The 115343-nt window shown below is 72.2% G+C and carries 106 protein-coding genes, 1 tRNA gene and 4 pseudogenes (1 of these 111 running past the window's edge); 61 read left to right on the top strand and 50 right to left on the bottom strand.

Translation table 11 applies throughout. The annotated features are described in order from the left end of the window. On the bottom strand, positions 1–365 hold a 365-nt coding region (locus tag BLS43_RS21230; RefSeq protein ID WP_143030146.1), incomplete at its 3' end, for a hypothetical protein. A gap of 1472 nt (positions 366–1837) precedes the next feature. Here BLS43_RS21230 and BLS43_RS21235 point away from each other — a divergent pair. Then, positions 1838–4084: a NucA/NucB deoxyribonuclease domain-containing protein gene (locus BLS43_RS21235; RefSeq protein WP_176921456.1), complete on the top strand. Its 2247-nt coding sequence runs from the start codon at positions 1838–1840 to the stop codon at positions 4082–4084. Here BLS43_RS21235 and BLS43_RS21240 read toward each other — a convergent pair. The 6 genes and pseudogenes from BLS43_RS21240 to BLS43_RS31730 all read right to left on the bottom strand — a co-directional run bounded on the left by BLS43_RS21240 (position 4068) and on the right by BLS43_RS31730 (position 10352). Then, the gene (locus tag BLS43_RS21240; RefSeq protein WP_093087944.1) at positions 4068–4589 is read right to left on the bottom strand and encodes a hypothetical protein; all 522 of its coding nucleotides are present in this window, start codon (positions 4587–4589) and stop codon (positions 4068–4070) included. The genes BLS43_RS21235 and BLS43_RS21240 overlap by 17 nt on opposite strands. Positions 4590–4923: 334 nt before the next feature. Beyond that, a pseudogene (istB, locus tag BLS43_RS32110) lies at positions 4924–5741 on the bottom strand (IS21-like element helper ATPase IstB). Next, positions 5738–7059 (bottom strand): annotated as a pseudogene (gene istA, locus BLS43_RS21250) (IS21 family transposase). Before istA ends, istB begins: the two co-directional pseudogenes overlap by 4 nt. Before the next feature lie 91 nt (positions 7060–7150). Continuing rightward, a complete protein-coding gene (locus BLS43_RS21255; RefSeq protein WP_093087947.1) occupies positions 7151–8263 on the bottom strand; it encodes an IS630 family transposase in 1113 nt (370 codons plus the stop codon). A 359-nt stretch (positions 8264–8622) separates the two neighbouring features. After that, a complete protein-coding gene (locus tag BLS43_RS21260; RefSeq protein ID WP_245707650.1) occupies positions 8623–9915 on the bottom strand; it encodes an MFS transporter in 1293 nt (430 codons plus the stop codon). Between the two features lie 311 nt (positions 9916–10226). Beyond that, a complete protein-coding gene (locus tag BLS43_RS31730) occupies positions 10227–10352 on the bottom strand; it encodes a hypothetical protein (RefSeq protein ID WP_281245856.1) in 126 nt (41 codons plus the stop codon). 552 nt (positions 10353–10904) lie between these two features. On the opposite strand from BLS43_RS31730, the gene BLS43_RS29530 reads away from it, so the two are divergent. Genes BLS43_RS29530 through BLS43_RS21300 form a run of 8 tightly spaced genes read left to right on the top strand, consistent with a single transcriptional unit; the run spans position 10905 to position 18236 of the window. Beyond that, complete coding sequence (locus BLS43_RS29530) at positions 10905–11159, top strand: hypothetical protein (protein WP_143030147.1); 255 nt, start codon at positions 10905–10907, stop codon at positions 11157–11159. Beyond that, positions 11156–11422, top strand: a complete 267-nt coding sequence (locus tag BLS43_RS21270) for a hypothetical protein (RefSeq protein WP_093087957.1) — start codon at positions 11156–11158, stop codon at positions 11420–11422. The genes BLS43_RS29530 and BLS43_RS21270 overlap by 4 nt, the downstream gene beginning before the upstream one ends. 2 nt (positions 11423–11424) lie before the next feature. Then, the gene (locus BLS43_RS21275; protein ID WP_093087960.1) at positions 11425–12513 is read left to right on the top strand and encodes a hypothetical protein; all 1089 of its coding nucleotides are present in this window, start codon (positions 11425–11427) and stop codon (positions 12511–12513) included. Continuing rightward, on the top strand, positions 12510–13973 hold the full coding sequence (locus tag BLS43_RS21280; RefSeq protein ID WP_093087963.1) for an SCO6880 family protein: 1464 nt from the start codon (positions 12510–12512) through the stop codon (positions 13971–13973). Before BLS43_RS21275 ends, BLS43_RS21280 begins: the two co-directional genes overlap by 4 nt. After that, positions 13970–15388: an ATP-binding protein gene (locus BLS43_RS30145; protein ID WP_176921457.1), complete on the top strand. Its 1419-nt coding sequence runs from the start codon at positions 13970–13972 to the stop codon at positions 15386–15388. The genes BLS43_RS21280 and BLS43_RS30145 overlap by 4 nt, the downstream gene beginning before the upstream one ends. Further along, a complete protein-coding gene (locus BLS43_RS21290) occupies positions 15385–17166 on the top strand; it encodes a type IV secretory system conjugative DNA transfer family protein (protein ID WP_176921458.1) in 1782 nt (593 codons plus the stop codon). The genes BLS43_RS30145 and BLS43_RS21290 overlap by 4 nt, the downstream gene beginning before the upstream one ends. Continuing rightward, positions 17163–17624, top strand: coding sequence for a DUF4913 domain-containing protein (locus tag BLS43_RS21295; protein ID WP_218129932.1), 462 nt, complete (start codon positions 17163–17165; stop codon positions 17622–17624). Before BLS43_RS21290 ends, BLS43_RS21295 begins: the two co-directional genes overlap by 4 nt. A gap of 3 nt (positions 17625–17627) precedes the next feature. Then, entirely contained in the window at positions 17628–18236 is a 609-nt protein-coding gene (locus BLS43_RS21300) for a VldE C-terminal domain-containing protein (RefSeq protein ID WP_093087972.1), read from the top strand. Here BLS43_RS21300 and BLS43_RS21305 read toward each other — a convergent pair. Then, positions 18220–18738: a hypothetical protein gene (locus tag BLS43_RS21305; protein ID WP_093087975.1), complete on the bottom strand. Its 519-nt coding sequence runs from the start codon at positions 18736–18738 to the stop codon at positions 18220–18222. The genes BLS43_RS21300 and BLS43_RS21305 overlap by 17 nt on opposite strands. A gap of 410 nt (positions 18739–19148) precedes the next feature. Beyond that, on the bottom strand, positions 19149–20558 hold the full coding sequence (locus BLS43_RS21310; RefSeq protein ID WP_093087979.1) for an IS1380 family transposase: 1410 nt from the start codon (positions 20556–20558) through the stop codon (positions 19149–19151). A gap of 1850 nt (positions 20559–22408) precedes the next feature. Between BLS43_RS21310 and BLS43_RS21315 the strand changes: the two are divergent. After that, positions 22409–22903: pseudogene (locus BLS43_RS21315) on the top strand (SCO5389 family protein). Here BLS43_RS21315 and BLS43_RS21320 read toward each other — a convergent pair. The 3 genes from BLS43_RS21320 to BLS43_RS21330 form a co-directional block, all read right to left on the bottom strand. After that, entirely contained in the window at positions 22847–23209 is a 363-nt protein-coding gene (locus tag BLS43_RS21320; RefSeq protein WP_245707652.1) for a UTRA domain-containing protein, read from the bottom strand. The pseudogene BLS43_RS21315 and the gene BLS43_RS21320 overlap by 57 nt on opposite strands. A 370-nt stretch (positions 23210–23579) precedes the next feature. Next, complete coding sequence (locus BLS43_RS21325; RefSeq protein ID WP_093087985.1) at positions 23580–23759, bottom strand: hypothetical protein; 180 nt, start codon at positions 23757–23759, stop codon at positions 23580–23582. A gap of 46 nt (positions 23760–23805) precedes the next feature. Next, the gene (locus BLS43_RS21330; RefSeq protein WP_093087988.1) at positions 23806–24702 is read right to left on the bottom strand and encodes a bifunctional DNA primase/polymerase; all 897 of its coding nucleotides are present in this window, start codon (positions 24700–24702) and stop codon (positions 23806–23808) included. Positions 24703–25138: 436 nt separating this feature from the next. Here BLS43_RS21330 and BLS43_RS29535 point away from each other — a divergent pair, with 436 nt between their 5' ends. The 13 genes from BLS43_RS29535 (at position 25139) to BLS43_RS21390 (ending at position 35856) form a co-directional block, all read left to right on the top strand. Continuing rightward, on the top strand, positions 25139–25510 hold the full coding sequence (locus BLS43_RS29535) for a hypothetical protein (protein WP_143030148.1): 372 nt from the start codon (positions 25139–25141) through the stop codon (positions 25508–25510). Beyond that, positions 25504–26361 (top strand): hypothetical protein, encoded by an 858-nt coding sequence (locus tag BLS43_RS29540; RefSeq protein ID WP_143030149.1) that lies wholly within the window; start codon positions 25504–25506, stop codon positions 26359–26361. The genes BLS43_RS29535 and BLS43_RS29540 overlap by 7 nt, the downstream gene beginning before the upstream one ends. A 113-nt stretch (positions 26362–26474) precedes the next feature. Next, the gene (locus tag BLS43_RS21345; RefSeq protein ID WP_176921459.1) at positions 26475–26963 is read left to right on the top strand and encodes an SAF domain-containing protein; all 489 of its coding nucleotides are present in this window, start codon (positions 26475–26477) and stop codon (positions 26961–26963) included. Between the two features lie 88 nt (positions 26964–27051). After that, on the top strand, positions 27052–27708 hold the full coding sequence (locus BLS43_RS30150) for a CpaE/TadZ family protein (RefSeq protein ID WP_176921460.1): 657 nt from the start codon (positions 27052–27054) through the stop codon (positions 27706–27708). Next, a complete protein-coding gene (locus tag BLS43_RS21350) occupies positions 27705–29051 on the top strand; it encodes a TadA family conjugal transfer-associated ATPase (protein WP_176921461.1) in 1347 nt (448 codons plus the stop codon). The genes BLS43_RS30150 and BLS43_RS21350 overlap by 4 nt, the downstream gene beginning before the upstream one ends. Then, entirely contained in the window at positions 29048–29923 is an 876-nt protein-coding gene (locus BLS43_RS21355) for a type II secretion system F family protein (protein ID WP_143030150.1), read from the top strand. The genes BLS43_RS21350 and BLS43_RS21355 overlap by 4 nt, the downstream gene beginning before the upstream one ends. Positions 29924–29979: 56 nt before the next feature. Next, entirely contained in the window at positions 29980–30792 is an 813-nt protein-coding gene (locus tag BLS43_RS21360) for a type II secretion system F family protein (RefSeq protein WP_176921462.1), read from the top strand. 14 nt (positions 30793–30806) lie between these two features. Then, a complete protein-coding gene (locus BLS43_RS21365; RefSeq protein ID WP_093088009.1) occupies positions 30807–31010 on the top strand; it encodes a hypothetical protein in 204 nt (67 codons plus the stop codon). A gap of 62 nt (positions 31011–31072) precedes the next feature. Next, on the top strand, positions 31073–31393 hold the full coding sequence (locus BLS43_RS21370) for a hypothetical protein (RefSeq protein WP_093088012.1): 321 nt from the start codon (positions 31073–31075) through the stop codon (positions 31391–31393). Next, positions 31390–31812 carry a hypothetical protein gene (locus tag BLS43_RS21375; RefSeq protein ID WP_093088014.1) on the top strand — a complete coding sequence of 141 codons (423 nt, stop codon included), beginning with the start codon at positions 31390–31392 and terminating at the stop codon, positions 31810–31812. Before BLS43_RS21370 ends, BLS43_RS21375 begins: the two co-directional genes overlap by 4 nt. Beyond that, on the top strand, positions 31809–32222 hold the full coding sequence (locus BLS43_RS21380) for a TadG family pilus assembly protein (RefSeq protein WP_143030151.1): 414 nt from the start codon (positions 31809–31811) through the stop codon (positions 32220–32222). The genes BLS43_RS21375 and BLS43_RS21380 overlap by 4 nt, the downstream gene beginning before the upstream one ends. Then, entirely contained in the window at positions 32219–35257 is a 3039-nt protein-coding gene (locus BLS43_RS21385) for a LysM peptidoglycan-binding domain-containing protein (protein ID WP_093088020.1), read from the top strand. Before BLS43_RS21380 ends, BLS43_RS21385 begins: the two co-directional genes overlap by 4 nt. A gap of 89 nt (positions 35258–35346) precedes the next feature. Further along, positions 35347–35856, top strand: a complete 510-nt coding sequence (locus BLS43_RS21390; RefSeq protein ID WP_176921463.1) for a prepilin peptidase — start codon at positions 35347–35349, stop codon at positions 35854–35856. A 4-nt stretch (positions 35857–35860) separates the two neighbouring features. Here the strand turns inward: BLS43_RS21390 and BLS43_RS21395 are convergent, their stop codons facing one another. The 3 genes from BLS43_RS21395 to BLS43_RS21405 are packed head-to-tail and all read right to left on the bottom strand — an operon-like array spanning position 35861 to position 38170. Continuing rightward, entirely contained in the window at positions 35861–36493 is a 633-nt protein-coding gene (locus BLS43_RS21395) for a hypothetical protein (protein WP_093088026.1), read from the bottom strand. Between the two features lie 34 nt (positions 36494–36527). Further along, complete coding sequence (locus tag BLS43_RS21400; protein WP_093088029.1) at positions 36528–37886, bottom strand: relaxase/mobilization nuclease domain-containing protein; 1359 nt, start codon at positions 37884–37886, stop codon at positions 36528–36530. After that, positions 37883–38170, bottom strand: a complete 288-nt coding sequence (locus BLS43_RS21405) for a hypothetical protein (RefSeq protein WP_093088032.1) — start codon at positions 38168–38170, stop codon at positions 37883–37885. Before BLS43_RS21405 ends, BLS43_RS21400 begins: the two co-directional genes overlap by 4 nt. Before the next feature lie 640 nt (positions 38171–38810). On the opposite strand from BLS43_RS21405, the gene BLS43_RS21410 reads away from it, so the two are divergent. Then, positions 38811–39353: a GIY-YIG nuclease family protein gene (locus tag BLS43_RS21410; RefSeq protein WP_143030152.1), complete on the top strand. Its 543-nt coding sequence runs from the start codon at positions 38811–38813 to the stop codon at positions 39351–39353. A gap of 1125 nt (positions 39354–40478) precedes the next feature. Here BLS43_RS21410 and BLS43_RS21415 read toward each other — a convergent pair. Then, positions 40479–40664, bottom strand: coding sequence for a hypothetical protein (locus BLS43_RS21415; protein WP_143030153.1), 186 nt, complete (start codon positions 40662–40664; stop codon positions 40479–40481). Positions 40665–42725: 2061 nt separating this feature from the next. Between BLS43_RS21415 and BLS43_RS21420 the strand changes: the two genes are divergently transcribed. Then, positions 42726–43841: a serine/threonine protein kinase gene (locus BLS43_RS21420; RefSeq protein ID WP_093088042.1), complete on the top strand. Its 1116-nt coding sequence runs from the start codon at positions 42726–42728 to the stop codon at positions 43839–43841. Here BLS43_RS21420 and BLS43_RS29545 read toward each other — a convergent pair. Then, positions 43772–44194 (bottom strand): hypothetical protein, encoded by a 423-nt coding sequence (locus tag BLS43_RS29545; RefSeq protein ID WP_143030154.1) that lies wholly within the window; start codon positions 44192–44194, stop codon positions 43772–43774. The two genes, BLS43_RS21420 and BLS43_RS29545, sit on opposite strands and share 70 nt — an antisense overlap. Positions 44195–45338: 1144 nt before the next feature. Here BLS43_RS29545 and BLS43_RS30155 point away from each other — a divergent pair. After that, positions 45339–45411: transfer RNA gene (locus BLS43_RS30155), tRNA-Leu, on the top strand. A gap of 174 nt (positions 45412–45585) precedes the next feature. After that, on the top strand, positions 45586–46362 hold the full coding sequence (locus BLS43_RS21425) for a CPBP family intramembrane glutamic endopeptidase (protein ID WP_093088044.1): 777 nt from the start codon (positions 45586–45588) through the stop codon (positions 46360–46362). Between the two features lie 119 nt (positions 46363–46481). Here BLS43_RS21425 and BLS43_RS21430 read toward each other — a convergent pair whose 3' ends face one another. Next, on the bottom strand, positions 46482–47348 hold the full coding sequence (locus tag BLS43_RS21430; RefSeq protein ID WP_093088046.1) for an SDR family oxidoreductase: 867 nt from the start codon (positions 47346–47348) through the stop codon (positions 46482–46484). 64 nt (positions 47349–47412) lie between these two features. Then, positions 47413–47853: a MarR family winged helix-turn-helix transcriptional regulator gene (locus tag BLS43_RS21435; RefSeq protein ID WP_245707654.1), complete on the bottom strand. Its 441-nt coding sequence runs from the start codon at positions 47851–47853 to the stop codon at positions 47413–47415. Positions 47854–48015: 162 nt separating this feature from the next. On the opposite strand from BLS43_RS21435, the pseudogene BLS43_RS31735 reads away from it, so the two are divergent. Together BLS43_RS31735 and BLS43_RS31740 are read left to right on the top strand one after the other, a co-directional pair. Beyond that, positions 48016–48144, top strand: a pseudogene (locus BLS43_RS31735) (FAD-dependent monooxygenase); the annotation flags it as partial. 22 nt (positions 48145–48166) lie between these two features. Further along, the gene (locus BLS43_RS31740) at positions 48167–48301 is read left to right on the top strand and encodes a hypothetical protein (protein WP_281245857.1); all 135 of its coding nucleotides are present in this window, start codon (positions 48167–48169) and stop codon (positions 48299–48301) included. 97 nt (positions 48302–48398) lie between these two features. Here the strand turns inward: BLS43_RS31740 and BLS43_RS21440 are convergent, their stop codons facing one another. Continuing rightward, positions 48399–49112 (bottom strand): GntR family transcriptional regulator, encoded by a 714-nt coding sequence (locus BLS43_RS21440; RefSeq protein WP_176921464.1) that lies wholly within the window; start codon positions 49110–49112, stop codon positions 48399–48401. A 161-nt stretch (positions 49113–49273) separates the two neighbouring features. On the opposite strand from BLS43_RS21440, the gene shiA reads away from it, so the two are divergent. The 4 genes from shiA to BLS43_RS21460 are packed head-to-tail and all read left to right on the top strand — an operon-like array spanning position 49274 to position 54252. Continuing rightward, on the top strand, positions 49274–50611 hold the full coding sequence (shiA, locus tag BLS43_RS21445; protein WP_093088050.1) for a shikimate transporter: 1338 nt from the start codon (positions 49274–49276) through the stop codon (positions 50609–50611). Positions 50612–50634: 23 nt separating this feature from the next. Beyond that, positions 50635–51492 carry an isocitrate lyase/PEP mutase family protein gene (locus tag BLS43_RS21450; RefSeq protein ID WP_093088052.1) on the top strand — a complete coding sequence of 286 codons (858 nt, stop codon included), beginning with the start codon at positions 50635–50637 and terminating at the stop codon, positions 51490–51492. A gap of 17 nt (positions 51493–51509) precedes the next feature. Continuing rightward, entirely contained in the window at positions 51510–52469 is a 960-nt protein-coding gene (locus BLS43_RS21455) for a C-terminal binding protein (protein WP_218129934.1), read from the top strand. Continuing rightward, a complete protein-coding gene (locus BLS43_RS21460) occupies positions 52462–54252 on the top strand; it encodes a sugar phosphate isomerase/epimerase and 4-hydroxyphenylpyruvate domain-containing protein (protein WP_093088338.1) in 1791 nt (596 codons plus the stop codon). The genes BLS43_RS21455 and BLS43_RS21460 overlap by 8 nt, the downstream gene beginning before the upstream one ends. A gap of 39 nt (positions 54253–54291) precedes the next feature. Here BLS43_RS21460 and BLS43_RS30160 read toward each other — a convergent pair whose 3' ends face one another. Both BLS43_RS30160 and BLS43_RS21470 read right to left on the bottom strand, forming a co-directional pair. Next, positions 54292–54693, bottom strand: coding sequence for a hypothetical protein (locus tag BLS43_RS30160; RefSeq protein WP_176921465.1), 402 nt, complete (start codon positions 54691–54693; stop codon positions 54292–54294). 139 nt (positions 54694–54832) lie between these two features. Beyond that, on the bottom strand, positions 54833–55507 hold the full coding sequence (locus BLS43_RS21470; RefSeq protein ID WP_093088058.1) for a GntR family transcriptional regulator: 675 nt from the start codon (positions 55505–55507) through the stop codon (positions 54833–54835). An 86-nt stretch (positions 55508–55593) separates the two neighbouring features. On the opposite strand from BLS43_RS21470, the gene BLS43_RS21475 reads away from it, so the two are divergent. The 5 genes from BLS43_RS21475 (at position 55594) to BLS43_RS21495 (ending at position 61124) form a co-directional block, all read left to right on the top strand. After that, positions 55594–58431, top strand: coding sequence for an FAD-binding and (Fe-S)-binding domain-containing protein (locus tag BLS43_RS21475; protein WP_093088341.1), 2838 nt, complete (start codon positions 55594–55596; stop codon positions 58429–58431). 95 nt (positions 58432–58526) lie between these two features. Continuing rightward, positions 58527–59126, top strand: a complete 600-nt coding sequence (locus tag BLS43_RS21480) for a TetR/AcrR family transcriptional regulator (RefSeq protein ID WP_176921466.1) — start codon at positions 58527–58529, stop codon at positions 59124–59126. Positions 59127–59241: 115 nt separating this feature from the next. Further along, complete coding sequence (locus BLS43_RS21485) at positions 59242–59874, top strand: enoyl-CoA hydratase/isomerase family protein (protein WP_093088063.1); 633 nt, start codon at positions 59242–59244, stop codon at positions 59872–59874. 8 nt (positions 59875–59882) lie between these two features. Further along, positions 59883–60632, top strand: coding sequence for a GlxA family transcriptional regulator (locus BLS43_RS21490; RefSeq protein ID WP_245707656.1), 750 nt, complete (start codon positions 59883–59885; stop codon positions 60630–60632). Positions 60633–60719: 87 nt separating this feature from the next. Further along, the gene (locus BLS43_RS21495) at positions 60720–61124 is read left to right on the top strand and encodes a nuclear transport factor 2 family protein (protein WP_093088066.1); all 405 of its coding nucleotides are present in this window, start codon (positions 60720–60722) and stop codon (positions 61122–61124) included. Between the two features lie 101 nt (positions 61125–61225). Here the strand turns inward: BLS43_RS21495 and BLS43_RS21500 are convergent, their stop codons facing one another. The 4 genes from BLS43_RS21500 to BLS43_RS21515 all read right to left on the bottom strand — a co-directional run bounded on the left by BLS43_RS21500 (position 61226) and on the right by BLS43_RS21515 (position 65292). Then, the gene (locus BLS43_RS21500; protein WP_093088068.1) at positions 61226–62056 is read right to left on the bottom strand and encodes a DUF1206 domain-containing protein; all 831 of its coding nucleotides are present in this window, start codon (positions 62054–62056) and stop codon (positions 61226–61228) included. A 97-nt stretch (positions 62057–62153) separates the two neighbouring features. Next, entirely contained in the window at positions 62154–63389 is a 1236-nt protein-coding gene (locus tag BLS43_RS21505; RefSeq protein ID WP_093088070.1) for a glycosyltransferase, read from the bottom strand. Further along, complete coding sequence (locus tag BLS43_RS21510) at positions 63383–64312, bottom strand: glycosyltransferase (protein ID WP_093088072.1); 930 nt, start codon at positions 64310–64312, stop codon at positions 63383–63385. The genes BLS43_RS21505 and BLS43_RS21510 overlap by 7 nt, the downstream gene beginning before the upstream one ends. After that, complete coding sequence (locus tag BLS43_RS21515) at positions 64309–65292, bottom strand: glycosyltransferase family protein (RefSeq protein WP_093088075.1); 984 nt, start codon at positions 65290–65292, stop codon at positions 64309–64311. Before BLS43_RS21515 ends, BLS43_RS21510 begins: the two co-directional genes overlap by 4 nt. Before the next feature lie 78 nt (positions 65293–65370). Here BLS43_RS21515 and BLS43_RS21520 point away from each other — a divergent pair, with 78 nt between their 5' ends. The 4 genes from BLS43_RS21520 (at position 65371) to BLS43_RS21535 (ending at position 69284) form a co-directional block, all read left to right on the top strand. Then, complete coding sequence (locus BLS43_RS21520; protein WP_093088077.1) at positions 65371–66285, top strand: WcbI family polysaccharide biosynthesis putative acetyltransferase; 915 nt, start codon at positions 65371–65373, stop codon at positions 66283–66285. Between the two features lie 124 nt (positions 66286–66409). Next, positions 66410–67459 (top strand): glycosyltransferase, encoded by a 1050-nt coding sequence (locus BLS43_RS21525; protein ID WP_093088080.1) that lies wholly within the window; start codon positions 66410–66412, stop codon positions 67457–67459. After that, positions 67456–68472: a glycosyltransferase gene (locus tag BLS43_RS21530; protein WP_093088082.1), complete on the top strand. Its 1017-nt coding sequence runs from the start codon at positions 67456–67458 to the stop codon at positions 68470–68472. Before BLS43_RS21525 ends, BLS43_RS21530 begins: the two co-directional genes overlap by 4 nt. Continuing rightward, positions 68469–69284, top strand: a complete 816-nt coding sequence (locus BLS43_RS21535) for a glycosyltransferase family 2 protein (RefSeq protein WP_093088085.1) — start codon at positions 68469–68471, stop codon at positions 69282–69284. Before BLS43_RS21530 ends, BLS43_RS21535 begins: the two co-directional genes overlap by 4 nt. On the opposite strand, the gene BLS43_RS21540 is transcribed toward BLS43_RS21535, so the two are convergent. Beyond that, the gene (locus tag BLS43_RS21540) at positions 69256–70503 is read right to left on the bottom strand and encodes a glycosyltransferase family protein (protein WP_093088087.1); all 1248 of its coding nucleotides are present in this window, start codon (positions 70501–70503) and stop codon (positions 69256–69258) included. The genes BLS43_RS21535 and BLS43_RS21540 overlap by 29 nt on opposite strands. A gap of 54 nt (positions 70504–70557) precedes the next feature. Between BLS43_RS21540 and BLS43_RS21545 the strand changes: the two genes are divergently transcribed. Both BLS43_RS21545 and BLS43_RS21550 read left to right on the top strand, forming a co-directional pair. Continuing rightward, on the top strand, positions 70558–71073 hold the full coding sequence (locus BLS43_RS21545) for a DUF3558 family protein (RefSeq protein ID WP_093088090.1): 516 nt from the start codon (positions 70558–70560) through the stop codon (positions 71071–71073). A gap of 322 nt (positions 71074–71395) precedes the next feature. Further along, complete coding sequence (locus BLS43_RS21550; protein ID WP_245707657.1) at positions 71396–73438, top strand: DEAD/DEAH box helicase; 2043 nt, start codon at positions 71396–71398, stop codon at positions 73436–73438. 47 nt (positions 73439–73485) lie between these two features. On the opposite strand, the gene ligD is transcribed toward BLS43_RS21550, so the two are convergent. The 9 genes from ligD to BLS43_RS21595 all read right to left on the bottom strand — a co-directional run bounded on the left by ligD (position 73486) and on the right by BLS43_RS21595 (position 83101). Next, complete coding sequence (gene ligD / locus BLS43_RS21555) at positions 73486–75324, bottom strand: DNA ligase D (protein WP_093088094.1); 1839 nt, start codon at positions 75322–75324, stop codon at positions 73486–73488. Between the two features lie 36 nt (positions 75325–75360). Further along, positions 75361–76416, bottom strand: a complete 1056-nt coding sequence (locus tag BLS43_RS21560) for an adenosine deaminase family protein (protein WP_143030157.1) — start codon at positions 76414–76416, stop codon at positions 75361–75363. A 32-nt stretch (positions 76417–76448) separates the two neighbouring features. Further along, complete coding sequence (locus BLS43_RS21565; protein ID WP_093088099.1) at positions 76449–77972, bottom strand: GMC family oxidoreductase; 1524 nt, start codon at positions 77970–77972, stop codon at positions 76449–76451. Beyond that, entirely contained in the window at positions 77959–78567 is a 609-nt protein-coding gene (locus BLS43_RS21570; RefSeq protein ID WP_093088102.1) for a thiamine pyrophosphate-dependent enzyme, read from the bottom strand. The genes BLS43_RS21565 and BLS43_RS21570 overlap by 14 nt, the downstream gene beginning before the upstream one ends. Further along, positions 78564–79064: a thiamine pyrophosphate-binding protein gene (locus BLS43_RS21575; protein WP_093088105.1), complete on the bottom strand. Its 501-nt coding sequence runs from the start codon at positions 79062–79064 to the stop codon at positions 78564–78566. The genes BLS43_RS21570 and BLS43_RS21575 overlap by 4 nt, the downstream gene beginning before the upstream one ends. Before the next feature lie 12 nt (positions 79065–79076). After that, a complete protein-coding gene (locus BLS43_RS21580; RefSeq protein ID WP_093088108.1) occupies positions 79077–80075 on the bottom strand; it encodes an aromatic ring-hydroxylating oxygenase subunit alpha in 999 nt (332 codons plus the stop codon). Between the two features lie 202 nt (positions 80076–80277). Beyond that, positions 80278–80925 carry a glycosyltransferase family 2 protein gene (locus tag BLS43_RS21585; protein WP_093088111.1) on the bottom strand — a complete coding sequence of 216 codons (648 nt, stop codon included), beginning with the start codon at positions 80923–80925 and terminating at the stop codon, positions 80278–80280. Then, positions 80922–82187 carry a bifunctional PIG-L family deacetylase/class I SAM-dependent methyltransferase gene (locus BLS43_RS21590; RefSeq protein ID WP_245707658.1) on the bottom strand — a complete coding sequence of 422 codons (1266 nt, stop codon included), beginning with the start codon at positions 82185–82187 and terminating at the stop codon, positions 80922–80924. The genes BLS43_RS21585 and BLS43_RS21590 overlap by 4 nt, the downstream gene beginning before the upstream one ends. Further along, on the bottom strand, positions 82184–83101 hold the full coding sequence (locus BLS43_RS21595) for an acyl-CoA/acyl-ACP dehydrogenase (RefSeq protein WP_093088113.1): 918 nt from the start codon (positions 83099–83101) through the stop codon (positions 82184–82186). Before BLS43_RS21595 ends, BLS43_RS21590 begins: the two co-directional genes overlap by 4 nt. A gap of 139 nt (positions 83102–83240) precedes the next feature. Between BLS43_RS21595 and BLS43_RS21600 the strand changes: the two genes are divergently transcribed. The 6 genes from BLS43_RS21600 to BLS43_RS21625 all read left to right on the top strand — a co-directional run bounded on the left by BLS43_RS21600 (position 83241) and on the right by BLS43_RS21625 (position 91192). After that, positions 83241–83786 (top strand): Dps family protein, encoded by a 546-nt coding sequence (locus BLS43_RS21600; RefSeq protein ID WP_093088116.1) that lies wholly within the window; start codon positions 83241–83243, stop codon positions 83784–83786. Positions 83787–83907: 121 nt separating this feature from the next. Then, positions 83908–84486 carry a DUF1275 family protein gene (locus tag BLS43_RS21605; RefSeq protein WP_093088119.1) on the top strand — a complete coding sequence of 193 codons (579 nt, stop codon included), beginning with the start codon at positions 83908–83910 and terminating at the stop codon, positions 84484–84486. After that, entirely contained in the window at positions 84483–87218 is a 2736-nt protein-coding gene (locus BLS43_RS21610) for an AfsR/SARP family transcriptional regulator (protein ID WP_093088122.1), read from the top strand. The genes BLS43_RS21605 and BLS43_RS21610 overlap by 4 nt, the downstream gene beginning before the upstream one ends. A 120-nt stretch (positions 87219–87338) precedes the next feature. Beyond that, positions 87339–88082: a peptidoglycan-binding domain-containing protein gene (locus tag BLS43_RS21615; protein ID WP_093088125.1), complete on the top strand. Its 744-nt coding sequence runs from the start codon at positions 87339–87341 to the stop codon at positions 88080–88082. A gap of 212 nt (positions 88083–88294) precedes the next feature. After that, positions 88295–89773 carry an amino acid permease gene (locus BLS43_RS21620; protein WP_093088128.1) on the top strand — a complete coding sequence of 493 codons (1479 nt, stop codon included), beginning with the start codon at positions 88295–88297 and terminating at the stop codon, positions 89771–89773. Between the two features lie 9 nt (positions 89774–89782). Next, positions 89783–91192 carry a putative nucleotidyltransferase substrate binding domain-containing protein gene (locus tag BLS43_RS21625; RefSeq protein WP_218129935.1) on the top strand — a complete coding sequence of 470 codons (1410 nt, stop codon included), beginning with the start codon at positions 89783–89785 and terminating at the stop codon, positions 91190–91192. Here the strand turns inward: BLS43_RS21625 and msrA are convergent. The 4 genes from msrA to BLS43_RS21645 form a co-directional block, all read right to left on the bottom strand. Beyond that, positions 91183–91695 carry a peptide-methionine (S)-S-oxide reductase MsrA gene (gene msrA, locus BLS43_RS21630; RefSeq protein WP_093088131.1) on the bottom strand — a complete coding sequence of 171 codons (513 nt, stop codon included), beginning with the start codon at positions 91693–91695 and terminating at the stop codon, positions 91183–91185. The genes BLS43_RS21625 and msrA overlap by 10 nt on opposite strands. A gap of 69 nt (positions 91696–91764) precedes the next feature. Further along, on the bottom strand, positions 91765–92115 hold the full coding sequence (locus BLS43_RS21635; RefSeq protein ID WP_237192215.1) for an STAS domain-containing protein: 351 nt from the start codon (positions 92113–92115) through the stop codon (positions 91765–91767). Next, positions 92112–93182, bottom strand: a complete 1071-nt coding sequence (locus tag BLS43_RS21640) for a cobalamin B12-binding domain-containing protein (RefSeq protein ID WP_093088134.1) — start codon at positions 93180–93182, stop codon at positions 92112–92114. Before BLS43_RS21640 ends, BLS43_RS21635 begins: the two co-directional genes overlap by 4 nt. Next, entirely contained in the window at positions 93179–94774 is a 1596-nt protein-coding gene (locus tag BLS43_RS21645) for a PP2C family protein-serine/threonine phosphatase (protein WP_245707659.1), read from the bottom strand. The genes BLS43_RS21640 and BLS43_RS21645 overlap by 4 nt, the downstream gene beginning before the upstream one ends. A 170-nt stretch (positions 94775–94944) precedes the next feature. Here BLS43_RS21645 and BLS43_RS21650 point away from each other — a divergent pair, with 170 nt between their 5' ends. Next, the gene (locus BLS43_RS21650) at positions 94945–95970 is read left to right on the top strand and encodes an LLM class flavin-dependent oxidoreductase (RefSeq protein WP_245707680.1); all 1026 of its coding nucleotides are present in this window, start codon (positions 94945–94947) and stop codon (positions 95968–95970) included. An 81-nt stretch (positions 95971–96051) separates the two neighbouring features. Here the strand turns inward: BLS43_RS21650 and BLS43_RS21655 are convergent, their stop codons facing one another. After that, on the bottom strand, positions 96052–96957 hold the full coding sequence (locus BLS43_RS21655; protein WP_093088140.1) for an NADP-dependent oxidoreductase: 906 nt from the start codon (positions 96955–96957) through the stop codon (positions 96052–96054). A gap of 77 nt (positions 96958–97034) precedes the next feature. Between BLS43_RS21655 and BLS43_RS21660 the strand changes: the two genes are divergently transcribed. Continuing rightward, positions 97035–98528 (top strand): molybdopterin-dependent oxidoreductase, encoded by a 1494-nt coding sequence (locus tag BLS43_RS21660; RefSeq protein ID WP_245707660.1) that lies wholly within the window; start codon positions 97035–97037, stop codon positions 98526–98528. Positions 98529–98615: 87 nt separating this feature from the next. Beyond that, positions 98616–99296 (top strand): fasciclin domain-containing protein, encoded by a 681-nt coding sequence (locus BLS43_RS21665; RefSeq protein ID WP_093088143.1) that lies wholly within the window; start codon positions 98616–98618, stop codon positions 99294–99296. A gap of 141 nt (positions 99297–99437) precedes the next feature. Here BLS43_RS21665 and BLS43_RS21670 read toward each other — a convergent pair whose 3' ends face one another. Then, positions 99438–100802 carry an MFS transporter gene (locus BLS43_RS21670; RefSeq protein WP_093088146.1) on the bottom strand — a complete coding sequence of 455 codons (1365 nt, stop codon included), beginning with the start codon at positions 100800–100802 and terminating at the stop codon, positions 99438–99440. 84 nt (positions 100803–100886) lie between these two features. On the opposite strand from BLS43_RS21670, the gene BLS43_RS21675 reads away from it, so the two are divergent. Together BLS43_RS21675 and BLS43_RS21680 are read left to right on the top strand one after the other, a co-directional pair. Then, positions 100887–101921, top strand: a complete 1035-nt coding sequence (locus BLS43_RS21675) for a LacI family DNA-binding transcriptional regulator (protein ID WP_093088149.1) — start codon at positions 100887–100889, stop codon at positions 101919–101921. A 47-nt stretch (positions 101922–101968) separates the two neighbouring features. After that, positions 101969–104356, top strand: coding sequence for a CaiB/BaiF CoA-transferase family protein (locus BLS43_RS21680; protein WP_176921467.1), 2388 nt, complete (start codon positions 101969–101971; stop codon positions 104354–104356). Positions 104357–104412: 56 nt separating this feature from the next. On the opposite strand, the gene BLS43_RS21685 is transcribed toward BLS43_RS21680, so the two are convergent. The 5 genes from BLS43_RS21685 to BLS43_RS21705 all read right to left on the bottom strand — a co-directional run bounded on the left by BLS43_RS21685 (position 104413) and on the right by BLS43_RS21705 (position 107573). Further along, positions 104413–104751, bottom strand: a complete 339-nt coding sequence (locus BLS43_RS21685) for a hypothetical protein (RefSeq protein ID WP_093088155.1) — start codon at positions 104749–104751, stop codon at positions 104413–104415. A gap of 112 nt (positions 104752–104863) precedes the next feature. Next, a complete protein-coding gene (locus BLS43_RS21690) occupies positions 104864–105745 on the bottom strand; it encodes a 4-hydroxyphenylacetate 3-hydroxylase C-terminal domain-containing protein (RefSeq protein WP_093088158.1) in 882 nt (293 codons plus the stop codon). Further along, positions 105745–106401 carry a TetR/AcrR family transcriptional regulator gene (locus BLS43_RS21695; protein WP_093088161.1) on the bottom strand — a complete coding sequence of 219 codons (657 nt, stop codon included), beginning with the start codon at positions 106399–106401 and terminating at the stop codon, positions 105745–105747. The genes BLS43_RS21690 and BLS43_RS21695 overlap by 1 nt, the downstream gene beginning before the upstream one ends. Before the next feature lie 77 nt (positions 106402–106478). Next, positions 106479–107174, bottom strand: coding sequence for a TetR/AcrR family transcriptional regulator (locus BLS43_RS21700; protein ID WP_093088164.1), 696 nt, complete (start codon positions 107172–107174; stop codon positions 106479–106481). A gap of 90 nt (positions 107175–107264) precedes the next feature. Continuing rightward, entirely contained in the window at positions 107265–107573 is a 309-nt protein-coding gene (locus BLS43_RS21705) for an AMP-binding enzyme (protein ID WP_093088167.1), read from the bottom strand. Positions 107574–107800: 227 nt separating this feature from the next. On the opposite strand from BLS43_RS21705, the gene BLS43_RS21710 reads away from it, so the two are divergent. The 3 genes from BLS43_RS21710 to BLS43_RS21720 all read left to right on the top strand — a co-directional run bounded on the left by BLS43_RS21710 (position 107801) and on the right by BLS43_RS21720 (position 110217). Continuing rightward, positions 107801–108454 (top strand): ABC transporter ATP-binding protein, encoded by a 654-nt coding sequence (locus BLS43_RS21710; protein WP_245707682.1) that lies wholly within the window; start codon positions 107801–107803, stop codon positions 108452–108454. Then, positions 108451–108906: a MaoC family dehydratase gene (locus BLS43_RS21715; protein WP_093088170.1), complete on the top strand. Its 456-nt coding sequence runs from the start codon at positions 108451–108453 to the stop codon at positions 108904–108906. The genes BLS43_RS21710 and BLS43_RS21715 overlap by 4 nt, the downstream gene beginning before the upstream one ends. 63 nt (positions 108907–108969) lie before the next feature. Continuing rightward, positions 108970–110217, top strand: a complete 1248-nt coding sequence (locus BLS43_RS21720) for an APC family permease (RefSeq protein WP_245707661.1) — start codon at positions 108970–108972, stop codon at positions 110215–110217. Here BLS43_RS21720 and BLS43_RS21725 read toward each other — a convergent pair. Genes BLS43_RS21725 through BLS43_RS21735 form a run of 3 tightly spaced genes read right to left on the bottom strand, consistent with a single transcriptional unit; the run spans position 110150 to position 113170 of the window. Beyond that, positions 110150–110722: a cyclase family protein gene (locus BLS43_RS21725; RefSeq protein WP_093088173.1), complete on the bottom strand. Its 573-nt coding sequence runs from the start codon at positions 110720–110722 to the stop codon at positions 110150–110152. The genes BLS43_RS21720 and BLS43_RS21725 overlap by 68 nt on opposite strands. Continuing rightward, positions 110723–112027 (bottom strand): phenylacetate--CoA ligase family protein, encoded by a 1305-nt coding sequence (locus BLS43_RS21730; RefSeq protein WP_093088176.1) that lies wholly within the window; start codon positions 112025–112027, stop codon positions 110723–110725. It abuts the gene before it with no gap. A 33-nt stretch (positions 112028–112060) separates the two neighbouring features. Continuing rightward, entirely contained in the window at positions 112061–113170 is a 1110-nt protein-coding gene (locus tag BLS43_RS21735) for an LLM class flavin-dependent oxidoreductase (RefSeq protein WP_093088178.1), read from the bottom strand. A gap of 119 nt (positions 113171–113289) precedes the next feature. Here BLS43_RS21735 and BLS43_RS21740 point away from each other — a divergent pair, with 119 nt between their 5' ends. The 3 genes in view from BLS43_RS21740 to BLS43_RS21750 are tightly spaced (each overlapping or abutting the next) and all read left to right on the top strand, a layout consistent with a single transcriptional unit that may run on beyond the window. After that, positions 113290–113643 (top strand): Zn-ribbon domain-containing OB-fold protein, encoded by a 354-nt coding sequence (locus BLS43_RS21740; RefSeq protein WP_093088180.1) that lies wholly within the window; start codon positions 113290–113292, stop codon positions 113641–113643. Then, entirely contained in the window at positions 113640–114707 is a 1068-nt protein-coding gene (locus tag BLS43_RS21745; RefSeq protein ID WP_093088183.1) for a thiolase family protein, read from the top strand. The genes BLS43_RS21740 and BLS43_RS21745 overlap by 4 nt, the downstream gene beginning before the upstream one ends. Continuing rightward, positions 114704–115343: the 5' portion of a cytochrome P450 gene (locus tag BLS43_RS21750; RefSeq protein ID WP_093088185.1), read on the top strand. 557 nt of this gene lie beyond the right edge of the window; only the first 640 of its 1197 coding nucleotides appear in the window; it begins with the start codon at positions 114704–114706; its stop codon lies off the right edge, out of view. Before BLS43_RS21745 ends, BLS43_RS21750 begins: the two co-directional genes overlap by 4 nt.

Below are 115343 nucleotides of genomic sequence, written 5' to 3' on the forward strand. Positions count from 1 at the left end.
CCGACCTCGGCACGGCAGGTGCTGCGGAGCAGGCGGGGTCCACACCCGCCGTTGTCGGTCATCTGGGTCGTCGTCGATGCGGAGGCTCCGGTGCGTTGCTGGACCCAGGAGCCGTTGAAGATCTCCGCCGCAGCTTCGATGGCAGGGCTGCCGCCGACCGCGCAATCCATCGCCGCAGCACCTGCACCACCGAGAGCGCAGGCCAGTCCGGCCGCGGCGTCAGGCGTCATCACCTTCGGGAACTCTGTCCAACCGGGCTGGATCCGGGTGGAGATGTCGCCGTCGGAAGCGGCTCTCAACGCTTCCAGCGCGAGTCGAGCGGCCTCCGCGACCGGGTCGAGTGCTACCTGATTGGCCTGCTCCACGGCTGCGACTGCCGCGGCAGTCCCAGTGCCCCCGTTCGCGAAGCCCCCACCGGGAGCCCCGACAGGTGCCACTGCGACTCCTCGGGCCGGACCAGCTGCCCGCGCGGGAGTAGCGGCTCGTGCGGGTGCCGCTGCCCTCGCCGGGGCCGGCGTCTGCGCCGTGGGCGGGCTGAGCGGCCTGATCACCGGCAGTAGCCGAACGGGCATTGGTACCGGACCTGCAGATCCGGCCCCCGCCTGCCGAGCTGACAGCGCTGACTACCCGCGTCACCTGAACCGCGCGCACGATGGCGGTCACGATTGCGGGGATGAATTGCAGGAAGTGCCCGGTGGGGTGCGCGTCTGCTCGACCAGCGTGGCAGTGAGGAGGGTGGGGGGCGCTCGCCGCGCGTCGTCGGGCGCCGTGCGCTCCTCGTGGGGCGGTGGTGGCGCTGCCGTGCCTGTGAGGCCCGCCGCTACGGGACGGCGGGTGAGTCGCCGACTCCGGTGCCCGGGTCCGTGGTCCCGCCCGTGCCTCCGCCCGTGGTCCCGCCACCGGTCCCGTCGCCCTGTGCCGACTCCGGTCCCGCTCCCGACGGGCGCGGGCGAAGTGGTGGCGGCCGGTGGCGTGACCGGCGGCGGCGGGACGGGGGTCGGCGCCACGACCGGCGGGGGCGCGGGCGTGGGTTGCACGGTGGGGGCGGGGCCGGGGACGTCAGTGCCGTCGGTGGGTGTGCAGTAGTAGCCGGGCGTGCGCTGGATGGGCGTGCCGAGATCGTCGTCGATCACGACCCTCAGACTGAGAGAGAACCCGGAGCTCGCGGCACGGTCAGCGGTTTTGTGTTCGCTCGCGTTGGTGGCAGCAGTTGTGCTGACCTCGCAGGCGCGACACCGTGGGCTCTGAGTGCCGATCATCGCGTTGTGAACGTCGGCGCTGGCCGAACCAGATCCCGCCCCGTCGGGACTGTCGCGCGGGTCCTCGTCACGTTGAGCGCTGCTCGCGCCAGCCAAAAGGGTGGCAACCCCGTCCCAGTTGGGTCATGGGGCTTACATCCGGTTTGGGTGCCAACCCCAAGATGATCAGCGAACCCCTTCAGTCGAGAGGGGGAGAACAGGGGTGGGACGTGAGTCGACATCGACGGGGTCGAGGTCCGAGCAGACCAGCTGCCAGACCGAGACAATGGCGGACGAGCGGGATCGTCGTGTTGCTGGCAGCATTGCTGATTCCGCCTCCAGCGCTAGCCGCGGCGGACGTGCAGCCCGTCGCAGCCATCCGCCCCGTACTCTCAACGCAGCCGAACGCGCCAACGGCAGCGGTCGACCACGAAGGTGACACGGGGCAAGGAGCAATGGCGAGTCCGCCGTCGGCAGGGCACTCGCGGCCGGAACCGTCAGCTGCTGCATCGCAGCCCGACGTGTCGCCAGCACCAGAACCGGCTGTGGCGGCTACGTCCGCCGATCACGGTGAGGCGGCAGTCGCTACGACCTCCCCGATGGAGCCGGTGGCGACCTCGTCGGCGCTACCGTCGGTGCAGTCGACCGTGCCTGACGGAGCTGGCGCCGCCGTGATGACCACCGACGTGGCCAGTGATCGCGGAGGTGCACTGACCGACACCAACCCGGTCTTGACCGAGGCGTGCACCCGGTACGCGCAGACGGGATACAGCGTCTGCGGCGCGATCCGGGACAAGTACTTGGCGCTTGGTGGACCGGGCAGGCTCGGCTATCCGACGAGTAACGAGCTCACCAACCCCGACGGGGTGGGTAAGCGCAACACCTTCCAGAACGGCGGCTCGTCGATCTACTGGCACCCGTCGACCGGTGCCTGGCAGATCGGCGGGGAGATCTTCCGCCGGTGGGGTGCACTGGGCTACGAGAACGGGGTACTCGGTTACCCGACAAGCGATGAGCTGACCAATCCGGACGGGGTGGGCAAGCGCAACACCTTCCAGCGCGCGTCGGGCCACATCTACTGGAGCCCTGCCACCGGGGCCTGGTCGATCCAGGGCGAGATCCTGCGGCGGTGGGCGGCCCTGGGCTACGAGCGGGGACGCCTGGGCTACCCCACGAGCGACGAGCTCACCAACCCCGACGGCCTGGGTCGGCGCAACACCTTTCAGAACGCCGGTGCGCACATTTACTGGAGCCCGGGTACGGGCGCCTGGTCGATCCAGGGCGGCATCATCGAACACTGGGCGGCCCTCGGATGGGAACGCGGCGTTCTCGGCTACCCGACGACCGACGAGACACCGACGCCGGACGGGATCGGGGCGTTCAACCACTTCGCGAACAACGGCTCGATCTACTGGACCGGCGCGACCGGCTCGCGCGCCGTCTACGGACCCATTCGGGACAAGTGGTCGCAGCTGGGATGGGAGCGCAGCTGCCACGGCTACCCGACCAGCGACGTGAGTACGACCGCGACAGGGCAACGCAGCACCTTCCAGCGCGGCACCATCGATCACACGTCGTCGTCGAACGCGACCGTGTCCAGCTGCGAGCAGGCTGCGGCCGCCACCACGCTCTACCAGTCCGCTCGCGAGGCCGCAGGCCTGCCCGACGAGCCGGAGCTGAGCCTGCAGCAGAGCCTGGACGAGGAGCAGGTCCACGCCTACGCCGCGGCGACCAATCGCAGCTACCCGAGTTCCGTAGTCGTCGGCCGTGACGTCGCCGTCGAACACGAACCGGGCGGCGACGGTGTCGACCCGAACTTCCTCCTTGAGCGTGACTTCGTCGAGGAATGTCGAGCCAACGCCAATGACCTGAGCCATCCCGTCGCTTCGAAGCATGGCTGGGTCAAGAACCACTTCGAGTGGTGTGCTGTCGGCAAGGTGTCGATCTTGAACGGCTTCGGGCAGACGGTTGCCTCTGCTCGCCTGACCCGCGTCGGTTACAGCACCAACACGACTGCGTTCGTCTGGATGTACTACCTCGTCGACCAGGTCACCGACGAGAGCGTCTTCTCCGACCCCGGCGACTACTCGATCACCTTCGCCACCGAGTGCGGCGAGGACACCGGTACGGGTGACTGCCGGGAGGACACCCAGCCTCTCCCCTACGAGTCCCTGACCGCCTGGGCGGCCCGTAGCGACGTCGACGCCACGCTGCCACCGGTCTACCAGCAGCTGAACTCGTCAAACGCGACCAGTAATCCCAGCGCCGATGCACGTCGCCAGCACTTCATCCGCACCACCATCTCCACCGGCGACACCGGGCGTCCCGTCAAGGACACCAAGTCCACGGGTGTGACCCCGCTTCGGTGCGACTCGAGTAACGAATTCCCCACCTACACCGAAGGCTGCGTGTTCAACAACGTCGTCCCGTTCCTCACCTACAGCATCGACGGCAACGTCCGCTCCGTCGCTGAGCACATCCGCGACGCTCAGACGCGGCCTGAGATCACCGACCCGAGAGTGGCTGGAAAAACGATTCCGGGTGCCTTCGGTAGCGAAACGTACCTGCGCCGGACACGGGACGGATCGCTCGCCGACGCGAACGGACGCGCGGCCGCAGCTGTATGTCGGCAAGTTGACCCCGACTACGTCAACCAGGGATTCGACTGCGACGAGTACCCCTTCCGCTCCACTCGGGAAGGTGCCAGCACCACCCAGAACTTCTCGGCCAGAGCATTGGACCGCAGCGAGAATAGACGGGCGGGAAACGGGGTGAGAATCTTCTATCGGGACGACCGGATCCTTGATGGAGATCGATTCCAAGTCCGGATCATCGACCGACCGTGACCGGCCAGAACCGGATGAACCACGATTCGAGGCTGTGAATATCGTCATTGGCGAGAGTGGTGGTGAAGTCCACGTACGCCCTGAACGCGGCTCGCCGTCCCTGTACCCGGACCTCGGCCCGGTAGTGACCGGCGGTCGGGAGCGGGATCTCGTCGTCGAAGGTCTCCATGGCCCACAGGAACAAGCGGTCAGCGGAGAAGAGCACGTCGACGGTGACGACTTCGGAATCGTCGGTTTGCGCGGGTGGTCGGCTCAGCTCGGGCGGCTGAGCCGACCACACCTCGTAGCTGCACTCGACGCGTTGGTAGCTGGCGCCAGACGACAGGAACAGCGCGTCGGGGGCCGCTGCTGCGCACGGCGGGTCGGTAGGACCGCCGAGGTCGTCGGGCACATCGGCGAGGACGCCGCCGACAGCAGTAAAGCTGAACAACCCGTGGTCGACGTCCACCTGGCGCGCCCGACGTTCCAGCAACAAGGGTTCGGCATCGGCGGGGGGAGTGTTCATTTCGCAGCTCGCATAGTCGGTCCGGGTGATGACGGGTCCACCAGATCATCTTGTCGTGCACACCCCGCTTGGCCGAGGAGGATCCGACGAGGGTGGGCCGATGCCACCGGATCAGGGCATCGAGCGACAGCGGACGCTGGGACCCCGACGCACATCTGGTGGCCAGGCCCTGCTGGATGCGTTTCTGCGCCACGATTCGTCACTGCGCGAAGGTTGCTCACGAGGCCCCGCCCGAGGCCGATGCGACGCTCCACCTCGCGCAGGTCAGACCTAGTGTCAACGGATCTTGAAATTTGAGCAGGCCCGGTTCTCGGAATCTTGACCCCTTTGGCGGTCAGTCTTGGTCTGCGCGGTTCTGTTTGGCGAGGAGCTCGCGGCGTTGGCGGGTGCGGTAGGAGTCGCCGGTGAGGGTGAGGACCTCAGCGTGGTGGACGAGGCGGTCGATCATGGCTGCGGCGACGACGTCGTCGGAGAAGGTCTCGCCCCAGCGCCCGAAGGGCAGGTTGCTGGTGACCATGACCGAGCCGATCTCGTAGCGTGAGGCGATGAGCTGGAAGAACAGGTTCGCCGCGTCCTGGTCGAAGGGGATGTAGCCGACCTCGTCGATGATGATCAGTTTGTAGCGGCGGATCTTCTTCAGCTCGGCCTCGAGGCGTCCGGCCTGGTGGGCCTCGGTGAGTCGGGTGATCCAGTTGTTCGCGGTGTCGAACAGGACCGAGTAGCCGGCGTGGGCGGCTTTGACCCCGAGCCCGATCGCCAGATGCGTCTTGCCCAGGCCGGGTGGGCCGAGCAGGATCACGTTCTCGGCCTTGCGACGAACAGGCCGGTGGCCAAGTGCGCCAACACATCCCGCGGTAGTGAGGGCAGGTGGTCGAGGTTGAAGTCCTCGATGGTCTTCACTGCGGGGAAGTGTGCGGTGCGGATCCGCATGGTGGTGCCGGCGGACTCGCGTTCGGCGACCTGGCGCTGCAGGACCGCGGCCAGATACTCCTCGTGCGACCAGTTCTCGTCGCGGGCCTGGTCGGCGAGCTCGGCCCAGCAGCGTCCGATCGTCGGGGTCTTCAGCACCCGGGCCAGATAGGCGAGCATCAAGGGAAGGCCGTCGGCCGGTGCAGTTCTGGTCAACGCTGCCGTGGTTGTCGGGGCGGTCATGGGTTGCTCGCTTCTGCCGCGGGCGCGGCCGTCGGAGTGGTCGGGTCGAAATCGACGCCGAACAGTGCGTCGTAGTCCGGTAGCGCGCGCAGCGCGACCGCGTGTCCATCGCTGTGTCGACGCGCCCCGCCCTGTTGGGCTCGGCGCTGCTCTGCCAGCGCAAGGCGCATCTGGTGGGCGGTCGCGACGTGGGAGGGGTCGGTGACCACGCCGCGGCGGGCCCAGCTGCGGACGTGGTGAGCGACGAGCCCGCCCTCGCAGAACGCCTCGACCCGGGTCAGGGACGCGACGACGTCGACGAAACGGCCGATCACCCGCGGGTCGACCGAGTAGTCGTTGGCGTCGACGCGGACGTAGTAGTCGCGCGCCAGCCGGATCCGCTGGGACAGCCCGACCTGCGGGCCCGCCGCCGGTAGCGGGGTCATCGCTTGGCGGTCGGTGTCGAGCAGGTCGACCGGACGCCCTCCGATGGCCCGGACGGTGCGGGTGTTCGCCCTGGCCAGCCATGCGGCGAGCTGGTCGTTGAAGTCCGCCGGTGAGGTGAAAGCCCGGCCGGGCAGAAACGAGGTCTCCAGGAACCCGTTGCTGCGCTCGACCATCCCCTTGAACTCCGGGTCCCGCGGTGGGGCCAGCCGGATCCTGGTGGCCAGCGTCCCGGCGAACGCCGCGGCCGGAACACTGACCCGCGCGGTGCCGCCGATCGCGGACTCCCGGTCCCAGACCAGTGTCTTGGGCACTCGCCCCAGCGCGGCGATCAACTGCCACATCCTCCCGGCCAGGATGTCCCCGGCCTGCCGCGACGGGATCATCGTCGCGGACAGGAACCGGGAGAACCCAACACGATCACCAGCACCGGTAGGACCCGCGCCTGTCCCGGCGAGACCGGGATCGGCGGAGCCGGGAACCACAAGTCGCACTGGGCCAGCTGCCCGGGCTCGTAGGAGACCCGGTCGACCGGGTCGACACCGACGTACTCCGGGCGGATGCGGGCCAGCAGCTTCTTCAACGGCCCCTCCGAGTAGGGCCAGTCGATCCGCTGTGCGATCACCGGGCCGGGCATCCGCGGCCACTGCGCCAGCAACGCCCGGACCTGCGGCTCGTAGGGGTCCGCGACCGAACCCCGCCTCGCCCGCTCGTACCTCGGTGGCCGGTCCGACGCCAACGCCGCCCGCACCGTGTTGCGGGCAACCCCGAGCCGCCGAGCGATCTCCTTGATGGTGTTTATAAATGCGGTCAGCATCTGGCGCAGCAGGTCCGGGCTCGCCTGGGACAGCTGTTCGTGGAGGAACTCGCTGTCGATACTGGAGGGCGCGGTCATCGGTGATCCATCTTGTGTGGGCTGTGAGAGGCATTCAGAAGATCACACGATGGCGGCCCTACAGCCCGACCCGCCCGTCACTAGTGCCCCGTCAGGCAACGTTGGGTAGGTAATCGGGTCTGCGGATCTTGGACTCGGGTGCGAAGTGTTTCTTGGGTCGGGCGTGGCGGTTGATCCAGCGGACGTAGCCGGCGATCGCTGCCTCCTGGGCGGTGTGGGAGGGGTAGTCGCTGCCGTCGAGGGTGAAGTAGCGCAGCGCGGTGAACTCCGACTCGATCCAGTTCAGCCAGGACGCGTTGGTCGGGGTGAACACGAGCTCGACGCCGTGCCCGGTGCACCAGTCGGCGACATCAGCTCGCAGGTGCGGGGAGAAGTTGTCGCAGACGACGTGCAGCCTCCCGGCGGGGAAGCGGCGGCGGAGCCGGCGGAGCCGGCGGAGGAAGTCGAGGAACTCGCGGCCGCGTTTGCGGTCCCGGAGCCGGTAGAACAGCTGCCCGGAGGCCAGATCCAGCCCGGCGAACATGTGCCGGACCCCGCCGTGGCGACTGTAGGTGGCCCGCAGCCGGGCCGGGCGACCGGTCGGGAACCAGCCCCGACCGGGGCGGGGCTGCAGGTTCAGCGGCCCGAACTCGTCGACACAGATCACCCGTGCTCCGGGGTCCAGACGCCCGTCGGCGGCGCGGTCGTAGAGATCGAGGATCCGGTTCATCTTCTCGACGAAGCGCGGGTCTCGGCTGGCCTTCCACGTCTTCGTGGCCTGCCAACGGACCCCGGCGTCGCGCAGGACCTGGCGCACGGTCTCGACGCTGATCACGACCCGGTGTGCGGCGGCGAGGTGTTCGACCAGCTTGGACAGGCTCCAGGTGGTGAACGGCAACCCGACCTGCTGCGGCGGTGTGCGGGCGAGGCGGCAGACGAGCTCACGAACGTGGGGACCGAACCTACGGGGTCGGCCCCCGCTCCATTTTGGGTCCAGCGCCGCGAACCCCTGCTGGTTGAACGCGTGGATCACCTCCCGCGCGTACTGAGGCTTCGCCGCGAACATCATCGCGGCCTCGGAAGCGCTGCGGCCCTGCACCGAGGCCAGCACGATCCCGGCCCGCCGCAACCGAACCCGGTCCCGCGCCGTCCTGGTGATCTTGACCAGGCGTTGCGCCTCGTCCGGGCTCAGCTCCCGGACGAACACCTCAGGCTGTCGCGCCACAACCATCACCTCCGGCGCACAGCCTCCTGCGCCGGACCCGGACCGATCAAGCCGACCCGATTACGCCCCCAACGTTCCTGGACGCGGCACTAGGCCGGTCGCACACCACCTTGGTGGACGCCACTTGACCTCGGCCGAACCCTTACACCCACAGGCAGAATCAGCCCCACCCCACCCGCCAACACCGGTATCGATCGAGCGAGCACCGCCCGATGAAAGATCCTGGCTAGCCTCGTTCTCGCCGTCACGGTGATCCCAAAGGATTTTGACACCTGGCACTCTTTAGTGCACGGCAGTTCTTGCTCCGCCTCTCCGAGCTCAACCCGATTCCGTGAACCATAACCAAGTATGAGTCGGAGCTACGCCATTAAGCTTTGGGGGCGGGATTTCAACGCGGCCCCAAGAGCAAACAGAGTGAGCAGGGCGAACACGAGGGCTGCACCCAGATAGCCAGCCACCACGAGACCTGCCCCGCCGGCCGCTGTGCCCAGGAACAGCCCCAGGCTCATGCCGGATGCATTCAGGCTCAGGGCTGTGCCCCGAGCTGCGCCGCAACGACGCACGAGCAGGGTCACCACCGCCGCGGCGACCACCGCGTGGCTCGCCGACAGCACCGCAGTGGCCACAAGCGCCACCCACAGCTCCGGCGCTAGATAGACCCCGACCAAGGCGAGCAGCGCCGTCAATAGGCTAGTACGCATCGCGAGGTGCGCCCGTCGGTCAGACGCTGCTGGGACGTTCACAAGTCGCCCGGCCACGAGATGACCGAGGAAGAACGCCCCTCCGCTAAGCGTCCATACGAACGCGAACATCTCGGGGGTCAACCCGAAACTGTCCGCATAGAACGGGGCCAAGTATGCCAGATAACCCATAAAGGCGCCGGCTCGCCCGAAAGCTACGAGGATCAGCGGCCGTGCGCCTGGCACCGCAGCCAGCACGCGGAACGCCTCAAGGTAACTGAAGCGTTGCTGTTCACCGATGTGGTTCTCGCTGCGGTAGCGGTAAAGGACCGGAGTAAGCAATGATGCTACGACCGCAATCGCAATTAGGTCTCCCTGCCATCCCCACCATAACGCGGGAAACGCTATTAGCGGTGCAGCCAAGGTTGCCGCCAGAGTCTGGGTCGACATCACCAGCGTCGCCGCACGCCCGGCGGCGGGCGCGTCTCCGAACCGATCCGCAGCGGCGGTGGACAGAGCCGGGTACAGCGCCGCATTCGACACACCGATGACAAGACAGAACGCCGCCAGAGCCGGCAGTAAGGGCACCGTGCCCAGGACGGACGCCACGGCAAGCAAGACGAGCGCTGCAGCAGCGATTCGGCCTGGAGCGATACGTCCGATCAGCGGCGCCACCGCCACGCCAACCAGCACGGCGCCGACACCGCCCAGGCCGCGCAGCGCACCCACGGCGGCATCGCTCTCACCTGTGGCGTCAGCGATCTGCACCAAGAAAGTGCTGAACACGGTGAAAGGCAGGAGACCGACCACAGAAGCGAGCAACGCTGGCCAGACTGCGCCAGCGATCCGTATGTCGCTCGGCAGCCGCTCGGCACTCGCCTTGGAAGGGTCGGGTGCCGTCCTTGAACTCGCCCTCTCGGCCGTCTGGTCCTGCTTCATGCTCTTGTCTGGTTGTGGATGGCCCTCGCTCATGCTGCTCCTGAACCCGCTCGGATCGTCGTTCGAGATCGAGATGCAAGTGAAGAGCCGGACCCCAGCACGCGGGCAGGCCTCGTGCTGCCAGAACGATCACGCTCGACTCTTGTCCCAGACCGCCCCGGGGCCTTGTTGCAACCTTATCGCAGTAGGTGAGATGGTTGCTGCGCTAGCTAGCGCCACTGCGGAGACACCGCGGTGGCCAGACTCACGTTGTCGCCGGAGTTGCGGGGCGACTCGCACGAACACGTCGGCGAGCGCCGGAATGTCCTCGTCGCGACTGGGTCGGATGCTCACCTGAGCGGTGGTCACGAGTTCTCCGCTGGCATGTCGTAGTCGAGTGCGGCGCAGTCCGCCCGCATGACGAAGCGGGTGGTTTCGAACAGCTGTCGCGCACCCTCGGTGCCTGTGTGCCACAGGTCGATGACGAGCACGCCGTCGGGCTCCTGCGTCGATACCGAGCCGCTCCGTGACCTCAGGCGGCGCGTCGGTCTGCGTGACGCTGGTATCGACCTGCGGGGTGCGCCCCTGCGCCACGGCCCCGGCGCCAAACGGCCCCAGTTCGTTGGATGTGCGCATGGCGGCGATGTAGTGGCGTGACCGAACCGCATCCACCCGCAGCTGCCGTCGGCCTGCTCACTGTCCTGTGATCGCGCATCGTGCCTCGCTCGCGAACGCGGCCGAACGGGGCCTGAGCGCCTCGCCGCAACCGTCCCTGACGCAACCTCGCCGTCAGGAGATCGCTCATGTCCTCTGCTCAGCCCCCACATATCGCGGGCGTGGCCGGTGGTGTCGGAGTCACCACCATCGCCCACGCGCTGCGTGGGCACGACGCCGGTGTCCACCGCGGCCAACCCGTCCAGGTCCTCGTCTGCCGTGCCACCAGCGAGTCCCTGATCCGCGCCGCGCACATCATCGGACGCCTCGATCACCAGCCCATTCTCGCGGTCAGCTGCACGGACTCCGGGCGCCCTGGACGGACCGTGATGACGCGAATGCAGCTGATCGCCCCGCACACCGCGCGGACGGTGCTCCTCCCCCACGTCGACCACTGGCGAGCGCTGTCCCGGCCACTCGACGCGGTCCGTGACGTCGTCGACGCCCCACGCCGCGAGCTCGGACGACAGGCGCGGCGGTGGGCCGAGGCGGTCGAACAGATCGCCGGGTCCACACCACGGGTCGCCGCGACCATCGTGCCGCTCCCCGCAGGCGGGCTCCTTCGCCCGGAGCACACCCGATGAGCCTCGTCGCGCAACCCCCGAACCCCAGCCCCGTTCGTCCTCCCGGCCTCGAAGCCATGGCGGACATGATCATCGGGTGGCTCAAGTGGGGAGTCATCGTCGCCGGAGTCGTCGGGATCCTGGTCTGCGCCGCGATGATCATCATCGGCAGGCGGAACCGCTCCGCCACCGCCTACGAGGGTCTGATCGGGTCGGCGTGGATCCTCGGCGGGCTCGCACTCGCCAGCGTCGCCGCCGTCCTCGTCGGCGCCTTCCAGGTGTGACCATGAGCCTCCTCGCCCAAGCACCTGCCGACTGCGGCGTCTTCGACCTCGAGTGCAAATCCGCCGGGCTCATCCAGTCCGCGCTCGACGAGATCATCGTGCGGATCACCCAGGCCGCCGCCGAGCTCATCGTCGCCGCCACCTCCTGGTGGGCACAGACCGACAGCGTCGACCCGATGGACCCCGCTGTCCTCGCCGCACAGGGCCAGACCCGCCTGCTGACGCTGCTCATCCTCGTCGCGTCGGTCCTGGTCCAGGCCATCCGGATCATCCTGTCCCGCCGGGCTGAACCCTTGATCCAGGTCGCCTCAGGGCTGCTCCGCTTCGCGCTCGTCTCGGCGCTCGGCCTGGTCGTACTGCAGGCCGGGTTACGGGCCGGGGACGAACTGAGCCGGGTGGTGCTCGACGACGCAGCCAACAACTTCGCCGTGCTGATGGTGGACAACCTGACCCACCAGGAGGGGGTCAAGAACAACTTCAACTACCTGCTGCTCGGGATCGTCGCCGCGATCCTCGCGTCGTTGCAGTGGTGCATGATGCTGGGCCGCCAGGCAGCGCTGCTCGTCCTCGCGGCGATGCTGCCCCTCGCCGCGTCCGGGTCGATCAACCGTGCAACCCGCGGGTGGCTCAACCGGCTGCTGCCCTGGCTCATCGCGATCGCCGTGTACAAGCCCGCGGCGGCGTTCATCTACTTCATCGGCTTCACCTACTTGTCCACGACCGGGTCCAACCAGCCCGGCGAGGTCACCACCGTCCTGGCCGGGCTCGTCGTGCTCATGCTCGCCCTGTTCGCGATGCCCGCGCTCATGAAGTTCTTCTCCTGGTCAGGCAGCCAGATCGGCGGGCAGGGCTTGGTCGGCCCGCAGATGCTCGGGGCCCTCGGCGCCGCTGCAGCGCTCCCGATGCGTACCCGCGCCGTGCAGCGTGCCGCGGCACAGGCCGCCACCGGCCCGGGTTCGCGCGGCTCCCGCCCGCAGGGGGCCGGACGCACCGGGAGCCGGGTATCGCCCGCGGTCATCACGGTCCAGCCAAGCGTGCGCACCGCCGACGGTGCCGACAACTCCTCGCGCAAGCGGAAGGACGACACGTGAACGAGAAGGCACCCCGGCTGTACGGAAACTGGCGCGCCGAACGCGGCTGGGGCATCGGCAATCTCAGCACCGCCACCACCGTCACCCTGTTCCTCGCTGTACTCGGGCCCCTGCTCGCCTTCTCCACCGTCCCGCGGGCCGCGCTGCCGATGACAGCGGCATCGGTCCTGCTGATCGCCGCGCTGATGATCCGAGTGAACGGGGTCACCCTCGCCGAGTTCGTCAGCCGCGTGGCGCGGTTCCGCCGCGCTCGGGCCGCAGGCTGGACCGAGTGGACCGGCGGCATCCTGACCGCCCACCCCCGCGGAACCGACCTGCCCGGCGTCCTCGCCCCGACCGTCCCCCTCGACACCGACGACGGGCGCGGCGGCCGACACTGCTGGCTGTGGGACCGCCGCAGCGGGCGCCTGTCCGCGGTCTTGCGGGTCTCCCCCGTCGGACTCGACCTCGCCGACGACGACCAGACCGATCGCTGGGTCGCCGGGTGGGCCGCGCTGCTGGCTGACCTGGGCTACCAGCGACTCGTCGTGCTCCTCGCCATCACCATCGACACCGCACCCACCGGCGGCACCACCATCCGCGACCACGTCAGCGCCTCACTGGACCCCAACGCCCCCACCCTCGCCCGACGGGTCCTCGACGAGCTCGTCTCCACACAGCCGCAGACCACCGCGGAGATCGACGCCCGCGTGACCGTCACGATGGATCCCCAACGAGGCTCGCCCAAGCCTGCAGACCTCGTCGAAGCGACCATCGACGCCGGACGCGGGCTGCCCGCCATCGAGCAGGGCCTGGCCGGCGCCGGGGTCGCCGTGCTGGGACGCGGAAGCACCGGCTGGCTGACCCACCGGGTCCGGGCTGCCTTCGATCCCGCCGTCCGCCGCGATCTCGCCGGCGACGAGGCACTCATCGCGCGCTGGGCCGATGCCGGCCCCATCGCCGCCTCCGAGAGCTGGGACGACTACCGACACGACTCCGGGCTGTCGGTCACCTGGGGCATGCGCGAGGCACCCCGCCAAGCCGTCAGCGCCCACATCCTCACACCGCTGCTCTCCCCCGGTCCGTTCCCGCGCCGGGTGACCGTCCTCTACGAGCCCTACGACGCACAGGACGCCGCGGCCAAGGTCGAAGCCGAGATCACCAGCGGGCAGGTCCGGCGAGCCTGGGCCGAGCGGACTCGACGCGACGAGACCCAGCGCGACCGCGACGACCGCCACCGCGCCCTACAGTCCGCCCGAGAGGAGGCCGAAGGCGCCGGTCTCGGCCGCTTCAGCATCTACATCACCACCACCGTCCTGGATCCCGACGACCTCGCCGCCGCTGTCAGCGACGTCGAGACCCGCGCGGGACAGGCCAAGATCCGCCTCCGCCGCCTACGGGGCAGCCAGGGTGCCGGCTTCGCCGTCGCCCTCGGGATCGGCCTCGACCCCGTCCACCTCGCCCGACGAGGCACCCGATGAGCGGGCACAGCGCCGTGGTCCCGCGGCGATGGGGCTGGCCGGTCCGCGACGGCGGTCGCGTCGCCAACGTCGAGAGCGCCACCCGCTACACCGCCACCACCAGCCAGGTGTGCGGTCTCTATCCCTTCGCGGTCTCGTCCGGCGCGGTCGTCCAAGGCGTGCCGGTCGGACGGCACCTCCACACCTCCGAACCCGTCGGCCTCGACCCCGCCGAGTGGCTACGCACCGGCCTGGTCTCCAACACCGGCGTGTGGGTGCAGGGCCAACCGGGGATCGGGAAGTCCTCGATCACGAAGCGACTCGTCGTCGGACTCGTCGGGTTCGGCATGACCGCCGTGATCCCCGGTGACGTCAAAGGTGAATACTCCGCGCTGGTCGAGGCACTCGGTGGATCCGTGTGGCGCATCGGACGCGGCGCACACACCCTCAACCCGCTCGACGCAGGGCCGCTCGCCGCAGCTCAGCACAGTGCGAGCGAGAGCGAACGGGATCGGATCGAGGAGACCATCCGTGCTCGGCGACTCTCGCTGCTCGAGGCCCTCACCACCATCGTCCGCCGCGGCGAGATCTCCGTGACCGAGCGACGGCTGCTCGGCGCGGCCCTCGACGTCGTCGTCGGGGTTCGAGGGAAGAGCCAACCCCTCATCCCGGACGTCCTCCACATCCTCACCGCTCCGACCACCGACCTCGTGCGGATCACCGCCGCGGACGACCCGCGGGGGTTCCTCCTCGCCGCCCGAGACCTCATCAACACCCTCGGCCTGCTCTGCGAGGGCAGCCTCCGCGGCATCTTCGACCGGGCCTCGACCGTGCGGCCCGAACCCGACTGCCCCGGGCTGTCGCTCGACCTCTCCGCACTCGACGAGGAAGACGACGACGCCATCGCCGCCGCGATGCTGTGCGCCTGGGCGTGGTCGGCCGGAGTCACCGACGCCGCCGCCGCACACGGCAAGCGCCGCAACGTCGTCCAGGTGCAGGACGAGCTCTGGCGAGCCCTGCGGGTCGCCCCCGGACTCGTCGAGCGCTCCGACCGCATCACGCGGCTCAACCGACACCGCGGTGTCGTCTCCATCCAGGTCACCCACTCCCTCGACGACCTCGAAGCACTCCCCACCGAGGCCGACCGCGCCAAGGCACGCGGGATGGCGTCCCGTACCGGAATCCTCGTGCTCGGGGGCATGGCGGAGAAGGAGCTCGACGGGATCCGCCGGATCACGCCCCTCACCGACGCCGAGGCCGCCCTCGTCACCTCCTGGGCAGCACCACCGACATGGCACTCAGGACACACCCACCCGGGGCGCGGAAAGTACCTGATCAAGTCCGGCGAGCGGATGGGGCTACCGATCGGGCTCACCCTCACCCCGACCGAACAGGACCTCTACGACACGGACACCGCGTTCAGGCGCGCCCCATGACCCGCCTCGCGCTCCGTGACGCAGCGGCCCCGCTCGCCCTCCTCGCCACCGTCGCTCTCGGCGCCGCGGCCGTGACAACCGTGTGGCTCGCGACCGCAGCCGCCACGCTCATCGACTCCGGTGTGTGGTCACCGCCCGCCTGGTCAGCTCGGCTGCTCACCGAGCCATGGCCGACGAGCGGGTCGTTCGCACTCATTCTCGCCTGCTCGGTCGCTCTGCTGGTGGCCCTGGCCATCGGAGCCGCGGTGCTGGGCAGACGCCTGACCCGGGCATTACGGCCGTCCCCCATGCTCGACCGGAGGGGCCTTGGCGATCTCGCCGGCGAAAAGCAACAGAAGCGTGCCCGCTCGCTTCGCAACCTGCCCACGCGGGCCGCGCTCGCCGCCGCAGACCGCGGGATCCGCCTCGGCCTCCTCGACGGCCACGAGATCTGGATGTCCTGGGAGGACGTCGCGCTGGTCATCATGGGGCCGCGCTCGAACAAGACGAGCGCAATCGCCGTCCCCGCCGTTCTCAGCGCGCCCGGACTCGCCATCGCAACCTCGAACAAGTCCGACCTCTGGGCGTTCACTGCTGGCCCCCGCAGCGAGGTCGGACCGGTCTGGACCTTCGACCCGCAGCAGATCGCTTACGCCCCGCAGGCCTGGTGGTGGGATCCACTCCGCGCGATCCGCGACGCCCCTCCCGATCACCGGTACGAAGCAGCTGCGCGCCTCGCCGGCCACTTCATGGCCACCATCGGAGGTCAACGGCGCGACCCCTTCTTCCACGCAGCCGGCGAGCAGGTCCTCGTCGGCACGCTCCTCGCCGCCGCCCTCTCCGACGCCACGATGCGCGAGGTGTCGCTGTGGCTCCAGCAGGGACGTCGCAACGCCATCGTCGCCCTCGACCGTATCGGCGCCTCCGGAGAGGCGGCCGAGCTCGAAGCGGCGCTCAACGGCGCCGACGTCACCGCCAAGGGCATCTTTCAGACCGCTCGGACCGCGACGAAGGCGCTCGCCTCCGAACGCACGCTCCGCTGGATCACCCCGCCGCGATCCTGGCGCGCGGGCGACGGCGGGAGGCAGGAGGAGCTCGACCCCTGGCGACTCGTCCTCGAGTCCGCCGAACGGCCCGTCACGGCGCATCTGATGTCGAAGGAAGGGGCTGGGACCGCCGCCCCGGTCGTCGCGGCTCTCGTCGACCGCATCCTCGACGTCGCCGAGTCACACGCCCAGGCGAGCGGAGGACGCCTCGACCCACCCGTCGTCGCGGTCCTCGACGAGGCCGCGAACATCTGCCCGATTCAAGACCTGCCCAAGCTCTACAGCCACTACGGATCGCGCGGCATCCAGGTCCTCACCATGCTGCAGAGCTACCAGCAGGGCGTTGGGGTGTGGGGAACTCAGGGCATGGACGCGCTGTGGTCCGCGGCCACCGTCAAGCTCGTCGGTGCCGGGGTGGACGACCATGCCTTCCTCCAGCGCCTGTCCGGCCTGATCGGCGACCACGACGTCGACAAGCAGTCCATCTCCCACAGCCGCGGCGGCGGAACCTGGCAGACCAGCACCACTCGCCAACCGATCATGCCGCCGGACGCGCTGCGCGCACTTGATCGCACGCAAGCCGTCCTGCTCACCTCCGGGCGCCGCATCGGCATTGCCCGTCTTCTCCCCTGGTACCGCGAGAACCACGCCACCGACATCCGCGACTACGCCGACTCCGCCCTTGCTGAGCTCCGCGCCGCCGCCCGCGACGCGCTCGGCTCCCGATACTCGTCCTACGGAGATCCACGTTGACCGACGACGACCTGGCCGCCCGAGTCGCCGCACTCGAGTCCTGGCAGGACCACCAGACCCGGCTGACGGACTCGCTGATGGACCGCGGCGGCCCCGACGAGGACGACGTCCCCACTGCCGTCTTGGACCCCGGCCGCCTCGTGCGTTGGGTGCACCGCCACGTCACTGCGATCATCGCTCGCCCCTTGCGCGGACAGCTCTACTGGTGCCCTCTGTGGTGGGAACACCCCGAGGCGGTCTTCCGCCTCGAGGCGCTACGCCGCGCCTGGCAGGACCACGTCGCCCTGCCCGGCGCCTCCATGTCCATCTGGATCCGTGACCACCTCGACCCATGTCTCCGGGTCCTGCTCGCCGCCGACGGGCCCTTCGTCGACTGCGCACACGACGCCCGCACTGAGGCGCGTGGCACCCACCTTCCGCTGCCACCGCTACCCACCGCGCACTACCCGCGGGACTGAACGATGCGCGTCGTCACGGTCGGCGCCAGCGCCGTCGCCGCGGTGGTACTCAGCGCCGTCCTGGGGTTCGCCCTGCTCCTGGCCGTGCTCGCCGGGAGCGCGTTCGACCAGGCTGGCGCGTCAGGAGCCGCGGACATCGACGGCCTCCCCGCCCCAGCGCCCTCCGCCGACAGCGAAACGGGATGCGTTCGCGACGACCCGACCACCCGCGGCTGCCTCACGCCGACAACCCTGCACGTCCTCGAGTCGATCTACGCCACCTTCGGCGAGCCGGGCGGCATCATCCGCAGCGCAACGTGCTGGGATCCCCACCTCCAAAACCCAACCAGCGATCACCCGAAGGGCCGCGCCTGCGACCTCTTCCCCACCCGCGCAGGCGTCTTCCCCACCGGTGACGAGCTCGCCCACGGCTGGCAACTCGCCAACTGGTTACGCGCCAACGCCGGGCCACTACAGATCAAGTACCTCATCTGGCAGGGCCGCTACTGGGACCCGGGCACGACCGACCGCGACGGCGCATGGGGCGTCCCGTACACCGGTGGCGGCATCTACGACCCCACCGACGCGACCGGAGGGCACTTCGATCACGTCCACGTCAGCGTCGCACGCTGACCGAAGTCCCCGCGTGAAGGAGCTCACGGGCCACGCGGCGGACTCTCAGCGCCGCGCACCCTGCCGCCGCGAGCGCGAGCACGGGGACAACCCGAGCTGCGACCTCACTTAGGGCGGTACCCGGACCGATGCGCCCGGCCGGCCGCGGATGTCCAGCCAGCTCCACTCCCGTCACGGCCTTCAGCTCGGCGGCCCCCATCACAGTGTCTGCAGGCTGCCAGCCTCGCCATATCGTTGCGCTGACGAAGTCCACGTCATAGGTCGACGCGGTCCAGGCCGCCTTGGCCAGTGCCTCCGGCGCGAGCGATGCCGGGCACCCCGTGGACGACACAGCCAGGATGACCCCGCCGCCGCGATCGGCGACTTCGTAGCTGACGTCGCCAGCACAGCCCAGCGACCTCGCGGCGTGGGTGAACGGCTCGGAGGGGAACGCTGCCATCACAGCGAGGAGGCCTCCGACGACGGCAGCAGCCGCGAGGAGGAGGCGGAAGAGGACAGTCATCCGCGGAGCGTCCTCGGGGTCCGAACAGGATGTCGACAGCCGACTTCGCACTGTGGATAGCTCGGCGCGCTCGACTGTCAGTGTGGATAGCGATCCACCACCCTCGGGGGCGGGCTCTCAGTCAGATGGACGCAGAATGCGAAGCTGCGACCTGCCCTGCTTTCCGGATCACCGCCGAGACCAGCGGTTCGCGTGCGCGCCATCATCGAGCGCCGGGACCACACACGGTGAGGCTCTGCGACCGAGTTTCGAGCGTAGATCGCCACCTGCTAGCCCCGGCCATTCATGGGGCCCAGCGACTGACCTCTGATCCATGATCGTCGCCGGTTTCCCGGGGCAGGCGTGCGGGATCGTCCGGCCTGCTGTGCTGCCGGGTGCTCCGCTCTGCTCGTGCCGACGGTGAGGCTGGTTCAGCCGGCAGGGACGGGCAGCGCGTGAAGCCGGGCGAAGGCCGCCGCGAGCTGCTCGGCCCAGGGCCAGGACTGCTGGATTCGGATCCAGGTGCGGCGTTGGCCCCGGGTGATGCGGGCGGCGACGTGGAGCAGCCGGTAGCGCAGCGTCTTCGGCTCGGCCTTGGCGAGATGGCCGTCGAGGACGAGGTGCTGGGTCGCGGCGAGCAGGTCGACGGCGAGCATGACGACGGTCAGCCACGCAGAGTTGATCGCGAAGGTCCGGGACGGGAAGTGGTTCAGGCCGGTGTCCTTGGCGGTGCGGATGCGGTCCTCGACGCGGGCGTGGGCGCGGTGGCGGGCGTCGAGGAACGCCAGCTGACCAGCGGGGGTGTCGGTGGCGAAGCAGGTGTAGCGCCAGCCGTCGCGGGTCTCCATGAGGTCGAGCTGCGCGCCCGGGTGCGGGCGTTCGCGGCGGACGATCACCCGGGTTCCGGTCGGGTAGCCCTCCAACGCTGCGGTGGGCAGCAGCCCGGTGAGCTCGGCCAGTCCGGCGCCGTCGCGGTGGCCGCCGTCGGTATCCACGGCGTCGGCCCACACCTTCTTCGGGACCGCGGTGATGGCGGCGCGTTCGCGGTCGGTGATGGCCCATCCGACGGAGAACTCGCTGTTTACGGCGTTGTCGCGTTGGGCGCGGATGTGGGTCAGGAACGCCTTCGTGCAGCCCGCGGTGTCCGCGCGGACCAGGATCTTGCGGCCGTGGCGGTGCCGATCGGGGATCTGGGCCAGGGCCTGGTCGAGCACGCTGATGTGGTCGGCGGCGGTGTTCGCGCCCGCGTTGCCGCGCCGCAGCACTCCGGTGAGGAACTCGGATGTGTTGTCGCAGAACGCCATCAGCGGGTGGTAGCCGAAAGTCCGCTTGAACGTCGGCGCCGCCTGCTCCTTCTCCGAGTGGCAGATCACGATCGAGGCGTCCAGGTCGATGACCAGAACGTCGAGGTCCTGCCCGGCGACCCTCGCGGGCGGAAACAGGCGACCGTGGCGTTCGGCGTGCTGGTCCCAGACCACCTCCCGGGCCCTCGCCCGAGCCGCCGCCACTCGGGCCAGGATCGTGTCGTCGAGGCGGTCGAGCAGCCTCCAGCACGTCGAGTCCGACGCCACGGCCCCGAACAACTCGCCCTGGTCGCGCAGGACGTCGATCTCGGAGATCGTGGTCGCCCCGTCGGCGACGGCGACCGCGAGGTCCACCAACACCCGGCCCGGATCATGCCGAGTGCCCGGCCGCCGCAACACGTCCAGGACCTGGGACAACTCGGCGGTCAGCGTGGTCCGATCGGCGACGTCGGCCAGCAGCCGCGACCCGGCATGCGACACCACCCCGGCCCCGTCGGCGGTCACCATGATCTTCGGGCGGGTGGTTGTAGCCTGCACTCGGAAAGTGCCTCCTCGACCCCGGCGGACATGGCCCTCAGCAAGCCCTGTCTTACCTGGTCGAGAGGCACTTTCTTCTTTCGGGGGTCATCTACCGCCCGGCCCGCCATGAAGAGTCCGGGCTAGCCTCCCGCGACCGAAGCGGACCTCTTGCTTACTTGTGTCGGAATCCGGCCTGGGCGCCTCCCGGTCAAGACAGAAGGTTGTAACCGAACACAAGGAGACTGGTCTGAATCGGCTAGCTTAATACCCCGTTTGCTCAGCTATAACAGCACCATATGGGCTAACAGCTCGTATGATCGAGTTAAAGAACTCGCCAACCGCTGTCACGCATCATCAGTCTTAAGTATGTTCGTTTTACGTCCGGATCGCCGGATCGAAATTCGCTCGGGGGGACAGCATGCGTAGGTTGGCAATGGCGTTGGTGGGAATTCTTGGAGTCGTGGCACTTCTTGGCCTAGGAGCAGCAGGGGCTGCGAGCGCTGGCGAAGTTCAGATACAGAACACTGTGGTTCCTTGCGACTCGGGTCCGCCTGAGCCGATTAGCTTGGAGTACATTAGCGAAGGCACGGCCGTATGCTTCGGCGGAACGGTCGGCTTCGAGAACGTTGGCGCGAACATCGGCGCATTCGGCGCTGGCGGATACTATGGACATTTGTTTCTCCGTAGTGCCGATGGGAGCGAAGTTTTCGTTTTGCCCTTTTATCCGAACGAGGGAACATTTATTGGTGCATATGTCACGGTCGTTGAGATCACTCCGCCCTTTGATCGAGCAGAGCTTCCGGACACCTTGGACGGACACAAGGTCATCAGTCCAAGTGAAGTCGCGGCCGCCGTGTCCGGAGGGCGTGACAAGATCTAGTTAGACTGGCCTGACCCCTACCTCCTGGTAGGGGTCAGGTCGTACGTGGGACGGTCGCGTACTACGTCAACCGTGATCGACGTGCACCTGAGGGCCATGCGCAGGATTTGGCAGTGCGGGGCTAGAGTGTCAAGATCGACCTACACGTCACTTCTCGGGGGTGGCAAGATGCCGTTCTTTAGCCCACCGGACGACCTGGACAGGCCCCACCGTCCCGCTCCAGGTCCAAAGCCAGCTGTATGGGCTCAGCCGCCCGAGTTAGTGATACCGGGCATTCTGCCAGAGCGTATGCGTTTGGCGGAGACTGAGGCGGGGACGATTACGCTCGTCGAGCTTAGAGCGTTTCCGCAGGGGTGCTGGTGGGAAATCGTCGCTACAGTGCGCGCCTCGGATGATTGGGCAACAGCGAGGCGCGCTTGGAATGTTCTGTTCGGGACCGATTCGAGGCGCACCGCCGACGGCGGTCTACCTCCGGAACTACTCAGGTTTGGCCTCCAATACTCTGACGGCTCGTCGGCCTCAACCTTAACTCGCGTTCCAGTCGTGGTGGACGAGACATTGCCACCGCCCACGCCTCCGGTGCTATACGTCCGGCCTACTTCTGCCGGACCAAGTCATGATCCTGACTGGCTGCGAATCAGTATTGGTCTGTGGCAGTGGCCACTGCCACCCGATGGGCCATTCGAGCTGGTGTTTGAGTACCCACTTATCAGTGTGGCGGAGACTAGATTCGAATTTAGCGGCACCCGTATTCGAGAGGCTGCAGAAGAGGCATTTTCGACGACGCCGCGATCTTCTATCGTCTAGTAGTTCCGGGTCCTCTCCTTTCGGTCACCTCAGTTATACGGACCACAGACCTGGTGCAACATGCGCAAACGTGCATCAAATGTCGCCCGATTGAGGTATTTGCCAATGAGCGTCGCCGCCGTAGCGTGACTTGAGTTCACACTTCCGACCTTGTTCGAGCTTCCAACTCTAGGAGGACTTTGTGTCCCTCACTGTTTCGCCCGACCTACTGGAAAAGGCGAAGAGTGGCCCGATCGATCTGGGCGACTTCGTGGATTGCATCAAGACCTCGCTGCCCTACGCGTAGTCGATGGTTGAGCGGCTGGCGAAGGAACTGGACGCGTCTGGCGAGGCTTCCGTACAGAACTTGGAGGTCCCACCGGACGACAGGGCGTGGGGCGAGGTGTTCCGGCTGGTGGGGAGTAACGCCATGCGCGGTGCGGTGCAGGAGCACTTCAGCGTGAAGATGGCGTTCCAGAACTGCTGCAAGGTCGGACTGTTCCGGCCGGACGCGACCGAGGAGTACGAGCGGTTCGTGTCGCCGCAGGCGCAACTGCTCAACCAGCGGCCGGACCTGCTGAACTGCCGATCTGACAGAACGAGAGCGGCGCCACCCGGGAGTCCGGGTGGCGCCGTTCTGCTATTCCGGGTCGACCGCGAGCGCGTATTCGAGCTTGAACTGGTTGGCCGCGAGTAGCAGGTCCGCGGTCTCGATCGGCGTCGTGACGTGGTAGCTGGTCCGCACGATGACGATGACCGGGACGCCGGGTCGCAGGCCCATCTGCTCGGCCTCGGACGGGCGTGGCATGCGTGAGTGCAGCTGTTCCACGATGGACGTGGGCCGCATCCCGATGGAGGTGAAGCGGTCCACGATCCCGGCCCCGAGCAGCGGGCCTTCCTCGGGCAGCTCGATCGGGGTGCCACGCGTGAGACTCAGGGGCTCGTACGACGTCACGAGCATGATCGGCTTCATGTTGGCGTAGGAGACGTAGTCGGTGCGCATGACCTCGTCGCCGATGCTGATCTTGAGTCGGTGGGCGACTTCGAGTCCGGCCCGATCCGGCGCGCTCTTGTGGGTGTACTCCGGTGACTGGGCTGTTGCGAGGGCTTCCTCTTCGAACGGCGCTCGAGCGTTGGACCGGTAGTGCAGGGCGCTGCGACGGATGAGCGGGTCGTGCAGCAGGATCGTGGCCCGGCCGCCTTTGGACGTGGCCGATGAGCCCTTCGGATTCGAGCTGGCTACGAGCCGAGACCCGCCTGCGCAGGCCCTCTGACTCCAGAATGTCTACACACCGGACGGATGAACTCGGCAGCGTCTGACGGTCGCTTGTTGAGGGGAGCCCAGCTCACGTCCGCACCAACCCGCAACTCACTCAGGAGCCCGCGATGACAAGGTGCAGGTTCGGCGCAGCCTCGGAGTCGAGGTCTTCGACCACCTCACCGGCCAGCATGATGACCTTGTTCTCGAAATGCGTGGCGATGCGTTCATCGGAGAGGAAACGCTGCAGCCTGACTCGGACCGTCTCCACCTGCGGTGTCTCGTCGTCGCTCACAACCGGCTCAACCGGCGAGCCTGGTCCGGGGATGCCGTCGACAGCATCACATCCGTCCTTCGTGACCGACCTGAGCGCCGGGCACGTGGCCATGCCCGGCAGCTCCCAAGACGTTCCGCTGCGGGGTCGCGTAGTGCCTGAGCCCGGCGTCGATCGCGCGTCGAATCTCTCGGGAGGTGAGGACGCCTGGTGGCTGGTGTCGATCCGCTGCCTGAGTGAGAGCCGCACGAACCTGGGCCTCGCCGAGGCCGCCCGCATTCACGAGGCGGCCGAGCCGGACGGCGGCGACGAAGAGCGTGTGGTTGCGGTTTCCCGCCAGCGCCTCCTCCACTCGCCGGAGCTCGCGGGCGATGGTGGCCTCGAGGCTGCGATTCACCGACGTCGGCTGCGGCTGCACTGCGACCGGCACGCCGACCAGGCTCGCGAGCCAAGGGGGCAACGTCATCACCTCAGCGCCGGCGACCACGCGATACCTCTTGCCGTCGATGACCGACCCGGCTCCTACGACGTAGGAACCGCCGAGGGATGCCGTGACCCTGGGCGAAATCCGCACCGTTGACCTCGGGACCGTCTCCCGCCCCGCCGCGAAGTACAGCTGCTCGCCTCCCGACGGTGTCAGGACGGTGTGCGTCTCGGCCGGAACGTGACTCCCGGCCTGGGCAGCAAGCTGCGCCAAGTGCTGGCGTCCGTGGTCGCCGGGCGGGCCGCGGTGCAGATTCAGCACCACCAAGCCGGCGGGCCCGCAGGCGACCCCGACGTTCCACGGCGCGATCTCCCAGGTGCGTCGGATGATCGCGGGATCAGTCGTGGCACGTGCCTCCCAGTCACGGATGGCCGGCTCGTGTCGGCGCGGACGAAGCGGGAAGACCGGCCACCCACGTCCTGCCAGCTCCAGCGCAGCGGCTTCGAGCACTCCGGCCCGGCGGGCAGGACTGTCTTCCACGGTTCCTCCTGGTCAGGCGAGCGCCGACCGACTCTGTCCCTCCCTCGTTCGGTCCTCGCGTGGGCTTGTTCGCTGTCCGCTTCACAGTCGTTCGCACCCGCTCGCTCTGCTCCATCCGAGTGATCTGATCTCATTCGGCCTCGTAACGGGTGCGTGCCTGCGACGGTCGTCGGCAGGCGAGCGCCGAGAACGACACCTCGCCGACGGGAGCCATGACATGCGAACGAGCGCGAACGACTCGCGAACGGCCGCCGAGAGGCTGAGAGCCGTGCTCGTGTCCTCCCGTGCCCGCGCGATCCCGCCCGCTACCGCCGCAGCGCTCTGTGTGGCGATGGCCGCGGGATGTTCGGAGCCGTCCGCTCCGGCCCCCTCGCCGTCCCCGACCGCGGCACCGTCTACCGCGGACGCCCTCGCCGTCTACTCCGAGTTCTGGAGATTGAGCGGGCTCGCGGCTCAGACGCCGGGAAGCCAGGACTGGTCGGTACCTCTCGCGACGGTCGCACGTGGCCAGGCGCTCAACGATCTCGTTCTCGAGATCCGCAACTACCAGTCGCTGCCGGCCCATCTGGAAGGGCAGGTTCAGATCCGGCCCGTGGTGGACCCGTCGGTGCCCCCCACCGCGGACAGCGTCGCCGTGCTCGACTGCGTCGACATCAGCGGCTCCAAGCTCGTGGCTGACGACGACGGCCGGCTGCTCGATGACCAGGCGAACCAGGCCACCCGCTACCGCTACCGCGCGGTCGTCGCACGGGAGGGATCGCGATGGCTCGTCGAACGGACGTCACCCGCCTTGGACGAACCATGCTGACGGTTGCACTGGCCGGTGCGGCCGCGCTGGCTCCGCACGGGCCCGCCTCGGCAGGGCCGTCACCGAGGCAGCAGCCCGGACAGTGCGCGGTCGTCGTGAGTTCAGGCCGGTGTCTGGTTCAAGCCGCGGATCCTGGACGTCCCGGGGGCCCGGCAGCGGCGGCGAGGCCCGGCCGGCCGCCACGACAGCCGGCGTCGGCTGCGCAGAACCAGGCGGCGCTCGCACTTCCGGCAACCCGTGATCAGGCAGACGATCTGGCAGACGAGATCCAACGCGCCCTCGGGGTCGTCGACCCGCCCGAGGAGATCCCGCCCGTGGCCCCCGGGCCCGCCCAGGCGGCCGCCCAAGCCGCGACAGATCCCGCCGTGCCTGCCCAGGTCGCCATCAACGAACTCGACCTCGACGCACCGGTCATCCGGTTCTCGGGCGGGGACCCGGCATTCGTCGGGGTCCCCATCTGGTTGTGGCTCGACGGCGTCGACGAGCTTCCGCCCCAAGCGACCGCCGCGGTGGGTGCGGCCCGCGTCACCGCCACCGCCGAGTTGACCGCGGTCGAGTGGACACTCGGACCGCCCGGAGCGGAGGTCGTGTGTCGCGGTGCGGGTACTCCCTGGACGGGACAGGATGGCCCGTCGCCCGACTGCGGCTACAGCTACACCGCGAGGTCCCTCCCCGAACGGACCGGCGACTCCGGCAGGTTCCCGGTGACAGCGACGGCCGTGTGGCAGGTCGACTGGCAGGGAGTCTCGGCAGGCGCCCCGGTCGCCGGCGGGGAGGAACTCCGCCTGACCACCGAGACGTCGATCGCCGTCGATGAGGTCCAGACGCTCGTCGTGGGCGAGGGCGAATGACGACCGCGACCCCGACCCGGCGGACGTCCCGTACCCCTCACGGTGTCCACCGCCGACGCAGCCAGATCATCGCTCTCGGTCTCGCGGCGTTCGGAATACTCGCATCGTCATACGTGACCAACGCGCTCGCGGACCGCGACCAGGTCATCGCCGTCGCCAGGACGGTGACGGTCGGCTCGATTATCCGCGTCGAAGACGTCACACCGGCTCAGTTGCCGGGCGATTCCGGCCTTGCAGGGCTCATGTGGAGCGAGATCGACCGCGTCGTCGGGCAGACTGCTACGACGACTCTCCTCCCAGGCCAGATCGTCGTCGCACAGGCCGTGGGTGCGCCATCTCTGCCGGGCCCGGGGCAGGCTGTGGTCGGCGTCGCCGTGGCCGCCGGTCTCGCCCCGGCGGCAGCCCTAGGGCGCGGCGATCGGGTCGCCGTCATCGACGCCGTGACGGGAGGGCAGGGCATCCTCGGCGAGGTCGTCTCCGAGTCGACGACCTCCGCCGAGACTCGCACGATCGACGTCGTCGTCGATGCGACCGATGCCGCAGGCGTCGCCGTGCTGTCCCGAGCCGGACAGGCAGCAGTGGTCCTGCTCGAGGACCGGTGACCCGATGATGATCAGCGTCGTCACGGTGAAGGGCAGCCCCGGCGCCACCACCCTGTGCCTCGCACTCGCGGCGAGCTGGCCGGACCCGGTGATCCTCTTCGACCTCGACCCCCAGTGCGGAAGCGTTCTGTCCGGGCTCACCGACGGCGCGGTGCAAACCGAGCACATGCTCGTCGACGTCCTCCTCGAGTCACGACACGGCTCGTTGGAGGAGGCTCTGCAACGCCATGTCTCCCGACCGGTCCCCCACGGCCCGCTACTGCTCGGCGGGTTCGGTGCCCCGGAGCAGGCGGTCGGTGTCGACTTCGCCCCGCTCGCCACCACACTGACCGAGATCGTCGACGCGGATCTGATCGTCGACATCGGCCGGTTCGCCATGGCGCACCCAGTCAACGTCCTTCTCCACGAGAGCGATCTCGTCCTCGTCGTCACGGACTCGTCCTTCAACAGCGTCCGCACACTTGTACGGACGCTGCCGGCGTTGACACGGGAGGCGGATGACGTCCCGATCGGGCTCGTGGTCGTTGATCCCGGCAAGCCCTACCCCGGCCGCGACATCGGCGACGCCTGCGGCAGAAAAGTCCTAGCCGAGATCCCCCTCGACGCCAGGACGGCAGCCGTATGGTCGGACGGCGCCCCACCGCCGCCCCGTCATCGACGGCGTCCGCTGACGCGGGCGGCCGCGCACCTGGCAGCCCGCGTCCGTGCCGAGCTGGCGTCTCCGCCCGAGGGGGTGACGGCATGAACGAGGCGGTGATCGCCGGAATCCACGCCGTCGTGCTCGATCGTTTGAGCCGCCTCCACAGCGAAGACGGGCTCACAGCGGCGGACGAGCGCCAGCGGGTCCGCTCGTGGATCGGCCAGGAGTTGGTGTCGGAGGCCACCCGCCGAAGCGACGCCGGTGTCCCCCAGCTCACAGCAGCCGAGGAGGCCATCGTCCTCCGCCGGGTCGAGAATGCGATCTGGGGCCTGGGCATGCTCCAGGAGATCCTCGACAACCCGGACATCGAAGACGTCTACATCACCGGCTGCGACCCGCCGCTCGTCCGCTTCCGAGACGGTGTCATCCGTCGCGCCAAGGACGGCCTCGCCGAGTCCGACGCCGCGCTGATCGAGCAGATCCAGTTCATCGCCGGTCATCACGCGACGTCCGAGCGGGCCTTCTCCCCCTCGCAGCCCTTCCTCAACATGCGCCTACCGGACGGTTCCCGCCTGGCCGCGATCCGGGACGTAGCTCGCCGTCCCACGGTGACGATCCGGCGCCACCGCGTCGCCCACCTGACTCTCAGCGACCTCGCCGGGATGGGCACCCTGTCCGCGCAGATCGGCGAGTTCATCTGTGCGGTGGTCCGAGCGAGGGGCAACATCGCCTTCACCGGCGCTCCGGGGGTCGGCAAGACGACGCTGATGCGCTGCGCCGCCAGGGAGATCCCGGCGACCGAGCGCATCGCGACGCTGGAGACCGAGTTCGAGCTCGGACTGGCCGATCTCGCCAACGCCTCGCCACTCCTGATCGCGTTGGAGGCGCGCCCCGGCTCCACGGAGGCCGACCCGAAGACTGGCCATCGAGCCGGAGAGATCACCCTGTCCGACCTCGTCCACCAGGTGCTCCGGATGTCGGTCACCCGCGTCGTCGTCGGAGAGGTGCGCGGCGCCGAGGCCCTCCCCATGCTGGAGGCGATGACCGCCGGAATGCCCGGCTCGATGTGCACCCTCCACGCGGGCTCGGCAGGTGAGGCGTTCGAGCGGCTGGTCACCGCCGCTATGAAGGGCGCAGGCCACGGTTGGTCGGATGCCTTCGTCACCCGGCTCGCCGCCCAGGGCATCGACTACGTGGTCCACATGCGGCAGGTGGACCACCCGGCGCTGGGAGGACAGCGCCGAATCGTCAGCGAGGTCGCCGAGGTGGCCGGCGTGACGGAGACCGGTGTCGTCGCACTCAACCGGATCTTCGCGCCCGACCCGTCCGGCACGGACCCGCGGGCCGTCTTCCGGATGCTGCCCCAGAACCGAGCACCCTTCGAGGAGGCGGGCATCGACCTCGCGGCTCTGCTTCTGCCGGCGAACGGCCAGGTGCGAGTCCGATGACCGGCACTACCGTCCTCGGGGCTGCAGGAGGGGCAGCGCTCGGCCTCGCCGTCGCTCTCGCGCTCTCCCCCGGCGCCCTCCCCCGGCGGATCATCGGGGTCGACGCGGCACGCAAGCTGCTCCGAACAGCGCGGAGGTCGCAGCTCCCCGCTCGTCATGAACGGGTCCGTGTGATCGCCTGGATCGTGGGTGGCGTCGCCGCAGCGGGCATCACCGGCTGGCCCGTCGCCGGCGTGGCGATCTCCGCGACGGGGATCTGGCTTCCCTGGCTCCTCGGCTCGGCCGACGTCGCGGAGCACCGCATCTCCGTTCTCGCCGCACTCGGCACCTGGTGCCGTCGGATGTCGGACCTCCTCGTCGGGGGTGGGGCCCCCGGGCTGACCGCCGCAGTGATGGCAGCTGCCGAGGCCGCACCCTCCGAGATCGAGCGGCCGGTACGCCGTCTCGCCGCCGACCTGCAGCTGCCCCAGGCCGATCGGGTCGCAGCGTTCGGCGCCTTCGCCGACGGGGTCGGGGACCGGAGCGGAGACGCCGTGGCGGCCGCTCTGGCCCTCGCGCTGGCCCATCAGACGCCCGGCGTCGCCCTGGTACTGCGCCAGCTCGCCACGTCGCTGGAGCGGGAGGTCCGAGCTCGGCGGGAGGTCGAGGCGGACCGCGCCGAAGCCCGACAGTCGATCGCCATGCTCCTGCTCATCCAGGCAGGGGTGTTCGTCCTGGTCGCCCTGGCACCTGGGTTCGCGGAGACATACCGCTCGTTCGGAGGTCAGCTGATCATGGCCGCGCTGCTCGCGGGTTCGGTCGCCGTGCTCATCTGGATGCGGCGCATCGCACTCGGTACCCCTGCACCCCGCTTCTTCGGCGCTGAACGATGATCCTGTCGCTGGCGGGCGCCACGGCGGGTGGCGCGCTGGGCCTCGCCGTCGCCCTGATGCTCACCAGCATCCAGCGGTGGCGCCCCAACCTGGACGACGCACTGTGGCTCAGCCACGAGCGGAACCGCACCGTCGCTGCGACTCCATTGGGGACGAGCCTGCTCCGCGGTCTGTTGGGCCGACTTCCGCTGGCGGTCGACGCGGAGGATCTTCGTGTCCTCGGTATCGACCGGTCCGAGCTCGCTCTCCGCCGACTGATCGAGGCGGTTCTCGGGCTGCTCTGCGGACCGTTGTTTCTCGTACTGACGGTCGTGCTGGAGGTCGAGCTTCCCTCCATCCTCGCGGTCGGGTTCTCCGCCGTGGGAGCGTGGGCGGGGTGGAGCGGCGCGGCTCGCCGGGTGCGGCGACGTGCCGATGCCCGCCGCGACGAGCTCCGCCACGCATTGGTCACCTACCTCCAGCAGGTGAGCTTGCTGCGTCGAGCAGGGGCGGGCGTCGTGACCGCCTTCCGCGGCCCGGCCGAGCTTCTGACCTCCACATGGGCCTTCGCCACGATCGGCCACCACCTGGAGCTGGCCGAGCGGGCCGGGAAGATGCCGTGGGACGGACTCCGCAGGCTCAGCGAAGACGTCGATCTGCCGGAGCTCGACGACATCAGCGCGATCGCCCGCTCGGCCGGGAGTGACGGCGGCACGGTCATCGAAACCCTGCTCGCGCGAGCCGACAGCCTCGAGGACGAATTGCGGTCCGAGGCCCACGCTGCGGCCAACCGCGCCAGCGTCCGCATGAACATCCCCGGGGCCGTCCAGGTCCTCCTGATCACCGCGTGGGTCCTTGTGCCTGCCACCTCATTCCTGATGTCCCTCTAGCCCTGGAGGCTCCCGTGCGCACCGTCCTGTCCTCGATCCAGCTGGTGGTCACCGAAGCCCATCTCGCCCTCCTGCGCCGAACAGGCCCGATGGACGAACGGGGCGGCGGCAGGAACAGCGACGAGGGCTTCCACATCGGGGCGGGGGCGGTGCTCGGCGGACTCATCCTCACGGCCGTCGGCGGCTATGTCGCCAAGAAGCTGGGTGCGCTGGAGTGACGCTCACATCGGAACGAGGTGGGGCCGTCAGTGTCCAACTCGCGCTCCTGTGGAGCGCACTCGTGGCGATCCTCCTCGCCGGAGTACAGGTCTCACTCGTCGCCATCTCGTCGCAGCTCGCCATGTCCGCCGCGGAGGACGGACTGCGCGCCGGGCGTTACGCGGACGTACGCACTCCACCGGCAGCGGCACGTGCAGAGGCCCTCCGATTCCTCGAGACGTACGCCGGGAGCTTGATCAGCGAGCCTGCGGTCGAGGCAGCCGAGGGTGGTGACGGGCTCCTGACCGTTCGCGTCTCCGGGAACGTGGCCGGCCTCCTTCCCGGCCTCGGGCTGACTGTCGATCGTGCTGCCGCAGCGGCGATCGAGAGGCCGGCCCGATGAAGCCGCTGATCGAGGGTGAACGGGGCGGGGGGCCGTCCGTCGAAGGGGCGGTCCTCGTCGGTGCACTCGGACTGGTCGTTGCGTTCGGCATCGCCGGTGTGCGAGTGACGATGGCTGAGGCGGCCACATCGCAGGCCGCGGCGTCCGCGGCCCGGATCGCGTCCATCCAACGAGACCCGGCTGCGGCGGCGACGATCGCCGAGGACGCTGCGCGTGGGGCGCTCAGCCAGCGCGGGATCGCCTGTGCCGCAGTGGCTGTCAGGGTGGTTGTCGACGACGACGACGGTCTGGCCGTCGTCCGGGCGGAGGTGAGCTGCGACGCGCGCTGGTCCGACCTCGCGATTCCAGGAGCACCCGGGTCGTACCGCACCGCCGCCAGTGCCGTCAGCCCCATCGACCCGCTTCGGGAGCACGAATGAACGAGCGCGGCGGAGGTGCGATGTCCGTCCCGGGGACGCTCCTCGTCCTCGCATTGCTGCTCGCTGCCGGTCTCGGGATCGACGGGGTACGAAAGGCCCAACAGCTCGCGGATGCCGACGCGATCGCTGAAGAGTCGGCTCGTGCCGGAGCCCAGCAGATCGACATCAACGAGCTCCGCCGCGGACACCTGACTCTCGACACCTCGCGCGCTGTGCGAGCAGCGACCCGGTTCGCCGAGTTGGCCGAGGCGACCGCAACCGCCGAGGTGACACCCAACGGTCGGGTTCGAGTACGGGTGATTCTCGTTCGCCCGTCGTTCATCCTGGGCGTGCTGGGTGTCGAGGCCTTGACCAGCACGGGCTCAGCCGAGTCGGCGCCGTTGATGATCCCCTCCGGAGGCCCTCGATGATGACGACCGCGTACCGCTCGGCCCGCGCCGCACTCGCGGCGGCCACCCTCCTGGCCCTTGTCGTAGGCATCCCGATGGCGCTCGTTCGCTTCGGGGCCGCTCACCTCCCGGAACGCCTACCCGGCCTCGACGCGCTGACCGTCGCTCTGCTGCACCCCGAAGACGGACGCATGCTGGTCGGCCTGCTCATCCTCGCCGTGTGGGCCTTCTGGATCTACCTCGTGGTCACTGTTGCGATGGACGTCGTCGACGTCCTCCGCAACGGCATCGACGTGCTCCATCAACGGCGAGTGGGGCCGCGCGCTCTCACCGGCACCCTCATCCTGTGGGCGTTGACGACCCTGACGTCCCAGCCCGGAACCGCCACACAGCCAGTCACCTCACCGGTTCTGATCGCTGTGCAGGCACCCTCGACACCCGATCCGGCTGTCGCCACCTACGTCGTCGAACCCCGGGACACGTTGTGGGACATCGCCTTCCGCGAGCTTGGTGATCCACTTCGGTGGAGGGAGATCCTCGATCTGAACCGAGATCGCGTCCAGGCGGACGACGCCCGCCTGACCGACGCCGGTCACCTCCGGCCGGGCTGGGTTCTCGCGTTGCCACCCGCTCAGCCGTCGGGCGAGATCGCCGTCCGCCCGGGCGATTCACTCGCATCCATCGCCCAAGACCAGCTCGGAGACCCCCATCGATATCCGGAGATCTTCGATGCGTCTCGGGACATCGTACAGCCGGACGGTGCTCGGCTCACCGATCCTCGGGTGATCCGCCCGGGCTGGCTGCTTCGGCTGCCAGACAGCGCCGACGCACCGTCTACACCGGAACGAGAAGCCAGCCCGACGCCCAGCGCCGCGCCAGAGCCGCCCGTGGCGACGCCGCCGATAGAAGCTTCCCGTCCGAGCGCAGAGCACTCGGCAGCACCCCCGTCGACGGAGCAGCCCGCCCCACCGACGAGGATCCCTGCCCCTCCGCAGCCGGCGGCGGAGCCCGCCCAGGACGAGTCGACGCCCCTTCCCCTGCTCGTCGGGCTGGGAGGGGCTGCCGCGACGGGGTTCCTCGGCCTCCTTCTGCACCTCCGCCGTCGCCAGCGGCGGTTTCGCGAGTACCGCAGGCAGATCGCGCTTCCCACCGCCACCGACGCCGTCGTAGAAGCTCCTGTCCGTCGCGCTGCGATCGCCGGACCCGACACCGAACTCCTGCACTCGGCACTCCGCCTCGCCGCCGCCGAGGCCCCACCGCCGAACGTCAACGGAGCCGTGTCCACCCCGGACGGCGTCGTCCTGCTGGGCCTGCGCGGGCAACCCGCACCGTCAGCGTTCGAGACGACAGCGGAGGGCGACTGGCTGCTGCCCACCGCGACCACCGCGCCGACCACAGCGCGCAACGGATATCCGGCGCTCGCGTCCCTCGGACGGCTCGACGACGGCAGCACCGTCTTCACTGACCTTGAGGCGGACGGCGTCCTCCACCTCGTCGGCAGCCGTCACCAGGCTGGCGACCTCCTCCGACACATCACACTAGAGCTCGGAACGAGCGAGTGGGCCGACGATCTCGAGCTGATCGTCGTCGGGCTCGAACCGGACCTCACCCCGCTCGGACACCACAAGGTCGAGACCTTCCGCGATCTCGACGAGGCGCTACAGCGGTTCACCACGATCCTCGACGCGTCGGCCCCCGAACTTGACGGATCCGACATCCCTGCACCGGCGCGCCGTGCCGCCGGGGACCCCTCCGAAGCCCTGGTGGTCAGGGTCCTCGTCGTCCACGCCGTCGACATGTACGACGAACAGCTGCTGCACGACACCTGCGACCGGCTCCTCGGCCGGGGACGCACCAGCGCCGTCGTCCTCACCTCCAGCACGGCCACACCGCTCCCCGGACCACGCCTCTCCATCGATCAGGATGGCGTGCTCGCCGACATCGAATGGGCGGGCGAGAGGGTCAAAGCCGAACAGCTCTCTCGGGAGCTCGGGCAGGGCCTGCTCGACATCCTCGCCACCGCTGACGAACCCGACCAGCCGGTGCCGCCCGCTCGGGGAGACCAGCCGTGGGCCCAACAGATGACCCTCGACGGGTCGTGGGAACCGGAGCCCGCCGAAATCGTCCCTGATGACCCTCCCGAGCCGTTCCCGCAGCGAACAACGAAGCAGGAACGTCGCCTCACCCGGGTGGAGAACGACGACCCGGATCTAGACGACGATCTCGCCGAGTGGGGTGACACCGAGACACCCGCCCGGCCACTGGTCGCGGTGCTCGGCAAGCCGGCCGTGCGCGCTCCTGGCGGGCCTCCACCGGGCCGGGCCGCCTGGCAGATCGAGGTGGTCGTCTACCTCGCGTTCCACGAGCGTGGGGTCAGCCGCGAGAAGATGGCCACCGACCTGTGGGTCGACGGCAAGGCCGCGTCGCCGTCAGGGGTGCGCCGCACGATCGCCGAGCTGCGTCCGTGGATCGGCAAGCACCCGACCCGGCCCGACGTCGAGTTCGTCCCCTCCCTCAGCACGAGCGGTGACGGCCGCTACCGGCTGACCGGGCACCTTCTCGACTGGGACCTCTTCCGCCGACTTCGTAAGCGCGCCCAGGCGCGGGCGGCGGCGGGTCGTGTCGACGACGCCCGTGCCGACTACCGCAGTGCCCTCCGGCTGGTTCGCGGCCCCGTCCTCAGCCCGCGCCGGGACCGCGGCTATGCCTGGCTGAGCAACCCTGACCAGCATCACGACGCCCTGATCCCGGGCTTCGTGATCGACACCGCCCACGAGCTCGTCGACCTCGCGTTGGCGAACGACGACCTCGAGGAGGCGAGGTGGGCCGCCGAGATCGCGCGGATGGTCGACCCCGACTCGACCCACGACAACCCGTTCCTCGACCTCATGCGCATTGCACACGCCGAGGGAGACACCGGGGCGATGCGCCAGTACGCCGAGCTGCTACTGGCCGAACGCGATTTCGAGGTCGGCGAAGACCTCCCGCCCGCGAGCTTCGAGGTCTTCCACCGCCTGTTCCCGAACGGGCTCGGCCGGCCCGTCGACGACGAATGATCGTCGGGGGCGTCGTCGGCCTCGCTCTGGCGCCGCTGATGCTCGTGCTAGCCCGACGCAGCACGCGGACAGCTCGTCCGACGTCGGCCGTGGAGTCCGTCGCCGGAGCTCTGGTCGCTGGGGTAGGGATCGTCGCCGCCGAAGTAGGCGGCTCCGCAACCAGCCTCGCCCTGCTCGCCTCGGTCGCCGTCTTCGGTGGCGCCGCGATGATCGTCGACGTGACCGAGCTGCGGCTCCCCAACCGGCTGGTCGCCGCTCAGTCCGTCGCCGTGGTTCTCGCCGTCTCGGTGACAGGAGGCGCGGACCCGAACGCGCTGATCCGCGCCGCTGTCGCAGCGGCCGCGATGGGGATGGTGGCGACCGGGCTTCTCTTCGTCGTGCCGACCGCGTTCGGGTGGGGCGATGTGAAGATCCTGCCCAGCCTGGCTGCCGCCACCGCGTTCCTCGGGTGGCGATGCACCGCCCTCACAGTCGGGCTGTCCGGTCTGCTACTGCTGGTTTCCGCGGTGACCGCGGCCCTCAACCGTCCGGGCGGCGACGTGCCCTACGGGCCGGCGTTGGTGCTGGGAACGCTCGCGGGTGTCGCCCTCACGCTGTAGTCGGTCACCGAACGGGCGCGCCGGGCACACGGCTGGCGCCGTTGGTCTCGATGCGCTGAGTCGGCGGCGGCATTCGAACCCCGCCCGGGCGGTGGAACTGCTCGACGTCGCTGTCCGGGAAGAAGGCATCCCCCGCGACCTCGAACGCGCCATGGACGATCAACTGACGCCCAGGCTCGACGAACGCCTTCGCCGCCTGTTTCCGGGCGTAGGCGAAGGAATGCGCGCAGGTGTTGAAGGCGAACTGGTCCCGGACCTCGAACGCGACACGACCCAGCTGGACCCGCAGGAACGGCCGCGGCGGGTCGCCCTTGGTCTTCCCGGCCGTGACCGCGCAGGCCGGCAGCCCGATCGCGTTGGCTGCGATCGCCGGTTCCGGCATCCCCCTGAGCGCTCTGACCATCCGGAAGTCGCCGGAGCCGGGGAGCATGTCGGCGGCGTCCTGCGCTTGTTCCCACACCTTGTGGAAGTGCTCTGCCGTCCGCTCCTCGTGGATGTAGAGGAGTACCTTGCCGATCCGCACGCTCACCGCAGCGTCGTCCGTGCCAGGGTGGATGATCTGCACGTCGGTGCTCTGCGGGCCGACCAGCCTCGCGGTCGCCATGACCGCCTGCTCCTGGCTGCGGCCGCTGCTCATCGGGCCCTCGGGGTCTCGACCATGCGGCCGAGGGTCACGGTTGGACGTGCGGTGTCCGTTCAGGCTCGCTCTGTCCTACTCCGCCGACTACCGCGGAGCTCCCCGGGCCGGCACCCGCAACGAGTTGGGCCGCGGCGGTGTAGGCGGCCCGCGCCCACGGGCGCGAGCGGGTGCGCTCGGCGATCGCGAGCGCCAACCGAGCGAGGGCGAGCGTCAGCTCCTCACCGCCGTTGTCCGCCGCGATGGCGAGTCGACGGGCGAGCAGGAGCCGCCTCGCGACCACCTTCAGATCCGCTCCTCCGTGGACTGCCTTCCCTTGTGGACGCGTGCCTCGCACTCGATCCGCCGCCGCGGCGTACCGGAACCGCTCTGACGGGTCGGTGACGGCGGACAGCGAGGTCAACATGTCTGCCAGCCCATCGGCGGCCCCCTCGGGCGCGACGTGTCCGCTCTCGACCTCCTCCGCTGCCCGGTTCACCTGGCTCGCGGCTGTCGAGAATCGGATGCGCCGTTGGTCCTGGCCACCGGTTTCCGCCCAGCGCTGCTGGAGTCGTGGAAGCGACAGATCGGGGGCGAGCTTGCTGCCGGAGTAGAACACCGGCTCACCCGAGGCGAGGAGGTCCGGCGGGACCGCGACCTTGTAGCCGATGGCGTCGCCCGACGGTGCCCGCCGAATCTCGACCAGCAGCCCCTCCTTCTGCAGCGCCTTCTCGAACTCCTCGACCGACGAGGCCCGCAACGCAGCGCGCCGCGCTGCTCCCCGAAGAACGTCACGTGCGGGGCGCCGCGACTCCCGGTCCGACTTCGCCAGCTCACCACGAGTAGGGCGCTTGCTCGCGGCACCCTCTGCGGACGGCGTGACGGTCAGACCGAGACGGGCCTCGATCCGTTGGGCACTCGCCCGAAGCTTCGGGTAGTCGTTCCGCGGCCAGAACCGCTTGCTCGAGTCCTGGCGCACGAGCACCGCGGCGATGTGGATGTGGTCGTCGGCGTGCCGGACGGCCACCCACCGCGGCCCACCCGGATCGTCGCGCTCAGCGATGCCCGCGTCGTGGAGCAGCTCCCGGGCGATGTCCGCCCATTGCTCGTCCGGCAGCACCCGGTCCGTGTCCGCGAGCCGTACCGAGCAGTGCCAGACATACCCCCGCCCGCCGTCGCTCGGTGCCCGCAGCGGCAACCCGGCGGCCACGGCTGGCGCCTGCATCGCCCGGATCAGCGGGCCGAGCTCCAGGTCGTGCTCCCCCGGCCCACGCTGCTCGGGCTGCCAGGCGCTGTCCCGGCCGTCCCATGACGCGACCACTCGTGGCCGGACGTGCTCGTCGGAGACACCCGGCCCGAACAGGTACGCCAGCAGACCGCCCGCCCTCCACCCATGGACGACCTTCGCGATCACCGACGACGGCTGGTCGACGCCATGATCCGGTCGAGCACCTCATCGAGCCGCTCCAACCGCTCGTCCACAACATCGGCGCTCACCTCGCCAGCCTGCGCGAGCAGCCCCAGCTCCATCCGCACCCGAACCAGCTCCGCGACCATGCTCCGCCGCCGATCCCGACGCGCAGCCGGGACAGCGGCCTCGACCGCCCGCTCCCCCACCCACGCCGCCACCGCGGTTCCCGCCCGACGGGCAGCCGCGAGCACCAACGCGTACTCCGCCGTCGAGAACGCCACCCGCACAGACCGACCACGCCGACCAGACACCCGCGGACGACGAACAGCATGAGAACCCATGCGTGGCAGCGTCGACCCTGGACGAGACCAGGCCGCTCGCACCCGCTCACCAGGTCGCGAACCAAAACCCCAACCCGAACCCCGCACCGACGAAGCAGACGATCGCGAGCGCGACGAGCAGCCACACCTTCCACGCACCCCCGCCACCGCTCACGCGCGGCGGCCACGACGCACCAGCTCGATGTCGATGGGGCCGACGAGTCCGCCGGTTCGACCCGTCGTCGGGCACGGGCATGGAAGGCTTCTGCACAGCCGTCTCCTGTCTCCGCAGGGGCCGGTCAGGCTCCGGGACGGCGCTGCAACGCCGCCCGGAGCCGCCCAGGCGATCACCGCGCACCTGTTGGCGCACGCGACAGCCAGCGGACCACGGTGCCCGGCAAGCACGCGAGCCTCGAATTCGCGGTGTGGATGAAATGGCGACGCCCTGCCCGACTGGGGACAATTCGCCAGCCCGGACCGCGTAGGTCGCCTCCCAATGGGTCGGCGCCGCACCGCTATCCAGATTGTCTCAGGGTCCAGACGGCCCACAAGCTCTCGCTGATCTCCCAGGGCATGGTGGGGCCCGAGGGTCGTGCACACTGCGGGCATGACCTCCGCTCGCCCGGCGCTCGACGCCGTCGTCGACGAGCTTCTGGCAACCCCGGTCCGTATCTCGGACGTAAGCACACAGGCTCCCGCTGTGCCAGGTCTCTACGCCTGGTGGGCGTCACCGCTCGTCCTACCCGAGCTCATCGGCCCCGCGCACCCCACGCAGCCAGACCTCCGACTGCTCTACGTCGGGCTGGCGACGAAGCTCCGCTCCCGACTCGCTTCGAACCACCTCCGCAGCAGCGGTAGCTCCACCCTCCGCCGAACCCTGGCAGGGCTCCTGCTCGACGAGCAGGGATACCAGACGTGCTGGACCGACCGCGTCGTCCTCGTCGACAATGACGAGATCCGACTCACCGAGTGGATGGGCACGAACCTTCGTGTGTCCTGGTGCGAGCACCCAACACCTCGCGACGTGGAGGCCGACATCATCCGGCTCCTACGCCCGCCCCTCAACGTGGATCATGCCGAGGGACCGACGGTTCAGGTCATCAAAGCTGCCCGCCAGCGCTACCGCGACAGCGCCGGACCACGCCCATGAGCTGCGCCGCATGGTCTCCGCCCCCGAACCCGCGGGGACAATGTCGGGGCTGCCCAGGGGTCTGGTTGACCGTATCGGGTAGGTGGTCAGGCCGCATGAAAGGCCAGCTGTAGGAGCGTCTCGAACTCGACAGGATTGAGCCTGCTGAGGGTGTCTGGCCGTGCTCGACGGTGGTGGGCAGACCCTTGTGTTTCACACCGCACCTATGGCGTCGACGAACCTGTGCCAGGGATCGACGTTGGCGCAGGAGCAGGCGGGGGGCCCACGACGGGGGACGTCGGAGCCACAGAGACCGCCGGTGGTGGGGTTAAAACCGAGCCTGCCGGCCCGACTTTCGCCGGTTCTACTGTTGTACGCCCCGGAGCAGAACCTGGCGCGAGTCTTGCGGGCAAAGCAACAACGACACCGGTAACGACCAACGCGCAAAAGAAGAGAACCAGGCCACGGGACAGCCAGGCACGAGCCTGCATCACCGCACTGGCCTTATGCCGCTGAGTCCAGTTGGCCAGCTCTCGGGCAGCAAGCAGAGACTTCAGATATGCCCGCTTCATCGCCTCTCCGTCTGGCAGGACAACGGGCACACCATCGACAGTGATCCGACCCTCGCTCGCGATCCCTAGAACGCTCAACGAATCTGCGCTGCCGTACATTCCCACTCGAAGATCAGCGTCGGCAGACCGGACCGCCGAAATCAGGAAGACTATCGCCGCCAACGATGCCGGGACACTGAGGATCACATACCACATTGACTCCTGAGTAGCCGCCTTCTGCAGGACTAGCCCTGCAAGCGCGACGCTCGACACCACGAGTGCTATTGTCGGTGTCAACAAGCGCGATGCTTTCGCCTCCGTTGCGCCTGCGGTCGCAAGCGCCCGGTCGTGTGCAGTCTTCGCCGCGACAAGCAACTCTTCAATTGCGTCGCCGCTCAAGTTGTCGACCCAGCGAACATCCGGGCCGGCGGGCGGGATTAACCCATCCCGACCGGGCGCGGCACTCTTTGGCCCAAGGTCCCATAGAAATGCCTGGCGCGACGAGGGCCAGAAACCGCCGCTGCCCCCCTCCTCTTCACGCTCGACCGGAGCACGAAGGATCTTGAAGAGCCAGACAATTGCTCGATTGGCGAAGCTACGCATCGATCTGAGTAGGGTCGCACGCCAGATGATCGCAGAGAGTAGGAGTGACCATTTCTTCGCTGCCCTCCAGGAATAGCCATTGCCCCTGTGGATTGACTTCAAGGAACGTTGGGCCGGTTTCCGTGATGAGCCAGTCTTGCACGCTCATGGTCAGACCCAACTCTGTGGCGACCTGCACTGCGAGCATCTCTAGCATCGACACCGCGGAGCCCTGCGAAGCCAGTCTGAAGCCAGCACCTCCTGGGTCAGCTGCCCGCCAATCAATCAGAGCATCGCTACGGCGTCGCGTCCACGTACGCGCATGGCGACCGACCGTCACGACGCGCGCGTCCTCGCTGGCGTCAACCACTCGTTGAAGGAGTACAGGCGCGGCTGTCACCAAGTGAGAGAGTCCCTCGTCGACGAAATCGGCGAAAGGAGCTAATCCAATGCCAGAGCTCATCGCTTTCGCGAGAGTTCGGCCACCGGCAATGAATTCCCGAGCGGAGACAGGGTCGTTTGTAATCAGAGTCAGAGGCGTGGGCGCGCCCACCCGCCGAGCAGCCATTAGCCCGACCGGCTTACTCTCGGCCCTTGAGACAACGTGTGGGGGATCGATGACCCGCGGGGCGGCGAGAACGACCCCGCTAATGGCTGCCGTGATCTCATCAGCAATCAGCGAATCCTCCAAGGTCGAGGATACGGAGATTCTTGGCCTCTCAAGGCGTCGCCACCAAACCGACCGTGGCAGCTTCTCCCCCTCCTGGAACGACGAAATCGAACTAGCCTGTCCCGCTTCGCCCGACCATCGGATGTTTTTTGTCGAGGCGTTGAGATACCTGACATCTATACCGCGGGCAACGAATTCTCGCCGGACCGAATCCGCATGAGCATCATCAGCCGGTGCTACGATTAGAACTTCGCAGCGGTTATCACACATTCTCACCGCGAACTTCTGTTACCGGGTCTTTAGGCGGGGGAGGAAAGGGGGCCGAGCCAGCCGCCTGACGGTACGCAAGAGCGCCTAGGACTGAACGAGGAATCTGTCCGGGCAGCGAAGCAGACAGCCGACAGTACGTGCCGACGCTTTCAGATCGCACTTTGGTTTCTGTTCCATCGCCTGGGCTTGGCCACGGCGACTTAGGTGGATCGGGAGGAGCGGGCGGCGCTGTGGATGCCGCCGACTGAGGAAGAGACACGGCGGCTTCGCCCCGAACGAAGGTGAGTTCGCCAGACCCTTCACCCTCTGGTTGCGGACGCGGAGGCCAACCACCTGCTGGCTCACCTGCGTCTTCGGCTCGAACGAGCGTGACTACGTCGTCCGAGTCGTCGTCGGGCACAGTGCCGTCTTCGGGGCTACCACGCATAATCGGATTCTAGCCCGCCTGTCCGTGACGAAGTTCAAGAGGATTACTCACCGATCAAGCGCTCTTGGGCGCAGTCCGGCCGGTGGCTGTTCAGCAGCACCGCGCCTTGGCCTGGCGCCACGGGCGATGAGCGGGATGCGCAATGCCGTCACTACTGGCAAGGTTGGACAGCCTTGCACGGGACGAGGCCAACCTCCGGGCCCAGCCGGAGTGACATAGGCGGCCACCCTGTTGATCTGCCCGCCAGGCGAGGGTGACAGGACCGAGCCGACCCTCCTAGACCCACGCGAATCCGAGGCCGCACAGACTTCTTGCAGGCGAGCCACTGACACACCCGGCCGAATGATCCGCTACGCTGCGTGTCTGCACGGGCGTGGGGGTCATTGGTGTCAACGGCCGACGACACGGGGGCGTTCCTCACGGAAGGTGGAGGCGATGCGGTCAATCGGAGTCAACGTCGCCGCTGACACGGCTTATCTGTCTGTGGCAGAGCAAGGCAAGTTGCTTGAAGCTGAGCCGTACATGCTGCGCCTCCCTCAAGGACTCACAGGAGCCCGCGCGTTGGTCGGCCTCCGAGACGACATTATGAAAATCCTAGCAACGCACGACATAAAGAGGCTTCGAGTACTCGATGCCGAAGCGAACAGCTCAGGTTCATATTCCAGCTTGAAGGAACGCATAGCCATCGAAACGACATTCATACTCGCGGCCGCGGAACATCAGATCGATGCAGGACGACTGACCCGTGCTCAAGTACGGAGCATCCTCTCGATTCCACGGCAGGGGGCGCTCAAGTCGCACGCCCCCACCCTTTGCTCACCAAGTGGGCCATATTGGTCCGGCAAGCGAGACGTTGCGGCGTTGGCCGCGATCGCCGCTGAACGCGAGTAGAAATGGCCCTTCGCGGCGAGCTGATTCCTAAGCCAACCTACACGGCAATTCGCACGATAACGGATGAGGGCAGTACCGCAATCTGCCACAAGTGCTACCACGAAGTCTTTCAGGCGCAGTGCGTCCAGAAGACGGTCAGCATGCTCGGCGCAACGGACTCATTCGCGAGCACCGAGCCTCGCCTACTCCGGTCGCTATCGCACCCATATTTGATTGATGTCTGGGAAGCACAATGGGACCCTGAATGGGGCGACCAGGCAGTGACCTTCACTATGCCATTCTACGAGGGCGGCAGCTTACATGCGGCCCTCATGAGCGGCCATACGTTCAGCATGGGCGAAGCGATCTCCCTAACTTGCAACATCCTCGACGCGCTTCACTACCTGCACGTTGAGCGGAATCTTGTGCATCGAGACATAAAGCCGGGAAACATCTTCCTCGCGAACGACCTGAAGACTGCCCTCCTAGGCGACTTCGGCTCGGCAGCATCGATCCAGAACGGCTCAGCCAGCTGCGCAGGAGGGACCCCCCTGTACAAGGCGCCCGAGTGGCGTTCGGGCTCGTACACGACGCAGTCCGACCTGTATAGCCTGGGCCTCGTCCTGCGCGAGATGCTCGGTGGACGTTTCCGTTATGAGGACGTCGACATGGACGACGTTGACCGACGTCTTTTGAGTGGGAACCGAACTCTTCGCGGGCGGGATCTTGCCGTTCCCTCATTCGTTCCGGATGATCTGAGGCGCGTCGTCAACAAGCTCCTACAGAAGGAAAGCTCTTCAAGGCCGGCGAGCGCCCTTGAGGTTCAGCGGGCTTTACAAAACATCCAGCATCTCAATTGGCGGACTGTCGATTCTGAGTTTCCAATGAAGTGGGCCGGAGAAGTGACGTCAGGTAAGCTCCGCGTCCCGAGAGACGTTGAGGCCACGGCGGTCAAGATCACCAGAGGGCCGAACTCAGGGATGATCCGTCTCTCCGCTCGCTGGCGCCACCGCAACGCCAATCGGTGGCGAAACCTTGAGCAGCACAACCTCGTTGTAACCGAGGACAATCACACAGAGTGGCGCGCCTTCTTCAAGTCAGTCTCGACCGCGATGCTCCAGTCGACCGCGCGTCGATGAACAGCCTCTTTGGTCGTGGATGGAAGAGACTCGTGCCCCGCCGCCGCGCACTCGGCAGCATCGTGATCGACCTTAAAATGAGCACCACCGGGAGCTGATTCCGTCAGCAGGACCCGATCAGCGTTCAGTTTCCATAGTGCCGCGGTAACACCTCTGAACCGCCAACGAACCTCAGGATCCGGCACTGGTTCCTGCAGCGGCAGGAGATCGCGGGCGGCCGGATCATCTGCAAGGTCAGACCAGAGCGCCACCAATGACTCGTGCAGTCGGCGATGGTCGCGAACATCGAAGTGTGATGGGCCGCCGCAGGTCAGCATGGCTGCCAGCAGCTCAGGCATGACGAGGCGGGTCACCCGGACAGGGTAGCGGGCATACAAGGATACTGGAACATCCGTTCGAAGTTTCTCTCCGAAGGCATCACAGCAGCAGGACCTCGACCCGAGGCCGAGTGGAGCTGGCGTAGCCGGCCCGCGCCGTTGGAGGCGTCGCCTTGATCCATAGGAGGTCGCTCCGGCATCAGCAGGTCACCGATCACCGACACCGTTCGGAGCGGCGCCGTTCGTCGGGCAGCTCGCCACCAGCAGTTCGGCGACCACGAGTCCGGTCGACGTCGCAGAGCGCGATCCGGTAGATCCGGACTCACGCACGCATCCAGCTACGTTCGCCAGTCAGACGGACTCGTCTACCGGTTCCGGCGAGAGGCTGCCGATGTTTACGGCCGACCGACCTACCGCCGGACGGAGAGCGTGGTTACTTGCCGCCAGCTTGAAGGGAAGGGTGGTATGTCGTCGACAGCGAGGCCCAGCCCAATGGGGTGGCCGACTGACAGCCGGCCATGCTCCCAGACCCCTCCGGTGACGCCTCGGCGTCGCGGGAAGGCTGGCCTGCTGAGGCAATCTCTGCAACCTGCATCCTCTGCAGGATGGGCATTGAGAATCGTAGTACTTCGCAGTGGAGTCGTAGGCCTGACCTTCCAGCCGTTAGCGATCTAGTAGCAAGACCGCCGGCTCTGAAATCGGTGCGAACGCCCTCGTTCGCGCGGTCGTGCGTCGCGCCCTCGCGACCTTCCGAAGGGAACCTTCTGCATATCTTGCTCCGCCCAGGAAGGGCCGCGAACGAGCCGCAGCGAGGCGTCGGGATGGGGACCCGCTGAGCGTCGACCTGAGGCGTCAGACTGACGACCAGCCCGGTCCACGCGGGAACCGCGCTATCGTCCCTGCACGATCGCGTCCTCACCCCACCGCCGCGGGCCGGAGCACCCGTTGGCCGCGGGCGCCACGCCCGCCACGGTCCGGCAGTGGTTGGCACCCGAGGACGCGCAGCCCCATGTCATGGAACGCGACCGGCTCGTCCCGATCGTGCAAATCGCCTTCGTCTAGCACTCCCCCAGACCGTCGTGTGTGGACTCCTTGGCCACGAGTCTGTCCACGAACTCGCGCCAATTGCTGCCTCCACAGACAGCTCGGTTGCTTGTTCTGCCTGGTCGAGCCCTCCCCTGCCTGCTCCGATGGGGTGAAGTCAGCGACTCAAAATCCGTCCAGTGTCAGTTCGAATCTGACCGGGGGCACCACACCCACGTGCGTCGGCGCCAGCGCAGCACCCTTGACCGGGAGATCGACCGGGTGCACGCGCGCCGGCGCCGAACCACCGACGGCATCGACCCGGATGGGCGACCCCACCGCGGCGGAGACCGCCCTACGTTGAGTGCCGAGTCGGACGCGCACCCCTCGAGACGGGACAGCTCATGGACGCTCAGCCGAGGTCGACCCGGCCCGCCACCCGCCGCTTCGGACGTCTCATCGAGCGCCGCGACAACGCCGATTTCCCCTACTACGACGGCGCACCCGTCAGGGTCTCCGTCGGACGGTGGATCATCGTCTGGGCGGCCTGCCTCGCCGCGTTCCTCGTCCTGTCCTTCATCCCACAACCGAACGACATCGTCGCGCTCATCCCACGCGCGCTGTTCACCGCGATCATGCTCGGCGCACTGATCTGGGCCACCGGCCCCCACTGGAAGGCGATCTTCCGCCGGGTCGCAGTCCGCGACATCGGCCTCATGATCCTCTTCGCCGCCCTCAACTACGTGGTCACCCTGCTCGTCGCCCTCCTGGTCTCCACCCTGTTCAGCACCGCGACCAACACCACCGTCACCAGCCCCGCGTCCGACCCCCTCGATCTCATCGCCCTCTACCTCGGCGTCGCGATCCAGCTACTCGGGGAAGAGCTCCTGACGGTCCTCCCCTTCCTCGCGCTGCTCCACATCCTCACCAGCCGCGCCCACCTGACCCGCACCAGAGCCGCGCTCCTGGCCTGGCTGATCACCGCCGCCTGGTTCGGGCTCATCCACCTCCCCACCTACGACTGGCACCTCGCCCAGGCCCTGCTGATCATCGGCGCCGCCCGACTCGTCCTCACCCTCGCCTACATCCGCACCAAGAACCTCTGGGTCAGCACCGGCGCCCACATCCTCAACGACTGGGCCCTGATCACCCTGGGAACCACCACCGCAGCCCTACTCTGACCTGCACGGATTCTCACCGGGATCACGATCCCCAGCAGGGCGTCCAACCCGAGCCACACGCCACACCCACCCTCCGTGTGCTGGACGACCTCGCCGCGGTGGCCGCCGCCCATCATTGATCATCCGGTGGCCGGGAGGCTCAGGATCGCGTCGTGGTAGGTCGTGCCGCGGCTCATGCCGAGCATCCTGGCCACGGGTCGCTTGGTGAGGGCGGTGGCGACCAGGTCCCCGAGGCGGGGCGAGAAGGCCTCGGCCAACAGCAGTATGGAGGCGGTCCGGGGCAGCACGACACGTCGCCTCCCGCGTCGGACCGCCCTCACCACGGCACGGGCGACGTCGTCGGCCGACAAGGGCGTCATGTGGCGGAAGGGTGGGGGCATCTCGGCTTCGTCGGTGTCTCGGAGCAGGTCGGTGGCGGTGAGGGCCGGATGGATGACCGACACCCGGACTCCGCTGCCCGCCAGCTCCTGGCGGAGGCTGTCGGAGAACGCGGAGACCGCGTGCATCACGATGGCGTACGAGCCGAACCGCGCGAACGCCTTGCGCCCCATCACCGACGACATGCCGACGACCGTGCCCGAACCCTGCCGCCGCATGATCGGCAGCACCGCCCGGGTCACGTCGATCATGCCGAAGAGGCTGGCGCGCAACGTCTGGTGGACGTCGTCGTCGAAGGTGGCCGACTCCGCCGCGCCGACCTTGCCGATCCCGGCGTTGTTGACCAGGACGTCGATCCGCCCGAACCGCCCGACGGTCCCCGCGACCAGCGCGCGCACCGAGTCGGGGGCGGTGACGTCGGTCGGCACCGCCAGGACCTCCGCGCCGAGGGCGCGGACCTCGTCCGCCACGTGGGCGAGCCGGTCGGCCGTCCGCGCGGCGAGCACGACGCGCGCGCCTCGACGGGCGAACTCCAGGGCGGTCGATCGGCCGATACCGCGTGACGCGCCGGTGACCACGACCACCGTGGACCGGAAGTAGCCGTCCATGTCGTCCTCCTCATGATGTAGGTACAACAAATGGGCGCGGCTGCCGGCAGGCGGCCACGCGGGACTACGCCTCGGGCGGATATCCCATGGCGCTCGCGACCTCGTGAACGGTCGCCACGCCCGTGTCCCCCAGGAGCTGGGCGGCGCGCTGTTGGGCCTGCCGCCACTCCGGCATGACAGAGCGGATCGTGCTCCTGCCCGCGCGGGTCAACGCCACCTCTCGCACGCCCTTCGCGTCCGACGCGACGGCCTCGACCCAGCCGCGGTCCTGCAGCAGCCTCAGGTTCCGGCTCACGGTGGACCGCTCCAGCTGCAGCACCTCGCCGAGCCTCGACGGCGGACACGGGCCGACCCTGCCCAGCGCGGCGAGCAGGTTGACCTGAGCGACGGTCAGGCCGTGACGATCGAGCGCACCGTCGTACAGGGCGGTGACCGCACGAGCGATCAGTCGGACGCGTACGGCCAGGCAATCGCGCACGATCTCGTCCGCGGGCGCTTCGGTCACGAGCCCAGTGTTGTATATACATCAATGGGCGTCAAGCTCGGAGACCGAGGCGGGCATGCGCGAGGTGGCCCGGGAGGCGGACGTCGCCGTCACCCTCGCCCTGGTCCGGGCCGCGGCGTCGGACCAGCCGACAGACGTCGACCCAGGTTCGGAGGTACCGAGATGCTGCCCAGCAAGGTCGAGGTCCTGGTCGCGGGCGGCGGTCCCACGGGACTCGTCGTCTCGTCCGTGCTCCGTCGCGCCGGTCGGGAGGTGCTGACCCTCGACCGGCAGGCGGAGGGCGCCAACGCCTCCCGGGCCGCCCGACGGCCTGGTGCTGCGGCTCTACACCGACCCCCCTGGCGGGTTCGACGGCGTGCCGATGGACTCCGAGAACGCGGACATCCACCACCCGGCCCTGTCCACCTCGCTGATGTCCACCTCGCTGATGCGAGGCACCGGGACCTGACCATCGGACGGTCACCGGTCGGCCGTCGCGGAGGTCGGGGCTGCGATGGCGTCGGCGACGACGCTCGCCGACACGGGGCGGTGTGGCGCCAGGAGTCCTAGAGGGAGAGCTTCCTGCGCAGACGCTGGGGTCTGGTGAGCTGCGAAGCCCGCTCCAGCTCCTGCAGCGCGCCCGCGTAGCCCCGTTGGGCCCGCTCGACGTGGGCCGTGAGGACCGTCGTGAGCCCCGGGACGTCCCCCGCGGCCGCCAGCTCTGCGATCTGCCGATGCTCCCGCATCGAGGCCTCGAAGGCTCCGGCGGTACGCGCGGACAGGTGCACCCGCACCGCGGAGATCTGCGCGAACATCTGGTCGTACGCGCCCGCCAGGTAGCGGTTGCCGCACCAGTCCAGGAAGGAGAGGTGGAAGGCGGCGTCGAGCCGGTTGTAGCGGAGGAGGTCGCCCGCAGCGAGCGCCGTCTCCATCGGGGCGAGGCGGTCGTGCAGCGCGGCGGACAACGCCGCGCCGTCTCGCACCAAGGCGAGTTCCGCCCCCGCGACCTCCAACCGCAGCCTGCATTCGCACAGCTCGCGAATCTGGTCCTCGCCGGGGCGGAAGATGTACGTGCCGGACTTGGGGCGGATCTCGACCAGGCCCTGCCCGCGCAACTCCTTGAGCGCCTCCCGAACCGGGGTGCGGGACACGCCGAAGGCCGTGGACAGCGCGTCCTCGGACAGGGACTCACCCAGCTCGAAGGCTCCGTCCATGATGGCCTCGCGCAGTCGGTCGGCGACGGCCGTGGCGAGCGATGCCCTGGCGGCGGGTGCGGCCATCGGCGGGACCCCTTCCTGACGGTGTACCGACATTCTTGCATCCCTATCTTGTATCCCAGTTACTGCGCATCTAGAGTTCCAGCGACCGGACAGAGCGCAGCGACTCTCCGGTCACCCCTGCCCCACCACCGACGGTGGGGCGCCGACGATGGGATGGGGCAATGGACGCCACGACCTTCACCGCGGAGGACAACCGCAAGGCCCGCCGGGCCGCCCTCGGCAGCTTCGCGGGCGCCGTGATCGACTGGTACGACTTCATCCTCTACGGGCTGGTCGCCGCGCTGGTCTTCAACTCCGAGTTCTTCCCGAACGTGAGCCCGGCGATCGGCACGCTCGCCGCGTTCGCCACCTTCGGCGTGGGCTTCCTGTTCCGCCCGCTGGGCGGGATCGTGTTCGGGCACTTCGGTGACCGCATCGGGCGCAAGCAGATGCTCGTGCTCACGATGATCCTGATGGGCGGGGCCACCACCCTCATCGGGTTGCTGCCGGACTACGCGACCATCGGCTGGTGGGCGCCCTTCCTCCTGGTGGTCCTGCGCGCGATCCAGGGATTCGCCGTCGGCGGCGAATGGGGCGGGGCGACCCTGATGGCGGTGGAGAGCGCTCCGCCCGGCCGTCGCGCCCTCTACAGCTCGGGCGTCCAGGTCGGGTACTCCGTCGGTCTGATCATCGCCACCTCGTTCATCCTGATCATGCGGGCGGTCACCACCGAGGAGCAGTTCGCGACGTGGGGCTGGCGGGTGCCGTTCGTCGCGAGCGTCCTGTTGGTGCTGGTCGGACTCGTCGTGCGGGCCCGGGTGGTGGACTCCGAGGAGGTCACCAAGCGGGTCGAGGCCGCCGAGCAGCAGGCGACCGGACGTCGGCGGATGCCTCTCCTCGAGGCCCTGCGCAACCACCCGGGCGCCTTCGCGAAGATCTTCGGCCTGCGCCTCGTCGAGTTGTTCTCGGCCTACATCGTGATCACCTTCGCGGTCAGCTACGCCACCGTGGACGGGCTGTTCACCCGTGACTTCATGCTCAACGTCGGGCTCGTCGTCGGCGCCCTCGGCATCGTCACCATCCCGCTGTTCGCCTACCTCTCCGACCGCTTCGGGCGCCGGAACATCTACCTGATCGGCTCCGTCGCGGGCATCCTCGGTGCCGCGCCGTTCTTCCTCGCCATCGAGAGCGGGTCCAAGGTCGCCGTGATGGTCGGCGCGATCGTGCTCTTCAACATCGCCCACGACATGGCCGTCAGCGTGCAACAGCCCCTGTTCAGCGAGATGTTCGGGGCCGAGTTCCGCTACAGCGGGGCGGGTGTGGGCTACCAGTTCGCCAGTGCGATCGCAGGCGGCTTCACCCCGTTCATCGCCGCCGCGCTCGCCGCCGCCACCGGCGGCTCCTGGTACCTCGTGGCCACCTACATGGCCGTGGGCTGCCTGATCTCCGCCGTGCTGGCGTGGCGGCTCGAGCAGCCCGCGAAGGCCGCCGCCGACAGCCCCGCCACGACCACCGTCTGATCCCCGACCTCGAGGAGACCACCATGGCCACCCTGCGGGAACTGCTCGCGGGCCCGGACATCGTGTCCGCGCCCGGCGCCCCCGACTCCATCACCGCTCGGCTCGTGCAGGCGGCGGGGTTCCCGGCGATCTACATGACGGGCTTCGGCGCCACCGCGAGCAGGCTCGGCACCCCGGACATCGGGCTGCTCACCCAGACCGAGATGACCGAGCACGCCCGCAACATGGTGCGGGCCGTGGACATCCCGATCGTCGCCGACGCGGACACCGGCTACGGCGGCCCGTCGAACATCGCCCGCACGATCGCCGAGTACCGGCAGGCGGGGGTCGCGGCGGTGCACCTGGAGGACCAGGTCGCGCCCAAGCGGTGCGGGCAGCTCGCCGGGATCCGGCTGACGGATGCCGAGGAGAGTGCCGACCGCCTGCGCTGCGCCGTCGAGGCCCGTGGCGACGCCGACCTCCTGATCATCGCGCGGACCGATGCGCTGCCCGCCGTCGGTCCGGACGAGGCCCTGCGCCGCGCCGCGCTCTACGCCGACGCGGGCGTGGACCTGGTGTTCGTCGACGGGATCAAGACGATCGCGGAGGTCGAGACGGTGGCGGCGGGGGTGTCCGGGCCCAAGGTCGTCTCGCTGGTCGACGGAACCGAGGCCGCCCGACTCACCGCCAAGGACCTGCAGGGTCTCGGCTTCGACCTGGTCCTCTACGCGGTGACCACCCTGTTCGCCGCCACCCGTGCCGCCGCGGACGCCCTGGCGAGCCTCGCCGCCACGGGGTCCCCGGAGCAGGGCCCGGCCAAGCACACCTACGCCGAGTACTCCGATCTCGTCGACCTCGCCCACCACCAGGACCTCGACCATCGCTTCGGCGGCCGCTCGTGAGCGCCCCCACGGTCGTCGTGACCGACAGCGAGTTCGGGGACCTCGACGTCGAGCGCGCGCTCGTCGAGGGCGCGGGGTTCCGGTTCGTCTCGGCGCAGGCCCGCACCGCGGACGAGGTCGTGGCCGCGTGCGCCGATGCGGACGGGATCCTGAACCAGTACGCGCCGATGGGCGCGGACGTCCTCGCCCGCCTGCCGCGCGCACAGATCATCTCCCGCTACGGCATCGGGCTGAACACGATCGACGTCGAGGCCGCCACCGCGGCCGGCATCCTCGTCGCCAACGTGCCCGACGGCTCGCTCGACGACGTGTCCGACCACGCGGCCGGAATGATTCTCGCGCTGGCTCGTGGCCTGGGCCGCTACGACCGGGCGATGCGATCGGGCGGCTGGGACTACGCGGCCGCCGGCCCGCTGTTCCGGCTGCGCGGCCGGACCCTGGGGCTGGTCGGCTTCGGGCAGATCCCGCGCAGGCTCGCAGCGAAGATGCAGGCCTTCGGCATGCGGGTGATCGCCCACGACCCCTACGCCACCGCGGCGGAGGGGATCCCGCTGGTCTCGGCCGAGCAGCTGTACCGGGAGTCCGACGTCGTCTCCGTCCACGCCCCACTGACCGCCGCGACCACCGGGATGGTCGACGCCGCCGCCTTCGCCGCGATGAAGCCGACCGCCTACCTGGTGAACACCGCCCGAGGGCCCGTCGTCGACCAGGACGCGCTGGTGGCGGCGTTGTCCGAGAACAGGATCGCCGGCGCCGGGCTGGACGTCTTCACCGTCGAGCCGCTGCCCGACGACCACCCGCTGCGCCGCCTGGACTCGGTGCTGCTCAGCCCGCACTGCGCCTGGTACTCCGAGGACTCGGAGGCCGAGATCCGACGCAAGACGGCGGCCAACGTCGTCGAGGTGCTCAGCGGGCGTGCTCCCGCCTATCCGGTGAACCGGCCCGCAGCGCCGCGAGCGGGGTGTGCCGGTGCCTGAGCAGCAGCGGGCGGCGATCGCGACGGTCTGTCTCTCCGGTGCGTTGGAGGACAAGCTGGATGCGGCGGCGAAGGCCGGCTTCGACGGGGTGGAGATCTTCCAGCCCGACCTCGTCGCCACTCCCCTGTCACCCGGCGAGGTGCGCCTGCGCTGCGCCGACCTGGGCCTGTCCATCGACCTCTATCAGCCCTTCCGCGACCTCGACTCGACCGATCCGGCCCGTTTCGCCGCCACCCTGCGGCGGGCCGACCACACCTTCGGCGTCATGGAGGAGCTGGGCGTCGACACCGTGCTGGTCTGTTCGTCGGTCGCGGCCGATGCCGTGGCCGAGCCGGACCGGATCGCCGAGCAGCTCTCCGCGGTGGCCGAGCGCGCCCGGGCACGCGGGCTCCGACTGGCCTATGAGGCCCTGGCCTGGGGCACCCACGTCTCGACCTGGGACGCGTCCTGGGACGTGGTCCGGCGCGCCGACCATCCCGCGCTGGGCCTGTGCCTGGACTCCTTCCACATCCTGTCCCGGCGGTCGGATCCGGCCCCGATCGCCGACCTGCCGGGCGACAAGATCTTCTTCCTCCAGCTCGCCGACGCGCCGTCGCTCGACATGGACGTGCTGGAGTGGAGCCGCCACCACCGGCTTTTCCCCGGTCAGGGTGCCTTCGACCTGTCAGGGCTGCTGGCCGCGGTGCACGCCGCCGGGTACGCGGGGCCGCTCTCGCTCGAGGTGTTCAACGACGTGTTCCGCCAGTCGGACCCGCTGCGTGCGGCGGTCGACGCCCGCCGTTCGCTGACGGCGCTGACGGACCACTCGCTCCCGGTGCCGCTCACCGGGCACGCGTTCGTCGAGGTGGCCGGGGACTCGTCCACCGCGGATGTCCTGGCCGCGCTGGGGTTCTCCCGCACGGGGGTGCACCGCACCAAGCCCGTCGAGCGGTGGGAACAGGCGGGCGCGCGGATCCTCGTGAACCGCGCCGGCTCCGAGGCCGCGGTGCTGGCGGTCGGGGTCGAGGCGGCCGACCCGCCCGCCGCCGCGCGACGCGCCGCCCGACTCGGTGTGCCCGCGCTGCCGCGGGAGCGTGGTCCGCGCGAAGCAGACCTCGCCGCCGTGCGGGCTCCGGACGGCACCGCGGTCTTCTTCTGCCGCACCGGCGCGCGGGACGACTGGTCGGGCGACTTCGTCCCCACCGACGAGCCCGCGGTCGACGGCATCGGGGTGACCGGGATCGACCACGTCGGACTCGCCCAGCCCTTCGACCACTTCGACGAGGCCGCCCTGTTCTACCGCTCGGTGCTGGGGCTCACCGCGGAGGGGGCCGGCGAGTACGCGGCACCGTTCGGCCTGGTCCGGACGCGGGCCCTCGCCGACGAGCGGGGAACGGTCCGGCTCGCCCTGACCGTGTCTCGGCTCCGCCGCGGCACCTGGGCGCCGGGCGTCTCCGAGCCGCAGTACGTGGCATTCGCCTGCGACGACGTCCTCGCCGCCGCCCGGGCGGCCCGGGCCTGCGGCGCCCCGCTGCTGGACATTCCGGACAACTACTACGCCGATGTCGACGCCCGCCTGGCTCCGGCTCACCTCGCCGAGTACCGCGAGCTCGGCGTCCTCTACGAGGAGACCCCGGACGGTGCCTATCTGCAGGTGTGCACCGAGGTCGTGGGCGGACGCCTGTTCCTCGCCCTGACCCAGCGCATCGGCACGGACGCGGGCTACGGCTGGACCGACGCACCCGTGCGGATGGCGGCGCACCGGCGCAGGCGCCTCATCCGGGAGGTGGCAGGCGCGCGGTGAGCCCGTCGCCGACCGGCTCGACCCCGGGCGTATACACCGTCATCGGCTTGCCGACCAGCTCAGCGAGTCCGCCTGCGGAGAAGCCAGGTCGACGATCTCCTCCCGGTCGTCATGGTCGGGAGGCTGCCGGTCCTGCTCGGGGCCGTGTGCGGCGGTCTCCACGACGACCGTGACCGGCACGTCGTCGCTTCCGGCGTGCACGAGGAGACCGCCGTCCACCGCCGTGGCCACTCCCCCGGCCGGGACGTCGGGGACTGCGGCCGAGCCGACCCCGATCACCCCGGCGTCCCCGCCGAGCGTCGCGTCGAGCACGGCAGCGACCGGCACACACGCTGCGAGAGCGCGGACCAGCGCGGCCGCCGCCTCGGCCGCGGTTGGGATCGAGCTGCCTGCGGCCCGCACCGCGAACATCAGGCACGCGCGAGCCGGTTCGCCGTCCACCAGGACGGTGCGGGCGCCGCCGCCGCCCGACTCCTCAGCGCCCCGGTCGAGCGCACGGTGACCTTCACCGGTCTGTTCGCCGACATCGAGTAGGGCGAGCGCCCGCCGGCGACACGGGGCAGAGGCCGCGGCGATGAGGTCAGGCCACGGGGGCGCGCCGCGGCTCCCGGTCCTTCGCCAGCGCCGCCATCATCGCGTCTCGCGCCCCGGCCAGGTGGGCGCGCATCCGCACCTGCGCCTGCTCGACGTCACCGAGGCGCAGGGCGTCGAGGACCGCCTCGTGTTCGGCGGCGATGCGCTCGCGACCCAGCACCGAGCGCGACTGGACCATGGACAGGTGGATCTCGCCGGTGAGCCGCTCGTAGTGGGCGGACAGGCGCGGACTGCCGATGCCGTCGACCAGGGCGCGGTGGAAGCGCAGGTCGGCCTCGACGAAGTCGCTGTGCGGCCGGCTCTCGTCGATCGCCCGCAGGTCGTCGACCGCGCGTCCGGCCGTCTCGTGGGCCTCGGCCCGTCCCGCGACCAGCTCCACCGCCTCCAGCTCGAGCGGGATCCGGACGAGGAACAGGTCGGCGACGTCCGCGGCGGCCAGCTGCGGCACCCGGGCCGGCTGCTGACGGCCCTCCCGCCGGAGCAGACCCTCGAGGACGAGCTGGGTGATCGCCACCCGCGCGGTGGGCCTCGACACCTCGTACTCGGCGGCCACCTCGTTCTCCGAGAGCCCCCGTCCCGGCGTGAGCTTCCCGTCGAGGATCTCGGCCCGCATGGTCGCGATCAGCGACGTGGTCACCGAGACCGTCTCGAGCCGACCCATGCCACCCCCTTCCGGCGCCGGACGAACGCTAGCGGACCGCGGTCGTTGACCGGACACGTGTGTAGTCATACAACTAGACAATGCCGATGCAGCGGGCTCGTCGCCACGACCACACGTCGGAAGGCCCGTGGGCCGCGGTCCGCGAGGCGCTCGGTGCGGGGGGCACGCTCCACGAACGCCTGACCGACCGGCTGGCCCACGCCCACGACGCCTCGCACTTCCACCTGGTCCCCGGCGCGGTCGCACGCCCCCACGACGCCGCGGCGGTCGGCAGGCTGTTCGCCGCCGCCAGGTCGACGGGGCTCCCGTTGACCTTCCGCTCCGGTGGCACGAGCCTCTCCGGGCAGGCGGGCACGACCGGCCTCCTCGTGGACACCCGCTCCCGCTTCCGGTCCATCGAGGTCCTCGACGCGGGACACCGGGTCCGGGTCGGGCCCGGGGCGACGATCCGCCAGGTCAACGCCCGCCTCCTTCGCCACGGCCGCAAGCTGGGCCCGGACCCGGCCAGCGAGGTCGCCTGCACCGTCGGCGGGGTGGTCGCCAACAACTCCAGCGGCATGGCCTGCGGCACCGCCGCCAACAGCTACGCCACGCTGGAGTCGATGGTGCTGGTCCTGCCCTCCGGCACCGTCGTCGACACGGGAGCGGCGGACGCGGACGCCGCGCTGCGCGCCCGGGAACCCGAGCTGTACGCCGGGCTGTGCCGACTGCGGGACCGGGTTCGCGAGTCCGCCGACCTCCGGGCCCGCGTCGAGCGACAGTTCTCCATGAAGAACACGATGGGCTACGGGATCAACTCGCTGCTGGACTTCCGCGCGCCCGCCGACATCCTGGCCCACCTCGTCGTCGGCAGCGAAGGCACGCTCGCGTTCATCGCGTCGATCGTCCTGCGGACCGTGCCCGTCCTGCCGCACACCCGCACCGGGCTCCTGGTCTTCGAGGACCTCGCCGCGGCCACCGGCGCGCTGCCCGGGTTGGTCGACTCGTCCCCCGTGTCGATCGAGCTGCTCGACGCCACGTCCCTGCGCGTCGGGCAGCGGGACCCGGCGGCCGACGAGCGGCTGCGCACGCTCCCGGTCGACGAGCACGCCGCCCTGCTCGTCGAGTACCAGGCCGCCACCGCCGACGGCGTCGACGAGCTCGCCCTCGCCGCGCGCGCCACCATCGGCAGTCTCCCGATCATCGGCTCGGACGAGCTCACCGCGGACCCGGCCGCCCGGGCCGGGATGTGGCACATCCGCAAGGGTCTCTACGCGATGGTCGCCGAAGCGCGACCGGCCGGCACGACCGCGCTGCTGGAGGACGTCGTCGTGCCGGTCCCGCAGCTGCTGCCCACCTGCGAGCGGCTCACGTCCCTGTTCCGCACGCACGGGTACAGCGACGCCGTGATCTTCGGCCACGCCAAGGACGGCAACATCCACTTCATGCTCACCGAGCAGCTCGCGGGCGAGGGCGCCTCCCTGGACCGGTTCGCCCGGTTCACCGACGACATGGTCGACCTCGTCCTCGGCCAGGGCGGCTCCCTCAAGGCCGAGCACGGCACCGGCCGCATGATGGCGCCGTTCGTCCGCCGCCAGTACGGGGACGAGCTCTACGCCGTCATGCGCGAGATCAAGCGGCTCTGCGACCCCGAGGGAGTCCTCAACCCCGGCGTCCTGCTGAGCGAGGACGCCGACATCCACCTGCGCGATCTCAAGACCACCCCGCCGATCGAGCCCGAGGCCGACCGCTGCGTGGAGTGCGGTTTCTGCGAGCCGGTCTGCCCCAGCCGCGACCTGACCACGACACCCCGCCAACGCATCGTCCTGCGCCGGGAGATCGAACGGGCCCGCCGCGCCGGGGACGTCGAGCTCGCCGCTCTCCTGGAGGCGGACTACGACTACGACGGCGTGGAGACCTGCGCCGCGGACGGCATGTGCCAGACCACGTGCCCCGTCCTCATCAACACCGGCGACCTCGTCAAACGCCTCCGCGCCGACCGCGCGGGCCGCGCCACCGAGGCCGCCTGGACGGCCGCGGGCCGACGGTGGGACCTGACCACCCGCGCCGCGTCGGCCGCGCTCACCGCCGCCGCGGCCCTGCCCACCCCGGTCGTCGAGGCGGCCAACCGGGCCGGACGCAGGGTCGCCGGACCCGACGCCCTTCCGCTGTGGTCTCCCGACCTCCCCCGCGGCGGGCACCCGTCCGACGTCCCGGTGTCCGGGGTGGCGCAGGCCGTCTTCTTCCCCTCCTGCACCGGCACCATGTTCGGCCCGGCCACGCCGTCGACCGCCGGGTCCGCCGCCGCGTTCGCCCTGCTGTGCGAGCGGGCGGGCGTCGGTCTCGTCCCGCCGCCCGCGGCCGCCCGCCTCTGCTGCGGCACCCCCTGGCGGTCCAAGGGGCTGACCCGCGGCTACCAGGAGATGGCCGACCGGGTCCTGCCCGCCCTCTGGCAGGCCACCCGCCAGGGCGAGCTCCCCATCGTCCTCGACGCGTCCTCGTGCACCGAGGGAGTGCGGCAGATGGTCGAGCACGGCCCCGAGCGGTTCCGGGGGATCACCGTCGTCGACGCCGTCGAGTTCTGTGCCACCCACCTGCTCCCCCGGCTGACGGTGACCGCACCCGTCGACGACCTGGCGCTCCACCCGACCTGCTCGGCGACCCGGATGGGACTCACCGACGCCCTCCAGACCGTCGCCGGTGCCGTCGCGACGTCGGTGACCGTTCCCCAGACCTGGGGCTGCTGCGGTTTCGCCGGGGACCGGGGGCTGCTGCACCCCGAGCTCACCGCCTCCGCCACCCGGGCCCAGGCCGCGGAGATCACCGCCGGTGGGCACAGCGCGTTCGCCTCGTGCAACCGCACCTGCGAGCTCGGGATGACCCGGGCGACCGGACAGCCCTACGTCCACGTCCTCGAGCTGGTGGAGCAGGCGACCCGGCCGTGAGCCGGGGACGCGGGGCTCCGGATCACCGCGCCAATGGGATTATGCTCCTCATACCATCGCCTCGCAGCGACGGGGGACGAGCGGGAGGTGCGGACGTGGCCCGGTACCCGGCAGCCCACAAGGCGCGGACCAGGGACCGCATCCTCCGTGCGGCCGGGCGGCGGTTCCGCCGGGACGGGCTGGACGGCGCGGGGCTGACGGCGCTGATGCGCGACGCGGGTCTGACGAACGGGGCGTTCTACGCGCACTTCCGCTCCAAGGAGGACCTCGTGGGCGAGGTCGTCTCCGACGAGGTGCGGCGGCAGGCCGGGGTGTTCGAGGCCGCGGCCACCCTCCCCGACGGACTGGACCGGGTGCTCGACGGGTACCTCTCCGGCGCGCACTGCGACGACCGCGCCGGGGGATGCGTGTCCGCGGCCCTGCTCACCGACATCGCCCGGTCCGCGCCCGAGGTGCGGAGCCGCTACGCCGAGGCCGCGGGCCGGATGACGGACGCCTTCCGTCGGCTCGCCGGGCTGCCCGCCACGACTCCGGACGCGGTCGTCCGCAGCCGCCTCGCGCTGCTGATCGGCACCGTGCAGCTCGCGCGGACCGTCGACGATCCGCAGGCGCGCGAGGCGCTGCTCGCCGAGAGCCGACGCAGCGTCCGGGCCCTGATCGCGGCGGACCACGCGACGGCCTGCGGCGGCGAGTGACCGCGGCGGTGACCGGGTTTGGCGCGTTCGTAGCGGGACATGACGTTCCCGTCACTCGTGCCGGCGCCGGCGGGTTCGTAGCGTCGACCACCCACCCACCGCCCGAAGGAACCGGATGTCCGACTCGATCGTCACCCTCACCCGGGTCTCGCCGCAGATCGCGCGGATCACCTACGCGAACCCGCCGGTGAACCTCATCGTCGGCGACACGGTGCGCAGGCTCACCGACGTCGTCACGGCACTCGTCGCCGACCCCGACCTGCAGGTGGTCGTGTTCGACAGCGGCACCCCCGACTTCTTCCTCAACCACTTCGATCTCGCGCACCTCGCGGACTTCCCGGGCGCGTCCGAGACCACCGGGCGCTCGGCGTGGACCGATCTCGTGCTGCAGCTGACGGCGGCCAGCGCCGACTACGACGCCACCACCGCCGAGAGGTGGGGATGGGTCACCCGTGCCCTCCCCGACGCCGAACTCGACGCCCACGTCGACGGTGTCGTGCACCGGCTCGCCGCCTTCGACCGCACCACCCTCGCCGCGGCCAAGCAGATGGTGAACCGCGCGTCGCTCCCGCCCGAGGACGACCTCGTGCAGGCCTATCGGGAGTTCGAACACTCGGTCACCCTCCCGGGGTTCCGGGAGCGCGCCGCAGCCACCCCGACGTCGCCGCCCGACCAGGCCCTGCGTCTCGAGCTCGACCTCGGCGCGGTCCTCGGGGCCGCAGCCCTGCGCCGCGCCCGGCAGGGATGAACTCGACCATGAGCCGGCCCGCGCTCCCGGGATCGGCGGCCGGCACGCACACCGTGGTCACGCTCGCCCAGGAGCACGGCTACCCGTTCGAGCTCGGCATCCCCGCCCGCATCCTCGGCGCGGCCGACGCGGGGTACGAGGTGCTCGTGTGCAGCCCCACCGGGCGGCCGGTGGGCACCAACGCCGGGTTCTCCGTGGTCCCCGACCACGGACCCGAGGTCCTCAGCCGCGCCGACACGGTCGTCGTCCCACCCGTCGATCCGCGACACCTGCGGCCCGACGTCGACGACGACGTGCGGGCCGCACTGGCCCTCGTCCGGCCGGGGACCCGGATCGTGTCGATCTGCACGGGCGGGTTCACCCTCGCCGCGGCGGGCCTGCTCGACGATCGCACGGCGACCACCCACTGGGAGTGCGCCCCGCTGTTCCGCGCCTGGTATCCGCACGTGGACCTGGCGGAGAACGTGCTGTTCGTGCACGACGGGGACGTCCACACCTCGGCGGGGGCCGCGGCGGGCATCGACCTGTGTCTCGACCTCATCCGCAGCGACCACGGATCCCCGGTCGCCGGCCGCGCCGCGCGCCGCTGCATCGTCCCCCCGTTCCGGGAGGGCGGGCAGGCCCAGTTCATCGACCGGCCGGTGCCCGACGCCGCCGACACCTCGACCGCCGCGGCCCGGGAGTGGGCACTGGCGCACCTCGACAGGTCTCCACCGCCGTGGGCTACGCCACCGCGACCTCCCTCCGCAACCATCTGAGCAGCAGCCTCGGCCTCCTGCCGACGGCCTACCGCCGCAGCTTCCACCCCCCGAGATCCGACCCGCCCCCGACCGCCGAGGAGCACCATGTCCACGCCTGACACCGCGACCGACACCGCGACCGAGAACACCGCCCTCGTCACCGAGTTCTACACCCGCGCCTTCAACGAGGGAGAGCCCGAAGCCGCGGCGCGCGTCGCGCTCGGCGACACCTACATCCAGCACAACCCCGGTGCCCCAGACGGCGCGGAGGCGTTCATCGGGTACGTCCACCACATGCGCGGACGGTTCCCCGAGCTGCAGCTGCAGGTCAAGCGCACCGTCGCGTCCGGAGACCTCGTCGTCACCCACAGCCGGTTCCATCTCACCCCCGGCGACCGCGGGCTCGCCGCCGCCGACATCTGGCGCGTCCGCGACGGCAGGATCGTCGAACACTGGGACGTCATCCAGGAGGTCCCGGAGCAGGCCGCCAACTCGAACACGATGTTCTGACCGCCCCCCCCCCCGCGGCGACCGGATCGGTGCGGGCCACGCCCGCGGTGAGGGTTCCCGCGCACCGATGCTGCTGTCCGGGGCGTGACCCTCCGCCGGTGCTACGCCGCCCGGTGTCGGGCGTGGAAGACCGTGTAGACCGCGAACACCACCAGCCCCGCCGCGAGGACGAGGAGCACCGCGGGTCCCACGGTGTGCTCGGCCAGGCCCTTGAGGGCCGCGTCGAGCCCGACGGGCTGGGCGGGGTCGTGCTGCACCGCCGCGACCACCAACAGACCACCGGAGAGCAGGTAGACGGTCCCGAGCGCGGTCCAGCCGATCCGGCCCAGCCGCAGGACCAGCAGCGAGCGCCGCAGCCCGGCCCCGCGCAGGTCGAGATCGCGGTGGAAGGCGCCGCTGAGCCCCCGGTAGGCCGCGTACCCCGCGACCGTCATCACGCCGAGCCCGGCGGCCCCGAGCAGCCAGGGGCCGCCGGGGAGCGCCAGCAGCAGGGACGGCAGCGGGGGCGTCGACGGGTCGGCACCGCCGTCCGCCGCCACGTCCGCGGCCGTCTTCGCCAGCAGCGCGTAGACCACGGCCTCGGCCAGGTCGACGGCGGTGCGCCGCACCCGCGCCGCCCGCGGCAGGCCCCGGTGTCCGACCGCCGCGTGCAGGAGCCGGTCGACCACCAACGCGGCCAGCCCGCCGACCACCAGCCACAGCAGGACACGGCCCGCACCCGTGGCCGCGACGGCCTGCAGCGCGCCCGTCTTGTCGGCCTTGTCCGCCTGCCCGCCCGTCCCGACGGCGATGCGCACCGCGAGCACCGCGATCAGCAGGTGCACGAGCCCGTAGGCGGCGAGCCCGACCCGGGCGAGCACGTCGAGCGCGGGGTGGTCGGCCACCCGCTCGGCACGTCCACGGGCCCGAGCGGTGACGGCGTCGTCGGTCACCGCGTCAGGATGTCAGCCCCGCGGGCCTCCGGCACTCGCCGGACCGGCCGCTGTGGGCGGGATCCCGCGCTCGGGTCCGGCACACGGCGCCGGCCTTTCAGATCCGGTCGAAGAACGCGGCCAGGTCGCCGTGGACCGCGGGGGGCTCGACGACCAGGGTCTCGGACCCGAACCCGCCGCGGTGCCCCCGCCGCGCCCGACCCAGCGCCCGCGTCGAGCGCAGCAGGGCCAGCGGCGCGCCGGCGGGCGAGTGCAGCGCCACGCACCCCAGATCCTCGTCGACCAGCCGGGCCATCGCCGCCGCCAGCGCGGTCGGCGGCAGCACGCCGGTCACGTGGAGCCGGGCCCGCGCGCGGCGGAGCTGGTCGAGCGACCACTCCCCCTCCTGCACCGCGGGGCCGTAGAGCTCGGCCGGGCCCCCGCGGATCCGCAGGTCCCGGTGGGTCTGCCGGAGCAGCGCGTGCCGGGTGCGGATCGGGTCGGCGGCCGGGTCGACGTCGACGAGCACGTCCGCCACCGCGACCGGCAGCGGCGCCCCGCGGGTGTGCGGCTCGGGGATCAGCGCGGCCAGGCGCGCGGACTCGCGGTCCTTCACCGCGGGATCGGCGGCCCGCCCGCCCCAGTCCACACCGTCGTGCCAGGCCACCGCGCCGCGCTCGCGGACCAGGACGGCGCCCGCGTTCCAGGCGCGGTAGGCCAGGTCCCAGTCCTCCCCGCCGTAGCCGACGAAGCGCTCGTCGAACCCGCCGACGTCGTCGAACAGGGTCCGGCGGCAGGCCAGGACCGCGCTGATCACGTGGCGGAAGCTGCGCCCGTCGGCGTCGAGGAGGTCGCGGGTCCGGGCGTAGGCCTCATCGAGCCAGGCGGGGTCGGGCAGCCGCGGGGCCGAGCGCGGGTCGGCCCCGGGCGGCAGCGCCGACAGGTCGGCGTGACACCGCCGCCCGACGGCGAGGACGTCGCCGCACAGCGCCGCCCGCGCGGTCAGCACGGCGAGACAGTCCGGCTCGGGCACGGTGTCGGCGTCGAGGAAGACGAGGATCTCGCCGCGGACGTGGCGGGCGCCGAGGTTGCGCGCGGCGGCGGCCCGGAACCCCCGGTCCTCCTGGGTGACCACCCGCACGCCCGCCGGAACCTGCGGGAGGTGCCGCGACCCGTCGTCCGCGACGACGACGTCCACCGGCGGCAGGGTCTGGTCGGCCAGCGCGGCGAGCGTGCGGGCGAGCAGGCGGGCCTGTTCGTAGTGGCAGACCACCACGCCGACCTCGGGCCGCGGGGCGGTGCGCGGGTCGAGCAGGTCCCACCGGTTCCCCGGGACGGACCGGTCGCTCAGCATCGGCCCGCCGCCGCCCGGCTCCGGAGGACGTCGCGGTAGAGCGCGCGGTGCGCCGCACCCACGTCCGGCCAGGCGGGCGGTGTGTCGAGCCACGTCGTGGCCGGGTGCGCCACGGCCCGGTCGAGTGCCGCGGCGAGGTCCGCGGTCGGGGCGAGCGCCCCGGTGTCCGCCGCGACCTCGTCCGCGTACGCCCCCGCGGCGGTGACCGGGCGACGGCCGTGGGCCAGCCAGGCCAGCAGCGACCCGCTGGCACTCACCCCGGGGTTGGCGACGAACGGCACCGTCGCGGCGCGCGCCGCGGCGGCCAGTTCCGCGTCGGTCAACGCTCCGGTGACCAGCACGCCCGCGGGCGCGGTGTGCCCCGGCGCGACCGCGCCCGCCGCGACCACCCGCACCCCGCGGCCCGCGGCCAGGTCCAGGGCCAGGTCGTGGCCCTTGCCCGGGTACACGAAGCCGAGCACGACCAGCGAGGGCCGCTGCGCCCACGCCGGCGCCGGGGCGGGCCGCGCCGGGAGTGGGAGCGGCAGCGGGATCACGCGGGCCAGGGCGCCCGCGACCCGGCGGACCCGCTCGGCCTCGTGCCGCGAGGAGACCACGACCGCGTCGGCGCACGCGATCACCCGCCGGTAGCCGGCGGCGCGGCGGGCGTCCCGAGCGGGGTCGGGATCGGCGCCGGGGACGTCGTGCAGCGTGACGACCAGCGGTCGCCGCAGGTCCGCGGCCCACGTCGCGAAGGCGCTCGCGGCCGTGGCGACGTCGGGGCCGAAGAGCGCGTCGGTGAAGTGGGCGTGCACCAGGTCCGGCGGCCCGTCGTGTTCGAAGGGCTCGGAGATCTCGGAGAACCCCGCGAGCCCGGCGACCGCGCGGGCGTGTCGGACCACCCCGTGCCCCGGGTCGCCGGGTGCGTGGACGGCGACCCTCACGCCGGCACCGGTGCCGTGACGGCCCGATACAGATCCAGGTGGGCCTGCGCGATCCGCTCCCGCTGCGCGGCCCGACCTCGCGCGGGCGCGCGCGGGAGGTGCCGCGCCCGGTGCAGCGCCGCCGCCACCGAGGCCGCCGTCCACCGGTGGACCAGGCAGGGCCCCTGCTCGCGGTAGTACCCGCAGTCCGGCACCAGCACCGGCGTCCCGAGGTCGTGGCAGGCCTCGGACCAGCCAGAATGGGTGCCCCACCGGTGCGGGAGGACGGACAGGTCGAGGCTCTCCAGGTAGGCCCACAGCTCGTCGTCGGTGAAGGGCGGGTGGACGTGCACCTCCACCCCCGGCAGCCCCGCGACGGCCCGGGCGGCGGCGCGGCCGCGGTCGTCGTCGTGGGCGTCGAACCGGATCCGCAGGTCCGGCGCGTCCGCCGCGGCCAGCAGGCGGGTGATCCCCACGGGGTCGGCGTTGGTGCGGACGGACTTCGCGTGCACGCCCACCACGAACCCCTCGTGCGGGCGCGGGACCGGCACCCGGTCCAGCGGCACGACGTGCGGGTGCGGGATCACCTGCGCAGTCCTCCCCCACCGCCGCGCGATCTCCGCGGCCGCGCCGGGGGTCAGCGTGACGAGCGCGTCCGCGGCGGGGACGAGGACGTCCAGGGCGGCGTCGTGCGCCGCGGGGTCCACGTGGTGGGGGTTGCGCAGGTCGTGGACGGTGAACACCAGCGGCGTCCCGGCCGCCCGCAGCGCCCCGACCAGCGCCGAGAGCTGCGCGGGGCGACAGGCGTCGAACCCGAAGTGCAGGTGGTAGACGTCGACGGTCCCGGCCTCGCGCCGGACCCGCTCGGGGTCCAGCCACGGCGAGGGCCACCACTGTCCCGCGGGCGCGCCGGGCACGGGCGGGTCCGGCAGCCGGACGACCCCGGGGCCACCGGTGTTCCGCACGTACGCATGCCCCTCGGGCACCGAGACCACCCGCATGTGGACCTCCCTCTCGCGGGACGGGGAATGCCCGGCCGTCGGCGCGCGAAACCCCCGGACCCACCCGACGATGACCACATGGATCCCGGACGGCGGCGCCACTACGGCGCGTTCTACGACGGACCACCGCGCGGCCCCCTCGCCGTGGTGTGGGGCAACTGCCAGGCTGAGGCGCTGCGCGTCGCGCTCGCGCCGGGCCTGCCGTTGACGACGGTCCGGGTGCCGCCGGTGCACGAGCTCACCGCCGCGGACCTGCCGCACGTCGCCCGGTTGTTGGCCCGGACCCGGCTGGTGGTGAGCCAGCCCGTGCGGGCGGACTACCGGGACCTGCCGATCGGCACCGCCCAGCTGCGCGCGCACCTGCCCGCGGACGCCCGCACCGTCGTGTGGCCGGTGATCCGCTACCGCGGGCTGCACCCGTGGACGGCGATCGTGCGCCACCCCTCGGACCCCGCCGCCGTGCCGCCGGTGGTGCCCTACCACGACCTGCGCACGCTCGGCGCCGCCGCGGGCCGGAGCCTCGGCAGGCCCGCGGCCGGGGCGTTCCGGGCCGTGGCCGAGCGTTCGGTCGCCGAGCTGGCCCGCCGCGAACGGGCCTGCGACGTCGGGGTGTCCGACGTGCTGCGCCCCCTCGGGCTCGACGCCGTGCACGTGCTCAACCACCCCGCCAACCCCGTCCTGCTGGCCCTGGCCGGACGCGTCCGCGCGCGCCTCGGGCTGCGCGGGGAGGTCGCCGACCCCGGCCGCGAGCTCCTGGGCGGGATCCGCGCCCCGCTCGACCCGCAGGTGCTCGACGCCCTCGGCCTCGACCCCGACCGCGCCCGGCCGCACTGGCTCGTCCACGGCACCCCCGTCACGGAGGACGACGTCCGCGCGCCGCAGCTGCGGTGGTACGCGGACCACCCCGCCTGGGTGCCGGCCGGGCTGGAGCGCTACGCCGCCGACCTGGAGGTCCTGGGCTCGAGTTGTGCGTCCCCGCTCGGGGGCCGATGATCGGGGCGCCGGGTTCAGCAGCAGCTCGTGGCCGACCGACGACCTGCCTGCCCGCCATCCCCACGGCGCAGGACGACCGACCGTGGAGCGACCGACCCGTGCACACCTCGCCCATCCAGTCCACATGAGACACCGGATCGCGCTCATCGCCTCCGCCCGCTACCCCCTCCGCGAACCGTTCCCGGGCGGTCTGGAGGCCCACACCTGGCAGCTGGCGACGGGGCTGCGCGAGCGGGGCCACGACGTCACCGTGTTCGGGGCGCCGGACTCCGACCGCAGGCTCGGCGTCCGGGCGATGGCCCGGCTCCCGGAGATCTCGACCGACGCCCGCAGCGACGTCGGGATGCCCCCGGAGTGGTTCCTCGCCGAGCACCACGCCTACCTGCAGCTCATGCTCGACCTGGGCGCGGGCGGCCACACGGTCGTGCACAACAACTCGCTGCACTACCTGCCCGTCGCGATGGCCGCGAGCGTCCCGGCGCCGGTGCTGACCACCCTGCACACGCCGCCGACCCCGTGGCTGGAGTCCGCGGTCCGGATCCCGCGGGCGGGGACGGTGTTCGCGGCGGTGAGCCGGCACACCGCGGACCGGTGGCGCCCGCTGGGCGCCGACCCGGAGGTGATCCCGAACGGCGTCGACACCGACCGGTGGTCCCCCGGCCCCGGCGGCGGGTCGCCGGTGTGGTCGGGTCGGCTGGTCCGGGAGAAGGGCGTGGTCGAGGCCGTCCGGGCCGCCGACCGGGCGGGGACGGGGCTGCGCATCGCCGGTCCGACCCCCGACGCGGCGTACTTCCGGGACGAGGTCGCGCCGCTGCTGACCGACCGGATCCGGTACGTCGGACACCTCGACCACCGGCGGCTGGCCCGCCTCGTGGGGAGCGCGTCGGTCGCGGTGGTCTCCCCCTGCTGGGACGAGCCCTACGGCCTCGTCGTCGCGGAGGCGCTGGCCTGCGGCACCCCGGTGGCCGGGTTCGCCCGCGGTGCGCTGCCGGAGATCCTCGACGACGAGTGCGGGGTCCTCGCCGCGCCCGGCGACGTCGACGGGCTGGCCGCCGCGATCCGGGCCGCCGCCCGGCTCGACCGCGAGGCGGCGCGCCGCCGCGCCGAGACCGTCTGCTCGGTCGAGGCGATGATCACCGGGTACGAGCGGCTGTACGACGCGATCGCCGCATGACCGTCCTCTACTACGTCCACCACCAGGGCAGCGGCCACGTGCACCGGGCGGTCGCGATCGCGTCCGCGCTCGCCGAGGACGCCGTGCCCGTGATCGGGCTGTCCAGCCTCCCGCGGCCCGTCGGGTGGCCCGGGGAGTGGATCGACCTCCCCCTGGACACGGGTGGGCCCCTGGACGGCGAGGACGTGACCGCGGGCGGCACGCTGCACTGGGTCCCGCGTGGTCATCGAGGCCTCCGTGCGCGCACGGCGCTGGCGTCTCGTGCGCTCGCCGACCCCGCGGTCCGGCTGTGCGTGGCCGACGTGTCGGTGGAGATGGGGCTGCTCGCGCGGCTGCACGGCGTGCCGGTGGTGGTCGTGGGGCAACCCGGGGTGCGCGACGACCGGGCCCACCGGACCGTCTACGACCTCGCGACGCGCGTCCTGCTGCCCTGGCCCGCGCTGCCCGACCTGCTCCGCCCGCACCCCGACACCGCGGAACACGTCGGGGCGGTGTCGCGGTACGAGGGGCGCACCGCCGCACCCCCACCCGACGGGAACCGGGTGCTCGTGCTCTGGGGCCGGGGCGGCGCCGGGCCGGCGGCCGCGGACCTCGCCGCCGCGGCGGCGGCCACGCCGACCTGGTCGTGGGCGGTCACCGGCACCGCAGGACCCGACGTGCCCGCGGGCGTCCGGCCGCTGGGGCACGTGCAGGACGTCTGGGCCGCGCTGGCCGAGGCGGACGTCGTGGTCACCCACGCCGGCCAGAACGCCGTCGCCGAGGTCGCCGCGGCCCGCCGCCCCGCGATCGTGCTGCCCCAGGCCCGACCGCACGGCGAGCAGGCGGCGACCGGGGCCGCCCTGGCCCGCCACGGCCTCGCCCAGGTGGCGGACGGCTGGCCCGCCGCCGAATGCTGGCCCGGTCTGCTGGGCGAGGCCCGCCGCCGCGGGGGCGCGGCGTGGGCGCAGTGGTCCGACGGGTCGGGTGTGGCGCGCGCCGCCCGGCTCCTCGCCGACGTCCGGGCGACCGCGTGAACACCGCCGTGGTCACGACCGTCGCGGGGCGGGCCGGGCACCTGCGCAGGCAGCGGGCCGCGCTGGGCGAGTGCCTGCACGACGGCCTGCACGTGGTCGTCGGGATGGGTGGGCCTGCGCCGGAGTCGCCGGGGCCCGAGACCGTCCGGCTCGAGGTCGACGCGTCGCCGGAGGGCCTGCCGCTCGCCGCCGCCCGGAACGCGGGGGCCGCCGCCGCCCTGGATCGCGGCGCCGACCTGCTCGTCTTCCTCGACGTGGACTGCATCCCCGGCCCGGACCTCCCGGCGTCCTACGCCGCGGCCGCCCGGGACGGCGCGCTGCTGTGCGGGCCCGTCCACTACCTTCCGCCCGCGGGACCCGGCGGGTACCCGACGAACGGGCTCGCCGACCTCGCTCCCCCGCACCCGGGGCGCCCGGCCCCGGCGCCCGGGCAGGTCGTCGCCGAGGACCGGGTGGAGCTGTTCTGGTCGCTGTCGTTCGCCGTGACGCCGCGGACCTGGCGGGCCCTCGGCGGGTTCGACGAGGGCTTCCGCGGCTACGGCGCCGAGGACACCGACTTCGCCCGGCGCGCCCGGGACCGCGGCGCCGAGATGTTCTGGGTGGGCGGCGCGCGGGCCTTCCACCAGCACCACCCGCCCGCCCGGCAGGACGCCGACCGGGTCGCCGAGATCGTCCGCAACGCCGGCCGTTTCCACCGCCGCTGGGGCGACTGGCCGATGCGGGGCTGGTTGGAGGACCTGCACCGCGCGGGCAGGGTGGTCTTCGCACCCGAGGCGGGTGAGCTCAGCGTGGTGGCGCGGCCAGCTCCCTGAGACGGGCGACCGGCCAGCGGCGGTCGAACAGCGTCGGGTCGCCGGGATCCTCCGCGCGCAGCCCCTCGACGAGCCGGACGTAGCCGTCGAGATCCAGCCCGCGCAGCAGGTCGAGCAGGTCCGCGGCCTCCCCGGTGGCCGGTGCGACCGGGGCGACCAGCCGGTCGTAGAGCTGCACGACCTGCTCCACCATCGCGAGGTGGCGCGCGCCCGGGTCGACGGAGGGGAAGTTCGTGGCGGCCAGGTCCTCGGTGAACACGATCGGCTCGACGACCAGCGACGCCGGGCCGAAGGCCTGCGCCAGCAGGATCAGCAGCTCGACGTCGAACGTCTCGTGGAAGGCCGTGACCCGGCTCAGCACCGGCCGCAGCGCGGCGGCGTCGAAGGCCTTGAACCCCGCCTGGGTGTCCAGGACGTGCGCGAGGTCCGGCACCAGCATCGCCCGCACGACGTGCCGGAACAGCACGATCAGCTTGTCCGGCTTGTCGCCGGTGCTGTGCGGTTCGACCGACGGGCCGTCCGCCTTGGCCAGCACCGCTCCCGCCATGCCGTAGCGCTGCCCGAGCGCCGCGACCACGCCCTCCCCCGCCACGACCGGGGCGACCAGGGAGCCCAACATGGCGAGGTTCGCCGAGAGGTCGGCGTCGGTGTAGCAGACGACGTCCGCGCCCGCGGCGACGGCGACGGCCAGCCCGGCGAGGATCGAGCCGCCCTTGCGGGACTGGTCGGTCGAGGTCAGCGTGTCGAAGGCCGGGGAGATCGACGGGCCGGCCTCGAGCACGTCGGCGAGCCGCAGCACGGACACCGCGCGGTGGCCCTCGGTCGGGTAGCCCTCGGCGGCGGCGATCGCGGCCATCGCCTCCGCGCTCGACGGCCGGTCGGGGCAGCCGTCGTCGACCGCGAGGATGCTCCAGGTCACCTCCGGCAGCCCGGCGGTCAGCCAGTCGAGCTGGCGGACCTTGACCCGCACGAAGTCCTCGCCGTGCGGGTGCTGCGCGCGGGTCGCCATCCGCCCGGTCTCGCCGTACATCGCCCACACCACGGTCAGGTGCACGGGGCCGGTCAGCGCGGCCAGCCGCCGCCGGGAGTCCGCCACGGCCCGGGCCTCCGCGTCGACGGCGACCGGGACGGCCGCACCCGCGTCGGCGAGCAGGGCGGAGGCGGACCGGAGCACCGCCTCGTTCTGCTCGGGATCGGTGAGGTCGCGGGTGGGCTGCATGGTGGATCAACCTAGCGAGTGTGACGATCCGGCCGTCACGGACGAGTACCCGGCATGACTCACCAGCGGGGCCTCTCCGCGATCCTCCTGCTCGGCGCCCTGACCCTCGCCGGCTGCGCGTCCACCACCGCGGGCACGCCCACCGTCCAGGAGGCTCAGGAGCAGGCGGCCTCCCGGCTCCCCGGGGCGGACGCGGGCCCCCCGATCGACGGGTGTGCCCTGCTCAGCGCCGCCGAGGTGAGCGACCTGATCGGCGCGAACGACGGCGGGCGGCCCTCCGGGATCTCCACCGCGGGCGGCGGCTGCATGTGGGAGAACCAGACCACCTACCACAGCGTGACCGTCGAGGTCGGGAACCCCGGCTCGGCACCCGGCGGGGTGCTCCCGAAGTGGGACCCGATGCTGGGCGAGGAGCGCAAGGTCGGCACCGACATGCGCGACATCAACGGCGGCATCGAGTTCGCGGCGGGCGACCGGGACTGCATGGTCCAGGTCTCCACCACGGACGCGGCGGCGGACCGGGCGAGCGGGCTCGCGCTCGTCGAGAAGGTGCGCCAACGGGTCGGCTGAGCCGGTGTCCCCGGTACCGGGGACACGCCGCTCCTGCGGTCCGGACCCCCCATCCCGTACGATGGACACGGCCGCGCGCCTTCCGGGCTGGTTCCAGCCCTCGGCGCCCGCTCCGTCGAACCCCCGGGTGATCCTCCCGGCGCGGCAGCCGCGTCGGACCCCGCCCTCGACGGCGGTCGTACGCGCACAGCCTCGTGCGCGGCCCGACCGGACTGTCCCTCAGGAGGAGTTCTTGGCTCGACGAGGCAGGCCCCAGACGCGGGCTCGCCGCCCCGCTCCGCGCCGTGAGCGCACCGGGGACGGACCCACCGATGTGCTGTCCGTGCTCGCGCGCTCGGTCCGGGAGGTCGAGGGCGCGCTGCGCCACGGCCGCGTCACGCCGACCACGCGCACGAAGTTCCAGGCCGTGGCGTTGCTGCTGCGCGAGGAGCGGGCCCGGGTCAAGGCCGGTGAGCTGACCGAGCGGCAGAAGACCGAGCAGCTGAAGCGGATCGACGGCGTCGCGAAGGCACTGGCGATGGGCGCCGTGCGCGAGCCCACCCTGCTCGCCCTGCTCGACGAGCACGCCGCCGTCTCCGACGAGGCCCGCGCGCTCGCCCGGGAGGTGCTGCTCAAGGCGGGTGTCGAGGTCGAGCCGGAGCCCGAGCCGGTCACCCCGGTCGAGGAGGCCCCGGCGAAGCCCCGGGTGGTCCCGCAGGCCGTGATCACCCGGCAGATGGCGAACCCCTTCCTCGCCCCGGACTTCTCCGCCGCGCGCCCGGCCACGATCCGCCCCACCCCGCTGGCAGGGTGGGAGCTGCTGGGGCCGCTGCTGCGCTCGTTCGAGCGGGCGAGCAGCGGGGCCCCCGCGTGCATGGAGCTCCCCGAGGCCCTCCCACGCATCGCGGGCGGGCGCGAGCTCATGCCCCACCAGGCGCGGCTGGTCCAGGCGGCCGCCGAGGGCCACCGCACGTTCCTGCTCGCGGACGAGCCCGGCCTCGGCAAGACCGCGCAGTCGCTGCTGGCCGCGGAGGCGGCGGACGCCTATCCCCTGCTCGTCGTGGTGCCGAACGTCGTCAAGACGAACTGGGCGCGCGAGGCCGGCCTCTGGACCCCGCGCCGCCCGGCGACGGTGATCCAGGGCAACGGCGACTCCATCGACGGGTTCGCGGACATCGTCGTGGTCAACTACGAGGTGCTGGACCGGCACGTCGGCTGGCTCGGGGACTTCGGGTTCCGCGGCATGGTCGTCGATGAGGCGCACTTCATCAAGAACAAGTCCTCGCAGCGCAGCAAGCACGTGCTCGAGCTGGCGGACCGGATCCGGAACTTCACCCCGCGCCCGCTGATGATGGCGCTCACCGGCACCCCGCTGATCAACGACATCGAGGACTTCCTGGCCATCTGGCAGTTCCTCGGCTGGATCGACGGCGAGAAGCCGCGCGCCGACCTGATGAACGCGCTGACCGCGACCGGCTACAACCCGGCCGACCCGGGCTTCTACCCGGCGGCCCGGCAGGCCGTGGTGGACCAGGGCATCGTGCGGCGCCGCAAGGTGGACGTGGCCGCGGACATCCCGGCCCGGCGGATCGCCGACCTGCCCGTGGAGCTCGACGGCGCCGCGGGCCGCTCGATCCGGGCCGCCGAGCAGGAGCTCGCCCGCCGCCTGGTCAAGCGGTACACCACCGCGCTGGACGCCCGGCGCGGCGTCGAGGTGGTCGAGGGGATCGACCACGACCTCGTCGCGCAGGTCGCCCGCTGGGAGCAGAAGGACGCGGCCGAGGCCGGGTCCGGCGACAACGTCTTCGGCATGATGCGCACCATCGGCCAGGCGAAGGCGGCGCTCGCGGCGGACTACGCCGCCCAGCTGGCCCGCAGCGCGGGCAAGGTGGTGTTCTTCGCCAAGCACGTGGACGTGATGGACGCGGCCGAGGAGCTGTTCGAGCGGCAGGGGGTGCGGTTCTCCTCGATCCGCGGCGACCAGACCCCGCGCGTGCGCCAGCGCAACATCGACGCGTTCGTCCAGGATCCCGAGGTCGCGATCGCCGTCTGCTCGCTGACGGCGGCCGGCGTGGGCCTGAACCTTCAGGTCGCGTCGAACGTCGTGCTGGCGGAGCTGTCCTGGACGGCGGCCGAGCAGACCCAGGCCATCGACCGCAGCCACCGCATCGGCCAGACGATGCCGGTCACGGCCTGGCGCATCATCGCCGCCCAGACGATCGACGCCCGCATCGCCGAGCTGATCGACAGCAAGGCGGGCCTGGCCGCCGTCGCCCTCGACGGCAGCGACGAGGAGATCGGCAACTCCACCGACGTCCAGCACGCGGCCCTGGTCGCCCTGCTCACCGACGCCCTCACCAGCGACTCCGTCGCCCGTGCGCGGTAAGTGGTGCTCTAGCACCACTTACCACTCACGAGCGGCGGAGCCGCAGGTCAGAGGCGCGGGAGTTCCTGTTCGTGGCCGATCAGGGCGCGGAGGGGATCGCCTGCGGACTCGAGGCGCTCCAGGACCGTGTGCAGGGTCCAGCGGTCGGGGCGCAGGGCGGGATCGTCGAGCTCGTCCCATTCGATCGGCACGCACACCGGCGCCCCGGGCCGCGGCCGCGGGCTGAAGGGCGCGACGAGGGTGCGGTTGCGGGCGTTCTGGGTGTAGTCGAGCCGGATGCGGCCGTCCCGACGGTCGGTGTGCCACTCCCACGACACCAGCTCGGGCACCGTGCGCCCCACCGCCTTCGACAGCCGCTCCACCCAGCCGCGGGTCTCGGCGAAACGGTAGCCGGGGCGCACCGGGATCCGGATCTGGACACCGCGCTGCCCGGTCACCGTCGGCCTGCCCTCGACGCCGAGGTGGGCGAGCGCCGTGCGGTGCAGCCGGGCCAGGACCAGGACGTCGTCGAAGTCGGTGTCGGGGCCGGGGTCGATGTCGACCAACGCCCAGTCGGGCTCGTCCGGCCGGGCCGCGGACGACGTCCACGGATGCAGCTCGACGGCGGCGTGGTTGGCCATCCAGACGAGCGTGGCCGTCGAGTCGACGACCGCGTACCGGCGGGACTCCCCCGGCTCCGCGTCGGGGTTCTCCCAGGTCCGCACCCAGTCCGGGGCGTGCGCCGGGAGCTCCTTCTGCCAGAACCCGGGGGCGTCGATCCCGTCCGGGAAGCGGTGCAGGTTCACCGGGCGCCCGGCCAGGTACGGCAGCAGGTGCCGGGAGACGCGGGCGTAGTAGTCCACGAGCTCCCGTTTGGTGATCCCCGGGAACAGCTCCTTGTCCAGGTTGGTCAGGGCCACCTCGCGGCCGCCGACCGCCCAGCTCCCCTTCCGCCCCGCCGGCGGTTCCGGCGGGTGCGCGGCACCGGGGACGGTGATCTCGCCGGGGTCGCGATCGGGCCGCAGCCCCCGCCACACGGTGTGCCGCAGCCGCCCGTCGTGGGTCAGCGTGCGGTACTCCACCTCCCCCACCAGCCGCGGCTCCACCCAGGTCACGCCGCGGGTGTACTCCCGCGGCACCTCCTCGTCGAAGGGGCTGTCCGCGCGCACGAGCGGTCGCAGCTGCGCCAGCAACCGGGTCAGGGCGGCCTCGGAGAAGCCGGACCCGACGTTGCCGAGGTAGCGCAGTGTGCCGCCGTCGTAGGCCCCCATGAGCAGGGCGCCGAGGGTCTTCCCGCGGTTGCCGCGCCCGGCCGTCCACCCGGCCAGCACGACCTCCTGCGCGTGGAACAGCGCGGTCTTGACCCAGGACTCGCTGCGCCGCCCGGGCAGGTAGCGGCTGGTCCGACGCTTGGCGACGATGCCCTCCAGCCGGTGGTCCCGGGCCACGTCGAGCCCCTGCGCGGGGGTGACGTCGGTGAACGACGGGGTGACCGACACCCGCCCACCCGCGATCCCCAGGCCGGTCAGGCGTTCCCGGCGGGCGTCGTAGGCCTCCTCGACGACGGGGGTGCCGTCCACGGACAGCACGTCGAACAGGTAGAGCTGGACGGGGACCTGCGCCAGCAGCGGCGCGCCGGGTGCCCGGACGTGCATCCGGTGCTGCAGCAGGCCGAAGTCCGGCCTGCCGTCCGCGGCCAGGGCGACGATCTCGCCGTCGAGTACGAGGTCGCGGTCCACGGGGAGGGCCGCGACGAGCTCGGGGTAGCCCGCGGTGACGTCGTTGCCGTTGCGCGACACCAGCCGCACCGCGCCGTCCCGGATCTCGACGAGCGCGCGCACCCCGTCCCACTTGAACTCCACGGCCCAGCCCGGCCCGACCGGCGGCGGGCCTGTGGTGGCGAGCATTGGCTGCACGGGGCCCAGACTGTCACGCCGGCGCGCTCAGGACGGCGCGGAACCCGAACCCGGCACGGAACCGAGGGCGGCGTCCAGGGCGCGGATCTGGCCGGTGAACTCCGCCCGCAGCCGCTCCTTGCGGTCGGCGGGCAGCCAGCTCGCGTCCACCCCGGCCAGGGCGATCCGGGCGCCGTCCGCGGCCCCGAACCCCATGGCGGGCAACGCCTGCGCGTACTCGCGCCCGAGGTCGGTGCGGAAGAACGTGGGGTCGTCGGTGCTGAGCGTGACGTTCAGCCCGGCCCGGATCATCCGCGCGACCGGGTGCTCCGGGGTCATCTCCCAGCCCGAGAGCACCCGGGTGGAGTACGGCGTGCAGGTGAACGGGATCTGCAGCGCGCGGGCCGCCTCGACGACCGCCGGGTCGTCCAGGACGTGGTAGCCGTGGTCGATGCGCGCGCAGCCCAGCTGCTCGATCGCGACCGTCACGGCCGCCGCCGTGGAGCCGGGGATCTCCGCGACGTGCGCGGTCCGCCGCAGCCCGTGCCGCTCGGCCAGCGCGTACGCCTCGACCCAGAGCTCGGGTGACTCGGTGTTCTGCGGGGTCAGGTAGTCCTGGCCGATGCCGAGGACCTCGGGGCGGCCGTCGTCGAGGATCGTGCGGACCAGGTCGAGGGCCGACGCGGGCGGACGCTGCCGCGCGATCGCCGGGATGATCCCGAACCCGACGCCGAAGTCCCGCTCGGCGGCCGCGAGCCCGGCGACCATGGCGTCGAGCACCTCGGCGTAGGGGATGGGGAACAGGTCGGCGTTCACGAAGTACTCGCGGTAGCGCAGGTTCCCGGCCGCCACCGCGTCCTCGACGGACTCGTAGGCCACCCGTTCGAACACGCCCTTGTCCGCGAAGACCGGCTGGGCCGCCTCGAACACGGTCAGGAAGTCGACGATGTTGTCGTAGTCGAACAGGACGTCCGGGTCGTAGGAGGGCAGCGGCACGTCCCGGGCCCGGGCCAGCTCGACGAGCGTGCTCGGGCGGATCGTGGCGACGAAGTGGCAGTGCAGCTCGACCTTCGGCAGCAGCCGCAGGTAGTCGGCGAGATCCATGGTCTCCTCCTCGATAGGGGTGCAGACGGCCGTCACCCGGCCGCCCTGAGCAGGTCCGCGGCGCGCTCGGCCACCGCGATCACGGGCGCGTTGGTGTTGCACGAGGGCAGGCTCGGGAAGACGCTCGCGTCGACCACCCGCAGCCCGTCGACGCCGTGCACCCGCAGGGCGCGGTCCACCACCGGCCCGATCGCGGCGGTGCCCGCGACGTGGAAGAACGTCGAGGTGGCGAGCCGGACGAACGCCTCCCGTTCGCGCGCGGTCAGCAGGTGGTCGGGCGCGGCCGGGCCCGCGGCGACCGCGCCCAGTGCCCCGGTCCGCCCCAGCTGCTGCACGAACTCGACGCCCGCGCACAGCGCCTCGACGTCCTGCGGGTCGCCGAGCAGGTTCGGCCGGATCCGCAGCGGGGCGGTGGGGTCGGTACCGGTCAACCGCACCTCCCCCAGGCTCCGCGCGCGCATCAGGCCCGGGGAGAGCGCGAAGACCGGTGGGGTGAGGTCGTGGCGCGCCGCGACCTCCGGGGTGGCGTGCGGCCCCTGGACCACGAAGGCGTGCAGGTCCGGGCGCTCGGAGCCGGGCGAGCACCAGTTCAGCATCGCCCCGCCGCCGGTGCCGCGCACCGGGCCGAGCGGCTCCCGGGCGCGGAACGTGATGCCGGTGACCAACGGGTGGTCGGCCAGCCGGTCGCCGACGGGGAGGTCCGCCCGGACCGCGATCCCGTGCGCGCGCAGGTGCGCCGCGGGCCCGATGCCCGAGAGCATGAGCAGCCGCGGGGTCTCCAGGGCGCCGAGCGCGAGGACCACGCCGCGCTCCGCGCGCAGGACCCCGCCGCCGGGCTCCCCGCGGGCGGGCCGCCACCGCACCCCCACGCACCGGTCGCCCGCGAACTCGAGCCCGACCACGTGGGTGTCGCACCGCACGTCGAGGTTCGCGCGCCCCGCGACCGGCGCGAGGTACCCGTCGGCGGCGCTGTGCCTGCGCTCCCCGCGCACGGTGAACTCGGGGACGGTGGCGCCGAGGTTGGTGGCACCGTTGGCGTCCGCGATCCGGGGCAGACCCGCCTCGACGGCGGCGTCGAGGACCGCGAGCGCGACCGGGTGCGGGTCCGCCGGTGCCTCCACCCGCATCGGCCCGCCGGTCCCCCGCCACGGGTCGGACCGTCCCGCGTCCTCCGACCTGCGGAAGTACGGCAGCAGGGTGGCGAAGTCCCAGCCCTCGCCCCAGGCGTCGTAGTCGGCGGGGTGGCCGCGGTACCAGAGCATCGCGTTCGTGGCGCTGCTCCCGCCGAGGACCCGCCCGCGCGGGATCGCGATGGGCCGGTGCAGGGTCGGCGCGGCGGGCTCGTAGGCGTGGCCCCAGTCCAGCGGGCCGCCGATCAGCTCCGTCCAGCGGGCCGGGTCCGCGACGGCGGGGCCGCCCCGGGCGGGCCCCGCCTCCAGCAGCACGACCCGCACCGACGGGTCGTCGGAGAGCCGCCGGGCCAGCACGCACCCGGCGCTCCCGCCGCCCACCACGATCCAGTCGGGCCCGGTCGCCGCCGGGTCAGTTGTGCTCACTGGGCCCCATGATCACGATGCCCTCGCTCTCCTCGACGTGCCGCACGAAGACGTACTTGTCCTCGCGGCCGTCGGAGTGCTTCCGGCGGATCCCGGGCACCGTCTCGCCGGACACCTTGGCCACCACCAGGTACGGGACCTCGGCGGCGAGCCCGGCGGCGCAGTGCGCGGCGAACTCCTCGACCGTGCGGGCGGTGTGCGCCTCGGTCACGCCCGAGGCCCGCGCGATGCCCGCGAGGTCCACCCGGCCCGAGGCGGTGTGCGTCGGCGGACCGCCGATCGACTGGTAGCGCTCGTTGTCCCAGACCACCACGAACAGGTTCGGCGGCTGCTCGTTGCCGAGCGTGGCGAGGATCCCGAGGTTGAACAGCAGCCCACCGTCGGTGTCCAGCGAGACGACCCGGCGGTGCGGCAGCCCGACGGCCAGCCCGAACGCCTCGGGCGTCACGCACCCCAGCTGCTGTTGGAACAGGCTGGCCGCGCGCATGTGCGGGGCCGCGGTGTACCACTCGTCCACGCTGCCGCCGAGGGAGAGCACCACGAGCTCGTCGGTCAGCAGACCCGCGAGGGAGACCATGCAGTCGTAGCGCCTCATCGCACGATCTCCCCGCCCAGCGCGACGGCCGTGTGGTAGTAGCTCGAGTAGGCCAGCTCGTAGGCGTCCACGATGGACTGCCGGATCTCCTGCTCCCGGCGCACCACCCGGTACGGGATCCGCAGCGCGCCGAGCACCGGTTCCATGGTGATCCCGTGCGGCACGGCCCACCAGTTGTTCTCGCCCATCTCGCCGCGGTAGCTCATCAGCATCACGACGGGGATCCCGGCGCCGAGCCCCATGCGCGCCAGCGGTTCCACCGACGCGCGCAGCCCCGAGTTCTCCATGACCAGCACCGCGCGTCTGCCCGAGAGGAAGACGCCACCACAGATCGCGGCGCCCTCGCCCTCGTTCGTCACCCGGATGGTGCGCAGCCCGGGGGCGGCGTCCATGGCCGGGTAGAGCGGCTTGAACAGGGAGTCCGGCAGGTAGCAGGCGATGCTCACCCCGGCCTGGGCCAGCCCGGCGAGCACCTCGCCCACCGCGGAGTCGTGCATGGATCGTCCTTTCTAGACGGTGAAGAAGGCGCCGAGGCCGAGGTCGCGCAGCGCCCGCCGGTAGGCGACGGAGCTGCGGTCGGCGGGGATGTTGACCTCGATGCGCGGGTCGGTGGGGAGGTTCTCCGGCCGCTGGCGCTCCACGATCACCCGGTCCTCCTCGAACACCCGCAGGTTGAACTCGACGACCTCGGCCTCGGTCTGGTCGGTGAAGACGTCCTTGGCGACCACCCCGAACAGCCGGGTCTCCCGCGGCCCGACGGGTGTGGCGGCGTTGAGGATGCCCAGCCGCCCGCCGTCCGGGAAGTGGATCACCAGGGTCGGGGTGAACGGCAGGTGCATCGCGTAGGCCCGCAGCCACCGGGCGCCCGGGAAGGGGTTCACCGTGCCCGCGCCGACGTTCGCGACGGTCGACCAGTAGTCCACGGTGAACCCGAACGGCGCGGGCTCCGTGCGGTACGGCGGGACCTCGGTGTTCTCCGGGTCGGCGAAGGACGCGATGTGCACGAACGCGAAGTGCCCGACGTCGAGGAACCCCTCCACCTGCCGCCCCGCGAACGCCCGGACGTCGAACGGCGGCAACACCACGGTCTGGAACCCGGGCTCGTCGAACTCGGCGAACCCGGGGAGCGCGCCGACCGGGTCCCCGACGCACGTCCAGACCAGCCCGTACCGCTCGCGGACCGGGTACGGGCGCAGGTGCAGCCGCTCCGGGATGCGGGCGCCCGGGTGCGCGGGCACGGCCACGCAGCGTCCGCCCGCGCCGAACCGGAGTCCGTGGTAGGCGCACTGCAGCGCCTCACCCCCGGTCCCCATGCTCAACGGGACGCCGCGGTGGGGGCACAGGTCGTCCGCGACCACGACCTCGCCGCCCGCGCGGTAGACGACCAGGTCCTGGTCCAGGAGGCGGGCGGACAGGGGCGCGTCCACCACGTCGGCCGAGCGCGCCACGGCGTACCAGTGGCCCGCCAGGATCGCCCGGTCCGCCGGGTCGAAGAGGGTGTCGCTCACCGCACCTCCGCGTCGTGTCGCACGCGGTGGCGGCCCTCGCACCCGACACCAGAAGGGGGTCCTCCTCCGCAGGGGAGCTGCGGATCGTTCACCGGGTCGTGCCGGACGGACGTGCCCACCGTCGTGCCGCGATGTTGCCGCCAGGTCCTCTGTGGGGTAACCGCTGCGTTAACCGGGGGTTCGGTCGACCCGGCGGGGCGGCTCAGGCACCCAGGCCGTCGAGCAGGCCGTCGAGCAGGTCGGCGAGACCGCCCGCGGCCCGTCCGGTGGTCCGCGCGCTGGTCCGCACCCGGACCTCCGGCGGGCGGACCACGCGGAACCCGGCGTCTCGCAGGCGGGCGAGCAGGGCGTGCTCCTCCCCGTGCGGGACGGCCGGGAAGCCGCCGACGGCGTGGTAGGCGGTCGCCCGGACCCCGAGGTTCGCGGCGTAGGCGTGCCCGTCGGTGCCGGTCAGCAGGCGCCGGTAGCGCTCGGCCGCCACGCCCGGCAGCTCCGCGTCCAGGTCGACCGGACCCGCCACGGCATCCGCGCCCGCCGCCGCGTGGCGCAGCTGGTCGGCGACCCAGGTCGGCGGGACGACCGAGTCGGCGTCCGTGTTGCACAGCCAGTCGACCGGCGGCAGGTGCCGCACGCCCAGGTCCCGGACCTCGCCGACCGTGCGGGCCCGACCGGTGCGCACCACCCGCGCGTACGGCGCCGCGACGTCCGCGGTCCGGTCGGTGCAGCGGTCGGCGACGACGCAGACCCAGCCCGGCACCCCGGCGTGGCGGATCGCGGCGTGCACCGCGCGCAGACACTCCTCGACCCGGTCCTCCTCGTCCCGGGCCGGCACCACCACCCCGACCCTCATCGGCGCCGGAGCACGTCGAGCAGGAACTCCTCGTCGCGGTGCTCGACGAGCGGAGCGAACCGCGGGTCCGCCCGCAGCAGCCGGTGCACCTCGGCGGCCCCCTGCGGCGCCTCGGCGGGCAGCCCCCGCCAGTGGACGACGACCAGGTCGCCGCCCGGCACCAGGGACTCCGCGATGCGGTCGGTCGCCGCCGCGAGATCGGTGGGCGAGAGGTAGTAGAGCACCTCGCTCGCCACCACGAGGTCGACGCCGCGGGGCACCGCCGCCGGGTCCGGCAGGGCCGCGTCGAGCACCCGGACGTGCTCCCCCGTCGGTTCGCCGCGCGCGAGCTCGGCGGACACGGGATCGGACGCGGTGACCGCGTCGCACCGCGCAGCGAGCGCCGCGGTCAGCGCGCCGGTCCCGCACCCCGGCTCCGCCGCGTGGGTGTAGCGCTGCCGGGGCAGACAGGCCAGCAGGATCGCCCGCTTGCGCTCCTCGTACCAGCGCGACCGCGTGCCCCAGGGGTCCGGGTCGGCGGCGTACAGCTCGGCGAACCGGCTCAGCGGCGCGCCGTCGGCGGGTGGCAGCCGGAAGAACAGCTCCCGGTCGCCCGCGAAGTGCGCCAGCACGTCCGGGGGCAGGATCGGCTCGTCGGGCGCGGTCTGGGAGACGAACCGCCCGATCGCCGCGGCCTTCGCCGCCCGGGCCCGGTCGTCGAGCCGGTGGACGAGCGCCGAGGCCCACGGCACCGGGACGGCGTCGGGCCGGTTCCACGGCATGAGCCAGATCGGGTAGCCGAAGCAGTGGGTCCGGGCCGCGGCGGCGCGGCGGGCCGCCCGCCCGGCCGCGGCATGGTCGGGATGGGGGTCCTCCGGCCACGGCGCGAGGCAGGCGTCCGCCTCGGCCAGCAGCGGGCGCAGGGCCGCGACCAGCGCGTCCTCGTGCGCGGCGAGGTCGGAGTCGGGCAGCCCCAGCCAGGTCACGGACTCCGCGCGGCCGCCCAGGTCGGCCCAGGCCGCGTGGAGCTCGGCTCGCCGGGTGGCGGCGAGCTCGGCGGGCGGCGTGCCCGGGTAGGCCGCCTCCCCGTCGGTCGCGACGACCAGGTGCACCGGCCCGCCGGCACGGTCGAGCGCCTGCAGCAGCCCGGCCGCGGCGAGGGTCTCGTCGTCCGGGTGGGCGGCGACGACCACGACGCGGCCGAGGTCGGTGGGCATCGGGGCGAGGTCGCGGGCGTCGAGGGCCGCCGACCACTCGGCGACGTCCACGGCGGGGGCGGTCACAGCAGCGTCTCCCCGAGTGCGGCCAGGTCCCGCTCGCCGTGGTGTTGACGCACGTAGACCCCCAGGTCGGCGAGATGGTCGGCGAGCCCGGCGGCGAGGGCTCCGACCCCGGCGGCCCGCGGCACCCGGTCGAGCACGTCCCGACAGAGCGCCTCGGCCGCCGCCCGCGCGACGGCGACCTCGCCCGCGTGGGCGGCCTTGGGCGCGGCGTCGATCAGCTCCGCGGTGCGCTCCAGCAGCGCGTCCACGGCACACACGCCCGTGTGCAGCGCCCCGAGGTGGGCCAGCGCATGGGCGTCCGTCCCGGACGCCAGGCGCTCCCGGAGCCGGTCGACGGCGCCCACGGCACCGCCGAACCAGACCGCGGCCACCCCGCCGCCGCCCCAGGCGAACCCGGGCCGCGCGGTGTAGAAGCCCGGCTCCCCCACCAGGTCGGTCACCGCGATCCCGCGCAGCTCGACGTCGATGCTGTCGCTCGCGCGCATCGCCGCCGCCCGCCACGTGCCCTCCACGCGGTGCACGCCCGGATGCCGCAGGTCGAGGTCCACGATCCGGCTCCCGCCGGACGCCTCGGCGACGACAAGCGCTCGGTCCAGCTCGTGCGCGCCGGAGCAGTACCGGACCCGCCCCTGCAGCGACCAGGCCCCGACGGCCCCGGCGAGCACCGCACCCGTGCCCTCCGACCGGGCCGCCCACACCCCGTAGCGCGCGCCCGGGGTCGGCTCGGCGCCCGCCTCGGCCAGGATCGCGAGCGCGTCCGCGTGCCCCTCGGCCAGCCGCGCGGCGGGCAGGTCGGCGCGCCCCCAGGCCGCGAACCGGGCCCACCGTTCGACGGTCGAGCCCTGGCCCGGCGGGGGCGGGAGGTCGTCGCCGTCCGACGACGGCGACCCGGACGGCTCCGACAACAACGACACCGGTGGCTCCTCCCCGCTCGTGACGGAGCGCGGGATACCCACCGAGCGCGCGGCCACTCACCCGGACTGATCACGTTTTCGGCCGGCCCCGACGGGTAGCTCTGGGTCGAGCACACATCGATTACGGGAGGATTTCCTCGTGGCCAGCGTCTCCTACACCGTCCCCGGTCTCGACACCGGCGCCGCCGACCGCGTGGTCGGCCTGCTGCAGATCCGCCTGCACGCCCTGAACGACCTCGCACTCACCCTCAAGCACGTCCACTGGAACGTGATCGGCCCGCAGTTCATCGCGGTGCACACCATGCTGGACCCGCAGGTCGAGGCGGTGCGCGCGATGGTCGACGACGTGGCGGAGCGGATCGCGACCCTCGGCGGCTCGCCGAAGGGCACCCCCGGCGCCCTCGTCGCGGAACGCACCTGGGACGACTACTCCATCGGCCGGAACGACGCGATCGCCCACCTCGCGGCGCTCGACCTCGTGTACTCGGGCGTCATCGCGGACCACCGCGGGGCGATCGAGGAGACCGAGAAGCTCGACCCGGTGACCCAGGACCTGCTCATCGCCGAGGCGGGCGAGCTGGAGCAGTTCCAGTGGTTCGTCCGCGCCCACCTGGAGAACGCCGACGGCACCCTCCGCCAGGCGAGCGCCTCCTCCGAGACCGAGGCCGCACAGACCGTCTCCTGATCGGGTTCCGACCCTCCCCGTCCCACCACGGCCGCCCGCCGCCCCGGGCGGCCATCCGGACCGCCCCGGGACGCTCGGCCATCCCCGAGCCGTCCCGGGGCGGTCGCGCTAGCGTTCCCGGGTGAGGGCATGGGCGGGGACGCTGCTGGCCTGCGCGGCGGGCGCGGTCAACCTGGTGGCGCTGACGGCGCTCGGCGGGGCGTTCGCCGGGATCGTGACGGGCAACCTGGTCACCGCGGGCGACGCGCTGACCGGCCACGACCCCGCCCGGCTGGTGCCGATCGGGATCGCCGTAGGCGGCTTCACCCTCGGTGCGCTGCTGTGGGCCGCGAGCCCACGCGCGGCGCTCGCCCTCCCCCTGGTCGCCGAGCTGGTCCTGCTGGTCGCCGCCGTCCCGTTCCAGCTGGCGGGCGTCGAGCCCGTCGTCTTGGCGCTGCTCGCCGCCGCGCTCGGCGGGCAGAGCGTCGTGGGGCTGCGGCTGCACGCCTCGACCACCTACATGACCGGCGCCCTGACCACGGCCGCGCACGCCGCCGTGGCCGAGCGGGACGGCCGGGCCGCCGTGGCAGCGCTGCGGCAGCTGCTCGCGCTCGTCGTCGGCGCCGTCGCGGCCGCGCTGCTCCCGACCGCCGTCGCGCTGGGGGTGCCGATCGTGCTGGTCGCGGCCGCCGCGGTGCTGCTGCGAGGATCACCGGCATGACACTGCGCTACCGGGATCTCGGGGAGATCGCCGTCGAGCGCGACGGGGTGCCGGTACCGGTCGCGGGCGGCAAGCTGCGCACCGTCCTCGGGATGCTGTTGGTCCACCCGAACCGCCCGGTCAGCCCGGACGCCCTGGTGGAGGCCCTCTGGTCGGACGCCGCGCCCGCCGGCGCGCAGTCCACCCTGGAGTCCCACGTCTTCCGGCTGCGCAAGGCCCTGGAGCCGGACCGCGTCCGCGGCGCCGCCTCGCAGGTCCTCGCCCACGATCCCGCGGGATATCGGCTGCTCACCGCCTCGGCGGAGGTCGACTCGCTGCGGTTCGCGCGCCTCGCCCGCGAGGCGGACGACCTGCTCACCGCGGGCCGCTCCGCGCTGCTGGTCACGGCGGAGGCACTGGGTCTGTGGCGGGGCCGCCCCTTCGGCGAGCTGGCCGACGAGCCCTGGGCGGAGGCGGCGGTCGCCCGGCTGACCGAGCTGCACGGCCAGGTCCGCGAACGTCACGTCGACGCCCTGCTCGCCGAGGGCGACCCGGAGGCCGCCCTGCTCGAGCTGGAGTCCGCCCTGCGCGACCACCCGCTCAGCGAGCGCCTCTGGGCCCAACGGATGCTCGCCGACCACCGCGCGGGCCGCCCGGACCGCGCGCTGGCCGACTTCACCCGGGCCCGGGCCCTCCTGCTCGACGAGCTGGGCGTCGAGCCCGGCCGCGAGCTGCGGGACCTGCACGCCCGCCTGCTGGCCGAGGACCCCACGCTGGCCGGGCCGCGCCGGGTCGCCGCCCCGACGGTCGACGTGCGCCTGCCACCCCGGCGCACCCTGCTCGGCCGGGACGCCGAGCTCGACCGGCTCACCGCACTCGTCGCCGAGTCCGCGCTGGTCACGGTCGTGGGCCCGGCGGGGTGCGGAAAGACCGGGCTGGCGGTGGAGGTCGCGCGGGCCGCCGCGCCCGCGTTCCCCGACGGCGTCCGGTTCGTGGACCTGACCGCCGCCCGCGCCCCCGAACAGGTCCTCGACGCGGTCCGCGCCGCCGTCGGGCTGGCCGTGCCCGCCACCGACGCCGTCCGCGCGCACCTGCTGGGCCTGCGGATGCTCCTGGTCCTCGACAACTGCGAGCAGGTCCTCGACGCCGCGGCCGACCTCGCGGAGACCCTGCTCGCCGACGGCGCCGCCACGACCCTGCTCGCCACCAGCCGCGAAGCGCTCGACATGCCGGGCGAGGCCGTGGTCGCCCTCGCGCCGCTGCCCCTGCCGGACCCCGACGACCCGGAGGTCGCCGCCGCGCCCGCGGTCCGCCTGTTCGCCGAGCGGGCCCGGGTCGCCGACTCCGGCCGCACCCCCGACTCCGCCGAGGTGATCGCCCGGATCTGCCGGGCCGTCGACGGCCTGCCGCTGGCCATCGAGCTCGCCGCCGCCCGCACGCGCGCGTTCGCGCTGCCGGAGATCCTGGACCAGGTCACGACCGACCCGAGCGGCCTCGCGGCCGTCGGGCGGGCCCACCGCGGCGACCACCACCGCACGCTGCGGGAGGCGGTCGCGCAGAGCGTCGCGCTGCTCGGACCGGACGAGGCGGCCCTGCACGCCGCCGTGTCGGTCGTGCCGGGCCCGTTCACGGTCGGCGTCGCGGGCGCGCTCGCCGGGCTGCCCGCCGACCGGGCCGAGGACGCCGTCGCGGGGCTCGTGCACCGCTCGCTGCTGAGCCCGCTGGGGCCGCTGCGGGTCGGCGGGCCCTCCCGGTTCGCGCAGCTCGCGACGGTGCGCGGGCACGCCACGCACGTCAGCGCCGACCCGGACGCCCTGCACCTGCGCCGCGACCGGTGGGTCGCCCGGCTCGCCGCGGAGCTCCCCCGGCTCGGCTCCCCCGCCGAGACCGCCTGGTTCGCCCGGCTCGACGACGACCTCGCGGCCCTGCGGGCCACCCTCGTCCACACCCTGGTGGACCGGCCCTCGGCGGTCGGGGTCGCCGTCGTCGGGCGGGTGGCGCAGTACCTCTACCACCGCGGACTGTCCCTGGAGGCGCGGCACCGGCTGGAGCGGGCGGTCGCGCTGGAGCTCGGCGAGCCGCTCGACCGGGCGCTCGCGCTGCTCGGCCTGGCCGGGTTCCGCGGGCTCGCAGGTGACGGCTCCCCCGACCTGGTCGCGGCGGCCGTGCGCGCCGTGGAGCCCGGGTCCGGGGCGCCCGAGCTGGTCGACCGGCTCGCCGTGGTCGCCGGGACGCTCGCCGCGGGGATCGGCGCCGCCGCCGTCGCACCGGCGCTGGCCGCGCTGCGCACCGTCGCCGCACCGGACGCGCTGCCGCTCGCCGTCGCGGCGCTGCTCGCCGGCGAGACCCCGGGCTCCGCCGCCGAGGTCTTCGCCCGCGGCGCGGCCGTCGACGACCACTTCACCTGCTGGGTCGCCGCCGTCGTCGCCGCGGCCGACGCCCTGCGTGCCGGGCGGACCGACGAGGGCCTGCGCTGGACCGAGCGGCTGCTCGAGGCCCACCGGGCCCACGGCGTGGTCGAGGCGCCGTTCCTGCTGGAGCTGCGGGCGGGCCTGACCGCGCAGGCGGGCCGGGCACGGGAGGCCGTCACCCTCTTCGGCGCCGCGCACGCCCACCTCACCCGGGCCGGGATCGGCTGGCCGCACACCGACTGGGCGCCCCCGCTGCTCGCGGCGGCGCGCGCCGCCCTGCCCGAGGGCGCGGCCGACGCGGCCTGGGCCACCGGCACCCGCATGCGCCTCACCGACCTCTGACCAGCGCGTTTCAGCGGGATTCCGCGGCCCGGCCCCCACGTTGGACCGGCGTTGGATCGGCCGGGCGCAGAGTCGGTCTCAGCCCGGAGGGACCGGGCGGACAGACCGGGGAGGCTCCCGATGAGCACCGACACCACCACCACCCGCACCACCACCGGCGGCGAGGACGAGCAGCCCCGCGGCCCCCGGTACGGCTCGCCCTACCGCTCCGCCACCGCCCGGACCCCCTACGCGCCGCGGTACGACGCCCAGTACGACGACGACCGCTACGACGACGCCCGCTACGACACCCACGAGGGTGGTCCCGCCTACGCGGGGCCCGAGTACGCCGGACGGCAGCCCGCGGGGTCGGGGCACCGGCCGGGGCCCGGAGCCACCGCCGGGCAGAAGGGCGGCCGCGGCAAGACGGTCGCGATCACGGTCGGTTCGGTGCTGGCCGCGGCGGGCCTGACGGCGGGCCTCGTGGCGGGGCTGGGCGGTCTCTGGAGCAGCACCGCCGCCCCCACCGCCGACCCCGGCACCTCCATCGTCAACGTCGTGCCCGGCGCCCACAGCGGGGGCCACGCGATCGTCCCCGCGGGCGGCGGATCGAACGGCAACGGGGGCGGCGGGCACGTCACACCGCCGACGCCGCCCACCCCGCCGGTCAAGCCCTCGCAGGCCGTCGAGACCCTGCAGCAGGAGCTCGGGCAGCTCAACTACTACGAGGGCCCCGACACCGGGATCATGAACGCCCAGACCACCCAGGCCATCACCTACCTGCAGCGAGACGCCCACCTGCCCCAGACCGGCACGATGAACGCCGCCACCCAGGCCGCCCTGACCCAGATGCTGGCCACCGGCAACAACCACATGGGCGGCTGAGCAGGTCCCCCCGCCACCGCCACACGAGCCCGCGCCACCCGGACCACCGGGGACGCGGGCTCGGCGCGTTCCCGGCCCCGGAGACGGACCGTCACGCGATCGTCACACGTCCACAGAGCGCCGCGGCGTGATCCGGCTTATCTTCCGTTGCACGGCGAGACGACTGCACGGCGAGACGACCACGAGGCTCACCACGCACGGAGGGGGACCGCATGACCGACACGCTGGACCAGAGCAGCGGACTGCACGCGGAGAACGAGGGCTATCAGCAGTCCCTGGGCCGCCGCCAGGTGCAGATGATCGCGATCGGCGGCGCCATCGGGACCGGCCTGTTCCTCGGCACGGGATCCCGGCTGCAGAGCACCGGACCCGCGCTCGTGCTGAGCTACGCGTTCGTCGGCCTGGTCGCCTACTTCCTGATGCGGGCGTTGGGCGAGCTGGTCCTGCACCGGCCGACGTCGGGTGCGTTCGTCTCCTACATGCGCGAGTTCTTCGGTGAGAAGGCCGCGTACGTGACCGGCTGGATGTACTGGCTGAACTGGGCGCTGACCGGGATCGCCGAGCTGTCCGCGGTCGGGGTGTACGTCAAGCACTGGCTGCCGGACATGCCGAGCTGGCTCACCGTGCTCATCGCGCTGGCCGTGGTGCTGGCGGTGAACCTGCTGTCCGCGAAGGCGTTCGGCGAGTTCGAGTTCTGGGCCTCGATCCTCAAGGTCGGGGCCATCGTGGTGTTCCTGGTGGTCGGCCTGGTCCTCGTGGTGGGGCGCTTCGACATCGGCGGGCACCGCGCCGGGTTCGACAACCTGTGGTCCAACCCGGGCGGGTTCTGGCCCGCCTCCGGCGACTACCACTGGTGGGGACCGATCCTCGTCATGTCCGGCGTCGTCTTCGCCTACGCGGCCATCGAGATGGTCGGGGTCGCCGCGGGCGAGATGTCCGACCCGAAGCGCGAGGTGCCCAAAGCGGTCAACTCGGTCATCTTCCGGATCGGCGTGTTCTACTGCGGCTCGCTGCTGCTGCTGGTCTCCATGCTGCCCACCGACCAGTACAACGGCGACACCAGCCCGTTCGTGCGGGTGTTCGGCGCGTTGGGCTGGAACTGGATGGGCGACGTCATCCAGGCGGTGCTCATCGTGGCGGCCATGTCGTCGCTGAACTCGGGCCTCTACTCGACCGGCCGCGTGCTGCGCAGCCTCGGCATGAGCAAGCAGGCGCCGCCCTTCACCACCCGGATGAGCGGGTCGGGCGTGCCGTGGGCGGGCATCATCATGACGTCCGTGGTCTACGTCTTCGGCGCCGTCCTCAACGCCGTGGACCCGGACGCCTTCGAGACCGCGCTCGAGGCCGCCGCGCTCGGCGTGATCTTCACCTGGGCGACGATCTTCCTGTGCCAGCTCCGGCTGCGCAGGCTCAGCGACAGCGGCGTCATCCCCGCCAGCCCGTTCCGGATGCCCGGCAGCCCGTGGACCAGCTACTTCGGGCTCGCGTTCCTGGCGTTCGTGATCGTCGGCATGGCGATCTCGGGCTGGCAGAGCTCGCCGGAGTTCTGGCACAAGACGAACTTCATCGTGGTGGTGTTCGGCATCCCGATCATCGCGGCGCTGCTGGTCGGCGGGTGGTTCATCGCGAAGCCGAAGGTGCTCGCGCACACCGGGGGCAGGATCGGGCCGGTCTGGGACACGAAGGGGTAGGTTCGTCCCGTGGACCCCGAGCCGCGGTTCCGGACGGTCGACGAGCTCGTCGTCAGCGATCCCGTGCTCGGCACCCCCGGCATGACGGTCGCCGAGGCCGCGGCGCTGATGACCGAGCGGCGCAAGGGCTACGTCGCCGTGCCCGCGGGCGCGGGCCGCTTCGGGGTGGTCACCGACCAGATCCTCCGCGAGCGCGTGCTCGCGGCGGGCAGGTCCGCGCAGACCCCGCTGTCCGAGATCATGGTGCCGGTGGCGCGCACGGTGCTCACCGGCACGCCCACGGCCGAGGTCCTGGAGGAGCTGCTCGAGCATCGGCTGCACTACCTGCTCGTCGTCGACCCGGAGGGCACCCTGCGCGGGGCGGTCGACCCGCAGGACTTCCTCGCCTCGCCCTCGGCCGCCGGGCTGCTGCTGCGTGCCCGGTTGGACCGGGCGGACGACCTCGACCAGGTCGCCGCGCTCGGCCACCGGCTGCCCGCCCTGCTCGCCGACCTCGCCCGGGAGCGCCGCGACCCGGCCGAGGTCACGGCGGTGTACGCCACGCTGATCGACGCGGTGCAGCGCCGGGTGCTCGCGCTGGTGCTGGGGGCCGACCCGGGCCTCGACCTCGCGGACCTGACCTGGCTCGTGCTCGGCTCCAACGCCCGCCGGGAGGCCGCGCCCAGCTCGGACATCGACTCCGCCGTGGTGTTCGCCGACTCGGTCACCCCGGAACGCGCCGTCTGCTACCGGCGGGCCTTCGTCCAGGTCAACGAGGCGCTCGCCGCGGCGGGTCTGACCGTGGACCGGCACGGCGCCACCCCGGTCAACCCGCGGTTCGCCCGCACCCGGTCCGAGTGGCGGGAGGCCGCCGAACAGTGGCTGGTCAGCCCGCTGGACGACCAGGGCATGCTCATGGCGTCCCTGCTGCTGGACGGCCGGGCGGTCGACGGGCACGCCGAACCCGTCGTGCAGGAGGTCTTCGCCGGGGTCCGGGAGCACCCGCACACCCTGCGGCTGCTGATCCGCGAGTCACTCACCAACCGGGCGCAGCTGCGCCGCATCGGGACGGTGGACATCAAGGCCCACGCCCTGCGCCCGATCGTCGAGATCGCCCGCTGGGCGGCGCTGTCGGTGCACTCGCCCGCCCTGTCGACCCGCGCGCGGCTCACCGCCGCGAGCGGGTCGATGCTGATGCCGACGGAGCAGGCCGACACCCTCACCGAGGTGTTCGAGGTGCTCCAGCGGCTGCGGCTGCGCATCCAGCTGCAGCAGCGGGACCGGGGCGAGCCCGCGTCGGACGTGGTCCGCGTGCGGTCACTCGCCCCGCTCGACCGCAGCCTGCTGGCGCAGGCCGTACGGGAGATCGCCGGGGTGCAGAAGCGCCTCGGCAACCTCCTCGCCTACACCTCCGCGGAGGAGTGGACGACTCAGGCCTGAGCGCCCGCCCGCCTCGGCAGCACCCAGTTCGGGCGCGGGAAGTGGCAGGTGTAGCCCCACGGCATGCGCTCCAGGTAGTCCTGGTGCTCGGGCTCGGCCTCCCAGAAGTCCCCGGCGGGCTCCACCTCGGTGACGACCTTGCCGGGCCACAGCCCGGACGCCTCGACGTCCGCGATCGTGTCCTCGGCGACGCGCTTCTGCTCGTCGTCGACGTAGTAGATCGCCGACCGGTAGGACAGGCCGATGTCGTTGCCCTGCCGGTTCTTCGTGGTCGGGTCGTGGATCTGGAAGAAGAACTCCAGCAGCTCCCGGTAGCTCGTCACGGCGGGGTCGAACACGATCTCGATGCCCTCGGCGTGCGTGCCGTGGTTGCGGTAGGTGGCGTTCGGGACGTCTCCGCCCGTGTAGCCGACGCGGGTGGAGACCACGCCCGGCCGCTTGCGGATCAGGTCCTGCATGCCCCAGAAGCAGCCGCCCGCCAGGATCGCCTTCTCAGTGCTCATCTCTCTCCCTCGGCTCGACGGTACGTCCCCCTCAACACCGGGAGTCCGCCGTTGGTTCCCGGAGCGTCGCTAGCTCTGCGAGCGCGCCTGCGGCACCGCACCCGTGAGGAGCTCCGCGGTGCCGGTGATCGCGAGGAGCCGGTCGAGCCGGGCCGGGCGGTTGTCCAGCGCGAGATCCACGCCCGCGGCGGCCGTGCGGCGCCGGATCATCAGCAGCACGGCGAGCCCGTGGGAGTCGCAGAACACCAGCTCCGCGCAGTCCAGCACGATCCGTTCGGTGCCCGGGACCGCGGCCTCGGCGATCACCTCGGCGAGCAGCCGGTCGGCGGTGGCGTAGTCGAGGTCACCCGTCATCCCCACGGTGGCGTCCCCGTCCTCGGGATGCGACCAGGACAGGGTGAGTACGCCGGGCCCGGTCACGACGCCGCCGTCGCGGGCTCGAGCACCGCCGCCCGGCCGTGGTCCAGGATCCGCCGCGCGCGGGGGAAGTCCCGCAGCTCGCCGGCCAGCAGGTCCAGGGCGGGGACGAGGGTCCGGGCGGGCACGCCCCGCACGGACAGCACCCCGGCCGTCCAGCCGAGGAAGTCCGCGAACAGCGCGTCCGTGTCGACGTAGAGCGCGGTGGCCAGGAACTCGACGATGTGCGCGAGGTCCTCCGCGGTGCGTTCGCGCTGGTCCTCGGTGTAGGACCGCATCGCGGGCAGCCGGTCCTCCAGGCCCGCGTACACCGCCTTCACCAGCTCGCGCTGGGTGCGGGCGACCATCGTGTACTCCTGGTCGGCCAGGTGGGGCAGCCGGTCGGCGGGCTGGCCGGGCACCCCCGGCAGCCCGGGTGGGCCTGCGGCCAGCAGCCCGGCCGCGGTGCGGGCGTCGGGCGCCCAGGCCTGGGCCCCGAGCAGCCGCGCGTAGCGGCCGTCCACCCCGAACGCCGCCCCGCCCGCGATGACCGGCGTGCCGGTCGAGGCGCAGGCGTCGATGGTGGCGTGCGCCGCGGGCAGCCGGGTCGCCAGCGACCCCGAGAGCGCGACGGCGTCGGGGCCGGTCCGGTGCAGGTGCTCCACCAGGTGCGGGCTCGGCACCTGCGCGCCCAGGTACTCCACGGTGAACCCGCGCAGGACCAGGACCTCGGAGAGCAGCCGGGCGGGCAGCGCGTGCCACTCGCCGTCCACGCAGGCCACGGTGATCCGCCCGTGCTCGGGCTCGGTCCGGGGCGCGGCCAGCGCGACGGCCGTGACGGCGCGGTCGTTGACGGCGGTGGCGGTGTGCTCCTGGGCGACGTCGATCCGCGCGGCCGCCCACTCCTCGCCGACCCGGCGCTGCACGCCGCCGATCACGTCGAGCAGCACGGACTCGGCCGGGACCCCGTCGGCGAGGGCGCCCAGCACGACGTCGGCCGCGGTCCGGGTGTCCCCGGCCACCGCCGCCCGCCAGAGCTGCTCGACCCGGTCCTGCGACCCGGTCTCCTCGACGGAATCCGCTGCGGTCACGCGGTGTACCTCCCTGGTCCGTGCCCCCCGACGGCCGTGAGGTGCTGCCCGCGGGGCGCGGTGATGGCCAGCACGGCCATGTCGTCGGGCCGGGTGCGGCCCGCCCAGTCGCTCGCCAGCATCTGGATCCGCTCGACGAGTGCCTCCGCGGGCATCCCGGCACAGCCGGCGAGTGCCCGGCGCAGCCGCTCCTCGCCGAAGAACTCGGAGCCGAACGGGCCGCCGCGGGCCTCGGTGATCCCGTCGGTGTAGAGCAGGCAGGTGTCTCCGGGGCCGAGCACGATCTCGACCGAGGCCGCCTCCACCTCCGGCATCGCGCCGACGAGCGTGCCCTGCGTGTCGACCTCCTCGACCCGGCCGTTCGCCCGCACGACCAGCGGCGGGAGGTGCCCCGCGCTGGTCAGCCGCAGCCGGACGTCCGCGTGACGGCGGCTCACCGAGCCCAGCACCATGGTGGCGAAGCGGGTGTGCTCGGTGCTCAGCAGCGCGGTGTTCAGCAGGCGGAGCATCTGCAGGTGGTCGGCGGCCATCGGCAGCAACGCCTGCACGGTGCTGCGGATCCGGCCGGTCAGCACGGCGGCCTCCAGGCCCTTGCCGCACACGTCCCCGAGCACGACGAGCGACTCGCCGTCCTCGGTGTCCGCCGGGTGGACGTCGTAGAAGTCCCCGCCGACCCGGTCGGTGTCCGAGGCGGGCCGGTACCGCGCCGCGAGCTCCACGCCCGGCAGCTGGTGGAGCACCGGCGGCAGCAGCTCACGGGTCAGCGTGTCGGTCACGCTCGCCTGCTGGGCGAACATCCGTGCCGCCGAGAGCGCCACGCCCACGCGGGCCGCGAACAGCCGGGCGATCTCCTCCTCGGCCGCGGAGAACCGCGGGCTCGACGGCTTGCGCAGCAGGATGAGCGCGCCGGCCGCCACGGCGTGACCGGGCAGCGGGGTGATGACGACGGAGCCGATCGGGCCGAAGCCCTCCGGCGCGAGCCACCCGGGCACCCCGCTCGGGTCGAGCCAGCGGCTGGGCACGGGCGGGAAGCCGAGCAGCGCCTCCTCCAGGCCCAGGACCTCCTCCGGGGGGTGGTCGAGGGTGGAGTGCCGCAAACCCTCCGGCGTCGCGACGACGACGGGGCGGGGACCGCCGGGACCCACCACCCAGGCCGCGTCCGCGAGATGGCGCAGGGCGAGCCGGGCGGCGATGTCCATGCAGCGCTGCAGGTTCAGCGAGCCGAGCAGCTCGTCGGAGGCCTCGGTCAGGAACGCGGTGCGCTCCCGGGCCAGTCCCAGCTCGGAGCGGGCGTCCTCGGCGTCGGTGTCGTCGAGGAGCCACCAGCAGGTGGCGTCCGAGAGCCGGACGGGCCGGGCCTGGTAGCGCCGGTCGTCGAGCTCGCCGGACGCGGGGCCGGTCGCGCACAGCCAGGCGGGCGCGGCGTCGGCCAGGAGCGCGCCCGGGAGGACGCTCGGCAGCAGCTCGCGGGACAACGCGTTGGCCGCGGAGACGACTCCGGCGTCGTCGACCACGAACGACGCGACGGCCGCAGCGTGCCACGGCGTCTCGTCCCCGACGAGAAGCTGCTGGTCACGGTGGAGAGATGTCACGGGTTCGGGCTCGTGGGGTGAGCCCTCGCCACCTTCCTGCGTCATGCGGCGCGCGGCCGCTCTCGGCTCTCGGGGCGAGCACGTGGTCTGAACTCGTGCGACCACCGTACTCGGTCGGCGTCCCGGCCGACACCGGGAAGCAGCGCGCGGGCCGCGGTGTTGCAGCCGACGTGCTGCAGAAGCTCGGTTTCCTCACCATCGGCCTGTTCGACCGCGACGACCCCGCGGGCGGTCACGAGTCCACACTGCGCATGATCGAACTGGGCGAGCAGCTCGGGTTCGACAGCGCGTTCCTGCGCCACCGGCACCTCCAGTACGGGGTCTCGTCGCCGGTGGCGCTGCTGGGGGCGGCCTCGCAGCGCACGTCGCGGATCGAGCTGGGCACCGCCGTCACCCCCCTGGGCTGGGAGAACCCGCTGCGGCTGGCCGAGGACTTCGCGACGGTGGACCTGCTCTCCGGCGGCAGGCTCAACCCCGGCGTGAGCGTGGGCCCGCCCATGCGGTGGGAGGACGTGCGCGAGGCCCTCTACCCGGACACCGCCGACCAGGAGGACTTCAGCACCGAGCGGCTCACCCGCTTCCTGCGTGCGGTGGCGGGCGAGCAGGTCAGCGGCTTCTCCGGGACGGCCGGGTTCGAGACGTTCTCCGAGCGCGTCGAGCCGCACTCCCCCGGGCTGCGTGCCCGGCTCTGGTACGGCGCGGGCGGCCTGTCGTCCGCCCGCCGGGCGGGCGAGCTGGAGATGAACCTGCTGACCAGCAGCGTGGTCCGCGCCGAGCAGGCTCCGCCGAACGGCGTGTGGGACTTCGCCGCCATCCAGGCCGCCCAGATCGACGCGTACCGGGAGGTCCGGCCGGAGGGTCGCGTCTCCCAGGGCCTGGTCGTGATCCCCACCGACTCCGCCACCGCGGACCAGCGGGAGCGCTACCACGCCTACGTCGAGGCGCGCACGCCGCGCACGCGGGAGCCGCAGGGCCCCGGCATGCTCTTCGCCCCGGACCTGGTGGGGACGTCCGAGGAGATCGCCGAGCGGCTGGCGGCCCACGCCGGCTACCAGCGGGTGGAGGAGGTGGTCTTCGCGCTGCCCTTCACCTTCCGCCCGGACGACTACACCCAGATCCTGGGCGACATCGCGGGCGCCCTCGGCCCGCGCCTGGGCTGGACCCCGGCGCACGCCCGAGCCGCGGCGCAGGCCTGAGCCACGCGGCGCAGGCCCGAACTACGCGGCGCAGGCCCGAACTACGCGGCGCAGGCCCGAACTACGCGGCGCAGGCCCGAACTACGCGATACGCAGCACGACCTTGCCCTCGGCGTGCCCGTTCTCGACCTCGGCCAGGGCCCGTTCGGCCTGCTCCAGGGGCAGCACCTCGGTGACGTGCGGGTCCAGCCTGCCCGCCGCCACCTCGGTGGCCAGGGCGTCGAGGACGCGGGTGCTCCGGTCCCGCATCACGTCCCGGCCGCCCAGCTCCGCCGCGAGGCCCTTGTCCGCGATCGAACGCAGCCGGGAGCGGTCGGTGAGCAGCGTCGCCACGGCGCGCAGCGGGTCGCCGCCGACCAGGTCGAACACGGCGTCCACGCCGTCCGGCGCGACGGCCCGCACCCGGTCGAGCACGCCGTCGCCGTAGGCCACCGGGATCCCGCCGAAGCGTTCGACGAGCGCGTGCTTGCGCGGGCTCGCGACCCCCACCACCCGCAGCCCCGCCGCCCGGGCGAGCTGCAGGGTGGGCACGCCGACCCCGCCACCCGCCCCGTTGACCAGCAGCGTCGACCCGGCGGGGAGCGCGAGACCCTCCAGCGCGTCGAACGCCGTGCCCGCCGCCACCGGCAGCGCGGCCGCGTCCTCGGGGCGCACGGACGCGGGCCGGTGCGCGGCGAACCCCGCGGTCACGATCGCCTCCTCGGCCCAGCCCCCGACCATGCCCGGGCAGCCGCCGAACACCTCGTCGGCCGTCCCGAAGCCCGTGACGCCCGGCCCCACCGCGGTGACGGTCCCGGCCACCTCCCGACCCAGCACGGCCGGCGGGACCGTGCCGTAGGCGCCCTCGCGCAACCGCCAGTCCCCCGGGTTCACCCCGGCCGCGCGCACCCGGACCCGCAGCTCCCCGGGCCCCGGCTCCGGTACCGCCACGTCCAGGAAGGTCTGGGTCTCCGGGCCGCCGGTCCGGGTGAAGCCGTACGCACGCATGCCCCGATCATCCCGCACGACCGGGTGCCCCCCGCCCACCGGCCGAACCGGATCGGCCGGACGCGCGAACACCTCTCGTGTCCACCAACCGCGCCGTCGCCGCCGCAACCGGGATCGTGTCGGTCCTCGCCGCGATCTCCTCAGGGCAGCTCGTCGCCGCTCTGATCGCGCCCGGATCGTCGCCTTTCCTGGCGGTCGGGGACACCGTGATCCGGTTTTCGCCGCAGTTCCTCACCGAATTCGCGAAAACGACCTTCGGCACGGCCGACAAGCCGGTCCTGCTCACCGGGATGGCCGTGGTGATCCTCCTCCTCGCCGCCGTGGCGGGGCTGCTGCGGCGCGGGGTCGTGCTGATCGTCGCGCTCGGCCTCGCCGGGATCGCGGCCGTGGTCGGGGCCCCCACGTTCGGACCGGTCGATCTCGTGGCGCCCGTGGTGGCGCTGCTCGTCGGGGTGGCGGTGTTCGTGGGGTTCCGCAGACCCGCCCGCCAGGACCACACCCGGCGCGCGGTGCTGCTGGGTGGGCTCGCGGCGGTGGCGGTGCTGTCGGTCGCGGCCGGGGCGGGCAGCCTGCTGGTCGGCGGCGGGTACGCCGAGTCCCGCGACCGGGTCACCCGGCGGCTGGCCGCGGCGCTGCGCACCGAGCGGGCGCCGGCGATCCCGGCGGGCGCGGACTTCGCCGCGGCGGGCACGCCCACGTTCGTGACCCCCAACGCGGACTTCTACCGGATCGACGTCGCGCTGCGGGTCCCCGAGGTGCGCGCCGAGGACTGGAGCCTGCGCCTGCACGGCCTGGTCGAGCGTGAGCTCACGCTGACCTTCGACGACCTGCTCGCCCGGCCCCTCGTCGACCGCACCATCACGATGACCTGCGTGTCCAACCCGGTCGGCGGGGATCTCATCTCCACGGCCACCTTCACCGGGGTCGACCTGCGCAGCCTCCTGCTCGACGCCGGGGTGCGCCCGGGCGCGGACCAGATCTTCGCGACGAGCGTCGACGGCTGGACCGCGGGGACCCCCACGGACGTCGTGCTCGAACCCGACCGGGGGGCCCTGCTCGCCGTCGGGATGAACGGCGAGGCGCTCCCGCCGGAACACGGGTTCCCGGTGCGGATGGTCGTCCCCGGGCTCTACGGCTACGTGTCCGCGACCAAGTGGCTGGTCGACCTCGAACTGACCACGTTCGACGCCCGCCGGGCGTACTGGCTCGAACGCGGGTGGGCGCAGCGGGCCCCGATCAAGACCCAGTCCCGGATCGACGCCCCCCGCGGCTTCGCCACGGTGCCTGCGGGCCCGGTGCGCTGCGCGGGCATCGCCTGGTCCCAGCCCGTCGGGATCGGCCGCGTGGAGGTCCGGATGGACGGCGGTCCCTGGCGCGAGGCGACCCTCTCGACCGCGGTGAACGGGCGGACCTGGCGCATGTGGACCGCCGACTTCGACCTCCCAGCGGGCAGCCACACCGTCCAGGTGCGGGCGACCGACGCCGCCGGGAACGTCCAGACCGAACAGCGTGCCGACCCCATTCCCGACGGGGCCTCCGGCTGGCCCGCGACCATTTTCACGGTCGCCTGAGAAATCGATCGAACCGATCCGCACAACGCACCGAACAACTGTCGAGGGTCCGGTCCACCGGGCCGGAGGATTCAAGGAGAAATCGCTATGCGCAAGACCTTCCGCATCGCCGCCGCGGGCGCGATCGCCGCTCTGACCGTCTCGCTGGCCGCCTGCGGCTCGTCCGAGTCGGCCGCACCGGCCACCCCGTCGCAGGCCCCGATGTCCCAGGCGCCGACGTCCGCACCGGCGGCGGCGGGCAACGGCGTCACCACCAACGCCGACGTCTTCGGTCCGGCCTGCGGCCAGCTCCCGCAGGGCGACGCGCCCGGGTCGCTCAACGCGATGGGCCCGCAGCCGGTCGCCACCGCCGCGAGCACGAACCCGCTGCTGAGCACGCTCGTCACCGCCGTCGGCAAGGTCCCCGGCCTGGCCGACACCCTCAACCAGCAGCAGGCCATCACCGTGTTCGCCCCGTACAACGGCGCGTTCGAGGCGGTCCAGAAGCAGGTCGGCGACCAGGCCTTCACCAGCCTGCTGGCGAACCAGCAGCAGCTGGGCGGGCTGCTGAGCTACCACGTCGTCCCGAAGCGCTACGACGCCACCGGGCTGGTCGACGCGGGCACGGTCACCGAGCTCGCAGGCGGCACCGTCACGATCGGCGGCACGCCGGAGGCCCCGACCGTCACCGACGGGATGGGCAACACCGCGAACATCCTCTGCGGCAACATCCCGACCTCGAACGCCACCGTGTTCGTGATCGACAAGGTCCTCATGCCGAAGAGCTGAACCGATCGGCGCCCGGCGCCGAACGCAGGCTGGGAGCATCCGGCGGGTACGACGGCCCGCCGGATGTGTCCGGTCGTCGGCTTTCGAGGGGGACCGCCGACGACGCCCGGTCCCGACCCACCCGGTCGGGGCCGGGCCTCCTCATTGCTCGGGGACGCCCACGGCAACCCGGCCGCAGGTCGGCGAGGCGGGCCTGCGCCGGACGACGTCACGCAGCGGCCGCGGGGCGATCCCGCGCGCGGCGTCCACCCGACGGGCCTTGCGGCGGGTGACCAGGATCCCGACGACGGCGACCGCCCACACCGGGTACTGCACCAGCCATGCCACCCGGAAGCCCTCCGGGGTGAAGCCGCCCAGTGCGGTCAGCACCCACCCCATCACCATCAGGACCACCACGGACGCGCTGTACCCCGCGATGTTGACCATGCCCTGGGCGACGGCGAGGGTGGAGCCCGGGTTCGTCGTCCGCGCGATGTCGAAACCGACCACCGACGCCGGCCCGCCGATCGCGAGCACCACGATCAGGACGACGAGCAGCCACATCGGGGCCCGGCCGGGCTGGACGAGGACGGCCGTCCAGGTGCCCGCCGTGAGCGCGATGACCGACAGCAGGATCCACGAGCGGCGCATCGGGTGCCGCGCGGTGAGCACCCCGACCAGTGGCCCGACCACCACCGCGGCGAACACCAGCAGCGTCATCAGGGAGCCCGCGACCAGCGGGTCCAGCCCCTGCGCCGACACGAGGTAGGGCAGGCCCCAGAGCAGCGCGAACGTCATCATCGAGAACTGCGTGCCGAGGTGGCCGAAGAACCCGAGCCGCGTCCCCGGCCGCCGCCAGACGTCCGCGACCTGGCGCAGCATCGTCCGCGCCGACACCGGCGGCGGGGCCCGCCAGCCGCGGGGGCCGTCCCGCACCACCGTCCCGGCGACGGCCGCGGAGAGCACGCTGGCCGCGGCGGCCGCGGCGAAGGCCGCGGTCCAGCCCGCGGCGTGGAGCAGCAGGAGCAGCGGCAGCGCGGAGAGCACCTGGCCCAGCTGTCCGACGATCGTCGTGACCTGGGTGACGACGGGGACCCGGCGGGGCGGGAACCAGCGCGCCACGACCACCATCGCCGCGGAGAACACCACCGCGTCTCCCGCGCCGACCAGGGCCCGGGCGCCGAGCGCGAGCGGCAGCGCCCCGGTGAAGGCCAGCACGCCCTGGCCCACGCCGAGGATCAGCCCGCCGACCAGCAGCATTCGGCGGGGGCCGTACCGGTCCACCAGCATCCCGGCGGGGATCTGCCCGGCCGCGTACACGGTGATCTGGAGGAAGACGAACAGCGAGAGCGTGCCGGGGTCGATCCCGAAGCGGTCCGCGGCGTCGAGTCCGGCCGCCCCGAGCGAGGTCCGCTGGGTGACCGCGAGCAGGTACACCGCGATCGCGGCGGCCCACACCGCCCAGACGGCGCGTCCACCCCTGTCGTCCCGTGTCCCGCTCCTGACCCCCGACCGGACGGTCCCCATGCTGCGCAGTGCTCCCTCTCTTCGACTCGAACCAGTATGGCAACCGGTTGCCGCTCAGGTGCAGGCCCGTGGTGGAATGCCGCCATGAATCACACCGGGGACGCCCGTCCGCGGGCCGTGACGATCTACGACGTCGCCCGCGCGGCCGGCGTCGCGACGTCCACCGCGTCCCGGGCGCTGTCCAACCCCGGCCGCGTGTCCGAGCGCACCCGCGCGCACGTGGCGGAGGTCGCCGAGCGGCTCGGCTACGTGCCCAACCGCATGGCGCAGGCGCTCCCCTCGGGCCGGACGGGGCTGTTCGCCCTGCTCGTCCCGGACGTCACCAACCCCCACCACGTCGGGTTGATCCGCGGAGCCGAGGCGCAGGCCGCGGCGGCCGGGCACAGCATCGTGCTCGCCGACGGCCAGGAGGACGCCGCGATCGAGGCCGCCCACCTGCGTCGGCTCGGCTCGTTCGTCGACGGGTTCCTGCTGGTGTCCCCCCGCGGTTCCGCCGACGACCTCGCGCCGCTGCTGCGCCGCCACCCGGCCGCGGTGTTCAACCGGCCGCTGGCCGGGCTGCCGGGCGTGGTCGCGGACATCGACGCCGCGAGCGCCCAGACCGTCGAGCACCTCGCCGGGCTCGGTCACCGCACCCTGGTCTACCTGCGCGGGCCCGAGACCTCCTGGGCGGACGGTGAACGCCGACGCACCCTGACCGCCCACGCCGAGCGCCACGGCGTCTCCTTCCACGCGGTGGGCCCGCACGCCCCCGTCCTCGGGTCCGGGTCCGCGGCCGCGGAGGCGGGCCTGGCCACCGGGGCGACGGCCCTGGTGGCGTTCAACGACCTGATCGCGATCGGCGTCCTGCAACACCTCGAACGGGCCGGGGTGCCCGTGCCCGGCGACGTGAGCGTCGTCGGGGCGGACGACGTCTTCGGCGCCTCCTTCTGCCACCCGCCGCTCACCACGGTGACCAGCCCCGCCGAGCCAGCGGGCCGGGCGCTGGTCGATCTCGTCACCGGCACCGCGCCGGACGACCCGGTCCTCCCGTCCGTCCTGGTGGTGCGCGAGTCCACGGGGCCCGCCCGGAGTTCGAGATCGCCACGAGGGGTGCCGTTCGGAGCCGCGAATCGCTAGGCTCACCGGCGACGAAGGGTGTGACGATGACGTCATGTTCGCCGAGTGTGGAAAGCCCGCTCGCGGGGGTCAGGGTGCTCGAGGCCGGTGACACGATCGCCCTCGCGTACGCGGGGCGGCTGCTCGCCGACCTGGGCGCCGACGTGGTGCTCGTCGAGTCCGGGCCCGGCAGCCCCTTGCGTGCGCTCGGCCCGTTCGCGGGCGGGGTGCCGGACGCGGAGCGCAGCGCGGCGTTCGCCTACTTCCACGCGGGCAAGAGCTCGGTGTCGCGGTCCGCGGACCTCGGCGCCCTCGCCGCGCGGTCGGACGTCGTCCTGCGCGGCTCCCGGGACGGGGACCCGTTCCTGACCGACGCCGAGGTCGAGCGCCTGGTCGCGGACGACCCGGGGCTGGTCGTGGTCGACGTCTCCGCCCTGGGCCGGATCGGCACCGGGGCGGGCCCCCACGGATCGGACGACCTGCTCGCCCTCGCCGCCTCGGGGCTGCTGCGCGTCAACTCGACGTCGCTGACCGACGACGACCCGCAGCCGCTGCGCTACCGCGGCGAGCTGTCGAGCGTGCACGCGGCCTGCGGCGCGGTCGTCGCGGTGCTCGGCGCACTGTTCGAGCGCCGGCGCAGCGGACGCGGCCAGCGGGTCGACGTCTCCCAGCAGGCCGCCGTCGCCTCCGTGCTGGCCACCGCCGTCTCCCGCTGGGCCTACACCGGCACGGCGCCGGTCTGGCAGGGCAACCGCAGCGTCGGGCCGTGGGGCTTCTACGAGCTCGTCGACGGCCGGGTCCTCATGCAGATCACCCGCGACGAGGAGTTCCGCAGGCTGGTGCACCTGCTCGGGGACCCGGACTGGGGCGCCATCGAGCTCTTCGACACCAGCGCGGGTCGCGACGAGAACCACGACGTCCTCGACGTGTTCGTCCGGGAGGCGCTCGCCCCCTACACGATGCGGGAGTTCCTCGACCTCGCCTACGAGCACCGGATCGCCGCCTGCCCGATCCACGGCGCCCGGGACATCCTGGAGTGGGACCACCTGGCGGCCCGCTCGTCGCTGCCGACGGCGCGGTTCGCCACCGGGGACGGCGTGCCGGTGCCCGTGCGGCCCCGGCGCTTCGACGGCGCGGTCCCGCCCGAGCGCGGCCCCGTGCCGCGCCTGGGCTCGGGGGACGCCGAGGCGCTGTGGACCACCCCCGCCGAGCGGCCCTCCCCCGCCGCGGGCGCGGGCGCCCCCGTCCCGGGCCCGCTCGCCGGGATCCGCGTCGTCGACCTCACCGTGGTGTGGGCGGGCCCCTTCTCGGCGATGCAGCTGGCCCACTTGGGCGCGGACGTGCTCAAGATCGAGTCGTCGACCCGGCTCGAGACCACGCGGGGACTGGGTCCCTACGCGGACGAGATCGTCGGGGTGAACCGCTCCGGGTACTTCAACCAGAACAACCAGGGCAAGCGGTCCGTCGCACTCGACCTCAAGACCGAACGCGGCCGGGAGCTGCTGCGCGACCTGATCGCCACGGCGGACGTGGTGATCGACAACATGAGCGCGGGCGCCCTGGGGCGCATGGGCTTCCCCTTCGAGCGGCTGACCGAGATCAACCCGCGGATCGTCGCGGTCTCGATGACCGGCTTCGGCGAGTCCGGCCCGTACTCCGGACACACGGCCTACGGCTCGCTGATCGACGCCCTCTGCGGGATCGCCACGTCCAACGGCCGCGTCCGCGGCGGGCCGACCGACCTGGTGATGTCCCTGCCGGACCCGATGGCGGGCATCACCACGGCCGTCGCCACGCTGGGTGCCCTGTACCGGGCCCGCACGACGGGCGAACCCGTCCGCGTCGAGACGGCGATGTTCGAGTCCTGCCTCGCGGCGTTCCCCTGGCCCGTGCTGTTCGCGGGGGCGACCGGCGGCGAGGTCCCGGTGATCCACAACCGGGACGAGGCACGCAGCCCGCACGGCACGTTCCGCTGCCGCGGCGGGGCGGACTGGGTGGCGGTCAGCGTGGCCGACGACGCCGCGTTCGCCGCGCTGGCGGACGTGATGGGCGATCCCGGCCTCGCCGACGACCCGCGGTTTCGCACGCTGGGGTCACGCAGGCTGCACGAGGACGAGCTGGAGGCCCCGGTCTCGGCCTGGACCGCGGAGCGCAGCCCCGCCGAGGTGGTGGAGACGTTGCAGGCCAAGGGGATCGGCGCCGAGATCGTCGCCACGATCGGCGAGGTGCACCGCCATCCCGTGCTCGCCGCGCGCGGCTTCTTCCCGGAGCTGACGCACTCCGAGATCGGCCCCCACAGGCTGCCCTCGGTCCCGTGGGTGGCCTCGCGCTCCCCCATGTCCCCGCGCGCCGCGGCCCCGGCGCTGGGCGAGCACACCAGGGAGGTCCTCACCGAGGTGCTCGGCCTCACCGCCGCCCAGCTCGACGAGCTGGAGCGCCACGGCGTCACGGTGTAGCGGAGCCGGGGCCCGCGCGCCCGGATCCGGGCGCGCGGGCCGGTTGAGCGGTGGAGTCAGTCCGCCGTCCCCTGTGCCGCCCGCTGCCGCAGGGCGATGGGCACGCCGGCGAGGTCCTCGTCGTTGCAGAGCAGCTTGACCTCGTAGTAGATGCCGCCGGGCGAGTCGTCGTAGTCCAGGTGCACGCCGATCACGTCGACGGGCTCGCCCAGCCACTCCTGCACCTCGCGCAGCCAGCGGGCCGAGCGTTCCAGCGCGGTGGGCAGGTCGTCGTCCCGGAAGCCGACCGGGCGGAACGGCACACCCTGGATCTCGTCGTGTCCGTGCGACGGGCGCGGCAGTGCCCGCGCCAGCCCGGATTCGTCAGTGTCGAGTCGGACGGAGTCCTCAGTCACCCCAGCAGGATGGTAGGACGGGGGTGCCCCGGGCAAGTCGCCCCACGGGCGGAGGACCCCGCACCCGGTGTCACCGGTGACAGCGGCTGCGGGATCCTGCCCGGTCGCGGGGTCAGAACGGGACGCCGACCAGCTCCTTGGCCTGGGCGACCGCCTTGTCCATCGGGTACCACTTGCGTGTGACGATCTTCTGCGCGTAGAGCCCGCCGCCCGCCTGGATGTTCGTGACGAGCCTCCAGCCGCCGTAGGTGTCCGCCGAGATGTCCCGGATCAGGTGGAACAGGCGGAGCCGGATCTCGCCGTCGATCTCCGGGTTGGCCTGCATGTACTTGCGCACCGCCGGGCCGATCTCGGGGTTGCGCAGGTCCGCCAGCGACGGCGCGGTGACGATCGAGCCGCCCGCGATGTCGTGCAGGCTCTGCACGAGCCGGTCGTAGTGCGAGGCCGCGTAGTACTTGCCCGCGTTGGTGTACAGCTCGTCGGGGAAGGCGGCGCCGTTGTCGCCCACGTGGCAGTGCGTGATCGCGGCCTCGAGCGAGGCGCGGATCAGCGTGGCCTGGATCAGCATGTCGTCGATCTTGTCCCGGACGTGCGCCACGGACTCGGTGCCGTTCGCCTGCGCGATCAGCTGGGCGAGCCCGACCAGCAGGTCCGCACCGTCCGCCATCGAGGAGAGCCCGCCGAGGCGCTCCCACAGCCCCAGCGAGTGCGCGAACACGGTGGCGTACCGGGTCTGCCCGTCGAGGAAGACGCGCTCGGTCGGGACGAAGACGTCCTCGAGGATGACGAACGACTCCGGGTAGGCGTCCGTCGGGACGTCGGAGAACGGGCTGTGGTCACCGGTCGGGTCGTACACCTTGTCGTAGCCCTCGGCGATCAGCGTCGCGCCGGCGCCCAGGATCGGGTGGTCCTCGATGCGGTCGACGAGCTCGCCCTCGAACCACACCCTGCGCCCGTCGTCGATCGACGCCAGGTACTCCGCACCGGTCTTCATCAGTTCGGTCTCCTCAGGTCGGGATGCGTCTCGACGCCGACGCTGCGGAGCAGGAGGTCGGTGAACCCGTCGATGATCTCGGTCATGCTCATGGGGCCGTCCGGCCGGTACCACGCCTGCACGGAGTTCAGGGTGGCCAGGACCGCGGCGGCGGTCAGTCGGGGATCGAGGTGGGCCGCGAAGACACCCTCGGCCTGACCCTGGCGGACCAGCTCCCGGACCGCGCGTTCGTAGGTGTCGCGGCGCTCGACGACCGCCGCGAACCGCTCGGGGGGCAGGGTCGAGAACTCGCGGAACAGCACCTGGACCTGGACGAGGTTCTTCTCCGTGCCCCGCAGGTGCCGCTCGATCACCGTCCGCAGCTTCTCGACCGCGGACGCCTGCGACGCCCGCAGCTCCTCCCCCAGCTGCCCGGTGCCCGCGTGCGCCTCCTCGACGATCGCGGCGAGCAGGTCCTCCTTGGTGCGGATGTAGTGGTAGACGCTGCCCTTGAGCAGGCCCGCCGCCGCCGCGACCTCGGCCACGCTCGTCGCCGCGTAGCCCTGGCTGCGGAACAGCTCCGCCGCCGCCTCCAGGATCCGGTCGTACCGGCTGGGTTCGAGCGGCCGCGCGCGCGGCGCGATCCGTTGCGGCCCAGGACCTCCGGTGTCCGTCACCCGTCCATTGGACCCGCCGCGGGCTCCTGGTCAACCGTTCGGTCCGGAGAATTCGACCGATCGTTTGGTCAGCTGTGTCAGACCTGCCAGGCCTGGGAGTCCTCGACGCCGATCGTGCGCGCCCACACGCGGGTGAGGGAGTCCAACACCTCGGTCTCGTCGAACGGCTTGCCCAGCGAGAGCCACACGTAGCAGGCGTGGTCCGCCATGGCGCCCAGCACCTGGATCGTCATGTAGGGGTCCAGCGTCGGGTCGGCGATGCCCTCGGCCTGCTGCCGCTTGAGCACCCGCTCCAACCGGGCGAGCCACCCCTCCCGCATCTGCAGCCGCATCTCGCGCATTTCGGGCGTGAACGTGCCGACCTGCTCGGTCAGGGCGATCATGCGGGCGTTCTCCCGGTAGACCTCGATGTAGCCCTTGAGGCCCGCGCGGATGCGGTCGATCATCGGCGCCTCCGGCGACGTGACCGTGGCCGCGGCCACGTCCTCCAGCATCCGGTCGGTGGTGATCCGGGCGACCTCGCGGAAGATCGTGTCCTTCGAGTCGAAGTAGCTGTAGAACGTGCCCTGGGCGACGTTCGCCTCCGCCACGATGTCCGCGACGCGCGCGTCGAGGAAGCCCTTCCGCATGAACACCGTGTGCGCGGCCTCGAGGAGCTGCTCCCGGCGGGCCTGCCCCTTGTCGGTCTGCGGACCGCTGTCCCGGCGCTGCTGCTGGGGATCGCTCGCGGCCGTGACCCGCCTGCCGCGGGAGCTGCCGCCACGCGATGCCATCGTCTGTCCCCTACTCACCGGCGACCCGGACCGAGCGGACCGGATGACGCAGTCTACCGGCCCTGACCTGCGGTCCGGGGGCGCGGGTGCTCACGTGTCGAGCCGTCTGAGCTCACGCTTGAGGATCTTCCCGCTGGCGTTCATGGGCAGCTCCTCCCGCACCACGACCTCGGCGGGCACCTTGTACCGGGCCAGCCGCCCCCGACACAGCTCCACGAGCTCCGCCGCCAGATCCTCCGCCGCCCCGGACCACGGCGGGGCGGTGACGTAGGCGCGCACGGTCTCGCCCCAGTGCTCGTCCGGCACCCCGATCACGACGCACTGGACCACGGACGGGTGCTCGGCGAGCACCGTCTCGATCTCCACGGGATAGATGTTCTCGCCGCCCCGGATGATCATGTCCTTCTTGCGCCCGTGCAGGTAGGCCCTGCAGCGCCGAGACGAGCTTGTTGACCCGGGAGTTGGTGCGGGCGAAGGAGCGGGCGGATCCCCTGTCCCGGAGTGACGCGCGATCTCGCGGCCGGGTACAACCTCGCGGTCGCCGAGAACCTGCTGGTCGCGGCCCGGACCGCCCGCCGCGCGTCCGCGGGCTGACGGTCTCGGTCGCCCCGGGTGAGGTCGTCGCCCTGCTCGGGCCCAACGGCGCGGGCAAGACCACGTCCCTGCTGGCGATGGTCGGGCTCGTCCCGCTGCTGGCGGGCGTGGTCGACGTGCTCGGCGCTCCGCTGGGCAGGCGCAGGCCACACCAGGTCGCGCGCGCCGGTGTGCTCCTGGTGCCGGACGACCGCGGCATCTTCTACGGCCTCACCGTGCGCGAGCACCTGCGGCTGGCCGCCCGCAGGCCGGACGCCCGGCGGGAGGGCGCGGTGCTGGACCGCTTCCCGGTCCTGCGGAACCTGGAGGGGCGCAAGGCGGGCCTGATGTCGGGCGGTGAGCAGCAGATGCTCGCGATCGCGAAGGCCCTGCTGGCCGAGCCCAAGGTGTTGATCATCGACGAGATGAGCCTCGGGCTGGCACCGAAGATCGTCCAGGAGATGCTGCCCGCCATCCGCGACCTCGCGCAGGAGGACGGCATCGGGCTCATCCTGGTCGAGCAGCACATCGAGCTGGCGCTGTCCATCGCGGACCGCGGCGTGATCCTCAACCACGGCCGGGTCGTGCTGACCGGCGCCGCGGCGGACCTGCTCCGCGACCGGTACCTGGTGGAGGCGGCGTACTTCGGCGCGGACGAGTTCGGGCACGACGAGACCGACCCCGACCGGGTGCCGGCGCTCGGATGACCACCTTCCGGACCGTCGCCGACCTGCTCGCCTGCCCGCCCGGGACGTCCCTGGGGCACACCGCCTGGCGGGTCGTCGAGCAGCCCCGCATCGACACCGTCGCCGACGCCACGGACGATCACCAGTGGATCCACGTCGACACGGCCCGCGCGGCCGCGGGCCCGTACGGCGCGACCATCGCCCACGGGATGCTGACGCTGTCGCTCGTCCCGGTGCTGATCGGCGAGCTCGCCGCGGTGCCGGAGGCGTCGCGGGGGGTGAACTACGGCTTCGACAAGGTCCGCTTCACCCATCCCGTCCCGGTCGACAGCCGGATCCGCGCCGAGGTCACCCTCCTCGACGTCGCGCCCGTCCCCGGCGGCGCCAAGGCCGGCTTCCGCGCCGTCGTGGAGATCGAGGGCGCGGACAAGCCCGCCTGCATCGCCGACCAGATCATCGTCTGGATGGAGTGACGCCGGCGGCCCACCCACCGATTCCGGCCCGGACGTTCCTGGACGGGGCACTAGTGTCGCGGGGTGCGGCGCCTGGGGCTCTCGGATGCGGTGGTCGTCGGGTTGGCGTCGATGCTCGGGGCCGGGGTGTTCGCGGCCTTCGGGCCCGCGGCGGCGGTGGCCGGGGCGTGGCTGCCGGTCGCGCTCCTGGTGGCCGGGGCGGTCGCCTACTGCAACGCGCTCTCCTCCGCGCGGCTCGCGGCGCGGTACCCGGAGTCCGGCGGCACCTATGTCTACGGGCGGGAGCGGCTCGGGGCGGGCTGGGGGTTCCTGGCCGGGTGGTGTTTCGTCGTCGGGAAGACGGCGAGCTGCGCGGCGGTGGCGCTGACCTTCGGCGCCTACGTCTGGCCCGCCGTCCCGGCCGTCCCGGCGGTCGTCGCCGTGGTGGCGCTGACCGGCGTCAACCTGCTCGGGATCACCCGCACCGCCGCGGCGGCGCGCGTCCTCGTGGCGGTCACGCTCGCGGCGTTGGCGGTGGTCGTGGTCGCCGGGCTCGTCGGGGGCGACCCGAGCGCCGACCGGCTCACCGAGGGGCCGTCGGCCGGCGCGTTCGGCGTGCTGCAGGCCGCGGGCCTGCTGTTCTTCGCCTTTGCCGGGTACGCACGGATCGCCACGCTGGGCGGAGACGTCCGCGATCCCGCGCGCACCCTCCCGCTGGCCATCCGGATCGCGCTGGGTTCCGTGCTCGCGATCTACGCCGTCGTGGGCGGGACGGCGCTGCTCACCCTCGGCCCCGCCGGGCTGGCCCGGTCGGTCGCCCCGCTCGCGGACGTGGCGGGTGGGCTGCCCGGCGCCTCGGTCGTCGTGCGGGTCGGGGCCGCCGTGGCGTGTGCGGGGGTGCTGCTGACCCTGCTGGCAGGCGTGGGCCGCACGGCGAACGCCATGGCGGACGACCGCGAGCTTCCCCGCCTCTACCGCGGCCGCTCGGCGCTGGTCGTGACCGGCGTGGTGGTCGCGGTCCTGGTGTCGGCCGTGGACCTGCGCGGGGTCATCGCGGCCTCGGGTGTCGGGGTGCTGCTGTACTACGCGGTCGCCAACGCCTCGGCCGTCACCCTCGACCGCCGCTCCCGCCCCGTCGCCGTCGCGGGTCTGGTCGGCTGCCTCGTCCTGGCCGCCACCCTCCCGACGGGCGCCATGCTCGCCGGCCTGGGGGTGGTCGCCCTGGGCGTCGCGGGTCGGGCCGTCCGGCGGCGCCTCGACGCGCCTAGGCCAGCTCGGCGACGGCGCGGACCGGGGAGCCGTCCCCCTGCAGGGCCAGGGGATGGAAGGTGAGGATCGCGTCGCGGCCCCGCAGCCGCTCCACGCCGCGCAGGTTCTCCACGATCACCCCGCCCGCGCCGAGGACGATCTCGTGCACGGCGAGCGAGTCCCTCGGGTCCGGGCTCAGCGTGTCGACGGCCAGCGCGCGCACACCCGCCGCGACTATCGCCCGGGCCACCGCGGGGTCGACCACCGGGTGGTCGAGGTAGCGGGGCGTGCCGAAGTACCGTGACCAGCCGGTGTGGACCACCAGGACGTCCCCCGGGCGGAGGGCGGGCGGCTCCGGACCGTCCATCAGCACCGCCCGGCCCCGGAACAGCTCCAGGTCCAGGTCCGCGACGCCGGCGCCGCCCGGGATCACGTGCGCGGGCGCGTCGACGTGGGTGCCGGTGTGCGTGCCGAGGTGCAGCTCGGTGACCGTGACCCCGTCCGCGGTGACGGGTGTGCAGCGGAACTGCGGGTCACCCGGGTAGACCTGCATCCCCGGGACCAACGGCTGGGTCAGGTCGAGCAGCATTCAGCGATCATCCACCACCCGGCGGGCCTTGAACGTGGTCTCCGGCAACGTGCCCGGCGCGAGCAGCACCGCGGGGACCCGGATGCCGAGGACCCGCTTCAACGCGTCCTCGGTCGGCCCCTGCAGCGCAACGGGCCCCTCGGCCTCCACGGTCAGCTCGTCCAGCGCGCCCTTGCGGGTGACCCGCATCCGGAACTCCGGGCCGAGCCCCGGCACGGAGCGCAGCGCGGTCTCGACCGCGCTGGGGTAGATGTTCGCGCCGCGGATGACGAGCATGTCGTCCAGCCGACCGAGCACGCCCTCCGGCAGCCGCGGGTAGGTGCGCCCGCACGGACACGGGTCCGTGGCGAGGTAGGACTCGTCCCCCGGCGCGAAGCGGATCATCGGCTGGGAGTCCCGCCACAGGTGGGTGTAGACGAGGGCGCCGCGCTCCCCCACCGGGATCGGCACGTTCGGGTCCGCCGCGGACACCACCTCGGTGAACACCTCGTCGATGTAGAGGTGGGTGCCGGTCTGGGCCTCGCACCCCACGCTCGTCTGGAAGGGGTACATCTCGGAGGTGGAACCCGCGTCGGACACCGTGGCGCCCCAGCCCTCCCGGATGATGGCGGCGGTCCCGGGCAGGGAACCCCCGGGCTCACCGCCGACGAGCAGGTGCTCCACGCTCGACGCCCGCAGGTCGATGCCGAGCTGCTCGGCGACCGACAGCAGGTGGATGCAGTAGCTCGGCGTGGCGCTGAAGACCGTGGAGCCCAGCCTGCCGATCAGCTCGAGGTGCTTCTGCGACTCGGTGACGCCCAGCGGGAACAGGGTCGCCCCGATCCGCTCGGCGCCCTGCACCACGCCCCAGCCGCCGAAGAAGAGGCCGAACGGGAACCCGACCTGCACGATGTCGTCCGGCCGCACGCCCGCGCACCACTGCGCCATGGCGTGGACCTCGCCCGCCCGTTCCCAGTCGTTCTTCGAGACCGCGTACATCGTGGGCACGCCGGAGGTGCCGGAGGAGCCGTGGATCCGCGCGATCCCGCCCGGCGGCAGCTCACGGGCGTAGCTGCCGAACGGCGGGTGCGCGGCCTGGTCCGCGACCAGCTGCCGCTTCGTGATCACCGGGACCCTCGTGGTGAAGTCCTCGAGCGTCTGCACCTGGTCGGGGTGGAAGCCGTGGGCGTCGTAGTGGTTCCGGTAGAACGGCAGCTCGGCGTAGACGTGGCGCAGCTGGTACTGGATGCGGTCGAGGACGAGTGCCTCGCGCTTGGCGGGCTCGAGGGTCTCCCGCTCCTCGTCCCAGTACCGGGGGAAGGTCATCGATCCTCCTCTGGGCGGCGCGACCCCGGGCCGTCAGTCGATGCCGAGGGCGCGGTCGGCCAGCTTCTGCCGCCGGTCCAGGCGCTCCCGCCGGGTGAAGTGCGGCATGACGTACCGGGCGAACATCTCGTTCGACCGGTTCCACTTGTCGGTGGTCACCCAGTCCCGCACGTTGATCAGCAGGGTGCCGAAGCCGCCGGTCTCCTCCTCCAGCTCCTTGAGCGTGCGGGTGCACTCCTCGGGGCTGCCGATGATCCAGGGGATGTTCTCGACCATCCAGTCCAGCGTGAGGTCGGCGTCCGTCATCCCGTCGCCGATCTTCATCAGCGCGCCGAGGCCCAGCCCGAACAGGTAGTCGTAGGAGAGCTTGACGCCCTCGCGGATGTCCTTCAGCGCCTGGTCTCTGCTGTCGGCGACGTAGACCTCGCGGACGATGCGCCAGTTGTCCCTGGTCACGGCCGGGTCGATGCCCGCCGAGGCACCGGCGGAGAGCATCGCGTCCCCCATGGCCCGGAGGTCGGGGGCGTCGGTGTAGGTGCCGTTGTCCGTGGGCGCGAAGTGCACCGACAGCGGCTTCCAGCCCCGCTCGCCGCACTTGGCGTAGTTGTGCACGCCGGTGAGGCCCGCGATCGCGAACGGCGGGACGTCCTGGTACGGCCCGACCTGCAGCTGCCGGTTCTCGTACTTCCAGTACACGCCCTCGTAGCTCACCGGGTCGTCCTCGGTGAGGAGCCGCCAGATGATGTCCAGGGCCTCGTTCGTCCGCGGCGCGGCCTCGGTCGGCTCGAGCCCGAACAGCGCCTTGTCCGTGGGGAGCCCGCCGCCGCCGAAGCCGTACTCCAGACGGCCGTGGGTGAGGTGGTCGAGGAACGCCATGCGCTCGGCCACCATGAAGGGGTCCTGGTAGGGCAGGTTGATCACTCCGGTGCCGAGCCGGATCCGGTGCGTCACCGCGGACGCCTTGGCGATCATGTACTCCGGCACCGGCACGTTCTCGTAACCGCCGGTGTGGTGCTCGCCGATCCAGTACTCGTGGAAGCCCAGCCGCTCGGCCTCCACGATCGCCGCGATGTCGCGGTCGTACGAGAGCGTCCAGTTCTCGCGCGGCGGGTGCTCGGGCATGGTGAAGAAGCCGAACTTCATCGGTCGGGATCCTTTCGCCGGTTCCACAAACCATGGTTTGCCGTCCATGCCCTTTCACTGTGTCCTGCGCCACGCAGACCTGTCAAGACGCGTTGATAACCGACCTACAGTTTGGTTTCATGGGCGCCGTGAGCAGCGTCGATCCCCGCCCCGTCGTCGTGGCGGGCCCTGCGGGCGACGGCCTGGTCGAGGGCCGCCGCTGCACCGCCTGCGCGGAGCCGTCGGCGTTCACCTGGCCCGCCTGCCCGACCTGCGGGGGCCCCGTCGAGCCCGCGCGGTTCGGGCCCGGCGGAACGGTCTGGAGCGCGACCGTCGTGCGCATCCCGGTGGCCGACCGGACCCCGCCCTACGCGCTGGCCTACGTCGACCTCGACGACGGGCCGCGGGTGCTGGCGCACAGCGCGGCGCCGCTCCCGATCGGGGCCCGCGTGCGCCTCCTGGCGGCCGCCGAGCTGAAGGTGGAGCGGACATGACCGTGGCGATCGAGGGCGTCGGGACGTCCGGGTTCGGCAGGCAGCCGGACGTCGACCTCGTCGACCTCGCGTTCGCCGCGGTGGACGAGGCGTTCCGGGACGCGGGCGGCCCCCGCACGGTCGACGCCGTGTGGGTCGGGACCGTGTTCGGCCCCGCCGGGGTGGCCCAGCGGGTCCTGCGCGCGATGGGGCTCACCGGCATGCCGGTGCTGACCGTCGAGAACGCGTGCGCGAGCGGCACCACCGCCTTCGCCGAGGCCTGCGAGGCCGTGCGCACGGGCCGGTACGGGCGGGTGCTGGCGCTGGGGATCGAGCGGATGGGCGACGGCGCGATCGTCCCCGAACCGACCGACCCCGAGGGCCGCACCGGCCTGGCGCTGCCCGCCCTCTACGCGATGGCCGCCGCCCGGTGGCTGCACGAGGGCCGGACCACCCTCGAGCAGCTGGCCGCGGTGGCGGTGAAGAACAAGGCGAACGCGCTGGCGAACCCGCGGGCCCCCTTCGGCGGGCGGTTCACCGTGGCGGAGGTCCTGGCCTCGCGCCCGATCGCCGATCCGCTGACCCTGCTGCAGTGCTGCCCGACCTCCGACGGTGCCGCGGCCGCGATCGTCGGCCGGGGCGGCTCGGGAGGCGGCGGGGTCCGCGTCCGGTCGGTCGCGCTGCGCTCGGGCGCCCCCTGGAACCATCGCTCGCGCGAGGTGTGGGGCCACGACCTGGTGCGGGACACCGGTGCCGCGGCCTTCGCCGCCGCCGGACTCGGGCCGGAGGACGTCGACGTCGCGGAGGTGCACGACGCCTTCACCATCGGCGAGCTGGTCACCACCGCGGCACTCGGCCTGAAGGCGCCGCACATCGTGAACCCCTCCGGCGGGCTGCTCTCCCGCGGGCACCCGCTCGGCGCGACCGGCCTCGCGCAGCTCGCCGAGATCGTCTGGCAGCTGCGCGGGCGGGCCGGGGGGCGCCAGGTCGGGCGCGCGCGGATCGGGCTGGTCGAGACCATGGGCGGCGGGGTGTCCGTGCTCGACGGGAACGCCTGCGTCGTCGCCGTGTTGGAGGCGCCATGACCGTGCTGGGACCGGGCAGCACCCGGGCCGACCTCCTCTCCCCCGAGGCCGTCGCCGACCCGTACCCCCTGCTCGCCGAGCTGCGCCAGCACGACCCCGTGCACTGGAGCGAGCGCTACCGGTCCTGGTTCGTCACCCGGTACGCGGACGTCGACGCCGCGCTGCGGGACCCGCGCTTCTCGTCGGACCGCATCGCGCCCTACCGCCGCGCCCGGCTCGACGGACCGGACACCGACCCGTCCGTCCGCGCGGCGTTCGGGGTCCTCGAGGACTGGATGGTCTTCAAGGACCCCCCGGACCACACGCGCCTGCGCAGGCTGCTGTCCCGGGCCTTCACCCCCCGGGCCGTCGAGCGGATACGCCCGCGGGTCGCGCAGACCGCGGCCGAGCTGCTCGACGAGCTCGGGCCGGAGGCCGACCTGATCGGCGAGTACGCGTATCCCCTCACCTCCTCCGTGGTCGCCGAGCTGCTCGGGGTGCCACGCGCGGACCGGCACCGGTTCAAGGACTGGTCCGACCGCATCACCGGGCTGGTGTTCGGCGGCATGGGCGACCCGGACCGGCACGCCGACGGCGCGGACGGGATGGCCGAGCTGACCGCCTACCTGGCCGACCTGGTCGACGGCCACGAGGGAG

Origin of the sequence: Pseudonocardia oroxyli (assembly GCF_900102195.1) — a bacterium.
GTDB lineage: Bacteria > Actinomycetota > Actinomycetes > Mycobacteriales > Pseudonocardiaceae > Pseudonocardia > Pseudonocardia oroxyli.

Bases quoted from the DNA above. Each gene is read 5' to 3' on its own strand.
- BLS43_RS21235 (WP_176921456.1), top strand. From the start codon at position 1,838: ATGGAGCCGGTGGCGACCTCGTCGGCGCTACCGTCGGTGCAGTCGACC.
- BLS43_RS21240 (WP_093087944.1), bottom strand. From the start codon at position 4,589: ATGAACACTCCCCCCGCCGATGCCGAACCCTTGTTGCTGGAACGTCGG.
- BLS43_RS21260 (WP_245707650.1), bottom strand. From the start codon at position 9,915: ATGAGCGAGGGCCATCCACAACCAGACAAGAGCATGAAGCAGGACCAG.
- BLS43_RS29530 (WP_143030147.1), top strand. From the start codon at position 10,905: ATGACGCGAATGCAGCTGATCGCCCCGCACACCGCGCGGACGGTGCTC.
- BLS43_RS21270 (WP_093087957.1), top strand. From the start codon at position 11,156: ATGAGCCTCGTCGCGCAACCCCCGAACCCCAGCCCCGTTCGTCCTCCC.
- BLS43_RS21275 (WP_093087960.1), top strand. From the start codon at position 11,425: ATGAGCCTCCTCGCCCAAGCACCTGCCGACTGCGGCGTCTTCGACCTC.
- BLS43_RS30145 (WP_176921457.1), top strand. From the start codon at position 13,970: ATGAGCGGGCACAGCGCCGTGGTCCCGCGGCGATGGGGCTGGCCGGTC.
- BLS43_RS21290 (WP_176921458.1), top strand. From the start codon at position 15,385: ATGACCCGCCTCGCGCTCCGTGACGCAGCGGCCCCGCTCGCCCTCCTC.
- BLS43_RS21300 (WP_093087972.1), top strand. From the start codon at position 17,628: ATGCGCGTCGTCACGGTCGGCGCCAGCGCCGTCGCCGCGGTGGTACTC.
- BLS43_RS21305 (WP_093087975.1), bottom strand. From the start codon at position 18,738: ATGACTGTCCTCTTCCGCCTCCTCCTCGCGGCTGCTGCCGTCGTCGGA.
- BLS43_RS21320 (WP_245707652.1), bottom strand. From the start codon at position 23,209: ATGCGCACCGACTACGTCTCCTACGCCAACATGAAGCCGATCATGCTC.
- BLS43_RS29540 (WP_143030149.1), top strand. From the start codon at position 25,504: ATGCTGACGGTTGCACTGGCCGGTGCGGCCGCGCTGGCTCCGCACGGG.
- BLS43_RS21350 (WP_176921461.1), top strand. From the start codon at position 27,705: ATGAACGAGGCGGTGATCGCCGGAATCCACGCCGTCGTGCTCGATCGT.
- BLS43_RS21355 (WP_143030150.1), top strand. From the start codon at position 29,048: ATGACCGGCACTACCGTCCTCGGGGCTGCAGGAGGGGCAGCGCTCGGC.
- BLS43_RS21360 (WP_176921462.1), top strand. From the start codon at position 29,980: ATGCTCACCAGCATCCAGCGGTGGCGCCCCAACCTGGACGACGCACTG.
- BLS43_RS21375 (WP_093088014.1), top strand. From the start codon at position 31,390: ATGAAGCCGCTGATCGAGGGTGAACGGGGCGGGGGGCCGTCCGTCGAA.
- BLS43_RS21380 (WP_143030151.1), top strand. From the start codon at position 31,809: ATGAACGAGCGCGGCGGAGGTGCGATGTCCGTCCCGGGGACGCTCCTC.
- BLS43_RS21385 (WP_093088020.1), top strand. From the start codon at position 32,219: ATGATGACGACCGCGTACCGCTCGGCCCGCGCCGCACTCGCGGCGGCC.
- BLS43_RS21395 (WP_093088026.1), bottom strand. From the start codon at position 36,493: ATGAGCAGCGGCCGCAGCCAGGAGCAGGCGGTCATGGCGACCGCGAGG.
- BLS43_RS21410 (WP_143030152.1), top strand. From the start codon at position 38,811: ATGACCTCCGCTCGCCCGGCGCTCGACGCCGTCGTCGACGAGCTTCTG.
- BLS43_RS21420 (WP_093088042.1), top strand. From the start codon at position 42,726: ATGGCCCTTCGCGGCGAGCTGATTCCTAAGCCAACCTACACGGCAATT.
- BLS43_RS21425 (WP_093088044.1), top strand. From the start codon at position 45,586: ATGGACGCTCAGCCGAGGTCGACCCGGCCCGCCACCCGCCGCTTCGGA.
- BLS43_RS21430 (WP_093088046.1), bottom strand. From the start codon at position 47,348: ATGGACGGCTACTTCCGGTCCACGGTGGTCGTGGTCACCGGCGCGTCA.
- BLS43_RS21440 (WP_176921464.1), bottom strand. From the start codon at position 49,112: ATGGCCGCACCCGCCGCCAGGGCATCGCTCGCCACGGCCGTCGCCGAC.
- shiA (WP_093088050.1), top strand. From the start codon at position 49,274: ATGGACGCCACGACCTTCACCGCGGAGGACAACCGCAAGGCCCGCCGG.
- BLS43_RS21450 (WP_093088052.1), top strand. From the start codon at position 50,635: ATGGCCACCCTGCGGGAACTGCTCGCGGGCCCGGACATCGTGTCCGCG.
- BLS43_RS21470 (WP_093088058.1), bottom strand. From the start codon at position 55,507: ATGGGTCGGCTCGAGACGGTCTCGGTGACCACGTCGCTGATCGCGACC.
- BLS43_RS21475 (WP_093088341.1), top strand. From the start codon at position 55,594: ATGCAGCGGGCTCGTCGCCACGACCACACGTCGGAAGGCCCGTGGGCC.
- BLS43_RS21485 (WP_093088063.1), top strand. From the start codon at position 59,242: ATGTCCGACTCGATCGTCACCCTCACCCGGGTCTCGCCGCAGATCGCG.
- BLS43_RS21490 (WP_245707656.1), top strand. From the start codon at position 59,883: ATGAGCCGGCCCGCGCTCCCGGGATCGGCGGCCGGCACGCACACCGTG.
- BLS43_RS21495 (WP_093088066.1), top strand. From the start codon at position 60,720: ATGTCCACGCCTGACACCGCGACCGACACCGCGACCGAGAACACCGCC.
- BLS43_RS21505 (WP_093088070.1), bottom strand. From the start codon at position 63,389: ATGCTGAGCGACCGGTCCGTCCCGGGGAACCGGTGGGACCTGCTCGAC.
- BLS43_RS21515 (WP_093088075.1), bottom strand. From the start codon at position 65,292: ATGCGGGTGGTCTCGGTGCCCGAGGGGCATGCGTACGTGCGGAACACC.
- BLS43_RS21520 (WP_093088077.1), top strand. From the start codon at position 65,371: ATGGATCCCGGACGGCGGCGCCACTACGGCGCGTTCTACGACGGACCA.
- BLS43_RS21525 (WP_093088080.1), top strand. From the start codon at position 66,410: ATGAGACACCGGATCGCGCTCATCGCCTCCGCCCGCTACCCCCTCCGC.
- BLS43_RS21530 (WP_093088082.1), top strand. From the start codon at position 67,456: ATGACCGTCCTCTACTACGTCCACCACCAGGGCAGCGGCCACGTGCAC.
- BLS43_RS21540 (WP_093088087.1), bottom strand. From the start codon at position 70,503: ATGCAGCCCACCCGCGACCTCACCGATCCCGAGCAGAACGAGGCGGTG.
- BLS43_RS21545 (WP_093088090.1), top strand. From the start codon at position 70,558: ATGACTCACCAGCGGGGCCTCTCCGCGATCCTCCTGCTCGGCGCCCTG.
- ligD (WP_093088094.1), bottom strand. From the start codon at position 75,324: ATGCTCGCCACCACAGGCCCGCCGCCGGTCGGGCCGGGCTGGGCCGTG.
- BLS43_RS21560 (WP_143030157.1), bottom strand. From the start codon at position 76,416: ATGGATCTCGCCGACTACCTGCGGCTGCTGCCGAAGGTCGAGCTGCAC.
- BLS43_RS21570 (WP_093088102.1), bottom strand. From the start codon at position 78,567: ATGAGGCGCTACGACTGCATGGTCTCCCTCGCGGGTCTGCTGACCGAC.
- BLS43_RS21575 (WP_093088105.1), bottom strand. From the start codon at position 79,064: ATGCACGACTCCGCGGTGGGCGAGGTGCTCGCCGGGCTGGCCCAGGCC.
- BLS43_RS21585 (WP_093088111.1), bottom strand. From the start codon at position 80,925: ATGAGGGTCGGGGTGGTGGTGCCGGCCCGGGACGAGGAGGACCGGGTC.
- BLS43_RS21610 (WP_093088122.1), top strand. From the start codon at position 84,483: ATGACACTGCGCTACCGGGATCTCGGGGAGATCGCCGTCGAGCGCGAC.
- BLS43_RS21615 (WP_093088125.1), top strand. From the start codon at position 87,339: ATGAGCACCGACACCACCACCACCCGCACCACCACCGGCGGCGAGGAC.
- BLS43_RS21620 (WP_093088128.1), top strand. From the start codon at position 88,295: ATGACCGACACGCTGGACCAGAGCAGCGGACTGCACGCGGAGAACGAG.
- msrA (WP_093088131.1), bottom strand. From the start codon at position 91,695: ATGAGCACTGAGAAGGCGATCCTGGCGGGCGGCTGCTTCTGGGGCATG.
- BLS43_RS21655 (WP_093088140.1), bottom strand. From the start codon at position 96,957: ATGCGTGCGTACGGCTTCACCCGGACCGGCGGCCCGGAGACCCAGACC.
- BLS43_RS21665 (WP_093088143.1), top strand. From the start codon at position 98,616: ATGCGCAAGACCTTCCGCATCGCCGCCGCGGGCGCGATCGCCGCTCTG.
- BLS43_RS21670 (WP_093088146.1), bottom strand. From the start codon at position 100,802: ATGGGGACCGTCCGGTCGGGGGTCAGGAGCGGGACACGGGACGACAGG.
- BLS43_RS21675 (WP_093088149.1), top strand. From the start codon at position 100,887: ATGAATCACACCGGGGACGCCCGTCCGCGGGCCGTGACGATCTACGAC.
- BLS43_RS21690 (WP_093088158.1), bottom strand. From the start codon at position 105,745: ATGAAGACCGGTGCGGAGTACCTGGCGTCGATCGACGACGGGCGCAGG.
- BLS43_RS21700 (WP_093088164.1), bottom strand. From the start codon at position 107,174: ATGGCATCGCGTGGCGGCAGCTCCCGCGGCAGGCGGGTCACGGCCGCG.
- BLS43_RS21705 (WP_093088167.1), bottom strand. From the start codon at position 107,573: ATGATCATCCGGGGCGGCGAGAACATCTATCCCGTGGAGATCGAGACG.
- BLS43_RS21715 (WP_093088170.1), top strand. From the start codon at position 108,451: ATGACCACCTTCCGGACCGTCGCCGACCTGCTCGCCTGCCCGCCCGGG.
- BLS43_RS21725 (WP_093088173.1), bottom strand. From the start codon at position 110,722: ATGCTGCTCGACCTGACCCAGCCGTTGGTCCCGGGGATGCAGGTCTAC.
- BLS43_RS21730 (WP_093088176.1), bottom strand. From the start codon at position 112,027: ATGACCTTCCCCCGGTACTGGGACGAGGAGCGGGAGACCCTCGAGCCC.
- BLS43_RS21735 (WP_093088178.1), bottom strand. From the start codon at position 113,170: ATGAAGTTCGGCTTCTTCACCATGCCCGAGCACCCGCCGCGCGAGAAC.
- BLS43_RS21740 (WP_093088180.1), top strand. From the start codon at position 113,290: ATGGGCGCCGTGAGCAGCGTCGATCCCCGCCCCGTCGTCGTGGCGGGC.
- BLS43_RS21745 (WP_093088183.1), top strand. From the start codon at position 113,640: ATGACCGTGGCGATCGAGGGCGTCGGGACGTCCGGGTTCGGCAGGCAG.